Genomic DNA, 115,343 nt, shown 5'->3' with positions numbered 1-115,343 from the left:
TATTTGTACTGCGCCCCAACGTACTGTCGTTGGGGCTGTTTCCCGGTTTCTTCTCTCCGTTTCTCCCCAAGTAATGCACTGAATATTTCCTAGGTATTCCCGTCGTGCTCGTGCAGTATGTGAGGCTTGTCACAAAAAAGCCCTGCACTTGCACAGATGAATAATCAGTGGCTTCAAGTGTTGCCGGGCAATAATGGTGTAATCATCCTTGGGGGAAGAACATGCGTAATTACCATCGTCTAATGGCGGGCGGGGGCCTGCTGCTGTTGATTGCCGGCTGCAAGTGGGAGCTTGCCGATACCAATGTGGCTCTGGAAGGCGGAACGTCTTTTACGTTAACCCGGAGCCTGTCTACGGATAGTTTTTCCAACACTGGTGAAAGCTCTAACCCAACCAGCTGTCTGTCATTGCCGCAAAGCTGGGATCATGAGGTGGCGGCGGAATTCACCACAGAGCTGGGGACTGATCCAGAGCTGGCTGTCACTGAGCAAAGTAGTGCGGCGCAGGATCTTGAAGCAAGCGTGCCCCGTGCTGGCTATGAATGGCACTGTTATTCGGCGTTTGGGTCTGACACTGTGCTGGGGTCAGCACAAGGCTCAGTGACGTTTACCCTGACACCGGAGGGTTTCGATGCCCCCGTTCAGCTAATGACCTCTTTGGGAACCAGAATATCTGAAGTGAAAAGCGCGCTGATCGTTCAGGATATCTTTCCGGGCAGTCTGCCTGAGGGAGAGCCGGTTAGACTGGAGGCTGCTACGACTATCAACGGAGAAGGGGACTTCATTTCCTCTGGTGATAGAGTGTTCTCGAGCCAGGCATTCCAGGGAAAATTATTTGTTGCCGGTTTTAATGGCTTGCCGATTACTGCCATTTCTGACGATGGTGATACTTTTACTGGATCGCCAGCGGATACGTTGTTGGCATTTAGCGGCCCTCTAACGGTTATCAACGATGAGTTGCTGCTTCCTCTTTTGGGCCCAGATTCTGTTTATATTCTCTCTACTACAGATGGCAATAACTGGGAAGAGCTGGATACCACGATTGCTATTTCCGGCCCGGCCTCTGTGGAGTCGCTGACACTTGATGAAGCCAACAATCGCTGGCTTCTTGTGACTGATGAAGAGGCAGGGCCTAATGCGTATTACTTGTCTGCCGAGCAAGGTGAAAGCCGCTTCACGGTACTCTTGAATCCAGGTCCAGCAAGCGCTTTGTCGGTCGATTCACTGTATAAAATCCAGGGCGCAAACAAAGAATTCATGTCACTGGCTGTGGATGACGAAGGAATTAAATTGGTTCGCATGGGGGCAACAGACTGGGCTGTCACCACGCTGCGGGAAACGTCAGAAATGCCAGAATCAGTCATCGGTCTGGTGAATGATGGCATGTTGTATGTCGCGGTTGGTGGAGACGGGGACAATGCAGGGTTTTACCATCAGGCCTTGTCCAGTGAGTCCGGCTTGCAAGTGGTTTCCGAGTTGCCTGCGTTCAGCGAAGCTTACGATTTCCTGCTGGCGGGGAATACTTTGGTGTTAGCTACGGATAGCGATCTGCTTGTCAGCAATAATGATGGCGCTACCTGGGAGCCTTTGCTGGCGGCGCCGCTGAATGAGGAAATTGGTGAGGGCTGGGCTGTTCAAACCGTGCAGATCCATGCAATTACCGACGCAGAGTTGTTGGTGTCTGTGGAAATGGTCGCACAAATTGGATCCAGTAGTTCGCTGATATCCATGCTGAAAATCAATCGGCAGAGTGGCGCCGTTCGGATAATGGGCGGCAGTGGCACTAAAGGCACACGGACCTCCCCGAACACACCGAATAACAGCTGGAAATATCTGGGAAGCGTGGAAGGTAATCATTATCGCGCAGCGTTCGATATTGAGACGTTAATGGTAATGGAACGCTTTGCATTGACTGCAACGGTAAGCACGGGGCAGCAAGGAGTGAACAGTGAGAGTAATGGCGGCGGTGGCGGAGTGCCCGCTAGCCTGCTTTTTACCCTGATACTATTGGGCTGGAAGAAGCGCCGCCGTTCCTGAGCTTGAAGTCAGCGGCGAGATTGGAGGAGAATTTGCACTCACCTTCACGTTTCCAGGAATGAGATTGAAGGACGCAGGGGAGGAGCATAATGACTGAAACGCACACTGTCATTTTGCTCCATGGCCTGGCCAGGACCAGCCGTGCCATGAAAAAAATGGAAGGCGCTCTGTTTGATGTCGGTTATACGGTGGTCAACCAGGGTTACCCCTCTACCAAACTCCCTATTCAAACCCTCGCGGCGGAGACCCTTCCCGCTGCTTTAGCGCAATGCCCCGACGAAGGCAGCGTCCATTTCGTTACCCACTCCATGGGTGGCATTCTGCTGCGCCAGTACCTCAGCGAACACACCATTCCCCGCCTTGGCCGAACCGTCATGCTCGGCCCGCCCAATCAGGGCAGCGAAGTGGTGGACCGTCTTGGTGCCTGGGCGCCATTCCAATGGTTCAACGGCCCCGCCGGCAGCCAGATGGGCACCGGCCCGGACAGCATCCCCAGCCAGCTCGGCCCGGTGAATTTCCCGGTCGGTATCATCGCCGGCAATCAGACCATCAATTTCCTGCTCTCCACGCAATTACCCGGTCCGAACGATGGCAAGGTCACCGTGGAAAGAACCAAAGTCGAAGGCATGCAGGACCATCTGGTGCTGCCGGTTACGCATCCATTCATGATGCGTAACAAATCGGTGATTGAGCAGGTAAAGGTGTTTTTGGCGACGGGGGCGTTCAACAAGTAGGGGTCGCGACTCCCCTTTTCAGAGGAAGCTTCCGTTGAACCCGGAAAGGGAAATGCCAACATGTTGATTTAGTGGATCTTTGATTTTTCTGTCTCAGAGTTCAAAGGAAAAGAGTTATAAGGAACGTTCCGCATAACTCCGTGTAGGAGGTTGGCTATAGCATCTTAACCTATTGTTATGGCAGGGTTTTCATCGGGGTGGCGCTCCTTGGTTTCAGAGTTATGAGGAACCGAGTTATGCGGAACGTTCTAACTAATACGCTGTTAAGTTTTCCTAGGGGTATCTAGCCAATGCCAAGATCTTTTGGCTTAGTCGACAACAAAGTACAAGAAACAGAGTATTTTCTCGATCGCATACTCTCATCTGGATTCAACATCTATGGCTTGAAGTTCGATACGGTGGCATTTGCCGGTGCAGCAAGAAGTATCACTTTTGCTATGCAGTCTTCTTTGACAGGGATGCCCGAGTTCGACAAATGGTACGCAGAGAAGCAAGAATACTTGGGTGCCCAGCCTTTGTGTTCGTTCTTTAATCGCCTGCGAAGAGTCACGCAGCACATTGGCGAAAGTCCTATAGGTGGCGGTCACTCCTCCGGCGGAGAGATGGTTCATTATTTTTCCGAGTTCAAGGAGTTAGGAAATATTCCTGAGCAAAATGTAGCCGTGGCATGTGAGCAGTTTTACACGCTGTTGTTGGAATTAGTTTATGAGTGCTATCTGGAATTCAATCCACTCATCAATGGGCAGTGGCGATTTACAAAAGAGCACTTCCAGTCGTTAGGGCTAACAATCGAAGATGCTGAAGAAGAAATAGGGCTTCCAAGAGGCTGGTCAGGAGTATCTGGATTCAGTGAAGAAATTCGTTGGAAGTATCTGCGTAAAGAGGTTGATGGTTGCAATGCGCAGCCACAATTTGAGAGATGGCTCGGGAAAAGGGTTCCCCATCCAGACGACGAGATATAAAAATTTAACAAGGCGCTGTTGCCGGACAATTTTTCCACCGCTTCGCGGCTACAAAATTGCCGCAAAGCTCAGCGTTAGAAATACAAAGGCATGGATATGGATCAAGAAAAAATAGCGAAGGGATTTTATATGTCGCTATGCAGTCATGAGGAAATCGAGCGCATATTCAATGTCTCATCCGCTAGTGACTATCTATTGAAAATTAGAGCTGACGCCACTGTTGATCACGTAAGAATTTGCCGTGTATTTAGGCGAAGGATGGCCGATGCAGGTGAGAACTGGTGTTTCAATGGCTATTTTGATACCGGGCCATTTGACAACTACGTCAAACACCTAGCAGATGAAGACTATACTGCAGCAAAGGAATTAACGGCTGGGTTTGTTTTCTGCAATAAGCCAAATGGCCAAATTGAAAAGACAGAATTTGGAAATATAATCACGATATCTGAATCACTAAGATACTTTTTATATTTTATGAATCTAGCAATCCTAGATCATGGCGATGCAGAAGTGCCCCAAGATGTTAGAAGTGCCGCAATAAAAATTGCGATTAGAACAATGCTTCAAAGTGAAGCTCTTGATTTTGACCTCGACCCTAGAGGTGAAATACCCAAACAAGTCCATGATAACGTTCAGCTTCATACTGATCGACAACTGGAGTTCATTGTTGGGCATGAGTTTGCTCATCATTTTCTTGGGCATTTGAATGATGCAAATTTGATTGAGGGTACGTATTTATCTGTTCGGGAGCTGGGCGAAAAGACTCATAAGTTTTTCTCATATGCCCAGCAAGATGAACTTGATGCTGACATTACTGCAATCGAAAGGCCGGTTTACACTCCTGACATGAGAGCAGATCTTGTAAATAGAGCTTTATTCTTTTTTGTGTACTTGCACATCTATCAAGGCGTGAAGGACCAAATAAGTCCTTCTATGGGTCGTGCAAAATCACATCCCGATCCGATCGACCGATTTCATCATATGTATAACCATTTTAAGGATAGTGTTGAGCTGGATGAGGAAAACTTAAAAAGTCTATTGGAGCTAAGTGACATATACAAAGAATCTTTGGTTGAGGATGTGGCTTTAAATTTTGAGTCATATGAATTTTATGGCTCGATATATCTAGCACAATGGCGCGGAAAAGTGCTAATTGATCGTGTTGATTTCTAACAAGCGCATGTTGTCGGACTGGTTTTCCGCTGCGCTCCAAAGCAGCCGCAAATGCGGGCGTTGGGCGGCAAGAAGAGGAGCATTGAATCGGCGCGAGGAAGGAGTATGATAATGTCATACCTCTGCCATGTTAGGAGCACCAGCCATGAGCATGCACCGGAAAACCATCACGCTGACCGAACAGCAAGACGGCTGGGTGAAAGCCCAGATCGAAAGCGGCCACTTTGGCAACGATAGTGAGTACATCCGCGATCTCATCCGAAGGGACCAGCAGACTAAAGAACGTCTTGCCATGCTGAGGCAAGCCCTCGCTGAGGGTGAGTCCAGCGGGGAACCGAAACCGTTGGATATATCGGCTATCAAGGCGGCTGGCCGTAAGCGGATTAAGGCTGCCGATTAGTGCTTACGTTGAACGTCACGCCGAGGGCGGAATCCGATTTTATCGGGATTTGGGTGTATGCCTGTGAGGAATGGGGCGTTGATCAGGCGGATAATTACGTGGATCGGCTTGAGGCCGGCATGAAACGGCTGATTGATCATCCATCGCTTGGCGCGAACTACGACCATGTTTTTTCTGGGTATCGCAAATTACAGGTCGAGCATCACGCTGTTTTTTATCGACTGCTTGAGTCGGAAGTGCTCGTTGTTCGTGTGTTGCACGAGCTCATGGATGCACCGGAAAGGCTTCTGGAGTAGTCGGAGTTATATTTTCGGCGCGGCTTAAATATTTCCATCCAGCACCGTGCTGTTGTCTCCCAACAAGTAACTGCACTTGGAAGAATTACTCGCTGCGCTCCTGATTTTCCAGAATCAATAGGGCCATGTCTCCCATTGGCTCTTCGGCTTTCGGGAATCAAGATGTTGAGCGTGCCTCCGTTTTTCCCTGACCTTTCGGCAGGCGATAAACGTTGTCGGATTACGCCTTTCAGGCTCTCTGTGCCCTTGGGTGAATTCGACCTACCTGAGTGTGTGGAAATGGGGGGTTGCTGGCTCCGCCGCTGCGAATGAAACCCTGCCTTGTTGTGGTACAGTGGCCACAAAATCCCAACCCGGACCCTCCCTATGCTCGTCTACCTTCTGGTCGCCTGTGATCGTCTTGATGAAAAGCAGGAAAAGAAGCTCAAGCGGAACCTGGCTGATCTGCAAGCTGCGTTGCAGGCGTATGCCGAAAAAAATGAAGCGGCCACGCTGATGGATGACTGCGAGAGTGAGGAGTGTGAGGACTGGGTGCTGGGCATTCGCCTGCCGGTGAAGAAAAAGATCCAGCTCAAGGAGCCGGTGAATCTGTTTAATGACCTGGCCAAGCAATTCCACATTGATTGTGAGGTGGGTTCCATTGAGGACGATCAGCGGGACCCGGTGAGTTACTTTGGCAAACGGGAAGGCATGGGGGATGCGTTTCTGATTGCGGAGTATTTGGGGGTGTGACGTACTTGTCGGATTCCGGAAGTTTGTGTGATTTGTCGGATTACGCCTTTCAGGCTAATTCGACCTACAAAAACCGTGCTTCGTAGGTCGGGTTAGGCGTAGCCGTAACCCGACACCTGCGTCGCCTTCAGGCGGCGTTTTCCGGTTTGCTTTCCTGTGTTGTCGGGGCGTACTGATTGGCGTCGGTGGTGTATTCCGCGTGGCCATAGTCCACCAGTAGTTCCTTGATTCTCTTCACCAGTATCTTGTCGGCGATTTTGTTGGCCACCGGTATGTCCTGCAGCGTTCTGTAGGCGATCAGTCGCGGCAGAACGAACAGGTTGCCCACGGTGAACAGGGCATAGTCGATCAGGTGTGGTTCCACACCCATTTCCTGTGCTTTCGATTTGTCCTTGCTGCCCAGGAATGCCTGGGTGAAGAAGACCTTGGAAAAGCTGCGCTCCACCAGATTGTGCGCCTGGCTGAGCAGTTTTTTGTTCTTGGCCCGGTACACAGACATGGTGGCGCGGGTGAGTTCGCCGCAGGTCTCGTCGTCGTAGCCTTCGCGCAGGGTGCCGGAGTAGGTGAGCATGGTGTTGATAATGTCCGGTGCCTCGGCGGGTAGCAGTTCTTCGGGCAGCCCGAGTAAAAAGCACTGATAGCGTGACAGTTCGACGATGGCACGCTCGTTGGCGGTGAAATGTTTACGCCCTTTGCGTAGCGCCTTGAAGGCGGCGAGATAGGCGGGCATGGTGCCGGCGGGCATCTGGTCTACCTGGGGAATGGGGATGCCGTAAACCGCCGGGTCCCAGGGGCCGCCCTTGTCAGTGGTAGCGCGTTTGATGATGTTGAAGCGCACCATGGAGTGCATCAGGCGGACCATGGCGGCGGCCTTGAAGCCGGGGCCAAAGCGTTCCAGTGCGCCGGGCAGGGTGGCGGTGGTGAAGAAGCTGGCGGTCTCGTTGATGCGCTGGTTCACCGAGTCGTTGGCCAGGGTGCCGGTAATGGCCATGGGCAGCCCGGAGTACTTGTTCATGAAAGTGGCGACGAAGGCGCCACGGATCACGTAGGGGGCCAGGTTGGCCATCTGGTTGCGGCTCAGGCGGGCGCCTTCGCGGACCAGCTCCATGTCTACCCAGTCCGGTGTTGTTTCCATGGCGGTGATGAAATCGATCAATTCCTGGGGGGCATTATCCACGGCCCCCAGGCCTTCATCACAGGCCTTCTTGAGCATGCTGATCAGGTTGCGAAAGCCGTATTCCGGCATTAGCGCGGCATAGGCATCGGAGACGGTATCGCCGAGCAGGGTGTAGGCCCGGGCCCGTTCCACTTTTTCCTTGTCGGCAAGAATGTCTGCACGGTATTTGCGCGCGAAATGTCCCGGTAGCGAACTGCGTGTGTTGATGTCATCAGTAAAGCGTTCCGGGGTGACATCGAAATCGATATCGCCGTACAGGGAGGGAATGCGGGTTTTCTGCGCGCGCACTTTTTCCCAAAGTGCATCCAGTGACTGTGCCATCACTAACCTCTAAAACGGCATTTAATGTATGTATACATTGGGTTTACTTCGTGCCGGTGACAATGACAGGAAACCACAAATGTGAGAACTTGCTGGTTTTTGGCCTGAATGGACAGAGAGAAATGAGGGGAGGGGAAACACGCGGCAGGGCTTTGTTTTTTCTGGGGAAACGGTTGTCCGGTTGGTGTTTATTATTGGGTGTGCCCCTCTTCCGATAGCGGCAGAGGGGCACTTCCGGGTGGGTGATAAGGCGGGTTATTTCTGCTCCGCCATGGCTTCTTTGTAGAGTGATTTGCGCGGCTCAGCGAAGACCTTGCGCAGCATGGGTTCGAAGTAATCCAGTGGCAGGATTTCTCCGTCTGGATCGAAGGCGGGGGAATCGTATTTGCTGACGAACTCCAGGGTCTGCCGGTAATGCGGGTGATCCTTGAAGTTCTCGCGCATGTCGCGATTCATGCCCAGGTAATGGAAGAAGTAGTAACCCTGGAAGATGGCGTGGTGTTTCACCATCCAGTGGTTGGCATCGCTGACGAATGGTTCCAGCAGCACGGCGGCCACGTCGGCGTGGTTGAAGGTGCCCAGGGTGTCGCCGATGTCGTGCAGCAGCGCGCAGACCACGTATTCGTCATCCTTGCCGTCGCGATGGGCCAGGGTGGCGGTTTGCAGGCAGTGCTGGAAACGGTCGATCTTGAAACCACCGAAGTCACCTTCCAGCAGGCGCAGGTGCGTCATGATGCGATCGGACAGGCCTTTGCTGAAATCGCCGAAGGACTTGGCGATGATCTGCCAGTCCTCGCCGGTGCCGTCCTTCATGTGGGTGAACTGGGCGCGGGGTGCGGTCATGTCATTCATGGTGCGCTCCTTATTCCGCGTAGCCGGGGTTGTTGCGGTCCAGCTTGCGTAGCAGGCCGGGCCACGCCAGGTTGCCGCCCATTCCCTTGGTCACCTGTGCTGCTGCTGCTTGATGGTGTCGACGATACCAGCGGGGATCGGGGTCAGTGGGCGGTTGCCGGACAGGGCTTGCAGCTGGATTTCGCAGGCCCGTTGCAGGATGTACATGCCCAGGAAGGTATCAGCGATGGTGCTGCCCACGGTGAGCAGACCATGGTTACGCAGGATCATGAAGTTGGCGTCGCCCAGGTCGGCTTGCAGGCGCGCTTTTTCATCGTCGCGCAGGGCCACGCCTTCGTAGTCGTGATAGGCCAGGCTGGCCAGCGGGAACAGGCTCTGTTGCGACAGGGCCAGCAAACCTTCCTGCTGGGCGGAGACGGCGACGCCGGCGGTGGTGTGGGTGTGCATGACACAGGCGGCATCGTCGCGCACGGCGTGGATGGCGCTGTGGATGGTGAACCCGGCCGGGTTGATGTCGTAATCGCTGTCGTCGAGCTTGTTACCTTCCTGATCCACGCGCACCAGGCTAGAGGCGGTGATCTCGTCGAACATCATGCCGTAGGGGTTGATCAGGAAATGATGCTCGTCGCCGGGGATGCGGGCGGACAGGTGGGTAAAGATAAGATCATCCCAGCCGTGCAGGGCGATGAGCCGGTAGGCGGCGGCGAGATCCACGCGCAGCTGCCATTCTTCGGCGCTGACGCTGCCTTTCTTGGAGGGGACGGTGGCTGGGTTAATGGTGACCTGGCTGTTCATGTAGCGCTCTCCCGTTATGTGGGTCTTATTTGGGTCAGGGACCCTTATTTAAGGTAATCGATTTTCCAATCCCTTGAGTGTAGGCCCGGGGTTAGGGAGAAAACTGTCAACTGGTTTACAATTGCTCCATGACGGATGCCTATACGGTGCTGCGGCACTGCCCCTTACTGGCCGGATTTCCCGATGCTGCCCTGCATGAAGCGGCGCGGCACGCCCGGGTGCGTTCGTTTCAGGCCAACCAGCCGATTTATGAGAAGGGCGAACCCCAGTCCAACCTGTGTGTGATTGCCGAGGGCCTGGTGCGGATCAGTTCGGTGAATGCCCAGGGTCAGGAAGCCGTGCTGATCATTTTTGACAGCGGTACCTGGTTTGGCGATGCGGTGTTTTCCCCCGGTACCGGGCGGGTCTATGGCGCCACGGCCCATGAGGCGGCGGTGTTGGTGGAAGTGCCGGGCCCTTTTTTCCGCGACTTGCTGCAACGTTACCCGCAGAGCTACCCGGTGGTGCTGGATCTGATCAGCCAGCGGCTGTGGTCCGCCATCTCCATGATTGAAGAAGACGCGCTGCGGGGGACTCAGGCGAGGATCGGGCAGCGCTTGCTGTTCCTGTCGCAAATGCAGCGGGGTGGCAAGCCGGAAAGTGGACCGGTGACGGTGCGCCTGACCCGTGAACATATTGCCAACATGATGGGGATGACCCGCCAGGGCGTGCACCGGACGCTCAAGGCGTTTGAGGCACAGGGGCTGATCACGCTGGGCTATGGGCGCATTACTATTGAAGATGAGGCGGCGCTGCGGGAGCACTTGGCGACGTTGAATTGATGCTAAGTGCAGGATGTCGGATTACGCCTTTCAGGCTAATTCGACCTACTTACAGTATTCCCCACATACGACTCGTAGGTCGTGTTAGGCCGAAGGCCGTAACCCGACATTCCTGCTGTGGTTTGATTTCAGACAGACATAAAAAAACCGGCGTTGGCCGGTTTTTTTATGTCGCTAATTAGCGCACGTCCGTTTAACACACTTCCATGCCCGGTTTGGCGCCGCTGTCCGGGCTGAGGATGTGAATGTCATCCCCGCCGGGGCCGGCGGCCAGTACCATGCCTTCGGAGACGCCGAACTTCATCTTGCGCGGTGCCAGGTTGGCTACCAGTACCACCAGTTTGCCTTCCAGCTCTTCCGGTGCGTAACGCGACTTGATGCCGGCGAAGACGTTGCGCTCGCCCAGCTCGCCCACGTCCAGTGTCAGCTGCAGCAGCTTGTCGGCGCCTTCCACGTGAGCGGCCTTGGCCACACGGGCCACGCGCAGTTTTACCTTGAGAAAATCATCAATGCTGATGGTGTCGTCGTCTGCGTCCGCTTTTTTCGCGTCTGCTTTCTTGGGCTTGTCGGCAACCGGTGCGGGTGTGCTGTCCTTGGAATCCGCCAGCATGGCTTCGACCTGCGCCATGTCGATACGGTTGAGCAGAGGTTTGAACTTGGCGATTTCATGGCCCAGCAGCAACTGGTCCGCGTCTGCCCAGGTAAGCGGTTCCACCTGCATGAAAGCTTCGGCACGCTCGGCCAACGCCGGCAACACCGGTTTCAGGTAGATCACCAGCAAGCGGAACACGTTGATGGCGGTGCTGCAGATGGCCAGCACTTCCTGCTCCTTGCCTTCTTCCTTGGCCAGACTCCAGGGTGCCTTGTCGGCGATGTAGCCGTTGGCGTGATCGGCCAGTGCCATGATTTCACGCATGGCCTTGCCGAATTCGCGTTTCTCGTAGAAATCGGCAATGCGTGGGCCCGCTTCCTGGACTTCGCGCACCAGCATCATGTTGTCCAGGTCGGTACTGAGCGTGCCGCCGAACTTCTTCACGAAGTTGCCGGTGCGGCTGGCGATGTTGACCAACTTGCCGACCAGGTCGGAGTTCACTCGCTGGGCGAAGTCTTCCAGATTCAGGTCGAAATCATCCACCCGGCTGGAGAGTTTGGCGGCGAAGTAGTAGCGCAGGTACTCCGGGCTCAGGTGGTCCAGATAGGTGCGGGCCTTGATGAAGGTGCCGCGGGACTTGGACATTTTGGCGCCGTTCACGGTGACAAAGCCGTGGCTGTAGATGGCGGTGGGTTTGCGCAACCCGGCGCCGTCCAGCATGGCGGGCCAGAACAGGCCATGGAAGTTGATGATGTCCTTGCCGATGAAATGGTACAGCTCGGCGGTGGAGTCCTTGCCCCAGTAATCGTCGAAGCTCAGGCCTTCGCGATCACAATAGTTCTGGAAGCTGGCCATGTAGCCGATGGGGGCATCCAGCCACACGTAGAAATATTTGCCCGGGTAGCCGGGGATCTCAAAGCCGAAGTAGGGGGCTTCACGGGAGATATCCCAGGGCTGCAGGTCTTCGATCCATTCCTGCAGTTTGTTGGCTACCTGCTCCTGCAGGGCGCCGGAGCGGGTCCATTCGCGCAGCAGAGGCTCGAACTTGGGCAGGTCGAAGAAGAGCTGGGTGGTTTCCTTTTCCACCGGGGTGGCGCCGCTGACCGAGGAATAGGGATCGATCAACTCTGCCGGGGTATAGGTGGCGCCACAGACTTCGCAGTTGTCGCCGTACTGGTCTTCGCTCTTGCACTTGGGGCAGGTGCCCTTGACGAAGCGATCGGCCAGGAACATGCCTTTCTGTGGGTCGTACAACTGGGTAATGGTCTTTTCCAGGATGTAACCGGCATCCTTGTTGCGCTGGAAAACCATTTCTGACAGCGCCCGGTTCTCGGCGCTGTGAGTGCTGTAGTAGTTGTCGAAATTCACCTGGAAGTCGGCAAAGTCCCGCTCGTGGTCCGCTTTCACCTGGGCAATCTGTTGCTCCGGGGTGACGCCGTTTTCCTCGGCCTTGAGCATGATGGCGGTGCCGTGGGCATCGTCAGCGCAGACATAGGTGCACTGCTGGCCACGGAGCTTCTGGAAGCGAACCCAGATGTCGGTCTGGATGTATTCCAGCAAATGGCCGAGATGAATGGGGCCATTGGCGTAGGGAAGGGCACTGGTGACCAGTATCTTGCGGGGAGTGTCACTCATGGGAACGGTATCGATTTCCAAAAAATGGGTGGCCTATGATACGGGGGCTGCCGGGGTTTTTCATCCTGTGTTCTTCGCTGTCTGCGGTGCCGGTTTTGTACGCGTGCTGACGGCCATACCAGGAACGGCACCGCTGGAGTGAACGGGCGTTGTGGCGGTGCGGCGATGTGCTAGGGTTTGCGGTTAGTTGTGAGGGGGTGGGCAATGTCGCTGAGAGTTCGTATTCGCTGGTTACTGGTGGTCTCTGCCGCTATTTGTGTGGCGCTGGCAACGGTGGCCCTGTACTGGGTAAACCTGTCGTTGGTGGATACCCTTGCGGAGCGCAATGCGGAACGTGAGCTGGGCAAGGTGGAAGCCGCTTTCCTGGACCAGTTGTCGGTGTTGCGGGTACGGGCGCAGGACTGGAGCCAGCAGCCCGAGCAGGCGCCGCTGAATCAGGGGGGCGTTGGCCACCTGGACCTGATGATGGCGCTGGATAACGATGCCATTCGTTGGGATAACGGGGAGCCGGGAGTGAATTCGCCGGTGTTCGAGACCTTGGCGCAGCGTTTCACTGAACAGGGCTGCATGCCGATTTGGGGGGTGGTGAAGGTAGAAGGCAGGCCTTTGCTGTTCAGTACCGCGGTGGAAAATGGCTGTCAGGCCTATCTGCTGGGGGTGTGGCTGGATAGCGGCTGGTTGAGTTACCTGTCCGAGCGGGTAGGGCATGCCTTGTACGTGCAGGAAGCCCAGAGTGACGGCCAGTTAATGCGGGGTCTGGGTGAGGTGGAAGGCGGGCAGTTACAGGGGCGTTTTCCCATTCCGGATTTCCTCGGGGGCACGCCGTTGGCGGTGATTGTCGAGATCCCCCATGACGGTTACCAGAGTATGCTCTATGCGGTTTTGTTGGTGGCGCTGATTATGGTGGTGCTGACCTCGATAACCGTGTTCGTCATCAATTGCCGTATTCAGCCCATGCTGTTTGGGCGTTTGCGGCTGGTGCATAACGCCGTGCGATCGATTGCCCGTGGTGGGGCGCTGGACCAGCGTGTACCGGTGCTGGGCCGCGATGAGATCGGTGCCCTGGCGGAAGACTTCAATGCCATGGTGGACAGTATTCACCATGCCCAGACCCAGCTCGCGCAAGCCAGGATGCAGGCAGAGGACGCGAGCCAGACCAAAAGCCAGTTTCTGGCCAATATCAGCCATGAAATCCGCACGCCAATGACGGCCATTCTCGGTTACACCGAGCTGTTGCGCGATGGCTCGCTGAATGCCACAGACAAGCGGCGCTACCTGACCATCATCCAGCACAATGGCGATGCGCTACTGGCGCTGATTAATGATGTGCTGGATCTGTCACGGATCGAGGCTGGCCAATTGCACCCGGAACAACGGCTGTTTTCTGCCCGGGTGCTGCTTGATGAAGTCATCGACAGCTTGCAGTTGCGGGCCACCGAGAAGGACATCGACCTGCGTATCCATTACCTGACGGACTTGCCGCCAACGGTCAGTGGGGATGCGTTCCGCCTGCGCCAGATACTGGTCAACCTGATTGGTAATGCGGTGAAGTTTACCGAGCGCGGGCGGGTGCATGTGGGGGTTAACTGGGATGAAGAGGCGTCGCGTCTGAATGTGTCAGTGGAAGACACCGGGATTGGCATCAGTGAAGGCGAGCTGAGCCGCATCTTCCTGCCCTTCTCCCAGGCGGATGCATCGCATACTCGTCGCTATACCGGTACCGGTCTGGGGTTGAGCATCGCGCGACAATTGGCCCGTGCCCAGGACGGTGACATCCAGGTCTTCAGCACCCTGAACCAGGGTAGCTGCTTTGTGCTGGATATTCCGCTGGTGCGTGCCTGTGACACGGTTTCACAAACCGCTGGCGACAGGCCGGATGCCCTGCCTGCGTCCCGGGAAGCGCTGGCTGCGCTGGAGGGGGTGCGGGCGTTGCTGGTGGAGGACAACGAAGTGAACCGTCTGTTTGTGCGCAAGGTGCTGGAGCAGGTGGGCATGCGGGTAACCGAAGCAGAGCACGGGCGAGAAGCCTGTGCGGTCTTTCATGGCGCAGACGGCGCTTACGACCTGGTGGTACTGGATATGCAGATGCCGGTGATGGATGGCTATGAGACTGCGCAGGCCCTGCGCGATCGGGGGTTTGATGGGCCTCTGCTGGCTCTGACGGCCAACGTGCTGGCGGTGGATCGCCAGCGCTGCCTGGAAGCCGGTTGCAATGCCTTTTTGGGTAAACCGGTGCGGGTCAGGGAGTTGCTGGCGGTGTGCGCGCAGCTCCTTAACCCGTCAGAGGTTTCCGTTAGCCGCTAATGTTTCTGGAAACCTGGGGAACCTCTGGATAACTCCTTGCATGCTCAGCGTGACCTGGAGCGTACAGCTGTTGTGTCTTGTCTCGACGGTAAGGGTGGCTCCCTTTCCTAGAGACAGGGCGCAGCAGATGTGCGCTCCAGGCCGCGCCCTTCGGGTCTTCCAGGCTGCCCCGCACTCGTTGTTGCGCTTTTTCGATGGATGGACATACACCTTCAAAAACGCGCCTAGATTGCGAGCCAGCCTGAAAGACTGAGCACGTAAGGAGTTATCCAGAGGTTCCCTGGCCACGCCTGAGTGCATCGTGGACCTGTTGTTGGGAGACCGGTTTGCTGAGGTAGTCATCCACACCCGCGTCACGGGCTTTCTGCACATAGTCACCGGTAGCGTGGGCCGACAGGGCGATGATCCAGCAGTGCGGTGGTGTCTCCTGGGCGGTTTCCAGGGCACGAATTTCCCGGGTGGCCTGGTAGCCATCCATCACCGGCATCTCACAGTCCATGAAAATGATATCCCAGTAATCCGGGTGGTTGCGGACCTGCTCTACAGCCTGGGCTCCGTCGCTGACCAGCGTGGCATGGATACCTAACGATTTGAGGATGCTGTCGATCACCAGCTGGTTGACGGCATTGTCTTCCGCCACGATCACCTTGAGCATATTGGCGCGGTCCAGCCGGATCAGTGGCTCTTTCGCGGTGGAGGGAGCACGCGATTCGTCGGGGCCGGTGAGCAGGCTGCGTTTCAGCGCCTGACAGGAAAAGGGCGTTTCTATCAGTAGCAAGTCTTCCGGCAGGGTGTCGCTGAGCGGCTGCCCGGTGGGATGCAACAGCACCAGTGCCGGGTTGTCGAAGTGAGCGCGCAGGCGTTCTACGTAGTGGGGATCTTCCAGCACAGGTAGTTCCGCGATGAGATAGTCCACGGCTTGGCTGGGGCTGGCAGGATCAAGCGCGGTAATGACGTCACGGTATTCCAGCGTCTTGGCGCCCCAACGGCTGAGAATCTGCGAGAGGCTTAGCAATTGCGGAGCAGTGCTGGAGATGATCGCGGCGGTCCGGTTTGCCAGCACCGGTTGTTTCTGAATTTTTTCCACTTCCACCGGCAGGGATAGCCAGAATGTGGCCCCGCGGCCCAGAGAGCTGGAGACGCCGATGTCACCGCCGAGCAGCTCGATCAACCGTTTGCAGATCACCAGCCCAAGGCCGGCGCCGTTGTGTTTGCCCTTGGCGGACAGATCGCTGAACGCCTGGAACAAGGACGACTGCTGGCCTTCATCCAGGCCGATCCCGGTGTCGACCACTTCAATCATCAGCACGCACATGCCCTTGTTATTCACCGGTTGCTTCAGGTTCACGTGCAGGGCGACGTGACCGCGGTCGGTGAATTTGAAGGCATTGCTGAGCAGGTTGGTAATGATTTGCTTGAGGCGAATCGGATCGGTTTTGATGCGTTCAGGTACCCGGCTGTCGATATGAATATACAGCGGCAGGGATTTTTCGCTGGAACGCAGGGCAAACAGCCGCACGCAATCATCGACGATGTTTTCCAGTGCAATAGGCTGGTAATCCAGCTCCAGTTTCCCGGACTCGATCTTCGAGTAATCGAGAATGTCGTTGATGACGGTCAGTAACGACTGGGTGGACTGATAAATGGTGCCTACATATTGCGCTTGTTGATGGGTCATGCTGGTGCGGCGCAGCAGGTCGGTCATGCCCATGATGCCGTTCATGGGCGTGCGAATTTCATGGCTCATGGTGGCGAGGAATTCGCTTTTGGCGTGGTTTCTGGCGCCGGCCTTGAACGCTTCCATTTCCGCGATGGCCCGGTCGCGCACGGAATCGGAATGGGCTTCCTTCAAGCGGTTGATGCGCCGGGCGAGAGCCAGGGAAAGCAGCACGACTTCCAGAAAGACGCCTATCTGTACCAAGTTTTCGGTCAGAGAATTGCGTGGAACAACGCCGTATTTATTCAGTGCCATGGCCGCTGCGCCGACAATAAAGCAGGACCAGGCAATGGTGAAAATGCGCGCATCCGGGTCGCCGGCGCGGGTGCGAATCAGGCCGACGAAGAAGATACTGAAATCCATCAGCAAAATGGCACTGACGGAAATCGGAATCAGGAAAGTGCGGCTGGTAAAAGGCGCCGCGAGAAAGAGTACGGTGCCAATGCCCACCAGCATTTGCAGCCACATGGCCAGGCGCGGTGCTTTTTCCCGTAGCGACAGAAAGTGCAAGGTAAAGAGTGGCGGAAGCAGCACAATCAGGGGCAGCAGGTAATGAATCATGTACTGGCTGATCAGGGTGGAATGCGGCCACAGATAACGGTGGGCATAGCCATGCAATACCGCCATGAACAGGGTGACCACGGCGGACCAGCACACATACAACAAATAGACTTTTTCGCGAATGGAAAAGAACAGCGACAGGTTATAGAGAATCATCACCAGCATGCCGCCGAAGAAAATTCCCTGCACCACGCTTTGTGTTTGCGTCGAGGCGTTGTAACTTTCCTGTGACAGCAATTCCAGTGGCAGCTGGATGCTGTGTGCAGAGGCGACCTTGAGGAAAATGTCGTTGTCGGTGCCTGTGGGTAAGGTCAGCGGGAACGCGGGCGTTGGGGCTGTGCCTGGGCGTACGGAAAAATCCCGGTCCATGCCTGCCTGAAAGTGGGCGACCAGCGTGCCGCCGGCATCGATCTGGTAGACATCCACTTCACCGAGCATGGCGTAGTCGATTTGCAGCTGCCAGTCAGGATGAAGTCGATTAAGATTGCGAACTGAGAAGCGGAACCAGCAATGATCGGTGGTAAAGCCTAAATTCGGCGTGCTGGCTCCGGATGGTTGCCAGGGCAGGTCGGTGCGCTGAAGAATGGCATTAATGCCGGGTGACTGATCCGCAGGCGTGCAGAAGGTGTACAGGCCCTGATAGGGGTGCATGTGTTCCTGCTGTTCGCCGATGATTTGGGTGTCCGGTCCTTTGGCTGAGGCCAGGGAAGACAGGCAAATCGAGAAAAAAGCGACGAACAAAAGCAGAGCGGCTTTCGAGTCCTTGAACAAAGTGTCTTTATCCTGAATAGACGGGGTGACATCACCTCTAATCAGTGATGCTAGCAGCGTGAGCCGGGGGGCTCAATGCAGGGGGAGAATAACAGATGACAGGGATAGTGAACCGCTTTGCGGTGGGGCCAATTACCGGTGAGTCAGGGAAAAGCCATGTGCGCCTTTTCGGGGCATTGCCGAAAGGGGAGCTGGGCGCGGGCAACAAGCTTATGTGGGGGCGGGTTCGCTGGCGCAAACAGGGGGGCGGCAGCTGGTCTGAACCCCGTAAGTTTCGCCTTAATGGCAACTTCGATGGCTCCGGGGTGGTGGTGATCAACGGGCTTGAGCCTGGCACCCGCTATCAGTATCAGGCCGGTTGGGTGAGCAGCGAAGAGGATGGTGCACCACTGGACTGGCACGCCATTGAGAGCGGCTGTTTTTCCACCGACCAGCCCACGGCTGATCAGACAACCTTCTTGTTTGGTTCCTGTTGTTACCGGTTTGTCGGGCTGGATGGGATTATCCAGGATGATCGCGCCGACAAGATTTTTGCGGAAATGTCGGTGCAGGCGGAGCAACACAAACCGGATTTTGTCCTGTTTGGTGGTGATCAGGTCTATGCCGATTCCATGTACAGCATTGGCGCGGCGGCCACCCGTGACGATTTCGATTCCCTCTATCGGGCCAGTTTTTCCCAGAAGCACCTGGCCAAATTGTTAAGGGAAACCAACAGCTACATGATCCTGGATGATCATGAAATTGAGAATAACTGGCCGGCCAAGGCCGACGCCGAGTTATGGACGAACAAGTATCCGGCAGCGATCAAGGCATACCAGATTTACCAGGCATCTCATTCCCCGGCGGCCCCATTGAATGAGGCTGGCACCTATCTGGACCGTGACCCGGATAAGTTCTGGTACACCTTTTCCCGTGGTCCGGCGGATTTCTTTGTAATGGATGTGCGTACCGAGCGGGTGCTTAGCCGCTGGCCCTGGCAACGCAAGATGATCAGCGAGGTGCAGGAGCAGGCGTTCGTCGAATGGCTGGACCGTGACCCCGAGCGCGTCAAGGTGCTGGTGACTTCCGTGGTGATGTTTCCGGAACAGCGGCGCCCGTTTCGTGGCAAAGATGCCTGGGAAGGCTTTCGCCATCAGCGCCAGCGACTACTGGCTGCGATGGCAAAAAGTGCGAGCCAGAAACTGGTGGTGCTTAGCGGTGATGTGCATGCTTCCCTGTATGCCAGTTTGACCTTGAACGGTGGCAAAAAGGTACATAGCTGGACATGTTCCGGGCTGTTCTGGCCCACCGCCTTGTTTGCGTTCCGCTGGTATCGCCCGATGATTCGGGTGCCGGGGCTGCTCTATAGCGGCTGGGGGCGCCCGTTGGGGCAAGTCAGCGTGCCGGGTGAGGTCTTTAGCGACAATGCATTTTCGGTGGTGTCCTTCGATGACAGGGGCGCCCGATTTGCGTTGTTCGATCGCCGGAACCGGCCAGTGCCGGATGCAAGCCGAACCATCGAATGGTAAGCGGTCCGTGAGAGAGGGTGGCGGGTTTCTCATGCTGCCCATGGCGAAAAGCTTACATGAGTTGGCGCTTTTTTCGTCTTACCCCGGGTAGGCCGTTTCCCTAAAGTGGATCTTGCAAGGACGCGATGGAACACGGATGTTCGATTTCGGCCCGGTACAGCCTAGCCCGCCAACCCCAAATGGCGGGCTTTTCTTTTTCTGGGGTGTCCTCTTTCCTGTTTTCCCCTTTGATTGCCCATAACAGAACACCGATAATGTACCGCTTCACAGCAGGAGTCGGTCATGTCTGAGCAAGTAGAACAGCGGGAAATCCTCAAAGCCAAACTCAATCAGGAAACCGCCAAGGCTAGCTGGAAAGAGCTACAGCCGTTCTTTGCCCGTGGCCAGACGGTCTATGTGGCGCCGGAACTGGATTTGATTGAAGTCGCACTGGCGTTTTCAGACGATGAGGCCGCGCAAATTGCCCTGTGGCGGGACAAGGCCCAGGTCGACAAGGTTACCGATGAGCAGGCAGCGGCGTGGTTCGCGGCAGATAAAGGCTTGTGGACAGTGGTGCTACCGCCCTGGGTGCTGGTGCAGCCGGAGTCCGTGCAGTAACTCGATCTGTTGCCACAGACTCGTCGGCAATAGAGCGTTTGTCACGCGGTAACGCTGCCCAGTGGGTAACGCTCCTGGCATCTGGAATGCCGCCCCTTTCGATTCCTACTTTCTTGCTCGACCCTGACTTCGCGTCCCTCACTGCGGCTTATGCGGTGGGGGGCGAGTCCTGATGCCGTGTCCGGTACTCGCCGGGGGGCAGCCCCAGCCACCGTTTGAAAGCCTTGTTGAATGACGAGGGATCTTCATAACCCAGCTGCTGCGCGATCTCGGCAAAGCCTGCTTCGCTGTAGCGGACCAGTTGCTCGGCCAACTCTGCGCGGACTTGATCCAGCAGATCCCGGAACCGGGTATGGTGCGCGTTCAGGCGCCGCTGAAGGTTCCGCACGCTCATGTTCAGGCTATTGGCCAAAGCCTGCTGGTCGTAATGGCCTTCCTCCAGTTGATGGCGCAGGCGTTCGCGAATCAGGTCAATCAGGTGGTGATCGCGCAGGGAATTCAGGGTCTTGTCGCAGTGGATCAGCGCTTGCTGAAAACGCTCGTCATCGTGATTGGGGTTGAGCGTATCGAGAATGTGGGCAGGGAACAGCACCTGATCGTGCTCGCGACTCGCGGTGACCGGGGCCTTCAATAAAGCGCTGAATAGCTCGGTATGGGCAGTGTTCTCTCGCAGGTGAACGTGGACGTCTTCACTGGCCTGCACGCCCAGAGCCACGTCTGCCAGCCGCAAAAAACCACTCAGTACGGCATGGGTCTGCATGGTATGGAGTGGGGCGTCACCATTGGCAGCGCAGCGCACCGCAACATACTCGTCTTGCAGGTGAATGGTTACTTGCTGGGCTTCCGTGAGTAGCGGCCAGTACTGTTCCAGGACTTTCAGCGCCTGCCAGCCATCGCGGTAGTAGTGCAGGGCATCCCCCAGGGGGGCGATATCGGGGAGGAGAATTTGTTGGCCAATGCGAATGCCCATGGCCGGGTCACCAAGTTTCCTTTCCGCCTGCTCGAACAGCCGATGAATCGCGGACACGTCCAGACGCTCATCATTCTCGGTCAGTAGAGATGCCGGCAAACTGGCGTTGGTAAACAGTTCCAGCAGATCGAGCCCTTGGCGCTGCCAGTAACGCAGGTCACTGCGGAACATGGAGATGTGTTTGCTGAACATGGGTTGCCTCTAATCTTTTATTCTTATGTCGTTGTTTTAAAACGGCATTGGTTTTTGGCGACACACTCCCTGTTTGGCTGGCGTCTGGCGCCATATGTTGCTCTTCCTCTCCCTCGTAAGGTAGCCACTTCGTACGATAGTACATCGCTCTGTGCGTAATAACGCACCATTTTGCGATATATGTGGCGCGAAAACCCTCAAAACGGTGACTTACGTCACGCTTTTGTCCTGATGTTAGGGAGAGAGATAATAATGAATACAACTAAGAACAAGTTCGTAGATGTGCCGGCGGCTCGCCTGCTAGCGCCGCTGGCCCTGGCCGTATCACTGGCCGCCTGTGGCGGTGGTGGCAGCAGTAGTGGTGGTGGTGCTAATGGTGGTGGTGAGAACCCGGTGGGCTATCAGTTCCCGCAGGACATGCCAGCCGATGTACCGCAGCAGGAAATCGCCTGTGGTGGTGACGACGCCATCATGTTGGATGCGAATAACATTACTGACAGCGCCAAGATTGCTTTCCTTGATGCTCAGGACGGGGATGTGATCGCGTTCCCGGAAGGGCGCTTTGACCTGAACGATACGCTGACCCTGGATGGTGAACTGGGTGGCGCACGCATTGCAGACATTACAATTTGTGGCCAGGGCATGGACAAGACCATCCTGGATTTCAGCAATTCCGTAGGTGATGACGGTCTGTTTATCACCAACATCAATGATGTGGAAGTCTACGGCCTGGCCGTAGTGGAAGCGGCCAACAATGCCATCAAGTTCCAGCATGCTGATGGTGTGCGTATCAACTACACCGCGACGGTATGGCAGGGTGAGCCGGACAAGGGCAACGGCGCTTACGGCCTGTACCCGGTAGAAAGCAGCAATGTGCTGGTGGAAAACAGCTACGTACGCGGTTCTGCGGATGCCGGTGTCTATGTGGGGCAGTCACAGAACATTGTTGTGCGCAACAACGTGGCCGAATACAACGTGGCGGGGATCGAAATCGAGAACTCCACCGGTGCGGACATGTACAACAATATCGCCCGTTTCAATACCGGTGGTTTGCTGGTATTCGATCTGCCCATCGGTAATGGCACCTATGGTTCTGGTGTGCGGGTCTTCGGTAACACCGTGACTGAAAACAACACCAAGAACTTTGCCAATAGCAGCAGCAACCCGGGTGGCGTTCATATCGTGCCGCCGGGCACAGGTGTCATCGTTCTGTCCACTGACGATGTGGAAATTTTCGATAACGAGATTGCCGATCACGATACCCTGGCAGTGGCAGTGACCAGCTTCTTTATCGCCGATGAAAACGCGGCGGGTCCCGATTATCAGTCCATCATCGCCGACGGTTGGCTGCCAGTTGTGCGCAATATTCATGTGCACGATAACGCCATCACCAATGCCGGTTCCGCACCGAATGGGGCGTTGATTCAGGACATGATTACGCTGTTCACCCTGACTCCGGAACTGCAGTGGCCGGGCATTCTGTATGACGGTCTAGGCGAGCAGCTGGCTAACAGCAGCGCTTTGCTGCCAGTGGCTGACGCTTATGAAGAGGGCGAGAAGGTTTGTTTCCAGAACAACGGCGACACCCTGATCGGCTATCCCTACGACCCGGCCACCGCTGCCACCATGTCCGGCCCGACGCTGAGCCCGGCAGTGGGTGCAGATCTGCTGGATTGCAGCCAGCCGGCGTTGCCTGCGGCCACCTTGACCTTCAAGGGTGAGCAGTTTGGTTGTGGCGTGGATGACACCACCAGCGAGCACTGCAAGCCGGCCCCTGTTCTCTAACGTTTGTTTATCTTTTCTACCTGTCTGATTTCGGGGCGGCCTGTCGCCGCCCCGAAGCAGGAGTCATGACATGAAAACATTAATGCAGATTTCTCTGCTTTCTACCGCCGCAATACTGACCGCCTGTGGCGGCGGTGGCGGTAGTAGCGGCGGTGGAGGTGCTGGTACTGGTGGCGGCGACCCGGTGGCCAGGAACTGCCAGATCAGTGACAGCGCGGACGTAAACTGGGACGCACTGGAAAATGACAACCTGGAAAAGCTCTCGGACTACAACCTCTTTACCAGCAGCTGTGACCCCACCCGGGATGCCCACGGTGGCATAGCCTATGACCTGAATACGCCTTTGTTCTCTGACTACACCAGCAAATACCGGTTTGTGTTTGTGCCGGATGGACAGAGTGCCACCTACAATGAAGACACTGTTTTCGACTTCCCGGTGGGCACCGTTATTACCAAGACTTTTGCCTTGCCGGCGGATACCGCTTACCGCGGTTATGATCCGCAGACGAGCACGGAAACGTTGCTGGAAACCCGCCTGTTGATTCATCGTGCTGGCGGCTGGACCGCGCTGCCTTATGTGTGGAACGCAGACGGCACCGAGGCGACCTACCGGGTTCAGGGGGCACAGTTGCCCGCGACACTGGTGCACAACGGTGCCCAGGAATCCTTCACCTATTCCGTGCCCGACAAGGCGCAGTGCAAGCAGTGCCACAGCCATGATACCGGCGATACCAATGTGTTTATTCCCATCGGTCCCAAGGCCCGTCATCTCAATGGTGATATGGACTATGGCAGTGGCCCGGAAAACCAGCTGAGTCACTGGAGCGACGCGGGTATTCTCAGTGGCCTTCCGGCTCTGGATCAGGTGGACAAGGTGCCGAGCTACCACGATGCTGATGCGGGCTTGATCAGTGGTTACAGCGATGAACAACTGATGGCGGCGGCAAAAGGCTACCTGGATGTGAACTGTGCCCATTGCCACGGCGTGGGAGGCACTGCGGCCTACACCGGTTTGCAGCTGGAGTTCTGGCGCGACTATGACACCGAGAAAGAAAAGCACGGTGTCTGCAAGGGCCCCATCGCCTATGACCAGGGTGAAATGACCTACGACGTGGTGCCGGGTAACGCAGACGAATCGATCCTGCATTTCCGCATGGATACCACCAACCCGCAGGACAGTATGCCGCGCCTTGGCCGAGCGCTGATCCATGAGGAAGGTGTTGCTCTGGTGAAGGCCTGGATCAACAGCCTGCCTGACGCGTCCTGTTCCTCCAAGTGAGGGTGATGCAGTGATAGCAAGAAACGGTCTGTATAGCATCTTGTTATTGCTGCTGACGGCTTGTGGTGGCAGTGGTGGCGGTAGCGATACGGCCGCCACGGCACCTGAGCCCGAGCCGGATATCACCGACCCGCGCTGTCTTGCCGACAGCGACGGGCCGAACTGGCAAGCGCTGGCGGAAGTGAATTGCCCGCGCCTGTCCCAGTATCAGCTGTTTTCTGATGGCCGTGATCCTCGTGTGGGCCCCACTGGGCCGGGGCTGCCATTTGCCCCGGCCAGTGGCCTTTTTAGTGATCATGCCACCAAGTACCGATTTGTTTTTCTGCCCGAAGGGAGCACGGCACAATACCGTGACACTTTTGGGCTGGTATTCCCGGTGGGCACCGTGATGGTGAAAACCTTCGCCTTGCCGGTCAGCGCTGCCGGGGGCGATGACCGTCTGATGGAAACCCGCCTGTTGATCCACCGGGCCTCCGGCTGGGTGGGGTTGCCGTATCAGTGGCAAGCGGATGGCCAGGATGCCACGCTGGCACGGACCGGCAAGGTGATCGACAGCTATGTCATGGTCGACGGTGTGCAGCAGGATTTCCGCTACCAGATCCCCGATGTGCTGACCTGCCGCAAGTGTCACCAGGGCCGCACTGACAATGAAGTGATGACCCCGCTGGGTACAACGGTTCGTCAGTTGAATCATGATTTTCCCTACGCCGGTGGAGCCAAAAATCAGCTGGTTTACTGGCAGAAAAACGGCATGCTGGCTGATGCGCCTGCCCCGGCAAGCTGGCCCCGCGCTGTGGATTGGCATGACACCAGCGAACCGCTGGACCTGCGCGTGCGTTCCTATCTGGATACCAACTGCAGCCATTGCCACAGTGATGTGGGCAGCGGTGCGCTGTCGGGCCTGCGGCTGGAAATGTGGCGAGACCCTACCGATTACTTCTATGGCATCTGCAACCGGGCGCAGGGGTATTACGGTGGGCCGTTGGGCCTCACCTACGATATCGTGCCCGGCAATGCGGCTGACTCGGTGTTGCCGTTCCGGCTGGGTGCTCAGCGCCATACCGATAATGCCAAGGATATGATGCCACCGCTGGGCCGCAGCCTTGCAGACCACGATGCGGTCGCACTGGTGCGCCAGTGGATTGATGCGATGCCCGCGAAAGCGTGCGCCACACTGGATTAAACTCCCGCCTGCTTGCGTCTTTCTGCGCTGGCTGCTCTTGTTCACCCCGCAACTCGCGATAACGTTTTTTGTGCTGTCATCCTGCTGTCCTGATGGAATGGTTTGATTACTTGAAACAGCAGGCTGGTATTGGCCGCGGCCACCGGTATAGAGTGAGCGAAAGGGCCTGCAGGGCGCGCCCGGCCGGCCTGGTGAAAGCCCGGAGAACGTGACCTCTCACGTGATCCGGTTTTACGTAGCAACGTTGCATCGTCACTTTGCATAGTCACTTTGCAGAGAAACGGTGTAGAGAAACTTTGCAGAGTCACAAGGACGCCGGAGGTTTCGATGCAGGATGACATCGCTCAACGCCAGGCGCTGTTGCAGGCCCAGCTGGAAGGGCAGGTCACTGCCCACATCGGTGCTGACCACCAGTCTCTGTTTCGCAGCTTTCTCGCTGCCTATTATGAAATGAGCAGTCTGGCCGCGCTGACGGCCCGGCCCCCGGAACAACTCTTCCATATCGCCCAGCAGCACTGGCTGATGGCGCACCAGCGCCACCCCGGCGAAACCCTGATTCACCTGAAGCCTCCCTGTCGCCCCGGCGGCCTTGCCGCGTTGCGCACCGTTACCGATGACGTCCCCTTTCTGGTGGATTCGGTGGCCATGGCTGTGCGTGATGCCGGCACCGCCATCGACTGGACTGTGCACCCGGTCATTCAGGTGCGACGCGATGCCCATGGGCATCTGACCCAGGTCACGGGGGTGGGTGATGGCGAGCAGCCGGCGGAGTCCATGATCTACGTGGAATTCGAACCGCTGGCAGACGACGAGGATTATGCCCGCCTGCAGGACATTCTCGAGCGCGTGCTGGGTGATCTGCGCGTGGTGGTGGACGACTTCGAGCCCATGCTCGACAACCTGGAAGCGACCCGCAGCAACCTGTCGGCCAGTTACCCGGAGCGGGATCAGCAGGAGTTACAGGAAGCTACCGGCTTTATCGAATGGTTGTCCGAAGACCACTTTACCTTTCTGGGATATGCCCGCTCCGAAGCGAAAGCGGTGGACGGTGGCATGCAACTGCATCTGGTGGACGAGGCCGGTCTTGGTCTGGCGCGACCCGGCAGTCCTTACGCCAACGCGGATGAATTTATTGCGCCCCATGACGAAATGGCCAAATACATCCGCCATGGTCGTCTGGTGGTCGTAACCAAAGCCAATGTACGCTCGCCCATTCATCATCCGCACTATATGGATGTGGTATCCGTGAAGCGCCTGGCCGCTGATGGATCGGTGGAAGGCACCGACCGCTATATCGGGCTGTTTTCCCTGGATGCTTACATCAATCGTCCCCGGGACATTCCACTGATTCGCCGCAAGGTGAATTACGTGCTGGACCGTTCCCGGTTGCCGGAACGCTCGCATTCCGGCAAACACCTGCGCGATATCATTTACCAGCTTCCCCGCGATGAGCTGTTCCAGTGTAGTGAGGAAGAGCTGTACGACATCTGCATGGGTATTCGCGCCCTGCGTGATCGTCATCATCTGCGGGTATTCATGCGCCGGGACCGCTATGGGCGTTTTTATTCGTGCATGATTTACCTGAGCCGCGAACGCTACTCCCGGGAATTGCGCGACAAGGTCACCGCCGAGCTGATGACGCTGTGCAACGGTCGCTCCGTGGAACGCACCGTGGATTTCCTCCGCGAAGGGCTGGCCCGGATTCACTGCATTGTGCGTATTCCCCAGGGCACACAGCTGGCCATGACCGACAGCCAGGTGGAGCAACGGCTGATTGAAATTACCCGTTCCTGGTCGGACCAGTTACGGGAAGTGTTGCGCGAAAGTGGCTACCAGGATGAGCAGGGCGACAAGGTGGGTAGCCGGGCCGATGACGGGGCTGCCCTGGCCCTGCGTTACGGTGACGCCTTTCCCCTGGGTTACCGGGAAGCGCACAGTGCCGTGGAAGCCGCCGCCGACCTGCAATACCTGACGCAGTTGTCTGCCGCCCAACCGGTGCTGCCCAGCCTGGCCATTACCGATGCAGACGGTGCGGCGTGCCCGACCAGCCTGCGGCTTTATAGCCTGAATAATCCCATTGGCTTGTCCGATGTGCTGCCCGCACTGGAGAATTTTGGTTTGCGGGTAGTGCGCCAGAACCCGACCCGGGTGACGCCCCGTGATGGCGATCCCCGCTGGATTCAGGTTTTCGACGTGCAGGTCCACGGCGAGTGTTCCCTGGGGCCGGCCCAGCAGAAGCGCTACTTCGAAGATGCTTTCCTGCAATGCTGGAATGGCCATACGGAAAATGACGGCCTGAATCGACTGGTGTTGCTGGCGGGCCTGAATGCCCGCCAGGTGGTGTGCCTGCGTACCCTGACCAAATACCTGATCCAAACCGGGTTGCCGTATTCGCAAAACTATATGGAAGAGTTGCTGGCGGAACATGCGCGCATTGCCCGCTTGCTGGTGCAGCTTTTCGAAACCCGCTTTGACCCGCAGCTGACTGACAGCCGTCGTGATAATGAAGGGCTGAAACTGGCACAGAACCTGGACCATGAACTCGATGGCGTGGCGTCTCTGGATGCGGACCGGGTGCTGCGGGCGTTCCTGAGTGTGGTGCGCGCGGGCCTGCGTACCAATTTCTATCAGCAGGACGCGGGCGGGCACGACAAAGCCTATGTCAGCCTGAAGCTCGATCCGAAGCAGGTGTCGGAGTTGCCGCCGCCGTTGCCCATGTACGAAACCTTTGTGTATTCACCCACCATGGAAGGCATCCACTTGCGTGGTGGGCCGGTGGCCCGTGGCGGCCTGCGCTGGTCCGACCGGCGTGAGGATTTCCGCACCGAGGTGCTGGGCCTGGTCAAGGCGCAAATGGTCAAGAACGCCATCATTGTGCCGGTGGGGGCCAAGGGCGGTTTTGTGGTGAAAGGCGGCACACCGGGAGATCGGGACGCGTGGCAACAGCAGGGTATTGCCTGCTACAAGGAGTTCATCCGTGGCCTGCTGGACCTCACTGACAATCGCGAAGGCGACGCGATTGTGGCACCGGAACAGGTGGTGCGCCACGACGGCGATGACCCCTATCTGGTGGTGGCCGCGGACAAGGGCACCGCGACCTTCTCGGATATTGCCAATGGCCTGGCAGATGAATACGGCTTCTGGCTGGGCGATGCCTTTGCCTCTGGCGGCAGTGCCGGTTACGACCACAAGCAAATGGGGATTACCGCACGCGGTGCCTGGGAAAGCGTCAAGCGCCATTTCCGTGAACAGGACAAGGATATCCAGACGCAGCCGTTTACCGTGGTGGGGATCGGCGACATGGGCGGCGATGTGTTTGGCAACGGTATGCTGTTGTCGGACCAGATTCAATTAGTCGCGGCCTTCAATCACCTGCACATCTTTATCGACCCAAACCCGGATCCGGCGGCCACCTTTGCCGAGCGCCAGCGCCTGTTCACGACCCGGGGCGCCACCTGGGATGATTTCGACCGCGAGGCCATGTCCGAGGGCGGCGGTGTCTGGTCGCGCAGCGCCAAGAGCATCGAACTCAGTGAACCGGCCTGCCAGGCGCTGGGCATCAGTGAACGGACGCTGACCCCGGCAGAATTGATCATGGCGATTCTCAAGGCGCCGGTGGAGCTGCTCTGGAACGGCGGTATCGGCACCTATGTGAAAGGCAGTAACGAGAGTCATAGCCAGGTGGGAGACCGGGCCAACGATGCCATTCGTGTGAACGGCAAGGAACTGCGCTGCCAGGTAGTGGGTGAGGGCGGCAACCTGGGGCTCACGCAACTGGGGCGCATTGAATTTGCGCTCAATGGCGGGCGGATCAATACCGACGCCATTGATAACTCCGGCGGTGTGCACAGCTCTGACCGGGAAGTGAATATCAAGATTCCGCTTAACCAGCGTTTGCGTGACGGGCGGCTGGATCGCGATACCCGCGACCCCTTGTTGGTGCGCATGACCGACGATGTGGCCGATGCGGTGCTGCACGACAACTACGTGCAGAGCCTGGCTCTAAGCCTGCTGGAATACAACGCGGCGTCGCGGCTGGATGAGCACGCCAACCACCTGCGTACGCTGGAGCGTCAGGCCATGCTGGTGCGCACGGTGGAGTACCTGCCGGATGATGAATCACTCAGCGAACGTCGCACCCGCGGCAAAGGGCTGACCCGCCCGGAACTGTCGGTGTTGTTGTCCTATACCAAGAATGCGCTGTTCGATGCCTTGCTGGCGTCGGATGTCCCCGATGATGCGTTCTTTGACCAGGACGTGCTGCATTACTTTCCGCAGGAACTGGTGGAATCCTTCGGCGATGATCTGCTCAACCATGGCCTGCGCCGGGAGTTGATCGCCACGGTGCTGGCCAACGCGGTGGTCAACCGGATGGGGTTCGCCTTTGTGCATCGGTATGCGGATGAGCATGGCTTGTCGTTGCACCGTTTGGTGAAGGCGTACGCCATGGCCCATGCGGTGTTCGATGGCGACCTGTATTGGGCGCCGGTGGATGGCCTGGACGGGCGCGTGGACAGCCAGGTGCAGCTACGGCTTTATGGTCGGGTGATCGGGCTGATGAAACACGTGACCACCTGGCTGATTCATTACAAATGGGGGCGGCGTCCGGTGGCAGAAGCGGTGGCTCGCTACCGCAAGGCCATTGCCGAGCTGGAAGGCATGCTGCCTGAGGCACTGCCGGGCAGTTATCGGCAGGAATGGGATCAGGCCGTGGAGGGCATGAAAGACGATGGCGTGCCCGAGAAAGAGGCGAAGCTGTTAGCCAATACCATGGTGCTGGGGTGTGCCCCGGATATTGTTGAGCTTGCTTCGCTGGCCCAGGTGCCGCTGAAACTGGCGGCGGAAGTGTACTTTCTGGTGGGCGATAAGCTGCAGATTCTGTGGCTGCTGTCGTCGATTCTGGATCTGTCCGTGCAAGATCGCTGGCAAGCACTGGCCCGTGCCAACCTGCGCGAAGATTCCTACCGCCTGCACCGCCAAGTAGCCGCCAAGGTGCTGGAGTATGAGGGTGACAACGCCGCCGCACGCTTTGCCGCCTGGGAAGAAAAATCCCGCCGCAAGGTGGCCTTTGGTATCCACCGTTTGCAGACCCTGCAGGCGGATGGCCCCCACGACTTCATGACACTGGCGGTGGGGGTGCGGGAACTGCGTAAACTGCGAAGCCTGTAACTCGCGGAAGTCGGTACCACACGGAATGCACTTGAGTTGGCTGGTCTCTGCATATACTGTACAAAAAGACAGTATATGCAGAGGTGAAGTTTATGCGCGCAGCGAACCGGGGCACCTTGAGCCAGCTACCTGGCCGTTTTGCCGTCAGCCATTCTGAATCGGATAGCCCTCCGGTGAGCCGGCCTACTCGCTATCATCGCGAAAAAGCCAGCAGCATCATCATGACCAATCGTAGTCCGGACCTGCCGTTCGAGCAGAGTATCAATCCGTATCGGGGTTGCGAACATGGCTGCATTTATTGCTATGCCCGTCCCAACCATGCCTATGTGGACTTATCACCCGGTCAGGATTTCGAGAGCGAGATTTTCTGCAAGGATAACGCTGCGGAGGTGCTTCGCGACAGCCTTCGTAAACCGTCTTACCGCTGTCGTCCCATTGTGCTCGGCACGGTGACTGACCCTTATCAGCCCATTGAGCGCGAGCGACGCATTACCCGCGAGTTATTGCAGGTGCTGGTGGATTGTCAGCATCCCTTTAGCCTGATTACCAAAAGCACCCTGGTGCTGCGGGATCTGGACCTGATTGCGCCCATGGCCCGGGCCGGGCGTGCCTCGGTGGCTGTTTCGGTCACCACGCTGGATAACCGCCTGAAAGGGGAGTTGGAACCCCGTGCCAGCGGCGGCAAGGAGCGGCTGAAGGTGGTCCGCGAACTCAGCCGGGCCGGCGTGCCGGTAACGGTGCTGGTGGCGCCGGTGATTCCCTTCATCAATGACCATGAGCTGGAAGACATTGTGCATCAGGTCGCCATGGCAGGCGCCCAGCAGGCGGGGTATGTGGTGCTGCGCTTACCCCATGAAGTCGGGCCGCTGTGGCAGGAATGGCTGGCGGACCATTATCCGGACCGGGCCGAGAAGGTCATGTCGGTAATGCGTGATCTGCATGGCGGGGCCATTTATGACAGCCGTTGGCACCAGCGTCAGAGCGGGCAGGGTGCCTGGGCGCATCTGCTGCGTCAGCGTTTTGATTCCGCCTGCCGCAGTGCCGGGCTGGCGGGCAGGGAGTCGCTGGATCTGGATACAGGCGGCTTTGTGCCACCCGGGCCCCATGGGCAGTTGAGCCTGTGGGGAGCCGTTTAGTAACTCCGGGTTATTTACCTTTGTCGGTCTTTCCTTTACTTTAGTGACCCTTGGTTACTAATTTGCATTGACGGCGCGCCCGCTTCCGGTGTGCCTGACAGGAGAGTCCGATGAAAGCGGTATTGATTACCGGTGCCAGCGCCGGCATTGGTGAAGAATTTGCCCGCCAACTGGCGGTTCAGGGAAACAACCTGGTGCTGGCGGCGCGGCGTCTGGATCGATTGGAAACATTGGCCAGTGAGTTGCGCCAGCGCCATAACCTGGAGGTCGTGTGTATCGCCTCCGACCTGGCCCTGGCCGGTGCAGCAGAAAAACTGGTAGCGGATATGGCTACCCATAATGTGGAACTGACCGGCTTGATCAACAATGCCGGTTTTGGCGACCGGGGCGATTTTTCCGATCTGCCACTGCAGCGTCAGCTGGATATGATTCAGGTGAATGTGACTGCCCTGGTGGATCTGACCTGGCGGTTGGTGCCACAGCTGAAAGCGTCCAGCCATTCCACTACGGCAGGGCAGGGAGCGTTCGTGATCAATGTGGCGTCCACCGCGGCGTTCCAGGCCGGCCCGAACATGAGTATCTATTACGCTTCAAAAGCATTTGTGCTGTCGTTTTCGGAAGGCCTGTATGAAGAGCTGAAAAAGGAAGGCGTGGCAGTAAGTGCGCTTTGCCCCGGTGCCACGGCGTCCGAGTTTGCCCAGGAAGCCAACATGACCAACACCTTGCTCTTCAAGGCCGGCGCCATGAGCACCGAAGCGGTGGTTAGCAAGGCGCTGGCCGGCCGCCACCGAGCGATCGTGATTCCTGGCCTGAAGAACCTGCTGATGGTGTGGCTCGGCAAGCTGTCGCCCCGTATGATTACCCGCCGACTGGCTGGATTATTACAAGCGTGAACTCTTGTCCTTTTCAGCGCGCCCGCTCCCCGGAACAGAAAGCGGAGCGGCGTGCACAAATTCTTGAGGCGGCGGCGTTGTTCTTTGCCGAGCAGCGGTTTGCGGCCATCAGCCTGGCGGCCATCGCCCGCCAGTCCGGTGTGACCAAGGCAGCGTTGTACCGGTATTTCCCTTCTAAAGAAGCGCTGTTTCTGGCGCTCTATTTGAGTGAGCTGGATGCCATGGTCGAGGCGCCTCTGCCGCAGGAGGGGCCCGCCTGGGCGGCAATCAGTGAGCTATTAATTGCCCGCCCATTGTTCTGCCGGTTGACCTCTATTCTGCATACCGTGCTGGAGCACAATCTGGATGAATCACAGGCACGGGAATTCAAGCAGGCCTTGCTGGCCAGTTTTGCGCAGCTTGCCGCACGCCTGCAGCGTGACTTTGCCCTCGAGGGTGACCAGGCCATACGTTTCCTGATGCAGGTGCAGCAATCGGTGATAGGTTGCTGGGCGGTGAGTCAACCGGCACCGATGGTGGCCACCGTGATAAAGACGCCCCCGCTGGATGTGTTTCAGGTGGAATTCGGGGATGCACTGCGCACTCAGTTACGAGCGTTACAGGCTGCGCTTTAAGGGTAGGGCAGGATGGAGAGTATGGCTGAACGGTTTGGCGTGGATTGTCTGTATGACCGGGCAGAGAAGCCCGTTGCAGTTTTGCTGCTGGCACACGGTGCCGGCGCTGCGATGGACAGCGATTTCATGAACACCATGGCCGCAGCGTTGGCATCACATTCGGTGGCGGTGCTGCGGTTTGAATTTCCCTACATGCAGCGCCGTCGTGACGAGCAACGACAATTCCCGCCGGACCGCGCACCGAAATTACTGGCGGCGTTCGCCGAGCGCGTCAGAGAAGCTCGAAGTCTGGCGGCTGAATTGTCTGAGATTCCCGATGGCGCGCTGCCACTGTGGATCGGCGGCAAATCCATGGGCGGACGCATGGCCTCCATGCTGGCCGCTGAGGGCAATGGCGTGGCCGCGCAGGATGTGGCTGGCGTTATCGCGCTGGGCTACCCCTTTCATCCGCCCGGGAAACCGGAGAAAACCCGCATTGATCACTTGCCGGCGCTGACGGCTCCGGTGCTGGTCTGCCAGGGCGAGCGGGACCCCTTTGGCAAACCGGACGAGGTGTCGGATTATGGCCTGCCGGAGCGGGTGCAATTACACTGGCTACCCAGTGGCGATCATGATTTCAAACCGCTGAAACGCAGTGGATTGCAACAACAGGACCTGATCATTGAAGCCGCAAGAGCGGCGGCAACGTTTATGGGTTCTGTGTCGTTCCAGTAAGGATTGTTCAAAACACAGGAAGTGGGGGAAACATGGAAGTGTGTGGGTATCACCGTGAGCGCCCGGGCAGTTGGCGCTGCTCTGGTTGTAGCACGTTTTATTGCGGGCAATGTGTGCCCGGTGGGGAAGAGAATTTCAACGCAGGTCAGCCTCGTTGCCTGTTATGTAGTCAGCGCCTGGACTGGCAAGGGGATGGCAAGCCGGGCACGCCTTTCTGGCAGCGTTCCGGCGATATTCTCCGTTACGGATTCAAGCCGCCAGCCGTGTGGCTGATTCTGGCCGTGGGCGCGGCCAGTGTGCTGCCTATGGGGTTGCTGACCGGTCTGTTGCTGCTGTTTCTTAGCTTGATGTTAACCGTCTATGCGCTTTTTGTGATTGCCGCCGTGGCAGCTGACGAATGGCAGCCACCTTCACCCTTGGACGTGATGTCGGAAGGCGGATTGTTGTTAAAACAGATTGCACTGATGGTGGTGCTATTTGTTGGGCCGGTCCTGTTAATGCCTTCTTCGATGGTGTTGGGGATGGGGCTATTGGCGCTGGCCGCGCTGGTATTGCCTGCTGCGCTGATGATTCTGGCCGTAAGCCACTCATTGGGTGCTGCCCTGAATCCGCTGCGCTGGTTGCAACTGATTGTGACCGTTGGTGTTTCCTATTTATTGCTGTGGTTTGCGGTAATGGCGGTCACTGCTGCGCCGTCGATACTGGAAACTCGCAGTGCCCCTGTCTTGTTCATGTTTCTGGGTACCTGTTTTTCTGTGTACACCACTCTTGTGGCGGCGGCCATGATGGGGGCGCTGTTGAACGAGAAAGCGCGAGCTCTGGGGTTGGCCTGGGATGAGCCACGCGGGCGCTCCCTGTCAGTGGATGATTTCGAGGTGGCGGAGTCCATTGGTGCTGCCCATGTCTATGCGCAGGAAGGCCGCTTTGAGGATGCGCTCAAGGGAGTAAACCGGGGGCTTGCCAGTGCGCCGCTCCATCAGGACCTGAACTGGCGGCGATTGCGGTTACTGCATTTGTTGAAAAAAGAGAAACCCTGGGAGCAGCATCTGGCGAGGTTTTTGCGTCAGCAGTTGAGTAGTGGCATGGAAGGGTCTGCGGTGCAAATCTGGCTGGAAGTGCTTCAACAGCGTCCGGGTTTTCGTTTTGATGACGACCCCGCATTATGCCTGTCGCTGGCCCGTGCGTTGCACGAACGTGGCCGCTTGAAAGACGCCCAGCATGTATTGATGAATCTGCACCAGCGCGCGCCGGATTTTCGCCAGCTTGGGGATGCTTATGTATTGCTGGCGCAGTTATATCTGGAACACCAGGCTGATCTGGTCCGTGCGGGAAAGTTGCTGCAGTTTGTGTCCCGCCGGTTTCCCGAACAGTTCAACAGCCAGGCGGGGCAGCAGACACAGTCCATGTTCAAGCGTTTGCAAGCTTCTGGCTAAGGGCTTTCAGGCGAGGGTGTTGCCAGTCGCTGGCTTGCAGGGCCGTCACAATGGCGGTGGCCTTGTGACGTTGCTTCTGCCGGCAAGCGAGTTCCGCCAGCAGTAATTGATAGGGCGCAGGCAAGGCCTCGGTTTGTCCGCCCAGTTCTTCGAATTCTTTCCACACCTGACCAAGCAGGGCATCACTGCCGGGATGTTCGCGCAGGGCTTTGATGCTCTCCATCATGGCGCCGGGCAATTGCTGAAGGCGCGCCCCCATTTCCAGGAAAAAGCACCACTGGGGCAAGCTGGTGGGGGTGCTGTGCAGCTGTTGGCGACAATGGGTCTGAGCGTCAGAAAAGCGGAGTTGTTCGGCCAGTTGTTGGCTCAGCCTGGGCACGGGAGCCTGACGACGCGTGTCCCGGGCGGCGCCCTTCTGGGTGTCAGATGCTGCCTTTTTGGGTCGGGTATAGGGTAGGCAGAATGCAATTGCCAAGCCGGTGAGCAGCCCGCCGGCGTGGGCCATATAGGCCACGTTGGTCTGGGCGGTGGCGGACTGCACCAGCTCCCAGCCTAGCCAGACCGGGAATAGCACCAATGCCGGGGCGCGGAAACTGCCGAATAAAAAACCCAGACTGTAGAAAAACTCCAGCCGCTGCAGGCGATAGGTACCGACAAATAACCCCATAAGGCCGGAGATAGCGCCGGAGGCGCCGACCAGCGGTATGCCACTGTGTGGGTCTTTGGCAATAAACAGCAAGGCGGCGCCAATGCCGCTGATCAAGTACGCGCCAATAAAGCGCAAGCTGCCCCAATGGCGCTCCATGGCTATGCCGAAGACAATCAGGAACAGCATATTGCCGAGCAGATGAAACCAGCTACCGTGCATGAACTGTGAGCTTAGCAGGGTGGTGATGCTCATCTCATTGGGGATCAGCCCCCATCGCATGGTGGAGTCGTCAGCCAGCCAGCTATCCAGCTTCTGCCGCAGGTCTCGCCATTGAGAGGGGGGAGGCTGTTGTTGCCACTGTTGCTGCACATAGTGCGCGAATTCCCTGTCATACCAGCCGAATGACCACATTAGATCCGGGCCGCGGCTATCCATGGAGATGGCATCGGCGTAGCGGTTGCTGTCCTTGTGCATCAACCATTGCAGCAGCAGGGAGGCCTCATGGTCTGCCAGCCGGGTTTCCTGTTCTGCTGTCAGTGGTTCGTCACGCTGGTAATCACGGTGGGTGGTCCAGGCGTAAATCAGGGTGTTGATCAGGATCAGCAGAATGCAGACCCAGGGTGTGGTGCGGCGACTGTCCTTGTCACCAATTGGTACGATTAGCATTATTCTTGTCCCCTTCTATCCCGGCTCCAGTGTACCGCAACGGCAGGAAGGGTGAAGCCGGGTCGAGAGAAGCCGGGTTGTGGCCGGGGACAGGAAGGGGGCGGGCCTTACTTCTGCGGTTTTTCGCTGATCCACAGGTTGATAGTGCCTTCGACCACCACGGTGCCATCATCGCGCATGGCTTTTACGGTCACGGGCAGGTTGCCGGGCTTCCAGTCTTCCGGGTTGGCTTCTGCGGTGGCGGTAATGTTGGTGGTGGCCTTGGCGGTGTAGTTCACGTTCATGCCTTTGGGAATCCAGCGCAGGTGCTTGGGGACTGAGGCTTCAGCCATGGCGCCCATGGCGCATTCCAGCGCATTACAGATAGCGATGACGTGAACGGTCTGGATGTGGTTTTCCACCCCTTTGCGTTTCTTAAACGTAACCTCACAGAAATTCGGACGCAATTCAGAGATAGTGGGTGTGATGGTCGCGAAGTACGGCGCTTTGCGGCTGAAGACCATGGAGAAAAGCTTGCGCCCGGCGGGCAGCTTCAAGGCTTTTTCGTACATGTTCAGCAGGTAGTTATTACTCATGGGGCGGGCTCCTGAAATCAATGGGCTTAGGGAGCCTCTGAATAACTCCTTGCATGCTCAGTCTTTCAGGCTGGCTCGCAATCTAGGCGCAATGTTGAAAGTGTGTGTCCACCCATCGAGACATTGCAACAACGAGTGCGGGCCAGCCTGGAAGACCCGGAGGGCGAGGCCTGAAGGGCCCATCTGCTGCGTTTTTTCGCTAGAAAAGGGAACCACCCTGATCGTCGCGACAAAACACAACAGCTGCACCCTTCAGACCACGCTGAGTACGCAAGGAGTTATTCAGAGGCTCCCTTATTCTCCACAGCCGGGGGAACGCTGCAATGGGTTTTGGGGCGCCACGGCCCGGCCCAACTGCTACCATGGCGTCAGGATTTCAACATCAGCGGCATCAGTGAGAGGGGACGGACGTGAAAGTCACACAGGCATGGAAGCGCAGTAGCTGGAAAATCAAGACACTGTTGATTCTGGTCAGCCTCTATCTGTTGTACGCACTGCTGGGCTTTTTTGTTGCCCCTGGTCTGGTGCGTGACAACGCCCGTGATGCGTTGGCCGAGTTGACCGGCCGTGAGGTGGTGATCAGCGAAGTGAAGATCAATCCGCTGGCGCTGAGTGCCACCGTCAACGGGTTCGCCATCAACGATGAACAGACCGATGTCCTGTTGGGCTTCAATCAGCTTTATGTGAACTTCGAGTTGTCGTCGCTGTTTCGCTGGAGTTGGCATTTCAGCCAGGTCGACCTCGATGGCCTGACGGTGCGAGGTCAGCGCAATCCAGGTTCTGTCTTCAACTTTGACGATGTGCTTGCGCATATTGATAGCCAATTAACGGACAGTGCCGAGGACGTTGAGCCTGAGCCGGCCCCGGAAGACGCCGGGGCACTTCCCAACATTTCCGTGGGTGCGTTGGCCCTGACCAATGGCGACCTGCGCTATACCGAAGCCGCAGGCAAGGAACCCCATCAGTTGGTGCTGCCGGTGGCGTTTACGGTGACCAATTTCTCCACCGTGGCAAAAGGGGAAAACCAGAACGGTTACGCCATTCGCCTGGAAGGCCCGGATGGCGGTGCATTCGATTGGGATGGGCGTTTTGAATTCTCGCCATTCCTGGCCCAGGGTCGCTTGAGTATCGAGAAAGTGGACCTGGTGTCACTGGCAAAACTGGCCCAGGGCGAAGTGCGTTTTACCGTGCCATCCGGTGAACTGGATCTGCAGACGGACTACCTGTTCACCACGGAACCGGGCACACGGGTGGTGGTGAGCAATGGTGAGCTGACCCTGCGTGAATTGCAGATTCAGAAACCCGGTGAAGACGCGCCCAGTGTCAGCGTGCCTGCGTTGACCGTGACGGGCATTGCCGTGGATAGCGAGAAGCAGGAAATCACCTTGCCGGAGGTGAGTCTCAGCCAGCCTGCTGTGAATGCGGTCCTGGCTGCCGACGGGCTGGATCTCGCCACCTTGTTCCTGCCGGTGGACCCGGAAGAAGCGGAGCAGCGCAAACAGGAAGTGAAGGAAAAAGCGCAAGAAGCCGCAGAGCGCATTAAAGAGGCCGAGACGGTTTGGGTGACGAATCTGGGAACGCTGAAAGTGGATGGCAATACGTTCCGCTTCACTGACCGTACCTTGAATCCACCGCAAACGGTGAGCCTGACCGACGGTGAGTTCACGCTGAAGAATCTCATTCTGGGTGAAGAAGCCACCTTTACCTGGGAGGGCAAGGCCCAGATTCAGGGGCAGGGCGCGTTGACACACTCCGGTGAGGGCCAGTTGGCGCCGCTGTCGGTGAATGCCAAGGCGGCGCTGGCCGGCCTGCCGTTAGCACCGTTGTCGCCCTGGCTGGAGCGTGAAGCCCCGCTGAAAGTGGCCAGCGGTCAGCTGGATCTGGATTTGCAGTCTGCGGTGAAAGGCGATGGCCCGGATATTACCGTGAATGGCAGCGCCAGCATGGCCGGTTTCAATTTGCTGGAAGGCGGCCGACCTCTGATCAAGGTCAATAAGGTGCAGGTGAGCAAGCTGTCGCTGGACACCGCCGCACAGCGGGTGCGCGTTGGCGAAATCGGGCTGACGGGCATGGACATGCTGCACCAGGTGGACGCCCAGGGGCGAGATGCCTCTACCCGCATTGAGGCCGCGATGCCATCGGGGAGCAGCTCGTCGAGCGCTTCATCTTCGTCTTCCTCAAAACCCTGGCAAGTGACGGTGGATCGCGTGCGTCTGATCGGCAGTCAGGTACGCCATGAAGACCTGTCGCTGAGCCCCAATTTCCGTATTGGCTTGTATCAGCTGTCGGGCACGGTGAGCAATCTGGATACTCGGCCGGGCAGCACTGCCAGGCTGGACCTGAATGCGCAGGTGGACCGGTATGCGCCGTTTTCCATCAAGGGGCGTTTGTCTCCGGAACCGTTGTCTACGGACATGGTGGTGTCGCTGAACAATTATGAAATGACCAGCCTGACGCCGTATACCGGCCTGTACCTGGGGTACAAGGTGGAGAAGGGGCAGCTGGGGGTGGATACCGAAGTCACCGTTGAGAAAAACCATCTGAACAGTGTCTCCGATATTCTTGCGGACCAGTTCTATCTGGGCGAAAAAGTGCCCAGTGATGAAGCGGTGAGGGCGCCGGTGAAACTGGGCCTGTCGGTGCTGCGCAGTCGTTCCGGTGAAATTACCTTGCCGGTGAAAATGTCCGGTGATCTGGATGACCCCAGCTTCAGTGTCAGCGGCATGATTCTGAAAGTGTTGACCAACATTGTGGTCAAGGCGGCCACGGCGCCGTTCTCCGTGCTGGCCGGGCTGGCCGGTGGCGAGAACCTGGAGACCATTGTGTTTGACCCCGGCACCGCCGAGGTGGGTCCGCAAACTTCCAGTTCCTTGCAAGCCCTGGCCAAGGTGCTCACTGAAAAGCCGCACCTGCACATCGGGTTGGTTGGTACGGTCAGTGCGGAGGATCGCACCGCGCTTGCCGATCAGACGATTGGGGACGATGTGGCCGGTGATGACTGGCCGGGTATTGAGGCGGCCGTGTTGGAAAAGAAATGGCGCCGCAAGCTGATCCGCCGTTACGAGTCTGACTATGACCGCGATGTGGAAACACTGGTCAGCGCGCCCCTGCCCGAGGATGACGATGAGCGGGACAGTGTACTGGCGCGCAGTGCCTGGGATGCCATGGTCACCGCAGAGGCGCCCTCAGTGGATAAGGCACAGCTGGTGGAGCTGGCACGTTTGCGTTCGGAAAATGCCAAGGCGGCGCTGGTGCAGCAGTTCCAGATTGAGCAGTCCCGGGTGTACCTGAAAGAATCCAAAGTGGATGGCGCGGTGACCGGGCTGACCCTGACGCTGGAAAAATAATCGGTGGCATTAATCTGGGAAACGGAACAGGACGGCGCGCGCTACGAGGTGAGGCGCGCGGGGCAGACTTTGCGGCTGTATGCCAACGGCGTTCAGCATTCGGAGTTTCACCCCAAGCGTTTACTTACGGGCAGCGTGTGGGATTTGCTGTGGTTGCCGGCCCTGCTGCACGAACCGGCCCGGTTCCGCCGGGTGTTGGTGCTGGGACTGGGGGGCGGTTCGCTGATTCCCCCCATCCGCAAACTGCTGGATCCGGATGTATTGATGGCGGTAGAGCTGGACGGAGCACACTTGCAGGTGGCCCGCGAAGTATTCGGCATCGAGGCGTTTGGGGTGGAGACTTGGCAGGGGGATGCGCAGCAGTGGTTGCGTGATTATCAGGGGGAACCGTTCGACCTGATTATCGAAGACCTGTTTGCGCCCAGTAACGAGCAGGTTAGCCGGGCGGTGCCTGCCGATGCTGACTGGCTGGCCTGCCTGCGCGGGAACCTGTCGGCGCATGGTTCCCTGATCATGAACTTTGGCGATTGGCAGGAATACCGCGACAGCCCGGCCTCGGGCCGCCGGGCCATGAAAAGTTTCAGCAGCCGTTTCCGCTTATCATGCAGCGATTGCCATAACGCGGTGATCGCGTTTACCCGCCAGTCGGCGCGCAGCATTCACCTGCGCCGGCGCCTTGCCGCGACGCCGGCATTGAGCCATGCGAAAGCGGCGGCGCGGCTGGATTACCATATTCGCCAGTTGGACTGACCCGGGTTTGAGGTCAGTCCTTGTCCAGCATGGTCAGGGAATACAGCCCGTCATTTTCTTCGCGGGTTAGCAGCTGGTTGCTGCGGGGCTGGTCATCGTGCATGCCCACGAGCAAGGCCCGGTAGGTCAATACTGCCTGCACATAATCCCGGGTTTCACGGAACGCGATGGACTCGATCCACACATCTGCCGGGACGCCGTCTTCGGCGTTCTCCAGCCAGCGATTCACCCGGCTCGGGCCCGCGTTGTAGGCGGCCAGGGCCAGCACTCGATTGCCGTTGAAATCGTCGAGGAGCTCCGCCAGATAGCGGCTGCCAAGGGTAATGTTGGTGTGTTTGTCCTGCAGGGTCTTGGTGGTGGGCTTGCCCATGCTGGCGTCTTTGGCCACCTTGCGGGCGGTGGCAGGCATCAGTTGCATTAGCCCCATGGCGCCGACCGGTGAGCGGGCCAGCGGGTTGAACGCGCTTTCGCGCCGGGCCACGGCCATGGCCAGCCAGGGATCCAGGTCATGGGGTTTGGCTTCTTCCTCGAACAGCGGCAAATACGCGGGTGGAAAACGCCATGCCAGGGTGTTCCAGGCCTTGGCCTGAATGGATGCCTGTACGGCCAGGTCGTACCATTTTTGCGTCAGGGCGTAATCGGCCAGTTCCGCCAGCTGTTCCTTGTTGCTGTGCCACATCAGCCACATCCATTCCTGATGCGCCAGGTAGGGTTCATCCTGTGCTCGCAACATGCGGATACGGGTGATCGCCGGCGGCGGCGTGAACGTGGCGGAGGGGGTGTGCTTCTGTTCGGAGAAACGGTAGGGCTCGCCCAGGCGGTCTGCGGCCAGGAAAGCGAAGAAATTACGTTGTTGGGCGGCCTGCTGATACAGCTCACGGGCCTGATCCGGCTGGTCTGTGTTTTCCAGTGCGCGGGCGCGCCAGTAGAGCCAGCGGGAGTCGTTACGGTCCTCCTGGGGCAGGCGCATGACCCACTCATTCAGGGCGTCCCAATCCTGTTCAATCACCGTGCGCCTGGCGCGCTGTGCCACCAGTGAGGTCTCCGGGTGGCTCGCCAGCCAGCTATCCAGCCACTGGCGGTTCGCTTCCACCCCGCGGATGGTGGAGTACCAGGCGATGCGTGTACCGGCGCGCTCGCGCAGTGCTGCGTCGGTGAGGCCCTGTTTTTTGCTCTGCGTGTCGAACCATTTGCGCGCGGCTTCGGTGTCCTTGTAGGCCCAGCGGCGCAGGCCGGCGGAGAGCAGCGCCTGACGCTGCGATGCCGGCAGGTTGCGAGGCAGGTCAACGACCTTGTCGGGGTTGCTGTACAGCGTTTGCAGCCATTCGCTGGCGGTGGCGTAGGGGCTGTCTGCCAGCATCTTGTCCAGGTAGCGCATCAACCCGGCGCTGTTGCCATCAAAGGCCAGTTGCTGGCGTTCCCAGATTTGCGCATCGCCGATGACACCCGCGTCGCGGGCGGCGTTGAACAGCGGGTCGCAATTGTTGGGGCGGGACTGGCCGGTGGCCCAGAGTTCTTTGCCCGCCTGCAGGGCGGCTTTTTGAACGGCTTGGTCGCCGGTTTCCCATTGCGCCTGGTGGTAATAGCAGCGCAGTGCTACCCCGCTGGGGGCACTGTCGGTAATGGCGAGTAGTGCCTGCCATTTTTCCGCTTTGCCGTAGGCGACAGTGGCGAGCTGACGAATATCCTGGGGGAGCGGCGAATCCGGGTACTTTTCAGCGTACTGCGTTACTTTGTCAGGGCTGAGTTGAGGCAGGGCGGCGCGCAGCCGGTGGAAGTCGAGATAGGCTTGCAGGGGGTGCTGCTCTCCCAGGGCCTGTTGCTGACGGGAAAGGGTTTCCCAGTCATCGTTGCGTGCTGCGTCCAGTGCTTGGTGGAAGTTGTCGCTATCCGTAGCGGCAACGACCAACGAAGAAAACAGACAGCTGGCAAACAGTGCTACAGCGCGAGTTAATGGCGCAGTGCGAACCATTTGTGCCTCCACATCGTCGGAATGAATGCGCCAATTCTACCGGCCTCGCTAGGTGCTTGGCGTGGTGATTATGTAAAACTTGAGCAAGACCCTACTTATGGCTCAGCGCGTGAGTATGCCGTTTGCCGTACCCGTGTCCGGACCTGTGTGATTTGCACTATACTGCCGCCGCTGATTACCTGAGCCGGAGCCCATGGAAAATACGACCCAATTATTGCTGCGCCAGTCCGATGCCCTTGCCGGGCGAAATGTACTGGTGGTGGATGCCAACGACCCTGCACTGAAAACCCTGGCAGTGGATGCCACGGTGCATGTACATGCGGATGATTACACCATTGGTGCGCAGCAGTGGTCGCCGGCGCCCACAGTGCCGGAAGGGACAGATTTGCTGGTGCTGCCGTTGCCCAAATCCATCGACCGGTTACGGTTCCTGCTCAACTGGCTGGCCGGTGAAATTACGGCGCCCACCGAGCTGTGGCTGATTGGCCCGGCCAAGGGTGGCATTCGCGGTGCCCTGAAATACCTGGATGCCCATGTGGATGAATCGGTGCTGGAAGATAGCGCCCGCCACTGCAAGCTCTATAGCGGTTTATTGCAGCCGGGGGAGAAGCAGTCCCTGAAAGCCTGGGGTACCGTGCTGGAGGTGGCGGATCAGGAAGCCATCAGTTACCCGGGGGTGTTCAGCCATGGCCGTCTGGACGAGGGCAGTGCGCTCCTGCTGGCGGCCATGGAGGCGCACACGCTGGGTAAGCCAGGGAAGGTGATTGATATGGGCTGCGGCGCGGGTGTGATCAGCGTTTGGCTGGCTCGTCAGGGCTGGCAGGTACAGGGCGTGGATGTCAGTGCCAGCGCCGTGGCGGCCAGCACGGATAGCCTGGCCCGCAACGGCCTGCAAGGCAGGATCATGGGCGGTGATTTGTTCTCCCCGATTCAGGGGCGCGTCGATATGGTGGTTACCAATCCGCCGTTCCATGACCGCCGCCAACGCACCACGGATATCACCCGTCGGCTGATTGCGGAAGCACCTTCACACCTCAAGTCAGGTGGCGTGCTGTGGTTGGTGGCTAACCGCGAATTGCCCTATGTGCAGTGGCTGGATGATGCCTTCAGTCATGTGCAGGTGGCCAGCGAAACCACCCGCTTCCGCGTTTACCGGGCGGTGCTGTAATTAAGCTTAAGCAGCAAGCAGGCGTTTACAGCATCCGTTCCCGGGCCATCCAGGCAATGCAGTTTTCCAGCATGGTGGCCAGTGGCACCTGATCATTAAAGCCCAGCTGTTCTACGGCCTTGCTGCCGTCGGCATGCACGCGGCTGGTGATCAGAGCCACTTTTTCCGGAGTGAGGCGGGGCTCTTCACCGGTGAACAGGCTGCCGATGGGGTAGAGCTGGCCGGCCAGTTTCAGCACTGCGGGCGGCACGGTGCGCTGCGGCGCCTTGCGCCCCAGCTGGCCGGCAATGGTCTGGACCAGAGTCAGGAAACTGGCTTCCACGCCGGCAAGAATATAACGCTCCCCGCAAACACCGTGCTCCAGCGCCGCAATATGGGCCCGTGCCACTTCTTCCACCGCACAGAAATTCCCGCCGCCTGGGGGCACGCCGGGCAGTTTGCCGTCGTTGATCATGCGGATCATCTGTGACCAGTTGTGGGTGTCACCGGCGCCAATAATGCCGCAGGGATTCATGATCACCGCGTCCAGTCCCTGACGAATGCCGTTTTCCACTTCCTGTTCTGCCAGAAACTTGGTGCGGTTGTAGCCGATCCAGTCATTGGCGGCGTTGGAAGGTGTTAATTCATTGATCGGGTTGTCCTGAATGCCCCAGGCAGAGATGGACGAGGTATGAATAAAGCGGCCGGCCACGTTTTTCAGGGCCGCGCTGACCATGGCCTGGGTGCCGAGCACGTTGTCCCGGTATTGTTGCTCATTGCCCCGGCGCCACAGGCTGGTGTTACCTGCCACGTGAAAAACCGCATCCGGGGCAGCGGGCATGACCAGGGCAAGTTCGGTGGCATTGTCCAGTGGTGCCTGGACGACAGATACGCCCTTCTTGGCATGTAAGGTGCTGGCATCACTGTTGGGGCGTACCAGGGCAACGACATCCCATTGTTTGTCGAGAAGCTGGTCAATGATATGCCCGCCGAGAAACCCCCGGCCCCCACTGATAAATGCCACTGGCATGGTTGGTATCCTTCTTTGGCTGACGCTTGTTTCCTCTTCTATACGCACTGAAACGGATGCTGGCAACTGCTTTGTCCGCCCGGTGACTCGCTTTTAAAGGTTCATCGTGGGATTGAGTGATGAGCCGATTTCAGGATTTGTCTCATTATCTAACCCTGGCTGCAGCAGAACGCCGGATGCCCGACGACGGACGCTTGCATTCAAAACCTGAAAATCTTGGCTCCTATGCGCTCTTCGCAAAACGCATTACCCGATTATTTCCTGAATAATGGCCCTGACTATTCCTCAAAATACCCCTCAAAAGAGGTACCGCAATAGTGACAAACACTCAGGCTATGGGGTTTGACGTCAGGCATCCGGCGTTGAGCGTCCGGCAAAATGCAGGATATTCGCCATAAGCTAATCAAACGGCTAGAAGCCAGTTATTCACTCTAATCCGCGATGAACTGTTTTAAACAGCCACTTGTCGAAACCTTGACGATTTCGCTCCAACACTGGCTAAGTCGATGGGTTTTGACTATATTGCCGTTTCAAAAGGCGGGTGTAGTTCAATGGTAGAACGGCAGCTTCCCAAGCTGCATACGAGAGTTCGATTCTCTTCACCCGCTCCAGACATAAAAAAACCGCCTTTTGGCGGTTTTTTTATGTCTGGGCTAGATGCAAAACGCTTGATGCCGGATGCCAGACGCAATAAATCGAAAGTCACATCACTGCTGCCCTTGTTGACGCGTTCCCTGTGCCCCCAATTTTCATGCCCGCAAGGCCTTCCCAGCAAAATGGCCGTGGGGTTTTGACTTTGGGTTTTAGGCATCCAGCATCCAGCGTCGAGCTCCGGGCGCCTTGCGTTCCATCTCAAATCCCTGACCTCCCAATCACACCGAACAGGACAGGTGCCGACCGTCGAGTCGGAAAAGCGCGCGGATTTCGTATTCGCTCCCCAGTCCGCTGGCGGCATCGCTGGCGTGCATGATGTCGGGGTAGCAGTGGGCCCAGGCACAGGGTTTGACCTGTTGCTGATGTGGAGTCTGCGGGTTGCGTTTGCTGGTGGCGATAAAGGCATTCTGCTCTAAGTTGAACAGAACATAGCCCTGAAATTCGGCCCGGGCGGGAAGGCCCATTTCTTCCAGAAAATCAGACATCCAGCGGTGATGGCTATCGGTGCTCATGGTGGCCTCCTGTTTACTCCGTGCGGGCTCGCAGGCGATAGGCGCCGCACACAAGGTGTATCACCGTAAGTTACGTCAGCCGTTGCAGAGGATGGATAGGCGTTGCTTGTCGTTTTGTCGCGTTCTTGTGATTGATCTCGTGTGAAGGGAGCACTACTGGATGGGCATTGCACGACAGAATAACTGTACATAAAGGCAGTGTTTTGCCATGCTTGCCAGACTGTGGATTTCCGGTGTGTTGTTATGTCTGCCCTGCCTTTTTTCAGTGAGCGTATTTCTGCGGGGTTCCCGTCTCCGGCCCAGGGGTATCTGGATGAGCACCTGGATCTGAGCCGGCTATGCATCCGCCGGCCCGCGTCCACCTTCCTGTTGCGTGTGGAGGGGGACTCCATGGTGGATGCCGGTATTTTTTCCGGGGACATCCTGATTGTGGACCGCTCACTGGAAGCCGTTGCGGGGGATGTGGTGGTAGCTTCGCTGGATGGCGAATTCACGGTGAAAGAATTGCAATTGCAGCCCACACCGATGCTCAAGCCCCGCAATCCTGCCTATGCGCCGATACCCATTGGCGGCGAGGGTGTGGACCTGTTCGGGGTGGTGACGTTTTGCCTGCACGCCTTGCGGGGCGGCGGGTAACGGCCATGTTTGCCCTGGTTGACTGCAACAGCTTCTATGCCGCCTGTGAACGCCTGTTCCGCCCGGATCTGCAGGGGCAGCCTGTGGTGGTGCTTTCCAATAATGACGGCTGCATTGTAGCCGGGTCTGCGGAAGCCAAGGCGCTGGGGGTGAAAACCGGCATGCCGGTACACCAGGCTCGCGATTTGATTGCCCGCCACAAAATCGTGGTTTTTTCATCCAACTATGCCCTTTACGGGGATATTTCCCAGCGGGTGATGGCGACCCTGGAAACCCTAGTGCCTCAGGTGGAGGTGTATTCCATTGATGAGGCGTTTCTGGATCTGTCGTTGATGGGGGAGGCCGAGCTGTTGCCGCTGGCGCAGCAGGTACGAGCGCGTATTGCTCGCTGGGTCGGGGTGCCGGTGTGCGTGGGGATAGCGCCCACCAAGGTGCTGGCCAAACTCGCCAATCACGCCGCCAAGCGCTATCCCGCCACGGGCGGTACCGTGGTGCTGACCGACCCGGCGCGCCGGGAAAGACTGCTGGCGTTAACGCCGGTGTCCCGGGTGTGGGGAGTGGGTCGCCGGTTGTCGGGGGGCCTTGAAGCGCTGGGTATCGAGACGGCACTGGACCTGGCCCGGGCGGATAGCGGCATGATCCGTCGGCGGTTTTCCGTGGTGCAGGAACGGCTGGTGCGGGAGCTGAACGGGGAACCCTGTCTGTCTCTGGATACGCAGCCTTCGCCCCGCCAGCAAGTGATCCATTCCCGTTCTTTTGGTGAGCCGGTAACCGCCTTGCCGCCGTTACGTCAGGCGCTGAGTGACTTTGCTTTCCGGGCTATGGAGTCCTTGCGCAAGGAGAATTTGTACACTGGCCGGGTAACGGTCTATTTGCGCACCGCCCCGATGGGCAAGCCCCAACAATTGTTCCCCGATACGCTTAGTGCCGCCTTGTCGCCCGCCACGGCGGACACCCGCGTGGTGGTGCATCAGGCGCTGGCCTTGCTGGCGCAGTTATGGAAACCAGGGTACCGCTACGGAAAAGCCGGAGTGATTCTCACCGACTTGCGCGGACGTGATCAGATCCAGGATGGATTGTTTGCGCAGCAAGGGGAACCCGATGACAGGGGCAACGCCTTGATGACGGTAATGGATACGATTAACCAGAGCGGTGCCGGCAAGGTGTGGTTGGCGGGGCGGGGCATGCAGACGGATCAGCGTAGTGCCTGGGCCATGCGCAGGGCGCACCTGTCCCCGGCCTATACCAGTCGCTGGTGTGATTTGCCGGTGGCACGTTAGCAGGCATCTTTGTGTGTGAGTGTCAGGGACCCCGCTTCAGTATTTCCACGTTGATTAGGATCCGGTCCAGCGGCGTTGGGTGTTGGCGTGGGCCTGCGGCTTGATGCCCATTTTCACAGATGAGCGGGGTGAGCCCCAGAGAGCCGCGCCGGCCACTTTGAAGGCCAGCGGGCTCTGTCGATAATGGGGTGTGGCTTACTGGTTGGCCACCGCGGTCATGTTTACCCGATCCAGCATACGCTCTTCGATACGGTCCAGGCGTGCTCGGCAGTCGCGGAAGGTGCGACTGATGCACGTGGTATTGGCCACCATATCCAGTTTCGGCCAGGTCGCCTGCTCGCCTTTGCGGATATAGTTCCGCACATCTTGCAGCGTGGGGTTATTCAGAACACGCAGGGCGTTGAGCGGCTGGCGGGGCGGGATCATGTTGATGTCGCCGATATACTTCTGCGTCACCATGCTCTTCGCCTTGTCGATCATCAGCCCCATGTCGTTGGACGCCACCCGGCGCTGCACCAGCTGCAGGCCATAGCGCAGGTTCATGGAGACGTTGCGCAGGGCCCAGTCGCCCAGGGTGCTGAGGGAGCTGTCGGTGTTTTCGTTGCGAGACAGAAACGGCACCACATGGGGGTTGGTCTGGCTGACGATGGAGTGGTTGACCCCGTAAAGGCGGGCCAGCCGGCGAATGGGCAGGTCGTCGACGATGGAGCCGTCAACAAACTTGCGGCCGGGGATGTAGGGAACCCGTTCGCCGTCGATGTTCTTTGCCCACAGGGAAACCGGCGGGTAGATGCCGGGAATCGCACAGGAAGCCAGCGAAGCCTTGCGGATCAGCACATTGGGCGAGGTGCGCCAGTTCAGCAGGCGCGCGTGCTGGTTGCGGTCATAGGGGCTCACGGTAATGTTGATTTCGCGCCCGGTGTGTCGATAGGCCTCTTCGAAGGTCATGTCGGTGATGTTTTCTTCCAGGCAGGCTTCCAGATGGTCGCCGTCCAGCACCGGGGTGCCGCGTACCAGACCTTTCCAGCCCAGCACCTTGAAGGCTTCCAGATAAATGTTTTCCGGCTCCAGTTTCACCTTCAACTCTTCATCGTTGTGAGTGCCCACCACTGAGCCGATGATGCTGCCGGCACTGGAACCGGATATCACCGAAGGCAGCAGGTTCTGCTCCCACAGGCAGCGGGCCACCCCAATATGGAACAGGCCCAGGGCTGCGCCGCCGGACAGCATCAGGCAGCTTTGTCCGAAGGCCTGGCCGGTGGTCTCAAAGAAATCGAGTTTTTCTTTCAACCCGAATTCCTTGAAGTTGCTGTCGCACAGATAGTTCAGGGCGGTGGAGACTTCAGTCAGGTAGTTTTCGATCAGGCGTTTGGTGCCCACGCGGCTGTGCTGATACAGGCGCGGGTTGGAAATGTTGCCCAGATTGCCGTGCAGGCCTTCGTGCAAATGGAAGACCAGCTTGTTCACGTCGTTGCGTTCACGGGCCTGGCGAATCTGCCAGAGACGGTTACGAATCAACTCGTAATCGTAATAGGGGGAACGGTCCACTTCCTTCCATTCGTCGGCGCCGGAAAGGCGGTCGTGTTCCTGGCTGGCTTCATACCATTCGTCGTAGGTCGTCGCGTTATCGATGGCGCGTTCGAGCTGCTTGAGGGTGCCTTTCATTGAGGCTCTCCACCATTCATTGTTGTCATTGAGTAATGTCAGTATAGACAGGAGAGAGGGCCAGGTTTAAGTGTTTGTAGGACAAAAAGCACAGAGGCGCAGATAAAAGCGTCTGTTTTTATGAGTGTATTTGCGCATTGCCAGGCTTGGCCCGGTATTGGCCCGGAGTCATGGCGGTGTGGCGTTTGAAACTGCGCTGGAAAGAACGGATATCGGAATAGCCCAGGGCGGCGGCGATATCGGCCTGGGGCAAGGTGGTGGTGGTGAGCAGGTGACGTGCCTGTTTCAGGCGCACGTCATCGAGCAGTTTTTGCCAGCTCTGGTCTTCGTCGGCCAGCCGGCGATGCAGGGTGCGTACATTCATGCCCAGCCGCTCGGCAACGGTTTCCTTGCGAGGCAGGGAATGGCCAATGGCATCCTGAATACACTGTTTGACCCGCTGGCTGAGATTGGTGTCCACACCCAGTTGGTTCAGTTGCTGGATGGCGTGGGCTTCCAGCGTGGAGAGTAGCAACGGGTCCGGTTGGCGTATGGGCTGCTGCAATAATTGCGGCGCGCCGACCAGGGCGGAACAGGGTTGTTCAAACAATACATCGCAGAGAAACACGCGCCGGTATTCCTCTACCTGTGCCGGTGGAGGGGTGGGGTGTTCCAGCCAGACCTGATCCGGTGCCAGCAGATCGTTGCCGGTGAGCCAGCGGGAGTAGCGCACCCATGAGCCGAGAACGTTATCGATCAGATGTTGACGTGCGGGTTGCTGGCGATACAGGCAATCCCAGCGGATGGCTACCTGGTGGGCATCGACAGTAGTGTCTGTGGTGCCCATGTCGCCGACCAGCTTTTCGTACAGGCTGACCTTGGATAACGCTTCCTGAAGTGTGCTGGCACTCATGGCGATATAGCCGATCACATTGTAGGAACCGGGCTGCACAAACTCGGAAGTGTGTAACCCGAACAGGGGATCGGCGGACTGGTTGATGAGGGCGTGCAGCAGGGTCTGAAAATCCTGCCCATGAATGCGGGTATCCGGTTTCTGGATATGGCTGGGGTCCAGGTTGGCCTGCTGTAGCGCTGCAGCGGTATCCAGCCCACGGGCTTGCCCGTGAGCCAGGTACTGCTGGAGTGCTGCGCTGCAAATCTGGCCCAGTGCGTCCATGGAGATGCCCGATCAGTTCAGTTCAAAGGTGATTTGTACCTGAGCGGAAATTTCGGTTTCGCCGGCCCGGTAACTGTCTGCGGCACCGCTTTCCTTGCTGCGAGCCATCATCATCACCGGTTGCGGGTGGTGGATACCCTGAGCGGTGATCTGGAAGGCTTCACCCAGATCGCGGTCGGCGGCTTCGGCAATAATTTCTGCCCGTTGGCGGGCATCGGCCACGGCTTTTTTCAGTGCCTGGTTGCCCAGCTCGTCGCGGTTGCTGACCTCAGCGCCAGTGGGGCGGATGTTACGTACGCCCTGTTCTGCTAACCCTTCCAGCAGTTCGGCATAGGTTTCAAGGCCATCAACCTTGAAGCTCACGTCGCGGCTGACCTGATGGCCAATCAGTTTGCGCTCGGGTTGGTATTGCCATTGGGGAGAGACACGCATGGTACTGGCAGTGACGGATTTTTCTTCAATATCCAGATCATCGGCCAGATCCAGCATATTGCCGACGGCGTCGTCCACGCGGTCTTTCATGTCGGCAATATCATCACCATTTTCACTGGCGGTGGCGACCACGGTGAAGCGATCCGGTTGGGCGTTGATTTCGCCGCTACCGGACACGGTAATGCTGTCGCGGGTGGTATTGATGGTGGTGTTGTCGCAACCGGTCAACGCCAGTGTGCCAGCGATCAACAGGGTCGCAGCGGATACAACTTTCATGATATCTCCTTGTACTGCCGTGCAGGCGGCAAAGCTCTATTTTGCTGATCGGTCAGGTTTACGCAACTCATCTCGCACAAACCGTTTAAACGAATGGTTTCCCTTACAAAACGCAGGGCAAAGGTCCCCTTGGTTGTTGGTCCGTTAGCCCCTATCATCGCAGCTCGTGAGGCAGAGGCAATCGGTGAGTACAGTCATGAGTTCAGCCATGGATAAATCGGAGCAGCAGATTCGACAGCACCTGGGCGATTTTATTCCCGAGGATCTGGGTGTCAGCCTGAATCAGGTGAATGGCATCAGTGCGTTTCAGTTGAGCGATGCTGCCGTGACGGCCACGGTGACTCTGGGCTATCCCTGCGACAGTATTCGTGACGCGCTGATTGATGCCATTCACGCCCACATGGCCCCGGTGCTGGAGCAGCGCTCCCTGTCAGTGACGGTGGAAAGTCGCATTGTGCCGCACCGGGCGCAAAGCAGCCTGCCGGCGCGGGACCAGGTCGCCAATATCATCGCCGTTGCGTCCGGCAAGGGCGGGGTGGGCAAATCCACCTCGGCGGTGAATCTGGCGCTGGCATTACAGGCGGAGGGTGCCCGTGTTGGATTGCTGGACGCGGACGTGTTCGGGCCCAGCCAGCCGTTGATGCTGGGGCTGCCCGACGGTACCCGCCCACAAGTGCTGGAAGGCAAATTCTTTGTGCCGGTGGACGCCTACGGTTTGCAGACCATGTCCATGGGGTACCTGACAACAAAGCAGACACCGGTGGTGTGGCGTGGGCCCAAGGCCAGCGGCGCGCTGGTGCAGATGATGGAACAGACCCGCTGGCATGAGCTGGACTATCTGTTGGTGGATTTGCCCCCCGGCACCGGGGACATCCAGCTGACGCTGGCCCAGAAAATCCCCGTAGCCGGTGCCGTGGTGATTACCACGCCCCAGGATATCGCCTTGCTGGATGCTATCAAGGGCGTGGAAATGTTCCGCAAGGTGGATATCCGGGTGCTGGGCATTCTGGAAAACATGGCCATGCATGTCTGTAGCCAGTGTGGGCACCAGGAGGCTATTTTCGGTCAGGGCGGTGGCGACAAGATGGCAGCGGATTATGACACTGAGGTGTTGGCTGCGCTGCCATTGTCCCTGCGCATCCGCGAGCAGTCGGACAAGGGCGAACCGGTGATGCAGGCGTTCCCCGACAGTGACGAGGCTGCACTTTACCGGGCAGCAGCCCGGCGCCTGGCGGCCCGGCTATCACTGACGGAAGTCGGCAAGCGGGCGTTTCCCAGTGTGACGCAGCATTGAACAAGAGCCTGATGAGGGGGCCGGTCGGCTGCGTCAGACATCTGGCATCCGGCGTCCGGCGTCTATACCATTGGTCGCTTGAACGCTAACCACTCTGAAACATTGAGGCGTAAATGACTATTAAATCGGATCGCTGGATTTCCCGCATGGCTGCTGAGACGGGCATGATCGAGCCATTTCAGGCCGGGCAGATTCGCGCGGATGAGAACGGCGAAAAGCTGATCTCCTATGGCGTCTCCAGCTACGGCTACGATGTGCGCTGTGCCGACGAGTTCAAGGTGTTCACCAATATCCATTCCGCCACGGTGGATCCGAAAGCGTTCGATGAGCGCAGCTTTGTGGATGTGAAAGGCGAGTACTGCATCATCCCGCCGAACTCCTTTGCGCTGGCCCGCACGGTGGAATATTTTCGCATTCCCCGGAATGTGCTGACCATTTGTCTGGGCAAATCCACCTACGCACGGTGCGGCATTATCGTTAATGTCACGCCGCTGGAACCCGAGTGGGAAGGGCATGTGACGCTGGAGTTTTCCAACACCACGACGCTGCCGGCAAAAATTTATGCCCACGAAGGCGTGGCGCAGATGTTGTTCTTCGAGTCTGATGAGGTGTGTGAAACCTCCTACATGGATCGGGGCGGCAAGTACCAGGGCCAGCGTGGCGTGACCCTGCCACGGGCCTAGTCTGCAGCAGCCTGGGAATCAGCGGGCGTTGATTCGGGTTCCAGTTTCGGGCCGTTGTAGTCGATCATGATCATTTCGGCTTTCAACAGGGTGCTCTCAATGTGTTTTGCCTGCACCACCATGTAATCCAGCTGCGGCGCTACCCAGAACAGGGTGCGCCGTTTTTCTTTGCTGTCCCCGGTGCGCTTCTTTTCCACCAGCAGGGTATCCAGTTTGCCCAGCGGTGTTTTCAGGATTTCCCTGTCGATCACTTCAAAATGATGCTCGCGCACTTTGTCGCCGTACACGCTGGTCACCGAGTAAGACTTGTCGCCGGTGGCAAACACGCAGCGCCCGCGTAGCAGAATCGTCAGCTCATCCAGCGTGTCGTCGGGAATATCCAGGCTTTCCTTATCGTCTTCGGATTCGTTGTGCACCCGTGGCGGGTTCCACTCAAAATCCATGTGGTGAAAGCGCCGCTGACCGAATCCCTTGAACTCATGCACGTAGCGCGCTGTGCGGGGCTGGCAGTCACGCCAGTGAAAATAGCTTTCCTCGGTGTTGCTGAGCAGAAACGATTTCGCCTTGAGCAACATATGGTAGTAGTCGTCGCCCTCTGCCGGTTCCAGCACCAGTTCGGCTTTGACCGGGGTAGGCAGCTTGTTCACATAAATACGGAACTCGGCAGAAAAGGGGGCCAGGGGTTCGTTGGCTGTGGCCAGGCCGCTGGCCAGCACCAGCAAAAGTGAAATCAACCGCACGCTCAGAGTCCTTTCAGTGATTGCAGGGTCATCAGGTGTTCGCCATCGTCGTTTTTCTGCATCAGCTGCACCAGCGTATAGTCATGACCCGGTGCGAACCACATGTAGGTCTGCCGGTCGCTGTTCTTGCCGCGTTGGCGCTGCACTTTCAGTGTTTTCACCTTGTCGCCGTCGATGGTCAGTGTTTCCGCGCCAGTGACGGTGTAGTGGTGGGTTTTCTGCGCACGTTCATCGGCCACCTGCAGTTCTATTTCTTTGGCGCCGTCGCGCAATTCGCACTGCAGGGCCAGGGAGACGGAGAGTTCATCGGTGGCGTTGTCGCTCACGTCGTAGCTGCGCATGGGTTTGTCGGTACGTTCGCTGGCGGCCACGCCGGTCTGGCGATCAATATGCAGCTTGGCCTCTTTGACCTTGCCCAGTCCGCGGCGCTCGTAACCGTAGTAATTGCTCAGCGGGGTGCAGCCTTGCCAGTTGAACAGGGCGGTTTCGCGAATCTCGCCGAGCCAGTTTTTGGCGTGGACTTCCATTTTCCAGAGCCCGTCCTGAACCTGGCTGAGAGAGCGGGTGGCGACGATGCTGAATGGAATGCCTTCGCTTTTCAGGCGGTAGTCCAGACGGAACGGTGATGGCGTTTCGTCCCCGGTGGCGGCGGAAGAAAAGGCCAGATTCGCCAGCAGGATACCAGCGAAAATCAGGGGTGTGCGTAGAGGGTTACGCCAGTGCGTAACCCTGCGCAGGGAGTGGCTTCCCATCCAGTACGACTCCGTTGTCAGTCAGTTCCAGTCTATCTTGTGCCCGCCATTGCAGCACTTGAGGATAGAGCAGGTGTTCGCGTTGTTGTACACGCTTGGACAGGGAATCAACGGTATCGTTCGCATGCACCGCAATGGGGGCCTGGGCAATCAGTGGGCCGCCATCCAGCTCTTCAGTGACGAAGTGAATGGAGCAGCCGTGTTCGCTGTCGCCGGCTTCCAGGGCGCGGGCATGGGTATTCAGCCCGCGATATTTGGGCAACAGGGAGGGGTGGATGTTGATCAGTTGACCGGCGTAATGGCGTACAAAGACAGCTGAAAGGATGCGCATGAAGCCGGCCAGCACGACGGTATCCGGGGCGTAGGGGGTGAGCACCTCGATCATGGCCTGGTCGAACTGCTCCCGGTCCGGGTAGTCGCGGTGATCCAGGCTGGCGGTGGGGATGCCCGCCTGTGCGGCCCGCTCGAGGCCGGCGGCGTTGGCGCGATTGGAAAACACCACGGCAATCTCGGCGTCGAGGGTACCTGCTTTTTGGGCATCCATGATCGCTTGCAGGTTGGTGCCTGAGCCGCTGATCAATACCGCCAGCTGGTGTGTCACTCTGGCAGTCCGTCCAACACTACGTCCGGCTCGCCGTCGCCGGCCTGGATTTCGCCGATCAGGAAGGCGTTTTCGCCTTCGGCTTCCAGCAGGGCGAGGGCGTCGTCCACGTGGCTGGCGGGGACAGCGATGACCATGCCGACGCCGCAGTTGAAGGTGCGGTACATCTCAAAGGCGGGTACCTGGCCTTCCTGCTGCAACCACTGGAACACGGCGGGGAATTCCCAGCTCTTGGTGTCGATCACGGCACGGACGTTGTCCGGCAGCACCCGCGGCAGGTTTTCTGGCAGGCCACCGCCAGTGATGTGTGCCATGGCGTGGACTGGCACCTGTTCAATCAACTTGAGCAGGGATTTCACGTAAATGCGGGTGGGTTCCAGCAGGTGCTCGATCAACGGCTTGCCGTCCAGATCGATGTCAGTGTCTGCCTGGGCCATGATGCGGCGGATCAGGGAGTAGCCGTTGGAGTGAGGGCCGGAGGCGCCCAGAGCGATCAGCTTGTCGCCGGCTTCTACCTTGCTGCCATCCAGTACGCCGTCTTTTTCCACCACGCCGACGCAGAAGCCGGCCAGATCGTAGTCTTCGCCCTCGTACATGCCGGGCATTTCCGCCGTTTCGCCGCCGATCAATGCGCAGCCAGCCAGTTCGCAGCCTTCGCCAATACCGGTGACCACGCTGGTGGCGATTTCCACGTCCAGCTTGCCGGTGGCGTAGTAATCCAGGAAGAACAGGGGTTCGGCCCCGCCCACGATCAGGTCGTTAACGCACATGGCGACCAGGTCTACCCCCACTTTTTCATGACGGTTGTGGTCGATGGCCAGCCGCAGCTTGGTACCCACACCGTCAGTGCCTGCCACCAGAACCGGTTTTTTGTACTTGGTGGGCAACTCGCAGAGGGCGCCGAAACCGCCGAGACCGCCCAGCACTTCCGGGCGACGGGTCCGCTTGGCAACAGGGGCGATGCGTTTAACCAGCTCGTTACCGGCGTCGATATCGACACCTGCGTCACGGTACGTCAGTGGCCGTTTCTGTTCGGTCATGGGGGGCTCCGGGTTGGTGAAGGCGCGTATTCTAGCAACGGGCCTGCCTGCTGGGGAACCTCTGCGTGACGCCTTGGGGCGTTAAACTCAGCGAAAGCGGGTTTCGTCTGACTGAGAAGGTCGTTTCGCTCAGTGATTTGCCCTGTGATTTGCCGGAAACGGGTTCGCGTGGCTGAGGTGAATAGGTGATAATAGCGCGCTTGAATTTTCGGTTGGAATGAGCGCCCATGCGTTTTATTGGATTGTTGGCCGTGTTGTTAGGATGGAGCCTGCTGGCCCAGGCGGAATCGCTGGATACAGTGCAGGTGCCGGTGGATGGCCGTGGCGACGCGCAGCGGCAGGACGCGCTGGCCGAGGGCCTGGAGCAGATGCTGGTGCGTCTGAGTGGGCAGCGGGATGTACTCAATGAGGCGGTGGCCAGTGAGGCGGCCTCGCGGCTGGATCGTTGGGTGACCCGCTACGATTACAACACGCTGGATGATGGCAGCAGTGCCTTGCAGGCCCGTTATGACGTGAATGGCCTGATGGCCTTCATGGCGGAGCAGGGCGCATCGGTGTGGGGAATACCCCGGCCCCGGGTGCTGCTCTGGCTGGTGGAGCAGGGCGCAGGCCGCGGCGAGATGGTGGTGGAAGGTCATCCGCTTTATGCGCAGTTGGTTGCGCAAGCCCAGCGACGTGGCCTGACCCTGGTCATCCCGCAGTGGGATAGCGAGGATCAGGGGCGTTTGGACGTGGCGGACATCCGTGGCCGGTTCGATCAGCAATTGCGTGACGCCTCCAGCCGCTACCCCCATGAGCTGATTGCTGCTGCGGTGCTGTACCAGGGTGAACCGGCCACAGTGAGCTGGCGAGTCCTGAAAGACAAAAGCACTCTGGAAGACGGCCGGGAGAAAACGGCGAACGACGAAGAGGCTGTTACTGCGTTGATCGACCGTGTCACCGACCAGCTGGCCGCCCGCTATGCGGTGAAAGGCGCAGTAAGCGATTTGCGTACCCTGTTGGTGGTGGATCAGGTCGACCAGCTGCAAGACTGGTTCACGTTACAGCAGTTTCTGGCGGGCCTGAGCGGGATGCGCCGAGCCTCACTGGTACAGGCCTCCGCTACCACGCTGACCTTTGGGCTGGATTTCAGTGCCAGCGACGAGCAGCTGCGCAATCTGCTGGAACTGTCTCCCCAGCTGCGCGCCTGCCCGGATCCGGCGGTGGCCGGCCCCCAATGGCATTACTGCTGGCGTTGATTCGATGAGTGCGCAACTTCCCCTGGCCCTGCAACTTCGCGAGGGCAATGCCCTGGATAATTTCCACGCGGGCCCCAATGGCGCAGCCGTTGCCGGGCTGCATGAGGCCGTGGAAGGTGTCGACCGGCAAGCCTTTTTCTGGGCCGGTGACGGGCAGGGCAAAAGCCATTTGCTGGAAGGTGCAGTGCGTCTGGCCCAGCACAATGGTCTGGATGCCTGCCTGCTGCCTGCCAGTGAAATTATCCCACTGGTTCCCGACGTGCTGGAATCCATGGAACAGTTCGGATTGCTGGCCATTGATGATTGCCAGTTGTTTGCCGGCCTGCCTGCCTGGGAAGAAGCTCTGTTCCACCTTTATAACCGGCTGATGTCGTTGGGCGGACGATTACTGGTCACCGCCAATGCGTCGCCGGGAGCCATGGGCTTGATGCTGCCTGATCTGGCTACCCGTCTGGCAGCGGGGCCGGTCTACCGGCTGATGTCGCTGGAAGACGAGGATTTACAGGCGCTATTACAGGAAAGAGCCAGGGCGCGAGGCTTGCGGCTGGAGCCTGAAGTGGCCCATTACATCGTATTGCGCAGCGAACGTTCCGCTGGCGCCTTGATGGAATTATTGAGCGATCTGGACCGTCTGGCCCTGGCGCAACAACGCTCTGTCACGATTCCCTTTGTCAAGGATGCGCTGGGGTGGTAAAAATGGGCGCTTAACGAATAAACAACAGTTCGCTACCTGAATTGGCGATATATTGCACTTGATTACATTGGGTTACACGTTCGTGCGCGCTTGGCAGCCGACACGATGCCTCCATTTGTATACCCGCAAGCGCAAGATCCACATTAGAACAATAACGCCAGGCAAAAAGCCTGCAGGAGAACAAAATGCGCCACTTTGGGCTACAGCAGTGCCTTGCTGGTTGCGCCTTGATTGTTGCGGCCACCTCCCATGCAACCGTCTATGAAATCAATAACACGAGTGATGCAGTGGTTACTGTCGTGGCCGTGGATGGCGATGACACTGATAGCGTTTGGGATGAAACCACCCACTGGGAGGTGACGACCAGCAACGCCGGTGGTACCTGCACCTTGCGAGAAGCCCTTTATGCCAGCAACTACCGTATTGCCGTGGGGGCCTGTGAGGCCGGAGGCGCCAGCGATACCATCAAACTTCAGGAAGGCAAGGTCTATACCTTGACCGAGGGTGAGTTGCCCGTCGGCAATGGTGAGCAAATCAAGTTCACCGAAGACACGTCGGAGGACCCGGCTGTGACAACGGCCGATATCGAGCCCCTGGGCAACCAGGTCCAGTTTGATCTGATCCTCGATGCTTTCGAAGAACCTGAAGGCAAAACCCTGCCGGTGATCACCGCAGCAGGCAATTCCCGCTTGATCCACGTCTACGATGGCGGCGCCATGTCGCTGACCAATCTGGAACTGACCGATGGTAATGCCGGTGCCGACAACGGTGGCCTGATTTATGCCATGGGGCCGGTCATTATCGCGGCGAACGTGTCCATGAATCAGGGCATGGCAACGAACGGCGGGGCCATGTATCTGGAGGAAGGCTCCGGCCTTGCCTTCAGCGCCGGCGGGCGCTTTGAAAACAATGTCGCCACCGGTGTGGGCGCGGTCATTGCCACCTCGGATACCTTTAATGGTTCGATTATTGGCTATGATTTTTATATGGCCGATAACGAAGCAGGGGCGGGCGCTGCCGATGCCGGCATCATCCACATGGACGGGGACCCGGATGCCACTGTGACCCTGGAATTGGCCAACGGCATGGTGGTTAATAATGCCGGTGGCGTGCTTAACGTGGTCTCCACGGATCACGTGGCGGTGCTGGCCAACATGACTATCGCCTTCAATGATGGTGTCGCTCTCACGTTGGCGCAAACCCAGTTTGATGACCCTGCCGATGCGACAACGCGCGATATAATTCTGCATAGCGTCTTGGTGGGTAACAGCGTTGGTGCTTGCGCTGGCCCGGTGCTGGACGGCACGGCCAGCCCGGCAGACGCGGCAGCGCGCCTGCTGTTCACCATTACCGATGATGCTAATTGCCCGGAGCCTGAAGAGCAGACCCTGGGCACGCCCGTGACCAATAACCCCAATACCGCGCAAGCGGATATTTTCCTTGGCATGGATCGCGTGCCTTGCGCCGGTACTGGCGCTGGTGGTTGCACACTGATGACTGCCGAAGAGATCGGTGGGCCTTACCCTGGCTTGCTGCCCAACCCGACCCCTGCAGCGTTGGCGGGTGATCCCATGGCGCCCAGTCTGTTTGATCGCGCCAGCCCGGAAACCGCTACGGTGGACCAGTGTGAATCAACCGATAACCGCGGTAACTCACGCGGTGGCCCGGCGGGGCGTTGTGATGTGGGGGCGGTGGAATTTCTGCGGGCGCGAGCACAACCGGATGAAGTCGATCTGATCAGTGGCCAGTCAGTACTGGCGGATGTGCTGGAGAACGACCGCAATGATACCGAAGTGGACTGTGGTCTGCTGGAAGACGTAGTGGTAGCCGAAGGGGTGTGTAATATCGGCGAGACCGACTGCATTGCTGACGCGATCCAGGATCGCTGTCTGGTAGTGGTCGCTCAGCCAAGTCGGGGCTCGGCCCGAGTTGAGATCGATGCCGATGGTTATCCCCGCATCCGTTACACACCGAGCTCGTCTTTTCACGGCGTGGACCAGTTGCGCTACGAGGTAGACAAGGACGCCTTTTTCGGTGGTACGGACCTTGGCCAGAACCAGAGTGAAATCACTAACCTGGTGGCTGAACCTGCCAGTGGATTGACCGAGAAAAAGAGCATTGGCGCCCAGGGCGGCATGATGCTTGCCCTTCTGGCCCTGGCTGGGCTGATTCGTCGCTATCGCCTGTCGTTAAAGGGAGCGCTAGCTCTGGTTTCTGCCTTGTTCAGCGGTCCTGCGTTGGCGGTGGATATTGAGGTGAACTCTCTCGTCGATCAATTTCCGCCCATTACCAACGATGGAAAATGCACGTTACGCGAAGCGCTGGAAAATGCTGGAGGCTCCGGCAGCCCGGATTGCGCCTATGGCGGCAACTCGTCTGACCGGATTCTTATTCCGGCTGGCGAGATTCACCTGGCCACAACCCTGATTATTGAGGGTGGCAGTGTGGAGTTGGTGGGCAAGGGGGTGCGCGACGTGGACCCTGCGGATGATGAAGAGACGCTGACCCGAATTATCGGCAACGGCACGGAACGTCTTTTCGAAGTGGAACCGCCGAACCCAAGTTCAGGGCACCCTGGTGTCACGTTCCGCTATCTGACGCTGGAAGACGGGGTGGCGGCGGGTAGCGGTGAGGCCGGCAGTGGTGCGGTGATTACCACCGGTGGCTCGGTGATTTTTGATCGTGTGGTGATTACCAACAACCATGCCGATGCCTCTGCCGGGGTGGCCTATGTGCGCTCCAATGCGGGTAATGAAAAGCTGGTGACGTTCAACCGCGCCTATGTCCATAGCAACACAGCCGGTGTGGCCGGGGGGGTCGTCTCGACCACCACCCAGAACAATGACAACGTCAAGATCGCCATGGTCGACAGCACCTTCCAGGGCAATGAAAGCGTGACCAAAGGCGGCGTGCTGGATGCCAATATCAATGCTGGCTCCGTGACAGTTTCCAACAGCACTTTTGTCGATAATATGTCGCCCCAGGGCGCGGCGCTGGATCTGAGCAACATCGTGGTGGGGGCGACCATCATGAACAGTACCTTCATGAATAATGCCGGCGGCGGGCTGGGCATTGATCTCGGCGATGCCCCTTCAGAAATCCAGATGGCCAACAGCATTTACTTCGACAGTGGGGCGGCGTGCACCAGTGGCGCCACTGTATTGCACGAAAGCCACTACAACGCTTTTTCCGATGCTGCCTGTGGAGCAACAACAGAAAGCAATAACCAGGCATCATTGGGAAGCGCCGACCTGGATAGCACGTTAAGTGGGGAAGACGGGGTGGCGGATGATTACACGCCACCATTCCTGTCCATGAGTGACCCGGAAAACGACGCCATCCTGGTGGACAAGGGCAATGATGAAACCCTGGTCAGCGGCACTGGAACGCCTCTGCGTTGCCGTTCCGTGGATTTGCGTGGCATCTCGCGAACCTCCGGCGGTCGTTGTGATCTGGGTGCCTTCGAGTACCAGAAAATCACCGCCGGCGACGATGAAGGCACCAATAAGAACCGCCCAAATCGCCAGGTGGCGGTGGATATTCTGGATAATGATCTGGCCAGTGATGGGGCCGAGATTCTTTATCTGGATGAGGTGGACCCCAGCCTGTTCCTGGCTAATGTATTCACCTTTGAGCATGCCGAGATTGTGACAGGCTCGGATCCGGTGAAATATGCGGGCACTGGTGATCAGTACCAACCGGACATGACGGAAAAAACACGTTATGTACTGAGCGGCGCGTCTGATCCGAGTGTGGATGGTGCAATCATTGATTTCGTCTGGCTTTATTATAACGAAGACCGTGACGGCTACGATCTGCGCTGTGGCGAGCCCATTTCCCAGAAAGTCATTAATGCCAATCCGGACCTGTTCGAAGACGGGGATGTGGCGGATGAATGTGTAGTGCTCTTTACGCCCCCGACGACAACGGGTTTTGAGTCCAGTGTGTGTCAAAGCACCGACGACAATCCACTGAAAATGGCGTTCCTGTACACGTTTGAGGACAGCAATGGCGTCTCGGTCAATGCGACTGATGCGGCGACAGTGGTGATGACCATCAACGACAAGGCGCCCGCTCTGGACAACCAGTCGAAAATGAACCAGCCGGGGGCAACGGTGAGGTTCAACCTGACCGCATCAGATCCGGATGACCCTGACGCGGAAATTGATTGGAGCAATTACGATATTTCTGTCAGTCAGGCACCGAGCTTTGCGAAGAAAGATGAAAACGGCAATGTGGTGGGCGCCGGTTTGTTTATCGACAATGACAACGGCACCGTCACCTATATTCCGCAGAGCAATTACAACACCTTCAAGGATGTTTTCACCCTGACGGTTGAAGACACCAACTGCGGCACCGTTTCGCAGCAGGCCACCTTTACGGTTTCCTATCCCAACGATGAAACCTCTGCCGGGTCAGGTGGCAGTTTTGGTTGGGCAATGCTGGGTGGGCTAATCCTTTTGCTGCGTCGCCGAGTGGCGGCGTAGCACCCGACGCAGGGTTTCCCACACCACAGCCCCGAACAGCATGCTGAACATCAGCAATACAAGCTTGGGAATGTCCACCAGGGTCCAGAACAGAATATCGATGCTGGTGGGTTCCAGGTTCTGGAAAACGATAATGATGGCCAGAATCGCCAGCAGAATCTGCAACGCGCCCATGGGGTGAGCTATCAGCCAGTGCCCGGATTTGCGGCCGCTACGGACCACCAGTGAGGGTTTTTTCGCGTTTGTTTCATCCATGATCTAGCTCCTTCTTTCATTTCCAACTCTAGTCTAACTCGTGCTTGTCCGGCTACCTCCCTATACTCTGGCTATTCGTGCAAAGGAGAGGTGAATGGATATCAGTGCCGGTTGGGATCTTGTGGTGATTGGTAGTGGCCCTGCGGGTGAAGCGGCGTCGATGCAGGCGGCCAAGAAAGATCTAAAGGTGGCGATCGTCGAGGATCAGTCGTCGTTGGGCGGGAACTGCACCCACTGGGGCACAATTCCCTCCAAGGCGTTGCGGCATCAGGTACGCCAGGTGATTCGTACCCAGCGGAATCCCTTGTTACGCGGCATCATCAAGCCCCGCGAAATCCGCTGGCAGGACCTGATTGCCCGCACCCGCGAGGTAATAGACTCCCAGGTTCAGGTTAGAACGGACTTCTATGTCCGTAACCGGGTCACCGTGTTCGGGGGCCGCGGCGAGATTCTGTCGCCGCAAGAAGTGCGGGTCGATGACCACGCAGGCCGCCAGCACTTGCTGAAAACCCGCAATATTCTGGTCGCCACAGGGTCACGCCCCTACCACCCGGATGACGTGGACTTCTCTCATCCGCGCATCTACGACTCGGATACCATCCTGACCATGGACCACACGCCGCGGCATATCCTTGTCTATGGTGCCGGGGTCATCGGCTCGGAGTATGCCTGCATCTTCACCGGGCTCGGCATCCGGGTAGATCTGGTGAACTCCCGTGAGCATTTGCTGGATTTTCTGGATACGGAAATTTCCGATGCCCTTAGCTATCACCTGCGTGAGCAGGGCTGCACCATTCGCCAGGGGGAACACTACAAACGGGTGACGGCGGATGACGAGGGCGTAACGCTGGAACTGGAATCCGGCAAGAAACTGCGCGCGGATGCCTTGTTATGGTGTAACGGCCGTTCCGGGAACACCCAGAATATTGGCCTGGAAAACGTGGGCGTTGAAGCCAACAGTCGTGGGCAGCTCAAGGTCAATGAGCGCTATCAGACTGAGATGGACACGCTCTATGCCGTCGGTGATGTGGTGGGGTGGCCATCACTGGCTAGTGCCTCCTACGACCAGGGGCGCTTTTGTGCGGCTGCCATTGCTGGTGACGAAGTGCGCCAGGTCACGGATGTGCCCACGGGAATTTACACCATTCCTGGTATCAGTAGCGTTGGGCGAACCGAGCAGGAATTGACCGAAGCCAAGGTGCCCTATGATGTGGGCCAGGCTTTCTTCAAGAACCTGGCCCGGGCGCAAATTACCGGCGAACGGGTGGGTATGTTGAAAATTCTGTTTCATCGCGAAACATTGGCGGTGTTGGGTATTCACTGTTTCGGCTACCAGGCCATGGAAATCGTCCATGTGGGCCAGGCGATCATGCGCCAACCGGGTGAAAACAACACGCTGGAGTACTTTATTGATACCACCTTCAACTATCCAACCATGGCGGAGGCCTATCGGGTGGCGGCGATCAATGGGCTGAACCGGATCAAGCGATAAAGAGAAGTGAAAGTTCAAAGGTGAGAGTTGAAAAGTGCGAGGGGTCCCGGTTTTACCGGCAGGCACCTTGTCCGCGACTGCTTGAGCAAAAAGAACTAAATAGTACAGCTTTTTAGCCAGCAGCACGGTCAGGCGGGTTTCATTTGGGGCCCCTACAATTTCCGCGCTTTTCAACTTTGAAGGTTAAACTATCTCTGGTGTTTTCCCGCTTCAATAAAGAACTCCCGGTTGCGTTGGCGGGCCTGCCCGTTCTTGCGAACCAGCACCTGGGTAGCGCCGCTGCCGCCACGGTTGGCGGGTGTGCTGTGAAAGGCCAGCACCAGGTAGCTTTCTTCCAGCCAGTGCATCACGTAACTTTTCAGAAAGCCGGGCCGTTCGCTGTGCAGCCCCTTGCCGTGGCTGATCAGGACGGTGCGCATGCCATTGTTGTGGGCATTCTCCAGAAACTGCTGTACCAGATTGCGGGCATCCATCAAGCGAACCCGATGCAGGTCCAGCACATCTTGAGGCTCATACTTGCCCAGCCGTAATTTGCGGTACACGCCTTCCTGCACGCCATCTTTTTTTAGTCCGACGATATCCAGTGGCCCGACGGGCTGCACCTGTTCGGGAACGGTCAGCGGGTTGCGGTCTTTGCGATCGTCCACGGCGGCGGCACGACGTAATTGTTCACGAATAGAGGGTTCACGACGGGGTGTACGTTCCTGAACCCGGTTGTCCGGCTTTATCGGCGTAACATCCGCCATCTCCTGGCGAAACAGATCATCGTCGGAGGCCATGGAACTGCTCCACAAAATTCATCGTCTCTGACTTGCATGGTACACAAAGCCGGCGGAGACTGGGAGTAGCAGACTCCCTGAGAAGGAGGGGTGTGATGGAACGTCGACGATTCAGCCGGCCCAGGCTGAGGGTTAATGTGCGAGTGTGCGCCGACCAGCGGCCAATCGGTCATATCCTGAATATTACAGATCAGGGGGTTTGCCTGGCGGGTAAAGGCGTACCACCGCAAACCTTGCAAGAGATGGTGTTGATGCTGCCTTTCAACCTGTCCGGACAGCGTGAACTGCATGTGAGCGCAGAACCGTTATGGCATAACTATCTGGACAATGGCCATTGGCGGGGCGGGTTTCGTCTGGCAACGGACGAGCAGACCGCAACCATGCTGTCGAAGCTGGTGAGCCGTTACGGGGAATAGCGGGGAGGAGCGATCAGCGGTTACTGCAAGGCCGGGAAGGCGTAGCAGTAACCGGGCCTTATCTCTTTCGGCAACCCTCGTCGAGAAACCGGTAACGCCCAGGGTTGATCAAAAGGCGATATAATCAGTAAGCCTGTGGACGTGGGCGGTCCCGGCTTTCCTCTCCTTTCTCATCATCATGTCTGTGACGCTTGGCATCTCGCTTGCGGCGCTCACGTTCTGCACGCTTGTGCTCTTCTTCCCACTCATTCGGGTCGTAGTCATCAAATTGGCGACGACTCATGGTGCCACTCTCTTTCCAACGTTAAAGGATACTTGCCGTTTTGCAGGTCAGCTCCGTACTGCCACGAATGCAACCTGCCATTGGATATATAGCACTAAAAAGTGGGGGGTAGAAGGGAAAAGGGGCACCATTTATCGGTACCCCGTCATCATGGCGAAACAGGACGAGGATCAGCGGCCGTAGGTCTGGTCCAGATAGTCGAGAATGGCCTCGGATTCGAACAACTCCTTGCTGGTGTTCGGGTCTATCAGGTAGGGCACAGCGATTCTGCCGGCCCGGGCCAGCAGATCGACCCGGTTGCGCTGGCTGGGGGCATAGTCCATATCAAGGCGTTTGCGCACCACCGGCAGCACCCAGTCCTGCCATTGGTCGCGACCACACTGGCGTAGCAGGTAGGGCAGCTGCAGTTCGGTCAGTCGTTCACGAACCAGGCGTGCAAAGGGGCTGGCTTCGAAAGAATACAGCTCCAGCGGTTTCTCCGGCGCCTGGCTGTCCAGGCAGCGGATCCCGCGGCTGCCACGGGGGGCTGAAGCGGCCACTGCGGCGGCGGTGCGCAGACGCAGTTGCCAGCTTTTCGGGGCCGGCCGGCCACCATATTGCTGGTAGAGGTAGTTGATGATGGCGGCGGATTCATACAAGGCTTCGCCGGTGTTGGGGTCCATCAGGTAGGGAAATTGCTGCTTGCCGCCCAGCCGTTCCACCAGGGGGCGATAGCGGTCGCCACCTTTCGGGCAGGGGAACATCATCACGTCCAGGTCCAGATCCGTTAATGCTTCGCGAACCAGGCGACAGAACGGGCAGCCTTCCATGTCGTAGAGCTCCAGCGGCTCGTGCGGGCGGTTGCTGTGGCCTTTGCTGGCAACACCGCGGCCCTGTTGCAGCGAGGAGGAGAGCAGTGAACGAAGAACCTCTGTGCTGTGTGACATGGCGAATACTCCTGAAACGAATTGGCGCGACCATACCATGTGATCGGGGACATTCATTGGCCGCACGGACATCAAGCTTTTCAATGACTTGCAGCCTTGCCCGTTCCGCTCACGGGCGCTGTTAACTCCTGTCATTGAGACATTGGAGTGGCTGGGGCACTCTTGCCACCCTATACCGGGCTCTCAAGCCCTTCATAACCCGTCAGCAAACGCTGATACATGCCTGAGGCAAGAGGAAGGTTCCATGACCGAAGCCTATATCTATGATGCCATTCGTACTCCCCGTGGTCGGGGCAAGAAAGATGGCTCTTTGCATACGGTTAAGCCGCTGGATCTCGTAGTAGGCCTGATCGACGAAGTAAAAGACCGTTTCCCGAATATGGACACCAACCGCATTGATGATGTGCTGTTGGGTGTGGTGACCCCGGTCGGTGACCAGGGTGCCTGTATCGCCAAGACGGCGGCGCTGGCAGCGGGTCTGCCGGATACCGTGGCGGGTTATCAGCTGAACCGTTTCTGCGCGTCCGGCCTGGAAGCGGTGAATACCGGTGCCCAGAAAGTGGCATCCGGTTGGGATGACCTGATTCTCGCCGGTGGCGTGGAATCCATGAGCCGTATCCCCATGGGCTCCGACGGTGGTGCCTGGGCGATGGATCCGATCACCAACTATGAGACTGGCTTTGTTCCCCAGGGGATCGGCGCCGATCTGATCGCCACCATCGAGGGCTGGAGCCGCCGTGATGTGGACGAGTTCGCTGCTCAGTCCCAGTCCCGCGCTGCCAATGCCTGGGAAAAGGGTTATTTCGAAAAATCCGTAGTGCCGGTGAAGGACCTCAATGGCATGACGGTACTGGCCCAGGACGAACACGTTCGTGCGGGTACCACCGCCGATGCGCTGGCCGGGCTGAACCCGTCTTTCGCCATGATGGGCGAAATGGGCGGTTTTGATGCGGTTGCTTTGCAGAAGTATCACTGGCTGGAAAAGATTAACCACGTTCACCACGCGGGTAACTCCTCAGGCATCGTAGATGGTGCTTCTCTGGTAGTGCTTGGTAACGAGAAAGTGGGCAAGGATTACGGCATGAAGGCCCGTGCCCGGGTCGTTTGCACCGCTATCAGTGGTGCCGATCCAACCATCATGCTCACGGGGCCTGGCCCGGCTGCCAAGAAGGCGCTGGCAAAAGCCGGCCTGAAAGCCAGCGATATCGATCTGTGGGAAATCAACGAAGCCTTTGCGGCGGTGGCCATGCGCTTCATGAAAGACATGGATATCACCCCGGATATCACCAACGTCAATGGCGGCTCCATCGCCATGGGTCACCCGCTGGGTGCCACTGGTGCCATGATTCTGGGCACCGCACTGGATGAACTCGAGCGCCGCGACAAGAAGTTCGCATTGTGCACCTTGTGTGTAGGCGGTGGCATGGGTATCGCCACCATCATCGAGCGTCTGTAAGCCGCGTCGAACGATTTCGGAGTAAAGATATGAGTGAACAAACTGCTATTCGTTGGGAAAAAGACGCGGACAATATCGTTGTTCTGACCCTGGATGATCCCAACCAGTCTGCCAACACCATGAACGAGCTGTACGGCAAGTCCATGGCGGCGGTGGTCGAGCGTCTGGAAAAAGAAAAAGACGAGATTGCCGGGGTGATCATCACCTCTGCCAAGAAAACCTTTTTTGCCGGCGGTGACCTGCGTGATCTGCTGAAGGCGCGCAAGGAAGATGGCCCGCAATTTCTGGCCGGTGTGACCGAGATCAAGGGTCAGCTGCGGGTCCTGGAAACACTGGGCAAGCCTGTGGTCGCTGCCATGAACGGCACGGCTCTGGGTGGCGGCCTGGAAATCGCACTGGCCTGTCATCACCGCGTTGCCATCAATGACAAATCCGCCCAGTTCGGTCTGCCGGAAGTGTCTCTGGGCCTGTTGCCCGGCGGCGGTGGCGTGACCCGTATCGTGCGCATGCTGGGTATCCAGGATGGCCTGATGAAGGTGCTGATGCAGGGTCAGCGCATGAAAGCGGATAAAGCCCAGAAAATTGGTCTGATTGACGAGCTGGTGGCGGATCGCGATGCGATGATGGTCAAGGCTCGCGAGTGGATCAAGGCAAACCCGAAGGCTCAGCAACCCTGGGACCAGAAGGGCTACAAGATTCCGGGCGGTGACCCGAAGAACCCGAAATTTGCCGTTAACCTGCCGGCTTTCCCGGCAAACCTGAAGAAGCAGCTCAAGGGTGCTAACTACCCGGCGCCGCTGGCGATCATGTCTGCGGCCATCGAAGGCGCAGCGGTAGATTTCGATAACGCCTCTCTTATCGAAGGCCGTTATTTCGTGTCGCTGGTGACCAGTCAGGTTGCCAAGAACATGATCACCGCGTTCTTCTTCAACCTGCAGGCCATTAATGGTGGTGCCAGCCGTCCCGATGGCATTGAAAAATTCCGCGCCGAGAAAGTGGGTGTTCTGGGTGCCGGCATGATGGGTGCAGGCGTGGCCTATGTAACGGCCCGCTCCGGATCTCAGGTGGTGTTGAAGGATATTTCTGCCGAGAACGCGCAGAAGGGTAAAGATTACTCCCGCAAGCTTCTCGACAAGGAAATCTCCAAAGGCAAGATGACCGAGGAGAAGAAAGAAGAGATCCTCGGCCGCATTACTGCCACTGCAGATGCCAAAGATCTGGAAGGCGTGGACTTCGTGATTGAAGCCGTGTTCGAAAACACCGAGCTGAAGCACAAGGTGTTCCAGGAAATTGAAGACGTGGTTAATCCGGATGCGGTGCTGGGCTCCAACACCTCCTCCTTGCCGATTACCGGCCTGGCCAAAGGTGTGAAGAAAAAGGATAACTTTATCGGTATCCATTTCTTCAGCCCGGTAGACAAGATGCCGCTGGTGGAAATTATCTGTGGCAAGGACACCTGCCCGGAAGCACTGGCCAGGACCTACGATTACTGTCTACAGATCAAGAAGACCCCGATCGTGGTCAACGACGCCCGTGGTTTCTTTACCACCCGTGTGATTGGTACCTTCGCCAATGAAGGGATCGCCATGCTGGGTGAAGGCGTCAATGCCCAGTCCATTGAACAGGCGGCCATGCAGGCGGGTTACCCGGTGGGTACCCTGAACCTGATCGATGAAATCAACATGGAAACCGCACTGAAAATCGGTAAAGCGGCCCGTGATGATGCCAAGCGTGAAGGGACTGAGCCGCCCGCAGAGCACCCGGCAGAAGTGGTCATGAAGAAGATGGTCGAAGAGCTGGATCGCCCGGGCAAGCTGCAGGGTAAAGGCTTCTACGAGTATCCGGAAAATGGCAAGAAGCACCTGTGGTCCGGTCTGGCCGATGCGTTCGGTGGCAGCAAGGACATGCCGTTCGAAGACATCAAGGAACGGATGATGTTCATCGAGTCCCTCGAAGCGGTGAAGTGCTTTGATGAAGGCGTGATGGACTCTGTGGCGGATGCCAACATCGGTTCTATCTTCGGGATTGGTTTCCCGGCCTGGACGGGTGGTGTGATGCAGTACATCAACCAGTACGAAGGTGGTTTGCGTGGTTTTGTTGCGCGGGCTCAGGAGCTGGCCAAGCTCTACGGCGAGCGCTTCAACCCGCCGGCTTCACTGGTAGAAAAAGCGGAAAAAGGCGAAATCTACAAGTAACCCTTGAGATTGCGCTCCATAAAAAGCCCGGCTTATCCAGCCGGGCTTTTTTTATAGCTGTCCGAGGGCAGGCTCAGGCTTCTTGTTTGTTGCGCCAGGCATTGTCAGCCAGCGGCGGGGGAGGCAGGGGCGCTGTTGTGGTGGGTAACAAGCCTGCTGTTCAGCCAGGTGCGCAATTCACTGGGGCGCAAGGGTTTGGGCATCAGGGTGTCGCCGCCAGCATCCAGACACTGCTGGAAGCAGGCTTCACTGCTGTTGCCGGAAATAAACAGGATGGGGATATGGGCATTTCCATTACGCACGTCCCGGGCCACGGTGAAACCATCCAGAATGGGCAGTTCCACGTCCAGGATCAGCAGGTCGATGTCCCGTTGATGGTATAGACGCAGTGCGGCCTCACCGTCTGCGGCCAGCACATACTGGTGGCCGAGCTCTTCGATGATGCGGCAGATGATCAGGCTGACAGCCTTGTTGTCTTCAACGACGAGAACATTCATTAGTGATTTTTATCGTAGACAGCGCGGGATAACAAGGGTGAAATCTGTGTGAAGGGCGGTTTTTCACGCCAGAATCACCTTGCAACGGTTTTGCAGCGGTAGACAGTATGTTAATTCCGGCCAGTTTCTTTATGATTGACGCTCCCGGGCTCTTTGAAAACAGCAGGCCGGCAAACAATAAACGTGCCGATGACAATGCTGACGGGCGCGGTTTCGCTTAATGGTAATGCCTGGAGTTTCTGAATAACGCCACACAGGCTCAGGCTTTCAGGCGTGCTCACATCAAAACGCGGTTTTGGCGGTGTTTGTATGCCTCCCAGGACCTTGCAAAAACGGGTGTGTGCCAGGCTGAAAGCCAGCGAGTGTGAGGCCTGAAGGATAACGCTCCTTCCGGGCCTGCTGAAGATACACGGTGTTATCCAAAGGTTCCCCTAAGGTGTGAGGGTGGAGGTCGATGTACCATCGCAGAACGATCAATATTAATCGGGTGGTGAAGCTGTTGCAGGGCGCGGCCCGCTCCGGTGCCAGCATTCCCGAGATTCTGGACAAGTGTAATATTCCCCGGCAAATGCTGGATGATCCGGATGGAACCATCGAGCGGGATACCTTCATCCGGATGATGCTGCTGATCATGACTCAGACTCAGGATGAGTTCCTGGGGTTTGGGCAGGGCCGTAAATCGAAGCCCGGCACCTTTTCCATGATGGCCCATGCAGTGATCAACTGCCCGAACCTGGGCTCTGCCGTGGAACGGGGCATCCGCTTTTATGACCTGTTCGAGTTGAGCCTGCAGTCCCGGATCGAGCGCGATGGTGAGGTGGCCAGGCTCGTTGTGGTCGCTGATCCGCGGCTGGACTTCCGTGAAGTGATTATCGAAGCGTCCCTGTTTATCTGGCTGCGCTTCATGAGCTGGCTGGTGGGCAAGGCCATCGAGCCTCAGCAGGTTAAACTGGATTACTCGGATGTGCGCAATGATGAGGAGCATCGCTTTCTGTTCGATTGCCCCATCGAGTATATGTCCGATCAGAATGCGGTGACGTTCCGGGCGGACTTCCTGGATTTGCCGCTGGTGCAGAACGAGCTGTCTTTGTCCAAGTTCCTGAAGGAGTCGCTGGCCCAGCTATTCGACGGCAACATTCATAATGTGGGGCTGCCGGCACAGATTCGCGCGATCATTTCCAACGAATACGGCAACAGCTTCCCGGATTTCACGGAAATCTGCGGCAAATTGAACATGACCCCGCAGACCCTGCGGCGTCGGCTCAAGGAAGCCAACACCAGCTACCAGGAGATCAAGGATGCCATCCGCAAGGATGCGTCGGTGTATTATCTCTCCAAGCCGGATCTGAGCATCGACGAAATCGCGTTGCTGATGGGCTTTAGTGAAGCCAGCTCGTTCCACCGGGCCTTCAAAAAGTGGACCGGGAAAACGCCGTCCAATTTCCGTCGAGAGCATTTTGGCGTCAATCTGTAACAGGTTCGCCATGCTTGATCTCACTAACGATTAGCCCTGAGACGTCCATGACAGTTAATGATGCCGACACGGCACGCCTGCTGGTGACCTGCCCGGATAAGCCGGGAATTATCAGCGCGGTGAGTACCTTCCTGTACAACCACGGCGCCAACATTACCGATTTCGATCAGCACTCCAGCGACGCCCATGGCGGCACCTTCTTCCTGCGCCTGGAGTTCCAGACACCAGAACTGGATTGCTCCCGGGAAGCGCTGCGCAATAACTTTGCCAGCCGGGTGGCCGAACCCTATGGCATGCAGTGGCAAATCAGTTACGCCAGCGAGAAAAAACGCATGGCGGTGTTGGTGTCACGGCACGATCATGTGTTGATGGATCTGCTCTGGCGTACCTCCCGGGGCGATCTGCCTGCCACCATTCCCATGGTGATCAGTAATCATGATGATTTGCGCGATGAAGTGGAGCGCTTCGGCATCGAGTACCATCATATTCCGGTCAATGCAGACAATAAGGCGGAGGCGGAAGCCGAGACCCTGGCCAAACTCGACGGCAAGGTGGATGTGGTGGTGCTGGCCCGTTACATGCAGATCCTCAGTTCGAATTTTGTCTCCCATTACCCGCATCGAGTGATCAATATCCATCACTCCTTCCTGCCGGCCTTCGTGGGGGCGAACCCTTATCAGCAGGCCCACGACAAGGGCGTAAAGCTGATCGGTGCCACCAGCCACTACGTGACGGAAGATCTGGATCAGGGGCCGATTATCGAGCAGAACGTGCAGCGAGTGAGCCATCGTCATTCAGCGGCGGAATTGCGCTCATTGGGGCAGGATGTGGAGCGGCAGGTGATGTTGCGTGCGGTGCGCTGGCACCTGGAAGACCGGGTGATCGTGGATGGCAACAAGACCGTGGTGTTTGTGAAGTAACGCGGCCAGGCGGCACGCTACACGCCCCACGCTAAGAGAGACCCATCGCGTGCAAGCGTGAAGCATTCTGCGTGTTGCGGCTTAATTGCTATAACGCAGGCCAATGCCCATGGTGCCGTAGCTTTCAGACTCAAGCTGGGTCTGCTGGTAATCCACGGTCAGGGAAAGATTGTCGAGCAGGGGAACGGCAAGGCCGGCACCCAGATAGGGAGCAATGCCGCTCTGGCTGTCGCTAACGGGGGCGTCATTTACCGTGTTGACAGTGTTACCGCTACCGTCCAGCAATATTCTGTCCTGACGATTCTCCAGCTTGAAATTGTAAATGTAGCCGCCGCCTCGGAGGTAGAGCCAGTAAGGCGATTGCCACAGCGCCCCGACCGTAAAACCGCCCAGATCCAGAGAGTTTTCTTCCTGTACCCGGACGGAGCTTGCTCCGGCGTTTTGTTCGGAAACACTGGGCGCGCGGGTAAACTGGCTGTCATTGGAGACTTCGCTTTGGCTGACGAAACCGCCTTCCAGCCCGAAACGGCTGTTTTTTCCCAGCGTTACACTGTTTAGCCACATACCAATCTTAATATTCAGCCCGTCCGCCGTATCGAATCCGTACGGGTCCATATCGGCCCGGAGCATCTGGGCTTCAGCGTAGAAATCCACATCCGGTGGGGCCAATTCTTCGTCAGCGTGAGCGAGGGGAATCAAGGCACAGAGGCCCAGAGTCAGCGGCAGTGTTATTTTCATTATTGATCCAGCCGTTGTGATAAGGACAATGGGCCACATTGTAACCAGCGCGAGACCTTCATGCACAGTGACTTGTTGAATTCCCAGTCCGAGACCCTGCTGGCCCTGTGCCGGCCGGGTTTTGAAACGGACCTGGCTGCCGAACTGAATTTCCATGCGGCAGACCAGATGGTGGCGGGTTACCCCCGCGCCACCGCCAACAGCGGGTACGTGTTGTGGCACAGCCAGCAGGGGGCGCTGGCCAGCCTGCAGGATAGCGGGCTGATCTTTGCGCGCACCTTGAGCGTGTGTGTGGGCGAGTTTTCGGATATCGGGGATGACCGTATTACCGCGCTGTGGCCTCTGCTGGAGCAGGCCGGGCCGTTTTCCGAGCTCTATCTGGAGCACCCGGATACCAATGAAGGCCGGGAATTACAGCGTTTCCTGCGGGGATTCCGCAAGGCACTGGAACCCCGCTTGAAAAAAGCCGGTTTGCTGCGAGCAAAGGCAAAACAAAGGGTTCACCTTTTCTTCAGTGACTCCCACAACGGCTGGGTCAGCACCAGCCCCAGCGCCATACCACTGGTGGAAGGTGGCGTGCTGCGCTTGCGATTACCTGCAGAGGCGCCCAGCCGCTCTGCGTTGAAAGTGGAAGAAGCCCTGATCCGCTTCTTCGGCAGTGCCGATGCACTGAACGCCAGGACGGCGGTGGATCTGGGCGCCGCTCCGGGCGGCTGGAGCTGGCAGCTGGCACGGCGGGGGATTCGTGTTCAGGCGGTGGACCACGGCAAGATGGATCCGCGCCTGCTGGATGAATACCCGGTGCAGCATGTGTCCGGAGATGCGTTCACCTGGCGCCCGCGCAGCAAGGTGGATCTGGTGGTATGCGATGTGGTGGACAAGCCCGCTCGTACCCTGCAGCAAATGGAAAAGTGGCTCACGCAAGGCTGGGCCAATGCTGCCCTGTTTAATCTGAAATTGCCGATGAAACGTCGCTTCCAGGAAACCTGGCAGCTGCTGGAAAAGCTCACCACGGCCATGGAGCGCATGGAGCATTTGGGTGAACCAGTGATCAAAGCCGCCCATCTGTATTACGACCGGGAAGAAATCACCGTTTGGGCCAGCTTCCACCGGGATTACTGACGGTGAGTACCGGGCGCGGCCGGACCGCCCCTTTGTTTGCCACCCTGGGCATGTTGTATTTCGCTCAGGGTCTGCCCGCAGGGTTACTGGGGAAATCCATGCCTGCGCTGGCCCGTGATGCAGGGCTGTCGCCGGAATGGATTGGCCTGCTGGCATTGCCGGCTTTGCCCTGGGCGCTGAAGTTTATCTGGGCGCCCTGGGTCGATCGCTGGGGCAGCGGCCGCCCCAATCACCGAAAACGCTGGATCCTGGTCTGCCTGACCGGAGTGATGAGCGTACTGACAGCGGCGGCCATGCTGCCTCAGGCCTGGTTGTTCGGCGCAGGGTTCGCCGTCCTGATCGTGATGCTGTTTCTGCTCAACCTGTTCAGTGCCACCCAGGACATTGCCACCGATGGTCTGGCCGCCCGGCTACTGACGCCGAGGTTGCGTGGCCTGGGTAACAGCGTTCAGGTCAGTGGTTACAAGGTCGGCATGATTCTGGGTAGCGGCGCCTTGTTGATTCTGGTCGGCTGGCTGGGCTGGCAAGCTACGCTGTTTACCGTTATTGCGATGTTGCTGTTGGTGGCGCTCACTGCCTGGCGATTTGATGAGCCTCTTGAACCGGTGCGCCCACGCAAACCGGTGACCCTGCGGTGGTGGCTGCGTCAGTTGGCCCTGTTTTGGCGGCGGCCGGGGTTGGTTGTCTGGCTGGTGATCCTGCTTGGCTACAAAGTGGGGGATGGTTTTGGCACCCGCATGATCAAACCATTCCTGGTCGATAGTCACTGGACCCTGGCTGAAATCGGCACCCTGGACCTGGTGGCTTCATTGGTCGGGCTGGCGGGTGCCGGGTTGGCGGGGTTGATAATGATGCGGTTAAGTCGTCGTGTGGCGCTGTTCGGGTTTGCCGGTTTACAGGCACTGTCGTTTATTGGCTGGTGGTGGGTGGCAAGCTGGGGGGCAGACACCCCGCCGCCGGAGGTATGGATCTGGGCGGTGGCGCTGTTCGAACAATTGGCGGACGGCCTGTCTACGGTGGCGCTGTTTGTGGTGATGATGGATTACTGCCGCGCCGGTCATGAAGGCAGTGACTATACAGTGCAAGCGTCCGTGCAACTGTTCGCGGTAGGGGCGTTCACGCTGGCCAGCGGTTTCAGTGTGGCCTGGCTGGGCTACGCGTCGCATTTCCTGCTGGCGGCCGCACTCAGTGCAGCCGTGATCGGCCTGGCGGCGTTCTGGACGCCCCCGGCTCAGCCGGAATGGGCCGATACCGGCAGGTCCTGACGGGTGCTGAAGACCACATCGGTGGCGTTGCCGCCTTCACTCATTTCCAGCAGGGCGGGCAGGGCGCGGAACACCTCCAGTGTCAGGGTTTTGCCTGTCAGGTTGGCATGGGCCAGCGATTGTTGATCCGGTCCGGTAACGGTGAGTACGGGGACGCCTTTTTCCATCTCCAGTTTTCCATCAATGGCCGGTACCTGACGGTCCATTCCCGGTCCCAGAGTCACGGTGCCACCACTGTAGGCAAGTTTGCCGCTGATGGCGCTGATCTCGGTGCCTGCCAGTGACAGCTGGGGCAGTGAAATATCGAGCTGCCCCTCGGCTTTACCTTGCGGCAAAAAGTCATTGAGCAAGGCGATCGGGATACTGGCTTGCCAATGCTCGAAACGCCAGTCCCCCCAGTCTGCTCCGGCCCACCCGGTGGCATTGACCTGACCGGACTCAAACCCTAATTCCAGCCCGGGGGTCAGGCCGCGCCAGTCCAGGCGCCATGTGATGTCCAGCTGTTGCCCTTCCCATTGCGCTTGCCCCTGCCCATTCCACCAGAGTCCATAGAGTTTGGGAGGCGGGAGCGAAGCATTATCTGTGGCTGGAGTGGGTAGCAGTGGCGTCATGACGGCCGCTGGCATCAGGGCAACCAGAAAGATTCCGAAGGCAAGCAAAAAAACGAGAATAAGGCCGGCCACCGGGTAGCGAAGGGACGTCATCGTTATGGCTCCTTGAATTATTGTTATAAACCCGCTGTTGCGCGAAATACGACTTCTTTGTAATTCGACTTTTTGTCAGTGAGAAAAAAGACTGACTGATGCTCTGTTCATTTATCAAGCGTGGCAGGGAGAATCGATGAATATCGCCGCCCTTAAAAGGCAGTCACAAATAAACTTTGAATCAGATCACGTTAATTCTGTCGGCGATGATAAGAAAGATGACAAAGCGGCCGAAGTTTTGTCATTAGCGGTCAACTGCTGGAAAAGCTCTTTTTTTGCATGCATAAAATCAGGGTGGAAAAAAGACAATGGTGAGTGGTCGAAAATTAAAGTACGCCGTTTTAATGAGGCGCCATAAATAAAATCCATACAGTTAGGTGTGGAGGGCTGATCAATCGGCCCATTAGGCTCATTGAAAATAACAATACGCTATATGGATGCTTGTAACTTTGTCCTGCCTGTTTGTTAAGGAGAGCCGGAAGTCGTGTTTGGCGGGCAGCTTATACTGTAGTAACCACGGGATGGTTTTTTACAGGTCACGGTCCTTTTTCAAACAAGAGAATAAAAAGGGATACGGTCGAGGGATTGATAAATGTTTAAAATCAACAGTATGGCTTACGAAGTTCCGCTGGTTTCCGGACGTTATGCCGAGCGCTTTGTTGAATTCATGGAAGGGCGGGGGATAAGCCGGCAGGCATTGCTGGAAGGGACCTCCCTGGAAGCCGTTCTGGCACAGCCGCAGGGTGTGTTACTAACCATGAAACAGGTAATTGAACTGATGGGTAATGCCCAGCGTTTTCTCCCGGATGAACAGGCCGGTTTCGAATTTGGGCAACAGCTGGATCTGCAGGGGCATGGTCTGCTTGGATTTGCGTTATTAAAACAGAAAGATTACCGCGAACTGGCCAGCATGGTGGTGCAATACCTGCGTGTCTCCTTGCCGATTCTCGACATGAAAGTCTCTTGCAGTGGTGAAGATCTACGTATTGCACTGCAGGATGTCTGGGAGCTCAACGAGCTGCGTCCCTTTATGGTTCAAGTCTATATGGGCAGCATTTATACGCTGACCTCGCTCATTGGCCGGCGCTTCCATTTCGAGTTTGATTTTTGTACTGCAACAAGTGAGGAGAAATGGAAAAAAATTGCGCCTTCAGCCTTTTTATCCTTTGGTGAGAAGAGTAATCAGGTGGTGGTCCCCCTGTCTGGTCGGCCTGCCCGGGATGGTAATAATGAGCTCGCCTATTATCTGGCCAGTGCCCGCTCAAAAGAAGAGGTAATTGACGATGAACACATGGAGGTAGTGGCCAGAGTTCGCCAGCTGGTTATGAAATATCCCGGTCGGGAAGGCTCTCTGGAGCGTGTTGGTGAGCGCCTGGGGATGAGTGCCCGTTCTTTACGCCATCATTTGAAAAGTGCAGGGGTGTCGTTTCATCTTATTCGAAGTCAGGTCAGAAAGACGTTTGCCAACCGTTACCTGAAAGACACCAATATGCCTTTGCAGAAAATCGCTGAAGTGCTGGGTTACAGTGATCAAGCCAGTTTTACCAAGGCCTACAGGAGCTGGACAGGTGAAACCCCGGGCGATATGCGCCGTGGTGTTGCACAATCGTCCCAACGTTAATATTCCACAGTGTGATTATCTTTATAACAGCAGCATCAGAAGCCCTGATGCTGCTGTTTTTATTTGTGGCCCGCTGTCTCAGCTTTCATGAGTAAAACATCACACCTGACTCTTTTAACAAAAAATACGTCACTCATAACAATGCACCTGAAGGTGGCTTGCGAATAATGACATTCATGTGCTCGTGAGCAAATTCACTGTTGCCTGTGAGAAAACTGCTCAGCGTTTTAACGTTGCGGGTACATAGGTCGCAGCCAGGCGGACAAGACGCCATTTATGCGCTGCGGTATACGCCTAAAAATATTGAGAATAAATCCAAATGAGGAGTTACTCATGATCCCCCAAAACATGACCTTCGGACCGTTCAAGATGCGGTCACTGGCAGCAGCAGGTTTGCTGGCCGCCAGTGGTGCAGCATCAGCGGTACCGGTTCAATCCGATATGTACTTTCAATGTACATATCCTCTGATTGGTCAGCAGCCGCTGACAGCCGACATTGCAACGGATATGCCTGAAAGCATTGGTGTTGGTGAAGCCACAGGGGCTTTCACCCTGAACATCACTGCGACTGCCGAAGGGAATACCTGGCAGGGCCTGAGCCTTGTTGGCGCTACCACCATCGAAGGGACTGCCGAGGCAGACTCTACCGTGAGTGGTAATTCACTCAGCTTGCCGTTGACCATTCCTCTCAATATTCCGGTTACCGATATTGCCGGGGTTTCCGGTCCCTTTGATCTGGTCGCCACCGGGGATACGCCATCGCTGACCTTCACTGAAGACAATGTGGGCGTGGTTGATATCTTCGTGGAAGAGAACATGACTCTGGCCATGATTGCCCGCAAGGCCGACGGCTCCTATGTGGACTTCGGTTCTGCCTGGCATGACCCGAACAATCCTGAAGTCTTCCTGGTGGAATGTGCCATGGACCAGGCGCGCATGGATGAAAATGGCGTGACCAATCTGCTGCATTCCTTTGACGTTGAAGCCGGTGTGGCCGAGCAGAACATTGCCGTCAACCCGGAAGAGCTGGACTTTGGTCAGGTGCAAGGTGGTCTGACTGAAAACCTGAGCGTTACGGTTGAAAACTCGGGTGGCGAAGCCCTGGGTATCAACGGTATCTCCATCACTGGTGCCGATGCTGGCTCCTTCATGCAGACCAATGACTGTACCACTGTCGCTGCAGGCGAAAGCTGTAACGTCGATGTGACCTTTATGCCTACCGGCGAAGGCGCTCGCAACGCGGCTCTGGAAATTCAGTCTGATGATCCGGATACCCCGACAGCCTCTGTTGCGCTGATGGGCCAGAGTGTCATGGCTGCTGAAGCTGACATCGCAGTAGATCCTGCGTCCGTCAACTTTGGTTCTGTCACCGTGGGCTCCAGCAAGGACGGCAGCGTCAGCATCCTTAACGAAGGTACTGCTGCCCTGAACATCAACAGCGTGTCTGTTGGTGGTGCCAATGCCAGCGAGTTCATCCAGAGCCATCAGTGTGCAACCATTGCGGCCGGTGATTCCTGTGATGTGGATCTGACCTTTACTCCTGCAGGTGAAGGCTCCAAAGGTGCCACTCTCACTATCCAGTCCAGCGATATGGATGAGCCGAGCGTAGACGTTGCGCTGAGCGGCTCTGGTATCAGCGACGGTGGTGGTGAAGTTGAGGTTCCCTATGCCCTGACTGGCAGCACGCTGATCAAGAAAGCCTACGGCGACGTTGATCTGTCCGGTGCCATTAACGCCATGCTGAACCTGGCTACCGGCGACTTCACTGCGGACCTTTCTCTTGAGCCTACCAGTGGCAGCTTCCGTATCCTGTACGGCTGGAAGCGTGTGACTGCCGAAGCTGACATCGAGTTTGAAACAGTGGGTGAAACCACCGGTAACCTGAATGGCGGTGCGCTGACGGCAGAAACCCAGATGTACATCAAGCTGCCGACCGTGAAGATGTCCATCTTCGGCTGGTCCCTGCCGGTTGGTGGTGGCGATGAGTGCCGCACCTCCGAGCCGGTTTCCATCCAGCTCAACACTCCGGAAGGCGAAAGCTTCGATCCGCTGGGAACCGGTGGCAACCTCACCGGTACGTATGACCTGCCGGGTCTGGAGAACTGTGGTGGCCTGACCGATCTGCTGAATGTCTTTATGGCTGGCAGCGGCAACACCATTGACCTGTCCCTGACTCCGAACCTGCCGTAACAGTAACGACAAGGGTGTCTCGCGTAAGCGGGGCGCCCGTTACGGATTCGGAACAAGCAACACGCTGTGCCCGGCCGGGCACAGCGTGTTTTCTAGCTCACGAATTGCTGCCTAAGCCAGATGCCTGGGCTTTGTTTTAGGCAGCAATTTATACGGAAATAACGATGGCATTTTTATCCCTTCACAGGCTGTACCCCGTATTTCTGGCGGCGGCGATACTGATGATGGCCGGGCAGGTCATTGCGGTCCCGGTTAACGCTTCGCTGGAATACAGCTGTGTTTTCCCGCTGATTGAAGAACAACCGCTCAGTGTGGAGATATCTGCCGATATGCCTGAAATCATTGCTCCGGGCCAATCCACCGGCGCTTTCCAGATTCAGGCAAACGCGCAGGTCAGCGCAGAATCCTGGAATGGTTTGAGCTTTGTCGGTACCCACGTGTTGGCCGGTAAAGTTGAGGCACAATCTTCCATCAGCGGTCAGGGTGTTGATCTTCCTCTGACCTTGCCAATGACAATCACAGATAAAACCCTGCCTGACGAAATAGGGGCTTTTACCGTGGCGGCCTCTGGGGAAACGCCACCGCTGACGTTCACTGAAGCCAATCAGGGTGAAGTGAATATCCGGGTTGGCGACCTGGTCATGTTGCTTCAGCCCAGGGACGGGAATGGCAATCCTACCGGGCTTGGGGATTTCGAAAGCGAATGCACATTGATGCCGGGTCAGGATGATGTACTACACACCTTGACAGTCACTGGCAGCAACAACACCGAACAAGATTTTGAGTTTGCAGGTGAAAGCCTGATCAAGGAGAGCGCTGTTTTACCCCTGGAGGGAATGCTGCAGATCAGCAGTACAGCGGCAGGCTCCAGTCTGAGCGGTGAGCTGCAGCTGGAAGATTCCAGCATCGACGTGAGCATTATCCGTTTTTTCAAAACCCTGAGCCTGGATGCCCGTGTGAGCTTCGACACGGTGGGCGAGCTTGGCGGTACGGTGAGCAACGGCAATATGACTGTGCAGCAAGAGATCAGCATGACACTGAATAACCTGCGCCTGAAAGTGTTCGGTTTCCCAATCAGTCAGAACAATGGCCAGAGCTGTACGACCGGCGAACCGGTTGCCCTGTCTCTGTCTACGCCGGCAGGGGAAAGTTTTGATCCACTCACCGGTGGGCGTCTGACCGGGAAATACACGCTGCCGGCGTTTGCCGGCTGCGGGGTGATGACGGAACTGGTAAACCGGTTTCTGGCCGGCCCAGACAATACCCTGAACATCATGATGAGCCCGCAGTCATGAAGCTGACAGGCAAATTCCCGATACCCGAGAAACCAGGAAGGCATGGCATGATGATTCATATTGAGCGACGACTTCTTTCCGCTGCAATGGCTGCCAGCCTGTGGGGCCTGGTGATGTTGATGCCGGTCAATCCTGCCCATGCCGATGACAGTTTCTACCTGCCCCCTGAGCCCTTGCCCGCCGGCTTGCCCGGCGATGTTATACGATCCCGATCTTCCCTGGCTGGCCCTCCTGGGGCACGGGCGCTGGCTGACGCCTGGCAGGTCATGTACATGTCCACCGATGGGCTGGGTAAGCCGGCCGTGGTGACGGGTACCGTTTTGGTACCGAAAGGGGAAGACCCGGCAGCGGTACCCATCATCGGTCTGGCTCCGGGAACGGCTGGGCCTGCCTTTCGTTGCGCGCCCTCGAAGATGATCGACAAGGGGGCCTATTACGAGCAGCCGGCCATCAACGACATGCTGGCGCGGGGGTATGCGGTGGCAGTGACGGATTACGTGGGGTACCACCCGAACCCTGCCACCACGTATATCGTTGGCGAATCCATGGGCGCGGCATTGCTTAATGTGGTGCGTGCAGCGCAACGGTTACCCGAGGCTGGCCTGTCTGAGTCCGCCCCGGTCATGTTACGTGGTTACTCTCAGGGCGGCGGTGCTGCCATGTGGGCCGGGGAGATGCTGGGCAGTTATGCCCCGGAATTGAATTTGCGCGGTATTGCAGCAGGTGGAGTGCCTGCCAACCTGGCCCAGGTGGCGCTTCCCTTGAATGGGCAGGACGGGTTTGGGGTCCTGCTTTATGCGTTGCTGGGGCAGGACAATCTTTACCCGGAATTATCCCTGGCGCCATTTCTGAATGCCCAGGGTCAGCAGGCCGTAGCCGACATGGTTAGCGACATGTGCGTACTGGAATTGCTGCAGGATTTTCAGGGTGTCTCCCTGTCCGACGTGACGGATATCAACCCGCTCACCGGTCCGCGCTTGCAGCGCATTGCGGAAAACGAGTTAGGCAGCGCGGGCATTGGCGTGCCGGTTTATCAGTACCATGAGGTGGAGGACGGGCTGGTGGCCTATGGCCAGGCTGTCAGCCTGCGTAATCAATACTGCAATGCGGGGGTGAACCTGACCTGGCAGGCACAGGATACCGAAGGGAGCAGTGGCGTCATTCGCCATATCAATCTGGCCTATCGGGGGAATGAGGGGGTTAACCAGTTTATCGACCAGGTCATGGCGGGGGTTCCTCCGGCATCCAACTGCGCAGCATCGCCCTGATTCCGCTTGCGGGGAAAAAGGGCGCAGGACTTCGGGGCTGCGAAAACGCACATAATCGTTATAATGGCCGCCCGATTTGTTCGCTGCGGAGCCTTCCCCATGGATGCGCAACACCACCTTGATGCCACCGGCCTGCTATGCCCGGAGCCGGTCATGATGCTCCATAACAAGGTACGTGATATGGCCCCGGGAGAATTGCTTGAAGTACGCGCCACCGACCCCTCCACCGAACGGGACATCCCCAAGTTCTGTCAGTTTCTGGGTCATACCCTGGAAGGGCAGGAACAGCGGGGGGAAGTGTATCTGTACTGGATACGTAAAAAGCAATGAACAATGAATAGTTAATAATTAATAGCTGCGCGAGATAGCGCCTCAGTAAAAAAGCGCATGAGGTCGCGACGAACCTTTGGTCGCGGCCTCATGCGTTGAAGTCCCAACTAGCGCCTCGCCGCGCCGTTATTCATTATTAACTATTAATTGCCTTTACCTTTCCGTCGCCAGCATGGCCACCGCCGCCAGCGCTTCCGGGTCTCTCTCCTTTAACTTGTTGGCAATGCCGTGCTGGAAGAAATACCGGAAGGCCGGCAGCGATTGTGCGGTGGTCAGGCATTCTGCGCCGGGCAGAATCGGTGTCTCAACCGGGTCGTTCTCCTGTGCCACCATGGCTGACAGGGTGCCATCGGCAAACAGCTTCCAGCTCACCACTTCCATCAGGCTGATGGTATGGAAGTTGTCTTCCGAAAAAACCGCATGGGTGCCGATGGTATCCGGGATTTCCTGAATGGCCTGTTCGCCGGGTTGTGGCTTGCCGAAGAACGACAGGGCCGCATCCATTTCCTGCACCTTGTGCTCCGGCGCCTCCACGAACAGGTAATCGCTGCCGGGCAGGCGGTAGCCTTCCCAGCGGCCATTCAGCGGGTCGGCCAGGGCCATGGCGGTGACCGGTTCCTTGAGCCAGGGAACCATGGCCACGGTGTCGCCATTGGCCAGTCTCGCCCAGGCCAGTATCTTCAGTGAGAACAGTTTGTCGGGGTGATGATCGTTGGCATACAACAGCTCAATGCCATCGTATTCCGGGGATAAACGCAAAATGGGGGGCTTGGCCGCTTTGCGGCGTGGAGAGAAGGAAACAACATTGTTTCCGCCAGGGTGTTGCCGGTTCGCCTGAGACATGGGCACCTCCCGGTACGTTTCCTTGGGGGGACGCGAGCACGATCACAGCGGATCGTTCAGCACGGCCCGTTAATTCACGTTAGCCTGTCATGCGATGCCATGCAAGCGGGTGCAGATAACCGGTTTGTGTGGGATAAACGGGCTCGCCGTGGGTAAGAGTGGGGCTGCCTGCCGGGGGGCCTGGCAGCCATGTTCCGCACTTTGCCTAACGCTCGAGGCCGGATGCCTGACGTAAAACCCCATAGGCTGAGAGGCTCTCGATATTGCGGCGCCTCCTTTTGAGGGAGGGCCATTATTCAGGAAATAATGGGTAATGTGTCTTGTGCAGAGAGCATGGCGACCAGGGTTTAAGTTTTTCAGGTTTTGAATGCAGGCGTATGTCGTCGGGCATCCGGCGTCCAGCAATAACCAGGAGCGATGTGTGGAGTGTGATTATTACTTTGCCTATGGGTCGAACATGAACCCGGCACGAATGGCGGTGCGGGGCATGCGCTATCGGCAATCGTTACGGGCGCAATTACCCGGTTGGCAGCTGGCATTCAACAAGCGCGCCCATGGCAAAGAAGGGATTGCCTACGCCAACATCGTGAAGGCGGAGCATAGCGGGGCGGAGGTACAGGGCGTCTTGTACCAGTTATGGGACCACCGCGAAATCGAGCGCATGGATCCGTTCGAGGGCCACCCGGTCCGTTATTGCCGTGAGCGACTGTTGGTGCAGACCGATGAGGGAGAACGGCACACCTGGGTTTATATCGCCAATACCGAGTGGCAAGCCGATGATCTGCGTCCGGAGCGCTGGTACCTGAATCATTTGCTCAGTGGACGTCCCTGGCTCAGTGCCGACTATTACCGGTACTTGCTGGCCACAACCTGTGTGGATGATCCGCCAACCCTCCTGACAGCGCCTTAGCAGCCTGCTAAGCCAGTGCCACCGTCGACCAGGTCAGCATGGCCAACACGGGCAAGGCGACAGCCAGTCGTCCGGCCAACCGTGCGCGATACGGCAGCAAAAACACCAGTGGCAAGCCGGCTATTGCCACCAGCCCCACGGCCATAAACAGCGCCAAGCCCAGGGGCCAGACCGTCAACGTGACCCACAGCGATAACGCTAACAGCAACCAGCCGGGCCATCGGTAATAGCGCACGCGTTCCGGTTGCAGCTTGCGGCCCATGACCTGGTCATGGTGACGTTTCATGGCCAGAGACAGGCTGGTCAGGCCGGCATAGGCCAGAGCCAGCGCCAGAAACAATGGCGGGGCCATCGTCATGGGGATTCTCCGGCAGGTTGCTCACTGGCCGTGTTGGCACGGCGCGGCGCACGGGCACGGCGTGCTTTTGCCGGCAGCGGTTTGCGCTGCAAACGCCACAGGGTATACCCGCCCAGGGCAGCAAGGGTCAGGCAGACCAGGTCGAAACTGGCGATGGCCGCATGTTGCCAGGCCAGAGGCGTAAACAGGTGCGACGCCGTGGTGAAAATGTTGACTACCGGTATGGCAAGCCACAGCAGCGAGGCGGCTGCGACCTGCTCAATCCAGCCGTGGCGGTTCGGGCGCAGCAGACCATGCACCAGTGACACCAGCCAGATAATGAAGAAGACCTGAATTTCACGGTCTTCGCGGGCAGCCAGCGTGGCCGGTAGCAAACGGTTGGCCAGGAAGTAGGCGGCGATGGCCAGCATCAGCCCGGTGATGGAGGCCATGTTCAGTCCGTTCACCATTTTCAGGGCCCGGTCGGGCTGCTGGTCCCGGCGCAATTGCTGGGTGCGTTTGCTCACCCACAGCAGCATGCCGGTCACGGTCATGGCGGAGCCAGCGATCCCGAACAGAAAGAACAGCCAGCGGGTTAGCGGATCGGCGAAGCGAGCCATGTGCACACTGGTAAAGAAATTATAGATGCGCCAGCCCGGTGAGACCGGATCATTGGCGGGGATGCGCGTGTCGATCAGTTCACCGGTATTGCCCTGGAATACTTGCGTTGGATCGCCACCGCGCTGGCGATCGGTGACCGCCGGATCCCGGTTTACCCGCAAGGTGATTTGCGCGTTGTCCCGGTTGGGGTTGGTGATCTGGATGCGTTCTACCGGTTTGCCGAAACGGGTTTCGGTTTGTTCGATCAATGGCCCGACCGCCACCATCTGACCCGGCGAGCCAGGTTGCGCCGCGTCTTCTCCGCGAGAAAATACCTCGGAGAAAAACGCGCGGCGGTCATTCTCATAGGCTGCGTCGATTCCCCAGGGCATGATCAGGGTCATAAACAGCAGCAGGCCGGAATAGGTGATCATGAAATGGTAGGGCAGCGCGAGGACCGCGGTAGCGTTGTGGGCGTCCAGCCAGGAACGCTGCCCCTTGCCGGGCCGGAAGGTAAAGAAGTCCTTGAAGATTTTCTTGTGGGTGATCACCCCGCTGATAATGGCGATCAACATGAACATGGTTGCCAGGCAGACCAGCAACCGGGCCCACAGGCGGTCGATGCCGTAGAGTTCAAAATGGAAGCGGTAGAAAAAATTGCCGCCGCGGGTGGCGCGTGGTGCAACGACCTCGCCGCTGTCCGCATCCATGAGCATTTGTTCGCCACGCCGCCGGCCCCCGTTTTCCGGCTGTTTGGCGGGTTGCCAGCGCAACTCGACGGCGGTCTGACGGTCCCCTGGCAAGTTGATGTCCCAGGATTTGGCATCCGGGGCCTTGGCATTCAGGGCTGCCATTGCCAGCTCGACCGTACCCGGCTGCAGGGTGGAGTCATGCACTTCCGGCTGCATCCACAGGGTAATTTCTTCCCGGAAATAAGCGCTGGTGCCAGTAATAAAAATGGCCACCAGCAACCAGCCGAGTAACAGGCCGGTCCAGGTGTGTAGCCAGGCCATGGATTGGCGAAATGATTTATTCATGCGGGCAGTCCCCACAGATACAGCCCAGCCAGCAGCAGGCTGGGGGCCAGAATGCCGGCCCAGGCCCGCCAGGCTGAGCGGGCGGAAAACGCCCAAATTGCCGCGCCGCTACATAACAGGAACGCCACCATGATGCCGATGATCACGGCCTGATCTCGGGCCACGGGCAGGGTAACGGCCAGGGCCATGGCCGCAAGGGCGCCTAGACCATAGCCACCCAGAGCCGCGGCCAGGGTGCGGGAGGTAATCGAAAGTGGAGTCATAGGACTGTAGAGGCAAGCCAACCAAAATGAGAATCGTTATTATCTACAGAAACGATGCAAAGAAAATGCAAATGACACAATGAAAGCGCTGCCAGGGTGTAAAAACTGTAAGGCGAGGGGTCTCCGGGTCAGGCGGCCAGGTCTTTCTGCGAGGTTGTTGGCGGTACCGGCAATGGCTGGGCGAGGCGCCAGCGCAAGCGCCAGCCCAGGAATACGGCGGCACTGGTCAAGCCTGCCACCAGGCCGATCCAGAACCCGGCGGGGCCCATGGGTTCCACCCACCAGTGCGTCAGCGCCAGGCCATAGCCGATGGGCAGGCCGATGCCCCAGTAGGCCAGCAAGGTCATCATCATGGGCCAACCGGTGTCTTCGAAGCCGCGCAGGCAACCATTGGCGCACACCTGCAGGGCGTCGGAAACCTGGTACAGGGCGGCGAACAGCAACAGGTAGCTGGCCAGTGCAATCACCGAGCCGTTGTCGGTATAAATACGGGGAATCCAGTGACGGGCCAGCACCAGGCTGGAGGCGGCGGCAATGCCCACGACCAGGGTGATGGCCATGGCCACCTGCACGGCCACGCGAATACCGTCCCGGTCGCTGCGACCCCGGGCGTGGCCCACCCGCACGGTGGCGGCCAGGGCGAAACTCAGTGGCACCATGAAAATCAGGGAGGTGAAGTTGAGGGCAATCTGGTGGCTGGCGACGACCTGGGCGCCCAGGCTGCCGATCAGCAGGGCGATGACCGCAAAGATGCTCACCTCAAAGAAAATCGTCAGCCCCACCGGCAAGCCCAGGCGCAGCATGTAGCCAAGATTGGCCCGTTCAAAATGCCGTTGCCGCAGGTTCAATGGCGCGTGCTGATAGACCGGGTGGCGGTGCGTGTAGATCATCATCATCAACGCCATGGACCACATCACCAGCGAGGTGGCCCAGCCGCAGCCCACGCCGCCCATGGCCGGGAAGCCGAGCTTGCCGTAGATCAGCACATAGTTGCTGGGGATGTTGATCATCAGCCCGATGACGCTGATCAGCAGCACCGGACGGGTATGATTCATGGCCTCGGTATAACTGCGCAGGGCCAGCATTATCGCGGCCCCGGGCATCCCCCAGCTGAGCGCATCCAGGTAGCCGCTGACCATGGGCCGAATGGCCGGGTCCACGTCCATCCATACCAGCACCGGGGCAACGCTACGCAGGATCAGCGCACACAGGACACCCAGCCCCAGGCCCAACCAGAGCCCCTGCTGGGCGAGGGGGTTGATGCGATGATAAGCTTCGCCGCCCAGATGCCGCGACAGCACCGGGGTGGCGCTCATCAGCACGCCGGTCATGAACAGGAACAGGGGCACCCAGATACTGGCGCCCACGGCCACTGCGGCCAGGTCATTGGCGCTGACTCGCCCGGCCATCATGGTGTCCACAAAGCCGTTGGCCGTCTGCGCCAGTTGCCCACCCAGAATCGGCAGTGCGAGGGTGAGTTGGGCGGCAAGTTCCTGACGGCGGGATAACATAGGCAAGTGCTACTGTTGTAAACGGAACGAGTGTGGTGAACGAAATAGATCAGAATCAGGTTCATACGAAGGCGGCTACCATACCGCAAAGCGCTTCACAGGTGTACGTCAGTGGTGAGCTGGAGCGCCTGTTTCGGGCGACTTTTTTCGATTCCCACCACACCGTGCTGGTAGGCGGTGCCAGTGAACCGGTTTACCTGCCAGGCCACCCCCACCAAATTTGCTATAGCCATGATTATTTTCGCAGTGCCCTGCACGAAATCGCCCACTGGTGCGTGGCCGGCGCAGCGCGGCGGCAACAGGAAGATTACGGTTACTGGTATGCACCGGATGGCCGCAGTGCGGATCAGCAGGCGGAGTTTGCCCGGGTGGAAGTCTATCCTCAGGCTTTGGAGGCGCTTTTCTGTGCCGCTTGTGGGCATGATTTCCGGGTGTCGCTGGATAACCTGAATGGCGATGGCGGTGATGAAGTGGCCTTCGCCTTGAAGGTAAAGGCGAAAGCACAGGCCCTGTTGGTTGAGGGGCTTGCAGAGCGACCGGCTCGCTGGTGTGAGGTGCTAAAAGCGGCGTATGGCCGCGAGGGCGTGTCTTTGCATCAAGCTTTGCAGCCGCTGTTTGCGTAGGCGATGGGTTGTCGGATTACGCCTTTCAGGCTCTCTGTGCCCTTGGGTGAATTCGACCTACAAAACCCAACTTCTCAAGTAGGTCGAATTAGCCTGAAAGGCGTAATCCGACTAAAGCCGCCCGCTGCGTTTTAACGCCAGGTATAGATGGTTCAATTGCTGCGGCATGTTTTGCGGTGTGGCACTGGTGACCAGGGCGCCGGCGTGCCGCAGGCGGGTGTGCAGCTGCTCGCGCTGTTTCTGTTCCTGGGCGTCCGCACAGACGGTCAGCGCCTGATCGAAATCCTCCACCGGCTGACGGGCCAGGGCTTCCTGTTCGGGCAGCAGCATGTCGGCGATCAGCACCAGATGGTGGCGGCGCATCAAGCCGACGGCGCTGAGCAAATCATCCAGATCCTCGTGTTGCAGCCGTGTCACCAGCACTACCAGCGCCCGTCGGCGGCTGTGGCGAACCAGTTGGCGAGCGGCCAGGCTGAAGTCGCTGGCGTGCTGGCTGGGGTGCAGATCGTAGAGCCCGTTCAGCAAATGATTGAGACCATTCTGGCCCTGCACTGGCGGTAGCCAGCGTGGCTGATCACCGGAGAACAGCATGGCGCCGGCCTTGTCTTTCTGTTTGAGCGCACTCCAGGCCAGCAGCAGCGAGGCATTGAGCGCATGGTCGAAGCCGGTGAGCTTGCCCACCGGCATGCCCAGGCGCCGGCCGCCATCCAGCATGATCAGTACTTGCTGATTCTGCTCATCCTGATATTCACGGCTGATCAAACTGCGGCGGCGGGCAGTGGCTTTCCAGTCGATCTGACGCAGGCTGTCGCCGGGGTGATACTCGCGGAGCTGGTGGAACTCCATGCCTTCGCCACGGCGGGGCTTGAGCCGGCTGCCGGTAAGCAGGAAGGAGTGGTTGGCATCCAGCTGCGTCTGGCTGATGCGGGAAAAATCCGGGTACACCGGCACGATGCAATGGGCCGGGCAGGTTTTGCGTAGCGACCAGAAGCCCAGCTGGCTGGGGAACCAGAATTCCAAATCGCCGAACGCCACCGGGCCACGCCGGCTGGGCCGGTAGTGGTAAGTGAATTCGGTGAGTTCATTCTCCGCACGGGTTAGCAGGCAGGGCAGGCCGGTGAGCGGATCATCGCCGGGGTGGTGGTCCGCCAGTGTGGCCCGCGCCGGCAGTTCGGCGGAGGGAATGCGTACCTTGATCGCGTGGGGCTGTTGCACGGACAGGGCATTGGGCACGATACGCTCTGCCGACGGTGCCGGCCGGCGCCAGCCGTGGAGCAGGTCGAGCAGGGCAAAGGCCGCCAGAATCGCCCCGGCCGCCCACCACAGCAGGCTCGCGATACTGCCGCTGAAGAACAGCAGGGAGATCGCGCTCAGGGCCCAGAGGGCAACGGCGATAAGCAGGCGCGGAGCGGGCTTCATTGCCGTGGTGCTTCCACCTGGTCGAGCAGGCGGGCCAGGGCGGTTTCCGGGGTCTGGCCTTCGATTTCTGCGTCGGCGCTGAGCTGGATGCGATGGCGCAGTACCGGGCGGGCCACTTGCTGGATGTCGTCCGGGGTGACGAAATCCCGGCCTTCGAACAGGGCTTGCACGCGGGCCGCCCGGGCCAGCGCAATACTGGCGCGGGGGCTGGCGCCATGGCTCAGGCCGTTGAAATCGCGTGTGGCACGGACGATGCGCAAGGCATAGTCCAGCACTTCGGCGTCAATCAGTACGTCGTTGCTGAGTGCTTTCATGGCCTGCAAGCCGGCCGCATCGGTGGCCGGGCTCAGGCTGTCCACGTCCAGGCTGGCGCGGATGGTGCCGTCGAGCACCATATTCACCAGGCGGGTTTCGTCGTCATGACCGGGGTAATCAATCAGCACCTTGAACAGAAACCGGTCCAGCTCTGCTTCCGGCAGCGGGTAGGTGCCTTCCTGGTCCAGCGGGTTCTGGGTGGCGAGCACCATGTAGGGTTCGTTCAGGGTAAAGGCCTTGCCTTCGATGGTGATCTGCCGTTCCTGCATGACTTCCAGCAGTGCCGCCTGGGTCTTGGCCGGGGCGCGGTTAATCTCGTCAGCCAGCAGCAGCTGGGTGAACGCCGGGCCGCGCCGGATACGGAATTGTTCGGTTTTCTGGTCGTACATGGCGTGGCCGGTCACGTCGGTGGGCATCAGGTCCGGGGTGAACTGGATGCGATTGAAGTCCAGCTCCAGTACTCGCCCGAGGCTGCGCACCAGCAGGGTCTTGCCCAGGCCGGGCACGCCTTCAATAAGAACGTGGCCGCCGGAAATCAGTGCGATCAACACTTCACGGACGACCTGTTGCTGGCCAATCAATACCTGATTGAGCCGGCTTTCAATGTCGTGGGCCAGGGCGGCCGCATCGGCGAGGGTGGCGGGTTGGCTCATGCTGTTGTCCTTTTGCGTTTTAACTGACGACGTTGACGTGTATGTCCGCGTCACTGCACCTGTGAGAGCGTATCAGTGACTGCAATTTTTCAGCGATTGTAATAATGAGACCTGCTGCGTGAACTGGTCCCGGGTTTCCGGTTGCATCTGCAGGGCCGCTTCCAGTTCTTTGGCTGGCACGGATAATGTTTTTGCGGCCAGTGCCAGAGCCTTGTCACGCTGGTGATGAAAACGGACCAGGTGTTGTTCCGCCTGCTTGCGCAAAACGTCTACCAAGGCTGCCTGCTGGTTGGTGCGCCACTGGAAATAGCCACTGGCGTGCAGGTGTTGCAGGTAGTCGCGGCTGCTTTCTTCGCGGGCTTCCTGGCGTGGACCCTGGCGGGGAATGCGATACCACAACCACAGGGCCAGCAGCACCAGCAGGGCAACGCCCAGCGCCGGGGCTTTCAGCCACAGCCACTGGGCCAGTGGTGGCATGGCCACCGAGCGCACAAACCACACCGGCTCATCCGCGGTGAGCCAGGCCAGTAGCCAGGCATGATCGAAATAGAGCAGACGTTCGTTGGACCACAGGCTCAAGTCGGTCAGCACGGAAATCTGTCCGCTGCCCAGGCCCAGTTGCACCAGCTGGCTACCGTAATCGTTGTCTGCGTAGGCGGTCACCTCCACCGGCCATTCCAGGTGTGGCGTCTCGCCTTCTTCATCATCCCAGCTGTCATGCCAGATGACGTAATCGCTGAATAGCTGCACACGTCGGTCAGGTGCGTTGTCACCCACATGCAGCCCAAGAGGCGCGGGCTCCGGCGGCGCGTCACAGACCAGCCGTGCACAACCTTCACGCAATTCCTCGTTGTCGCTTTGCAGGCAGTACTGCAAGGGGCTGTCCACAAAAACGGGCAAGGCCATGATCAGATCCCGGACCGGATCCTCTTCAATGGATTCGCTGGGCACCGGGGAGTCCCAGACGGTGATGCCGAGCGGGAACAGCAGTGGGTCATTGTCCTGCCAGTCTGCGTCACTGGCATCGGATGCCTCGATAAGCGACGGGAGCGGGCGGGCTTCCACCACCAGTTCGCCACCGTCCTGGACCCATTCCAGCAGGGTGTTCACCTGGTTGGGGGTGAGCATGCCGCGGTGTTTATCGATCACCAGGGTGGTGCGGGTGTCGGGTAACGGGAACAGGGCCGCGGCACTGAGAATGCGTTCAGAGGGCTGGCCCCGTTGCGCCAGCCAGCGTTGGGCTGCGCTGTAAGGGTTGCGAGTGATGCTGCTGTCCGGGGCGACCCGCTGCATGTAGGTGACCGGTTCGGTCAGGGCGTAGTAGCCCGCGATCATGGCGACCAGCAGGGTGGCAAGCAGCCAGGGGAAAGCACGGCGCAGGTGGGCCTTACGCATGGTTTGCCTCCAGCCTGTCCATTTGCTGCCAATGCTGCATCAGCGTGCGCACCTGCTCGTCGCTGACCGGGCGGTGAGCCCAGGCGGTGCTGATCCAGGCCTGGGTCAGGCGCTGGAGGTAGGCAATCGGCAATGAATCGCCGTGTTGCTCCTGCAGGGTGCGCAGGCACTGCTGCTCGGTGCTGCCTGCGGCCAGAGCTACCGGGTAGCGGGCCAGAATACCGGCCAGGGCGGCACGCATCAGTATGGCCAGGGCGCCGCGGATGTCACCGGCCTTGAGCGCATCGTCAACGGCACGGTTCAGGTTTTTCGGCAGGCTGCGTTTGCGGATATCCAGCCCGGCCACGTGGGTGGGGATAACAGGTCGGTTGCGGGTGCTGTGCCCGCGCAGGCCAAATTGGTTGGCCACCTTGAGGATTAACCAAAGGGCCAGCGCAATAAAGAGGGCCCAGAAAATGGTCCACAGCAAGGCATCCGGTATATTCAGCGGCGTGCTGTTAGTCTCGGCGTCCTCATCGTCCAGATTATCAAACAGGAACCGCCAGATTTTCTCCATCAGGCTCTCGGATTCGCTGTTGTCCTGATTAATCCACTGCCGCTCGGTCTTTTCTTGCAGCGGCATGAACTCCGGGCTGGCCAGCAGCTCGATGACTTGCTGTTGCTCGGCTTGTGAGCTGTGGGCTGGCGGTGTCGTTTCGGCTTTGGCGGGTTCCATGGACGGCACCAACAGCAGGATCAACAAAGCACCGACCACTCTTCTGGCCGCGCTGGCCGCCCGGCGCCGCTTGCCCAGCCGGGTGAGCCCCAGCTGCAGGTCCCAGCCTTCCAGCCAGGTGCGTTTGTTCAGATACAGGGCAAAGCCACAGGCCACATAGAGGGGTTCGGTGATGCACAGCACCAGGTAAAAGCACAGCCCGGAGATCGCCAGCTGCAGCGCACTCTGGTCGTAGAACCAGTCGCTCAGTTCCAGGTTGAACTGCCAGGGCACCAGCATATACAGCAACGCCATCAGCCCGAGCGTCATGAATTGCTCCAGGTGCAGCACCAGCAGGGTCAGCATGCCCGCCCGGTTGGACGGATAGCTGTTGAGTACTTTCAGCCGCTGGCTGGCGGTGTCACCTTTGACTTGTTCAAGCTGCCAGACGCTGGCATTGAAGCTGCGCATGGGGCTCAGGCGTCGCCAGGTGAGCTGGCCAGCCAACCCCGGTAGCGCGTAATGACGCCAGCGTTTCAGCAAGGCCCTCAGGGTGAGGGTTTCACCGAACAGGGCGTGGCTGTAAAAAGCCAGCAGCGGCCGCTCCCAGAGGGGTTTGAGCCACCAGAAGATAAACAAGGGCCACAGGCTGTTGTTCAGGGCCGCCATGGTTAACAGCAGGGCATAGGGCACGGCGGTAAAGAGTAACCAGACACGCGTAATAGGCCCGGCCCAGTGGCGGTAAAACTGCGTGCCAAGGTCCGCTGCTTGCCAGGGGCTGCGTGGTGCCAGCCGGGCGCTAGCCTTTTCGAGTTCCATCCCGTCCCCCGAAGAAAAGATAAAGGTACAAAAGGCCCCAGCAGGCCGCGCCCACGCTGTATTTGATGGTTGGCGCCAGGTCCCGTGGTGACCAGAACGCTTCGATAAAGGCGGCCAGCAATAACAGGGCAAAGACCCCGTACATGGTGGGCAGTGCATCCTTGGCGGCCAGTCGCAGGGCGTCCAGCCGTGACCAGGGCCCGGGGGCAATAATGGCCCAGCCGAGGCGCAACCCGGCACCACCGGCCAGCACGATGGCGGTGAGCTCTGGCGCGCCGTGGGCAATCACAAAGGTAAAGAACGGTTCCTGTGCGCCCACGTTGATCAGGTGCCCGGCGGCTGCGCCGAAGAAGCTGCCGTTGAACAGCATCACTACCAGTGCGCCAACGCCCAGCAGTAGCCCGCTGGCAAAGGTGCGGAAGGCGATGCCAATATTATTCTGGATGTAGTGGCCGAACATCATCACGTCGTCATCGCCGCTACGCTCGTTCTTCATGTCCGCCTGATTTTCCGGCTGATACATGCTTTCCAGATTGGTAATGCTGGCTTCGTCGACCACGGTGTAGATCATTTCCGGCTGTTGATGCACCAGCACCCACACCAGCGCCATCGAGAGCACAAAGGCCAGGGCGCTGACCAGGTGCCAGCGCCACTGCCGGCGCACCGCCTGGGGGAAGCCGCTGGCGATAAAGGTGCCGATGCGATCTGCCAGAGATGGGTTGTAGCGGTACAGCTGGCGATGGGCACGCAATACCAGATTGTTGAGGAATTGCTGCAGCTGCACGCTGTAGCCTCGCTCCCGTGCCCGCGCCAGTTGGTGGCAGAGCTTGCGGTAATCGGTGACAAAGGTGTCCAGGGTGAGCTTGTTCTTCTTGCTCACATGCAGGGACTCCAGCTGCTCGAGCTGGCGTTCCAGTGCTTGCCATTCCGGCCGGTATTGCTGTTCGAAACGGGCCTGTTTCATGTGGGCCCCTGTACCAGATAACGGCTGACGGCATTCAGACGCTGCAACGCCAGCGCCGGTGCCAGTTCGGGGTACGCCAGTTGCGCCAGTTCCTGCTGGCGGGCTTCGGAAAAGCGGTCATGGCGTTCATGGAAGGCGAGCAGGGCAAGCTGGTCATCCCGGCTCAAGGACCAGTCCGGGGCGAGGGTGTCGCCCTGGGCCTGTTCCTGAATCTGTGGGGTTTCTTCGATATGGACAACCAGGGTGTTGGCGGCCATGTCGCCAAGCCGCTGGTAACGAGGGCTGATCAGCGTGCAGATAAACCCGAGCAGATAGAACAGCGGGAATGCATCGGCAGTGCGCAGCAGGTTGCGAATCAGGCTGCCGTTGAAGCTCAGTGGGCTGCCATTGGCATGAACCACCACCAGCCCCATGGCTTTCTTGCCCGGCGTCTGCCCGTGGCGGAAGGCTTCAAACAGGGTGGGGTAAAACCATTCCAGCACGAACGCCATAATCAGCAGCAGGCCCATGCCGGCTTTGCCCAGTGCCGCGAACACCGCGGCCAGTGCACCGTAAATCACCAGCCGAATAGCCAGATCGATGGCGTAGGCCAGCGCCCGGGGCACCGGCCCGGCCAGCGACAGGCTGAGCATGGCGCCTTCCGGTGTTTCTACTTCCAGGCGTTCATCAATCAGCATTCTGGCCCTGACGAATTTGTAGTGCGGCAAACACAAAGAGCATGACAGTCAGGGTCGTTTTGGCAATCGCCAGGGTGCGCACCGGGGGCGGATCCAGCAGCTGGACCGCATAGCCACAGAAATAAAACAGCAGCAGGAAACACAGCCAGGTGGCCTGGCGCCGGTTGCCGCTGATAGCAGCAGGCATCATCAATAGCAGGGGACCGTACAGCACTAGCGCGATGATAAGGCTGGAGACAATGTGCGCGTCCGGCGGTGCCAGAGTGAACAGGCCGCTGATGCCGACGAGCAGGAGCAACGCGTAGCTGATACGAAGTAAAACAAGATTCATCAGGAAGCCTTCAGTTGGCGGGCCAGTAACGCCAGGCGTTTGCCCAGTGCGCGTGCCAGGGTGATTTCGTGTTCCGTCAGCGCCGGGTCACCCTGGCTGCCGGAAACGTGAGTGGGGCCATAGGGCGTGCCGCCGCTTTGGGTATCCAGCAGGGCGGCTTCGGAGTACGGCACACCGGCCAGCACCATACCGTGGTGGAGCAGGGGCGTCATCATGGAAAGCAGCGTGCTTTCCTGGCCGCCGTGCAGGCTGCCGGTGGCGCTGAAGACGCCGGCGGGTTTGCCGATCAGGGTGCCTTTCATCCACAGCTCGCTGGTCTGGTCGATGAAATATTTCAATGGCGCCGCCATATTGCCAAAGCGGGTGGGGGAGCCCAGAGCCAGGCCCTGGCAACCGGCCAGATCATCCAGCGTCGCGTAGGGCGCACCTTGATCCGGTATCGCCGGCTCACTGGCTTCGCAGTTGGCGGACACGGCGGGGACTGTGCGCAGGCGCGCTTCCATTCCGGTGCTTTCGATACCGCGAGCGACCTGTTGCGCCAGGTTGGCAACACTGCCGTTGCGGCTGTAGTAAAGCACCAGCACATAATCGGTCATGGGCGATTCAGTCCAGTAACTGCAGGGCGTTTTCCGGGGGGCGACCAAGCACCGCCTGATCGCCTTTGACGACGATGGGGCGTTCAATCAATTTCGGGTACTGAGTCATCGCCGCGATAACGTCAGCATCGCTGCTTTGCGCAGACAGGCCTGCGGTCTTGTAGTCCGCTTCCTTGTTGCGTACCAGATCATGGGCATGGGCAAACCCCAGCTTGCTGATCAGGCTTTTCAATGTGGCGGTATCCGGAATATCGTCCAGATACTTTACGATAGTGGGGGTAATACCGTTCTCTTCCAGTAACGCCAGCGTCTGACGCGATTTTGAACAGCGCGGGTTGTGGAAGATAATGTAGTCGCTCATGGGATTGCATATCCTGTTTCGTAACGCTGCCATTGTAAGCTGCACACGTGCGGTGGCAAGGGGTCAACCAGAGAGGACGCGTAGAGCATGGAGAATGAGCAACCGGTAATTCCGGTGCACGCCCGGTTCGATTCCATCAAGGCGTTTTTTGCCCTGCTGGTGCGCCAGTTCAATGAAGACGGTTGCCGGCAAAGTGCTGCGGCGCTGACCTATACCACCCTGTTTGCCATCGTCCCGGTGATGACCGTGAGTTTTGCGGTGCTGTCGTCGGTGCCCGCCCTGAAAGACAAGGGCACCCAGTTCCAGACCTGGGCGTTCGAATATTTTGTGCCGTCCGCAGGCAATATGTTGCTCGATCACCTGCAGTCCTTCGCCAAACAGGCGGCGAACCTGACCGGGCTGGGCATTGTGTTTCTGGTGGTCACTTCCATCCTGATGCTGAGCACGGTTGAACAAACCCTGAACCGTATCTGGAAAGTGCAGACCCCGCGTAAAGGCCTGACCAGTTTGTTGATGTATTGGGCGGTGCTGTCATTGGGGCCGATTTGTCTGGGCTTGGGGCTGGCGATCTCGTCGTATCTCACCTCGCAGGCCATCTTCAGCGACACGGTGGGCTACCTGGGCGGGGTGCGGTTATGGCTGTCCTTGCTGCCGTTCCTGTTCACCACCGCCATGCTGACACTGATGTACACCGTGGTGCCCAATACCAAGATTCCGTTACGCCAAGGTGTGCTGGGGGCCGCGGTGGCCGCGCTGCTGTTCGAACTGGCGAAAGGGGGCTTCACTTTTTTCATCAAGCAGGCGCCCAGTTATGAAGTGGTGTATGGCGCCTTCGCTGCCGTGCCGGTGTTTCTGCTGTGGATTTATATTTCCTGGACCATTGTGCTCGGTGGTGCGGAGCTGGTGCGTGCGTTAGTGGTCTTTCAGGAACACCGTCGCCAGGTGCCGCGCATGCACGCTCTGGTGCGCCTGCTCAATGTGTTCTGGCAGCGCCAGCAAAATGGCAAGGTGCTGCGCAGCAAGGAAGTTCGCAAGGTGATGCAGGAATCCGGAATCAGCCAGTGGGATGAATTTCGCAACCTGCTGGTGAATGCGAAGCTGATCCGGCGCACGGAAGAAGGCGGCTACATGCTTAGCCGGGATCTGCGTAATCTGTCTCTGGGGCAGTTGGTGGCCATGCTACCGTGGCCGGCCCATACCCAGCTCAGAGTGCGGCAACAGCAGGCGCCGTTGCCCTGGGAGACTGCGCTGAAGACACGAATGGATCAGGCCCGGGAAGGCATGATGGCACCGCTGGATATCAGCCTGGATACGCTATTCAGCAAGCCGGAAAATCAAACAGACGACAACGCAGAGCCGAACAGGGCCTCTGCCGACATTGACCACGAGGACAAGCATGACGGTTAAGCATGTACTGGTGAGCGGTATTGTGCAGGGTGTAGGCTACCGGGCCTGGACGCGCCAGGAAGCCATACGTCGCAATCTCACCGGCTGGGTACGCAATTGTGCAGACGGCCGGGTAGAAGCGCTGCTGGAAGGCGAAAGCGGTGCGGTGGATGACATGCTCGATGCCATGCATCAGGGGCCGGCGCTGGCACAGGTGGAAAGGATTCTGGTGGAAGAGGGTAGCGATCATGACGATGCCCCCCGTTCCAATCACTTTGAGGTAACCCGATGAAACAGGTTGAGCTGGTCAATGGTGACCTGCGTTTTCCTGCCCTGATGGCCGGCAATGGTGAGCCGGTGATTCTGTTGCATGGTTTTCCCGATACCTACGAAAACTGGGCGGTGCAGATCAATGCCCTGGCGGATGCTGGTTATACGGCTATCGCACCGGCCTTGCGCGGCTATGCGCCCAGTTGCCAGCCCGGTAACGGCGATTATTCCCTCTATGCTGCGGTGGACGATCTGATGGTCTTTGCCGCACAGCTGGGCGGCCGTGTGCATCTGGTTGGGCACGACTGGGGGGCCGCGGTGGGGTATTTGGCCTGCGCCCAGTCCCCGGAGACCTTCTGCTCGTTCAGTGCCTTGTCTATTCCACCTATCCGGCGTATTCCCCAAGCGTTATTGAAAGTGCCGGAGCAAGTGTTGTTGAGCGGTTACATGCAGTTTTTCCAGCTGCCACTGGCCCCGGAAGCCTGGCTCAAGCGCGGCGACCTGGATGGCGTTGAAGCCCTGTGGCGGCGCTGGTCGCCGGATTGGGAGCCGGAGCTCTATCTGGACAATGCCAAACACACCCTGGCGGAGCCCGGGGTGATCAGTGCGGCCCTGGCCTGGTACCGGTCCCTGTTCAAGGTGTGGAAAAAAGAACATCGCAAGGCAAGGGCCTGGCTGGGGCAGGATATTGCCACCCCCACCCAGATCCTGATCGGCGAGAATGATGGCTGCATGAGCCCCAAATTGCTGGAGCACACGCTGGTAGGAAGCGACTTCAGTGGTGGCGTGGAGCTGCAAACCCTGGCCGATGCCGGGCATTTTCTGCATCTGGAGCAACCGGAAGCGGTAAACCGCCATCTGATTCGGTTGCTCAATAACACCCGCTGCGACTGAAACCGGCTCAATGAGCCGGCAAGCGGGAAGGTACCAGTAACGCCAAGCCCGGCCCTCCGCGGGTCGGGTTTTCGCCCCCTTCATACTCTGCGCTATACTACGCGCCCCTATTTTCCCAGCAGGAGTGATCCCATGACGGTGATTCGCCAGGATGACCTGATTCAGAGCGTGGCAGATGCCTTGCAGTACATCTCGTACTACCACCCGGTGGATTTCATCCGCGCGGTGAAAGAAGCCTACGAGAAGGAAGAGAGCAAGGCCGCCAAGGACGCCATGGCGCAGATCCTGGTCAACTCCCGCATGGCTGCCATGGGTCGTCGCCCGATCTGCCAGGACACCGGCATCGTGACCGTGTTTGCCAAGGTGGGCATGAATGTCACTATTGAAGCGTCCCCTGAAGGTGAAAGTATGAGCCTGGACGACATGATCAACGAAGGGGTGCGTCGCGCCTACAACCACCCGGACAATGTCCTGCGTGCCTCGGTGCTGGCGGACCCGGATGGCAAGCGTGCCAACACCAAGGACAACACCCCGGCGGTGATCAACTACTCCATCGTCCCCGGCGACACCCTGGAAATCGATGTGGCGGCCAAAGGTGGCGGTTCCGAGGCCAAATCCAAATTCGCCATGCTCAACCCGTCCGACTCTGTGGTGGACTGGGTGCTGGAGCAGATTCCCAAGATGGGCGCTGGCTGGTGCCCGCCGGGCATGCTGGGTATTGGCATTGGCGGCACCGCTGAGAAAGCCATGCTGATCGCCAAGGAATCCTTGATGGACCCCATCGACATCCACGAGCTGCAGGCCCGTGGTGCCCAGACCCGCTCTGAAGAGCTGCGTCTGGAACTGTTCGAAAAAGTGAATGCCCTCGGCGTGGGTGCCCAGGGCCTGGGTGGCCTGACCACCGTGCTGGATGTGAAAGTGGTGGATTACCCCACCCACGCGGCCAACAAGCCGGTAGCCTTGATCCCCAACTGTGCCGCTACCCGTCATGCTCACTTCATTCTGGATGGCTCCGGCCCGGCCGACCTGAAAGCACCGGACCTGGAAGAATGGCCGGACATTGCCTGGGGCAACGACGAAGGCGCCAAGCGGGTAAATCTGGACACGGTGACCCCGGAAGAAGTGCAGACCTGGCAGCCGGGCGACACCTTGCTGCTGTCCGGCAAGTTGCTCACCGGCCGCGATGCTGCTCACAAGCGCATGGTGGACATGATCTCCAAAGGCGAAAAACTGCCCGTGGACTTCACCAACCGCTTTATCTATTACGTAGGCCCGGTGGATCCAGTCGGTGACGAAGTGGTTGGCCCGGCAGGCCCGACTACTGCCACCCGCATGGACAAGTTCACCCGCACCATGCTGGAAGAAACTGGTCTTATCGGCATGGTCGGCAAGGCCGAGCGTGGCGACACCGCCATCGAAGCCATCAAGGACAACAAGGCCGTGTACCTCATGGCCGTAGGCGGTGCCGCCTACCTGGTGTCCAAGGCCATCCGCAAATCCCGTGTGGCAGCCTTTGAAGACCTGGGGATGGAAGCCATCTACGAATTCGAAGTGGAAGACATGCCTGTTACTGTGGCGGTAGATTCCACTGGCGAATCCGTACACAAAACCGGCCCGGTCATCTGGAAACAGAAGATCGCCGAAAAAAGCGCGTAGTACGCACTACGCCGTTCGCCCAAAAAAACCGTGCTTTCTGCGCGGTTTTTTTGTGGGCGAGTGGCTGCAAGACACAAGACGCAAGACGGAAAAATTAAACCGTAGGAGCGTCGCTCGCGGCGCGATTCCAAACCGTGTAGGAGTCCCACTCGAGGGACGAATCCCACCCTAGATAACACGACAAACCTGGCAATCAACCTCGAAGGTTTAACGTCCCCACCAACCTGATTACCCCGCCCTAAATTCCCTTTCTCACCCGCGCACAAGTTGAATATGTAGGATATGGCTTACAGATTTTTGTAAGTTGCTGAGATAAGGTGAATTTTCAGAAAAAAGGATGCAAGAAAAATCCGAGTAAGAATGCCTGTTCAACACGCAAGTGCAAGAAAAGTCCGTTGAGAGTGATTCCTGCCCATGGGGTAAGTCACTGATTGAGTAATGGTTTTATGTGGCTTTTGAGCAGGGTCGGATCGGGGATATACAGCAAAGTGATATATCGCATCTGCAATTGGGTACGCTGTTAGGTGTTATGGAGAGGTAGAAGTGTCCTGGGACGGCGTTAGAAAGATCATATGGGCGAAGAACTTCGATGAAATGGAGATCATCGGCACTCTGCATTTCAGTGTCGCGGTCCCAATCGATGCTGATCCCGAGTTCAAGGCGATGGTGCTCGCGGCAGGGGTTGCGCACTCCGGAGGCAACAGCGCTATCGACTACACGTATCGCCGTTATCGCGAAGAGTTTTTGGATCGCTTCGATCCGACGAAGACTTGCCCGCCGGGATGCATCAAGGAACTACTGCTGAAGGTTAGAGATCGAGCGGTGGGCATCGCGAAAAGCTTAAGCGAGCTTTCAATTCCAGAGGGGGCGCCATTTGGCGTTCTGTCTGGCGCCAATGCTTTAATCCGCCTTCAAGCCACTTTCCATGCCGCGATACAGTTGTCGTTGAATGGCCTTGGTATCGAAGCAGAGGCTGTTATTCGCCAAGGCTTGGAGCAGCTTGCGTGGTGCCTGCGCGTGCTTGAGATCGATGACCCTGATGAATCTCAGAGTATTGCTCCAAATTCATGTATTTCTCACCTGAAGAAAACCTTCCCTGGTGCTGGTTTCGTATACGGGGCGTTGAGCGATGCCGCCCATCTTGCACCAAGAACTCATGGGCGTTTTCTCACATTCGAAGGCGATGAGGTAGCAATCTCAATCCGCAACCCTAATGATTCGGCCAGCTCAGCGTTATTCTTGGTACTCCTGCTCGACGGCTATTCCTATGCGTCCTGCAAAGTGGCTGGAACTGTGATGGTCAAAGAAGAGAAAGCTCCAGAGGTAGGTTCTGAACTCATTGAGCTGTATCAAGGGGTGTTGCCCGTTTATGCCAAGGATTGGTTCACGAAATGGCGTGCAAATGGCACCTAACAAATCGTTGCAGCTGACGTTTGACCCGCCACGTACTTTTGCTGCCGCAAAAGCACGCGTCGCATCAAACGGCGCTGAACTCAGGCGTTAAGGCACTATGAGAATCGTACATTACGAATATGATGCTCCTTGGGTGGGCAAGATGAGATGCCCCAACCCCAAGTGCGGGAAGGAAACTTCTGCATGGCAATCCAGTGGCATGAGCGACAGCTGTCCGCATTTCTTTTGTGATACTTGTTCAAACGTTATCCATAGAGAGCAAGACCACACGTTGTTATACGAGAATGAGCCCAGTGAGAAGCTATTGCAGGAAATCGCGGCCACACTTCCAAGCTGCCCTTGCGGTGGGAGGTTTGCTCCTGGTGCTAATCCTAAATGCCCAAAATGTAGAACAGAATATGCCCACCAGTGAGATGCGGTAGAACGATTTACTGTTCCATTTATGCCAATCTTAGATGGCTCTTGCTTGATCCGAGATCGTCTTTATTCATATGAAGTATGTATTGGATTCAGGCCTAAATATTGGTGGCGTTTACTCGTAAATTCCTTAACAAGGGCCTCTAGGCCGACCTTCGGCGGCTGAGCCGGGCGTTGAGGTTTAAGTGATTAGAGTCCTTCGATCTGACCTCGCTTACGTTAAGGTTTTCAGGGACCGGATGACTATTGAAAGTCTTGAAGTTGGTGGGCGTCCGTACGAGGCATTGCCGGTCCTGCCATTTACTACCCGCCGTCTTTTGGTCGGGCAGTTCGATGTGGCGGAGTATTGCCTGCAGCAAGGTTTGAAGCGGCTTGGCGAAAATGCATGGCTGAAGCCTGGGCCGCAGCTCATACTCCAGCCTATGGAAATGACAGACGGAGGCCTCAGCCAGGTGGAAGAACGTGTGATCATGGACATGGCATACGGTGCCGGGGCCAAGCGTGTATTGCTGTGGGTGGGCGGGGAGCTTTCCTGGCAAGAGGCGTTGAACAAGCTTGAGGCCTTATAACGAGCCAGTGAAGCAGCGGCGCTGCTTGCTCATGCATAGGGAGTTGTGGTGCATATTTGTGAGGCTGATAGATTGATTCTGCGGCGGTTGTCCCTTGATGACGTTCCCGCATTGACGGAAATTCTCAGCGACCCTGATGTGATGAAATACTCGGTTCGAGGTGTTTGTGATGAGGCCGCCACACTCAAGTTTATCGAGTGGTGTTTGGCTTGTTACGACTCGCATGGCGTTGGTCCATGGGCTCTCATCGATAAGACATCTTCTGAACTGATCGGCTTCTGCGGTGTTGGACCAGAATGGGTCGATGATGTCGAGGAAGTTAATCTTGGCTATCGGCTGGCCAGTCGCTATTGGAATAAAGGGTTGGCATCTGAAGCGGCCAGATCCGTCCTTGACTATGTTTTCGGTAAGCGCCTGTTCAATTCAGTGGTCGTTATCATAGAGCCTGAGCATGCGGCATCGCTTAAGGTTGCTGAGAAGGCAGGGTTTTCTTGCTTCGATGCCGTGGAATTTCATGGTCGGCCTGTAAGGTTATACCGATTGACCTCGGAGCAATGGGGAGCATCGCATAACAATGCCATACATGTGACAAGAGCATGATGGCGGGCAAACTCCTTGCTGCGCCAGCAATTAGAAGTTCTGGGTCAGATGCCCTCCCGAATTTCAAACTCTATCATCGCTATTTCCGCACTTCATAATCCGGTGCACCACTCTTCTCATGCTGGTGCCCATGTCAGGCATTAAAGATCCCGAGGGTAAGGTCTTGCATCGTGCATATGAGGAGAATATGAAAGAGCTAACCCAATATACGCGTGAATTTCCATCGAGAACGTCGCTGTCACAACGTGGGGTAAATGAGTGAGACCTGTACTTCTATTGATTGCTTTGTTGTCTGTATGTCTTCCTGTGTCAGCTAATTCCTTATGTGAGCTTGAAGATGAAGTGGTTTTTGCATGTGAAATCGGAAGCAAAAATGTTTCAGTATGCATGACTGAAAAGGGCCGGATTGAGTATGTATACGGGGCTGGTGACACAGTCGAATTAGAATTGAACTCGCCACTCTTCAGTAGCGCGGCTTGCCCAGGTGGTGGAATAAGTCGATTGAGGTTCAAGAACGGAAACTACAGCTACATCGTTTACGATGTTATGTGCCATTCAGGCGGAATTGGCGAGAACCAGAGGAGCAAGTCAGATTTCTCCGGACTTGTCGTGCTGAACCAAAGCGACGTCGTTTTCAATAAAACGTGCACCTCCTTTGAGAATGAAGTATTTGGCGTTAATTCGGGTATTCTTCCTGAAAGCGTTGAAAAAGAGGACTTTGATTATAATATCCCGTAATGCGGGAGCGCTTCTTGAGAGTGACGTTAAATCAGATTTTCCCCTTGCCTCGTGCCTCAAGTTCACTATAGAAAGAGCAATCAGGTTAACTCGTTAACGTCTCCCTGGACTCACTAATGACCGACACTTTCCAGCCTCTCTGGCTTAAATCACTCTTTCTGCTTGGGGTGAGCCTGCTATTCACCCACGAACTGGATGCCATGACCCACAGCGAATGGCGTGTACTTCCGCTGACTAGCTGGATGGCGCCGGGGCTGGGTCGTGTGGTGTTTGTGGCGTTGCATGTGCCGATTTTTGCGCTGGTGTTGGGTTGGCTGACCAGCAGGTTGCCGGAGCGGGCGGTGCAGGGGCAGTTCTGGATCTCAGTGTTTTTGGTGGTTCATGCCGGTTTGCATGTGGTCTTTAGTGGGCTGCCGCACTATACCTTTGAGGGCATTCTCTCCAATACACTGATTTTTGGCGCTGCGCTGTTTGGTGTCGCCTACCTTTGGGGGCGTTACTGGATTCGTAGAGACTAGAGTAAACGCTTTCTTGACCGAGGTCGGTATATGCCCGTAATTAGGAAGGGGGCTGGAGGTTGTGGCCAGGGTGGAACCGCTGCTTCTGCAGGTGTGCCTTTGGTGCTCCCAATCTAGATAGAGTTGATGATGAGTGATATTACGTTTTCCCCGGACCAAAAAGCCCGGATGGTCAGCAAGATCAAGGCGTACTTTGATGAGGAGCTCCAGCAGGATATCGGCGGCTTCGAGGCGGAGTTTCTGATTGATTTCTTTGCCAGGGAGATCGGCCCGCATTTCTATAACCGTGGGCTTTTCGATGCCCAGCAGGTGCTCACCGAGAAGATGGACGAGGTGGGCTATGTGATGCAGGAACTGGAGAAGCCGGAAGTGTAAGGCGATCGTGGCAGGGCCTTCTTTGCCACGGTTAGATTTTGTTGTGTGCTAGGGGGCGGGCAGCAATCTCAGGAACTTTCGCTCTGTTGTGACCTCCCACCACAAAGGTTGGCGCTGAATTATTGGTTAGCCATGCATTCATTTTCCCTTAGGTGCTCTTTGTCATGCCCCGAACCCTGTTGAAAACGTTTCCCCTTCTTGCTGCCATTTTGTTTCTTGGAGGTACTGCCATGGCTGATACAGCCCCGCAAGACGCGTCTGCTGGCGCGGAACCGCCCAGACCCAAGGTCATTATCTTTGATGTGAACGAAACGCTGCTGGACCTGGAGTCCATGCGCTCATCGGTTGGCGAGGCGCTGGGGGGCAGGGAGGAGCTGTTGCCGCTGTGGTTCTCGACCATGCTGCATAACTCCCTGGTCACCACGGTGACTGGGGAATATCACGACTTTGGCCAGATCGGTGTCGCCTCGCTGCTGATGGTGGCCGAGAACAACGATATTCCCTTGAGTGAGGAAAAGGCGAAAACGGCTATTGTGTCGTCCATTCTCAGCCTGCCGCCTCACCCGGATGTGAAACCGGGGCTCACTTCACTGAATGAGCAGGGTTTCAAGATTGTCAGCCTGACGAACTCGTCCAACGACGGGGTGAAGACCCAGTTTGAAAATGCGGGCCTGACGAATTTCTTCGATGCCCGTTACAGCATCGAGGATATCAAGATCTACAAGCCGGACCTGCGTGCCTATGAGTGGGTGCTGGAGCAGCTTGGCGTACAGCCTGAAGAGGCCTTGATGGTAGCGGCCCACGGCTGGGACGTGGCTGGCGCAAAGGAAGCAGGTTTGCAGACGGCCTTTATTGCCCGGCCCGGCAAGGCTCTCTACCCGCTGGCGAAGAAGCCCGATTACGTGGTCGAGGATGTCTCTGAACTGGCGGAGATCATGAAAGCGAAGTAAGCGGCGCCGGTGAGCGATTGCCGGTTGCTGATCGATAGGGAGTATCGATGAAAGAACCCCGGTTGGAGCCTTTGTTTCAAAGGCTGTGGCCGGGGTTTTTTATCGTTGGGATTGTGGTCTGAGGAGCGTGGGGCATTCGCGGTGGAACCGCCGCTCCCGCAAACACCGTTCCGTCATAAGCTTGAATTAGTCCGGGAGCCCGGCCCCATCCTTGGGGCGCGGAGATCAATCGTCAGGCTTTCCTGGGGTCACAGTATGAAGGCCTGGGGCTACCCGGACGACCAATATACTGTTCATTTGGTCAGTGGTCAAATAAGGTCAGTTACGAGTCGCGAGTGGCGAAAGGCAAAACCTCAACCCCCAAACCTTAATCCCGTTGCTGGCAGGGCACCTTTGGGTTTTGATCTTCGCAACTCGCTTGCGCCACCTGCAGGATCGCTTTCAGGCAAGTTCCTGCGGTGGCGGTAGGCTCAGCCCGCCCTCAGTTTCGGTTTGACCGTGATCAGCAGTGCCGGCAGCAGGGTCAGGTTGCTGAGCAGGGCGACCAGCATGGCCAGGCCGGTGAGCAGGCCGAAGTAGACGGTGGGGTTGAAGCTGGACAGGGCCAGGATGGAGAAGCCGGCAATGATGGTGAGCGAGGTGTAGTACATCGCTTTACCGATGGAGCCATGGCAGCGCTTCATGGTGGCCACGTAGTCGTTGTCTTTGGGGAGCTCTTCGTGGAAGCGGTGGATGTAGTGAATGGTGTCATCCACGGCGATGCCAATGGTGATGGCGGTGATGGTGATGGTCATCAGGTCCAGCGGCAGACCGATCCAGCCCATGAGACCCAGTACCAGTGACGCGGAGATCAGGCTGGGCACCATGCTGATCAGTGCCACCGGGATGCTGCGGAACAGGATCAGCAGCATGAACAGGATGGCGGCAAAGACATAACCCAGGGTCTTGATCTGAGAGTCGAACAGGCTCTGCAGCATGTTGTTGTAGAGCACCATGGCGCCGGTGAGGTGCACCTGTTCTGGCTGCAGGCCGAAGTCGCTTTGCAGGTCGGTGCGGATCTTGGCGAGCAGTTCGTTACGGTTCAGGTTCTTGTCGGAATCGATCACCCGTACGCTGATGCGCACCTGGTTACCGTCGTCAGACAAGTAGGGTTTTACCAGCTGGCTGCGCAAGTCATCCGGAATAAAACTGGCCAGCAACATCAACTGCACATAGCTGAGCGGGCGGCCGTTGAGCTTTTCCGCTACTTCGTAGGTGGTGGCGATGGAGAGCACCTTGCCGGTTTCCGGCAGGGATTCCAGGTAGTCCTGAATGTCCACCAGCTGGCCCAGCCGGGCCGGGGTGAACCAGTAGGACCCCTTGAGCGGGTTGGGTTCGGCTTTTTTCGGTGTGGCGAAGGGGTCTGCACCGGTCTCGCTGGCAAAGGGGTCACTGTCGGCAAAAGGATCGGCGCTGTCTGCGGCGGCAGTGTCGCTGTTGGCAAAGGGATCCGCGTTGCCAGTCTCGCCAGCGCTGTCCGAGGCAAACGGGTCGCCGGGGCTGTCGTCCATGCTGTCGCCATCCCAGCCGGTGGCGGGTTGGTTGAGGGCAGCTTTCTGCACGGTTGTGGCCTTGGGCGCATCGATGACGATATCCAGCGGGGTGGTGCCGCCCAGTTTGCGGTCGATCTGCAGCATGCCCTGATAGATTTCCGTGTCTTTCTGGAAATAATCAATAAAGCGATTTTCCACGGTCAGCCGGCTGACGCCCCACAGGGACGCGACGATCACGGCCAGCGCGACGATCAACAGAATGGGCCGGCGGCGTTCGGTAAAGCCGGCAAAGGCCAGGGTCAGCTCCCGGCTGAGATCACGCCCTTGCCGGGGTTTGCCGGCGGATAGCGGGGCCAGCAGGGCGGGGAACACCAGAAAGCAGACGATTAGCGACACGCCCAGGCCCAGGGTCATCATCCAGCCAAAGTCGATCACCGGGCGAATGCCGCTGATCACCAGGGAGGAGAAGCCAACCATGGTGGTGAGAATCATGTAGATGCTGGGGCGCATCATGTGGGCGGCGGTTTCGCGGATCAGCCATTTCTGGCTGGCGTCCGGGTTCTCTTCATGCAGCTCGCGAAAACGCACGGTGAGGTGAATGGTGATGGACATGGTGATGATCAGCAGCAGGGAAATATAGTTGCTGCTGATAACGGACACCTTCCAGTCCATCCAGCCCAGCCAGCCAGTCACTGCCAGCACGGTGACGCCGCAGCAGGCCAGCGGCACGATCACCCAGCGGGGACGGCGGAAAATCAGGAACAGGGTGAGGATCAGGAAGACCAGCACGCCGACGCCGAACACTTTCAGGTCCGAGCGAATAAAGCGCACCAGGTCGGTGGTGATCATGGGGACGCCGCCCAGGAACAGGTTGGCGTCGTCCCGGTAGCTGTCCATGATCTCGCGCACCTGGTCGATTTCCCCGGCGGTGCGTTGCTGGATCTGGCTGCTGTAATCACTGAAGGCGCGAGTGGCGTCTTCCAGCGCCTGCTGGCCTTGTTCGTCCAGTTCGCCGTTGCGTTCCTGATCGCGCAGGTCGTTGCGCTTGTAGAGCAGGTCGTAATATTTCTGGTCGCGCTCGAAGCTCACCAGCAGGGCGGTGGTATTGCCGTCGTCACTGACCAGTAAGTCTTCGTAGAGCGGGTTTTCGTCGGTAAATTCCTTTTCGGCCAGCGCCAGATCCACGCCGTCACTGGTGAGGGTGCGGTAGTCGTTGGCCAGGTCGCTGAATTCCACCTGGGGGCTGAACAGCAGGGGCACGTCCAGCATGCTGTACACCGAGCTGACCCGATCCACATCTTTGAGCGATTGCTGCAGGGATTGCAGGTGATCCAGGCTGTTCTGTTGAAACAGGGGTTTGTCTTTGGGGCTGTAGGTGATGATCAGGAAATCACTGCCGCCATATTGCTTGGAGACCTTGCGGTAGTACTCCAGCGCTTTGTCGTTTTCCAGCACCATGGAGTCCGCTGACGCATCGATCTTGAAGTTGCGGGCCTGCGTGGCGGCCACGCCACAAAGCAGCACCAGCAGCACCAGCCAGAAAACAGGGTGTGCCAGTACAGCCCGGCAATAGGCGTTAAACAATCGATGGGTCATGACGTATCCGGTTTGCGTTACAGGGGGTCTGTAATCTTGTTATGGCTACAGCGAACAGACGGTTTCAGAACATGGCTGCGTATTCTGCCGCGAATCGCGTATCGAAACGGTGAATCAGTTTGCCGGCGGGCCAGGTCAACAGCGTCAACAAGCCCTCAGTCCATTCTTCCTGGTGTACCCGGCAGCCGCCCTGGCCATCGTCGATAAAGGTGAAGCGATGGGTAATGCGGGCGAAGGGCAGTTGCAGGCCCCAGGTGATGCGTTCGTTTTCCTTGTACTCCAGCACCTTCACGACCACCGGCGCCGGCGGCAGGCGGGGCAGGTCCGCCACAAACAGTAGCAGGGCGCCGGGACGCCAGCCGCCATTGAGGAGCCGGGCGTGGCGGACTACCGAGCACCAGCTGGCCCAGTTGTTAGCGTCGGCAAACAGTTTGAAGGCCTGTTTGCGGGAGGCGCGGGTGTCGGTGACTTCGTCGACCAGATAACGTTTTAGCATGCTGTATCCGTGTTTTTATTGGCAGAAGGCGCCTGCGGGAAGCGCAAATGCAGGCCATTGCACTATTCAAGGCTCCCTAGATTACGCACAGTAAGGGGCAACCTCCAGTCGGTAAAACGGGCCAATTCGGCGGGCGTTGTTGACCTGTCAGAGGGCTTTGCCTAGTTTCGGGTGATTGCGAGGAGTCAGCATGACAACAACACTGTTACCGGCGTCCATATTGCCGGGGCTTCTTGAAGTCTCGTTACGTAACCAGCTGGATGTGCAGGCCCTGTTCGAGCAGGTGGGCATTGATGCGGATATTGTCGGCCGCAGCGATCGCTTCATCAGCCTTGAGCAACTTGATGCGTTGCTTTATGCGGCCTTTACAGAAAGCGATGATCCGCTGTTCGGGCTGCATGTGGGGGCGGATAATCACTATGGCAACCTGGATTTGCTGGGGAACCTGATGGCCACCGCCAAGAGCCTGGAACAGGGCATTGGCATGCTGTTTCGCTATAAGGACCTGGTGGTGCCTTACCTGGATTTCTCGCTGGATCTTTACGGCAAGAGCGTGCAGCTGTCGGTGATCAGCAAAGACCCGACCTTGCGCTTTACGGCGACACGCACCCACAACGAAGTGGTGGTCGCTACCATGTTGTCCATTGGGCGATCCTTGCTGGGTGCAGATATGCCGTTGACCGGGGCCTGTTTTCTCCATGCTGAGCCCTGTGCCGAGCAACTGGAAAGCTATGGGGCATTTTTCCAGTGCCCCATGTCGTTTTCTGCCGGTCAGAATGCCATTCGCTTCAGCGCTGAGTTGCTTGGCGTCCCGTTACCTCGAGCCTACCCGAAGTACAACGAGCGCCTGCGTAAATCCGCGGACCAGGTGTTGGCCGGGTTATCCCGGGCGGGGGGGATAACCGGGCAAGTGGTCAAGCACCTGGAGCGCCTGCTCGGTGAGCATACGGTGACCATGGAGGCGGTGGCGGATGCCCTGGCCATGACGCCGCGCACCCTCCAGCGCCGCCTCCAGGAAGAAGGCGCGCGGTTTGCAAAATTACGTGATCAAGTGCGCCATCAGCATGCCTGCAAGGCGCTGCGTCAGCACCGTTGTGACATGCAGAGCCTGGCAACGGAATTGGGCTTTTCCGATACGGCCAACTTTTATCATGCCTTCAAGCGCTGGCAGGGCTGCGCGCCGGGCCAATACCGCAAGGCGTACCAAAGCGCGTTTCAGCAGGAGTCAGGCAATCCGCCGGTTCACGGCTCTCACGTCTGAGCGGTGTGACATTTTGCCACATTGGTATTTCCCCTCGGGTCCGTATCCTTGCGGGCGAATATTCAATGCCGGGGAAATGTCATGTCTCGTTCCGTTTTGTCCACTGCGATATCGCTGTCGCTGCTTACTGCCAGCCCTGCAGTGCTTGCCCACTATGATGGCGGGCGCGCTGACAGCCATGCGCCGATTTCCGTGATGGGTGACCACACGCACGGCAAGGGTGAGTGGATGCTTTCCTACCGTTATATGGGCATGGGGATGAGTGGGGCGAAATCCGGTAGTGACTCGCTGAGCACGGATGAGGCATTTGCCGAGATCCCGGGCATGGGCATGATGAACATGAAAGCCCTGCCGTACGAGATGACCATGCACATGCATATGCTTGGCGCCATGTACGCCCCCACGGATAACCTCACCCTGATGGCGATGTTGCCGTACAGCACCAACGAGATGACCACCAAGACCCGCATGACCATGATGGGTAACACCACCCAGGGCGAGTTTGATACGGAAACCTCAGGCATTGGTGATGCGAGTATCGGTGGCCTCTACAAGTTCTACGACGAAAACGGCTACCGCTTGCACCTGAATATGGTGTTTGGGCTGCCCACCGGTTCTATCGAGGAAGAAGACTACATTCCCATGGCGGGCCAGGAGCTGCAGCTGCCTTACCCCATGCAGCTGGGCTCCGGTAGTTATGAACTGCGCCCGGGGCTGACCCTGAACAAGCAATACGCCAGCTGGAGCTGGGGCGCGCAGGTTAGTGCCAAAATTCCTTTGGACGATAATGATCAGGGTTACCAGTTAGGGTCGAGCAAGTACCTGACTGCCTGGGCGGCCAAGCCGGTCTCGCCGTGGGCATCGGTGTCTGTGGCAGCCTACAAAAGCTGGTGGACCAGTATTAACGGTTCTGCTGAAGATCTGACTATCTCACCGATGATGAACCCGGCGGCAGACCCGGATGCCAAGGGTGGGCAGCGTCTGGATATTGGCGTGGGTTTGAACCTGCTAGGCAAGAACGGCGCGCTGAAAGGCCACCGCCTGGCGATGGAATACAAGGCGCCAGTGCAGGAATCCCTGCATGGTATCCAAATGGAAACCGATTACACCTTTACGGTAGGTTGGCAGAAAGCCTTCGGCGGGAAATAACCTGGCTGGTAGGAGCATGGTGTTGGGGCACTTGTCACGGTTGTCCGGAATACCGTCGCCATCACTGTCAGCAGCGGCCACTTCCACAACTTTCTCGACTTCACGAGTTTCGTAAAGATTTTTTCCACTTCGACGGTCTTGGTCTGACCGAGAGGCACTTCCAGGCCCAGAGAGAACGCCAGTCGTTGAACCCGCCTTCATCTTCAGACACCGTACCGCTAATACCGTCTAAATCGTCATACATGTAACGGGCTTCAGCGCGCAACTTCAGGCCGTTATCACAAATATGACCAGTAACCGCACCCAACCCCACATTGGCGT

At 57.9% G+C, this 115,343-nt stretch carries 101 protein-coding genes, 1 tRNA gene and 1 pseudogene; 61 read left to right on the top strand and 42 right to left on the bottom strand.

Features of this window, described 5'->3' with window-relative positions; all coding sequences use genetic code 11:
• Positions 1-221: 221 nt before the first annotated feature.
• The 7 genes from ADG881_RS03685 to ADG881_RS03655 all read left to right on the top strand — a co-directional run bounded on the left by ADG881_RS03685 (position 222) and on the right by ADG881_RS03655 (position 6,333).
• The gene (locus tag ADG881_RS03685; RefSeq protein WP_156790331.1) at positions 222-2,036 is read left to right on the top strand and encodes a hypothetical protein; all 1,815 of its coding nucleotides are present in this window, start codon (positions 222-224) and stop codon (positions 2,034-2,036) included.
• Positions 2,037-2,125: 89 nt separating this feature from the next.
• A complete protein-coding gene (locus ADG881_RS03680) occupies positions 2,126-2,770 on the top strand; it encodes a triacylglycerol lipase (RefSeq protein WP_007149795.1) in 645 nt (214 codons plus the stop codon).
• A 290-nt stretch (positions 2,771-3,060) separates the two neighbouring features.
• Positions 3,061-3,732 (top strand): hypothetical protein, encoded by a 672-nt coding sequence (locus ADG881_RS03675; protein ID WP_039926066.1) that lies wholly within the window; start codon positions 3,061-3,063, stop codon positions 3,730-3,732.
• A gap of 96 nt (positions 3,733-3,828) precedes the next feature.
• Positions 3,829-4,905 carry a hypothetical protein gene (locus ADG881_RS03670; protein ID WP_156790330.1) on the top strand — a complete coding sequence of 359 codons (1,077 nt, stop codon included), beginning with the start codon at positions 3,829-3,831 and terminating at the stop codon, positions 4,903-4,905.
• Between the two features lie 145 nt (positions 4,906-5,050).
• A complete protein-coding gene (locus ADG881_RS03665; RefSeq protein ID WP_007148396.1) occupies positions 5,051-5,305 on the top strand; it encodes a type II toxin-antitoxin system ParD family antitoxin in 255 nt (84 codons plus the stop codon).
• Positions 5,305-5,601 carry a type II toxin-antitoxin system RelE/ParE family toxin gene (locus ADG881_RS03660; protein WP_039926065.1) on the top strand — a complete coding sequence of 99 codons (297 nt, stop codon included), beginning with the start codon at positions 5,305-5,307 and terminating at the stop codon, positions 5,599-5,601. The genes ADG881_RS03665 and ADG881_RS03660 overlap by 1 nt, the downstream gene beginning before the upstream one ends.
• 366 nt (positions 5,602-5,967) lie before the next feature.
• Entirely contained in the window at positions 5,968-6,333 is a 366-nt protein-coding gene (locus ADG881_RS03655) for a hypothetical protein (RefSeq protein WP_007151493.1), read from the top strand.
• Between the two features lie 127 nt (positions 6,334-6,460).
• Here ADG881_RS03655 and ADG881_RS03650 read toward each other — a convergent pair whose 3' ends face one another.
• The 3 genes from ADG881_RS03650 to ADG881_RS03640 form a co-directional block, all read right to left on the bottom strand.
• Positions 6,461-7,831: an oxygenase MpaB family protein gene (locus tag ADG881_RS03650; protein WP_007150846.1), complete on the bottom strand. Its 1,371-nt coding sequence runs from the start codon at positions 7,829-7,831 to the stop codon at positions 6,461-6,463.
• A gap of 255 nt (positions 7,832-8,086) precedes the next feature.
• A complete protein-coding gene (locus ADG881_RS03645) occupies positions 8,087-8,683 on the bottom strand; it encodes an HD domain-containing protein (protein ID WP_007150245.1) in 597 nt (198 codons plus the stop codon).
• Between the two features lie 90 nt (positions 8,684-8,773).
• Entirely contained in the window at positions 8,774-9,478 is a 705-nt protein-coding gene (locus tag ADG881_RS03640; RefSeq protein ID WP_007150767.1) for a class II aldolase/adducin family protein, read from the bottom strand.
• A gap of 128 nt (positions 9,479-9,606) precedes the next feature.
• Between ADG881_RS03640 and ADG881_RS03635 the strand changes: the two genes are divergently transcribed.
• Positions 9,607-10,299, top strand: a complete 693-nt coding sequence (locus ADG881_RS03635) for a Crp/Fnr family transcriptional regulator (RefSeq protein ID WP_007149074.1) — start codon at positions 9,607-9,609, stop codon at positions 10,297-10,299.
• A 193-nt stretch (positions 10,300-10,492) separates the two neighbouring features.
• Here ADG881_RS03635 and metG read toward each other — a convergent pair whose 3' ends face one another.
• The gene (metG, locus tag ADG881_RS03630) at positions 10,493-12,526 is read right to left on the bottom strand and encodes a methionine--tRNA ligase (RefSeq protein WP_039926064.1); all 2,034 of its coding nucleotides are present in this window, start codon (positions 12,524-12,526) and stop codon (positions 10,493-10,495) included.
• Between metG and ADG881_RS17475 the strand changes: the two genes are divergently transcribed.
• Together ADG881_RS17475 and ADG881_RS03625 are read left to right on the top strand one after the other, a co-directional pair.
• On the top strand, positions 12,525-12,668 hold the full coding sequence (locus tag ADG881_RS17475; protein WP_156790329.1) for a hypothetical protein: 144 nt from the start codon (positions 12,525-12,527) through the stop codon (positions 12,666-12,668). The two genes, metG and ADG881_RS17475, sit on opposite strands and share 2 nt — an antisense overlap.
• 62 nt (positions 12,669-12,730) lie before the next feature.
• Positions 12,731-14,830, top strand: a complete 2,100-nt coding sequence (locus ADG881_RS03625; protein WP_007149791.1) for an ATP-binding protein — start codon at positions 12,731-12,733, stop codon at positions 14,828-14,830.
• Between the two features lie 265 nt (positions 14,831-15,095).
• On the opposite strand, the gene ADG881_RS03620 is transcribed toward ADG881_RS03625, so the two are convergent.
• On the bottom strand, positions 15,096-17,879 hold the full coding sequence (locus tag ADG881_RS03620) for a hybrid sensor histidine kinase/response regulator (protein ID WP_007150266.1): 2,784 nt from the start codon (positions 17,877-17,879) through the stop codon (positions 15,096-15,098).
• 95 nt (positions 17,880-17,974) lie between these two features.
• Between ADG881_RS03620 and ADG881_RS03615 the strand changes: the two genes are divergently transcribed.
• Both ADG881_RS03615 and ADG881_RS03610 read left to right on the top strand, forming a co-directional pair.
• On the top strand, positions 17,975-19,387 hold the full coding sequence (locus ADG881_RS03615) for an alkaline phosphatase D family protein (RefSeq protein WP_039926062.1): 1,413 nt from the start codon (positions 17,975-17,977) through the stop codon (positions 19,385-19,387).
• A gap of 282 nt (positions 19,388-19,669) precedes the next feature.
• Positions 19,670-19,984 (top strand): DUF2288 domain-containing protein, encoded by a 315-nt coding sequence (locus tag ADG881_RS03610; RefSeq protein WP_007148927.1) that lies wholly within the window; start codon positions 19,670-19,672, stop codon positions 19,982-19,984.
• 148 nt (positions 19,985-20,132) lie between these two features.
• Here the strand turns inward: ADG881_RS03610 and ADG881_RS03605 are convergent, their stop codons facing one another.
• Positions 20,133-21,146, bottom strand: coding sequence for an AraC family transcriptional regulator (locus ADG881_RS03605; protein ID WP_007148738.1), 1,014 nt, complete (start codon positions 21,144-21,146; stop codon positions 20,133-20,135).
• 252 nt (positions 21,147-21,398) lie between these two features.
• Here ADG881_RS03605 and ADG881_RS03600 point away from each other — a divergent pair, with 252 nt between their 5' ends.
• From ADG881_RS03600 to ADG881_RS03560, 9 genes are all read left to right on the top strand, one after another.
• The gene (locus tag ADG881_RS03600; RefSeq protein ID WP_007151261.1) at positions 21,399-22,931 is read left to right on the top strand and encodes a parallel beta-helix domain-containing protein; all 1,533 of its coding nucleotides are present in this window, start codon (positions 21,399-21,401) and stop codon (positions 22,929-22,931) included.
• A 70-nt stretch (positions 22,932-23,001) separates the two neighbouring features.
• Positions 23,002-24,210, top strand: coding sequence for an SO2930 family diheme c-type cytochrome (locus tag ADG881_RS03595; RefSeq protein WP_007149331.1), 1,209 nt, complete (start codon positions 23,002-23,004; stop codon positions 24,208-24,210).
• Positions 24,211-24,220: 10 nt separating this feature from the next.
• Positions 24,221-25,393 carry an SO2930 family diheme c-type cytochrome gene (locus tag ADG881_RS03590; RefSeq protein WP_198004988.1) on the top strand — a complete coding sequence of 391 codons (1,173 nt, stop codon included), beginning with the start codon at positions 24,221-24,223 and terminating at the stop codon, positions 25,391-25,393.
• Positions 25,394-25,720: 327 nt separating this feature from the next.
• Positions 25,721-30,562, top strand: a complete 4,842-nt coding sequence (locus ADG881_RS03585) for an NAD-glutamate dehydrogenase (protein ID WP_007148436.1) — start codon at positions 25,721-25,723, stop codon at positions 30,560-30,562.
• A 92-nt stretch (positions 30,563-30,654) separates the two neighbouring features.
• Positions 30,655-31,698: a PA0069 family radical SAM protein gene (locus ADG881_RS03580; RefSeq protein ID WP_007148864.1), complete on the top strand. Its 1,044-nt coding sequence runs from the start codon at positions 30,655-30,657 to the stop codon at positions 31,696-31,698.
• A 110-nt stretch (positions 31,699-31,808) separates the two neighbouring features.
• The gene (locus ADG881_RS03575; RefSeq protein ID WP_007148537.1) at positions 31,809-32,591 is read left to right on the top strand and encodes an SDR family oxidoreductase; all 783 of its coding nucleotides are present in this window, start codon (positions 31,809-31,811) and stop codon (positions 32,589-32,591) included.
• On the top strand, positions 32,588-33,205 hold the full coding sequence (locus tag ADG881_RS03570) for a TetR/AcrR family transcriptional regulator (RefSeq protein ID WP_007150410.1): 618 nt from the start codon (positions 32,588-32,590) through the stop codon (positions 33,203-33,205). Before ADG881_RS03575 ends, ADG881_RS03570 begins: the two co-directional genes overlap by 4 nt.
• Before the next feature lie 21 nt (positions 33,206-33,226).
• Complete coding sequence (locus ADG881_RS03565) at positions 33,227-33,919, top strand: alpha/beta family hydrolase (RefSeq protein WP_039926060.1); 693 nt, start codon at positions 33,227-33,229, stop codon at positions 33,917-33,919.
• 32 nt (positions 33,920-33,951) lie between these two features.
• Entirely contained in the window at positions 33,952-35,352 is a 1,401-nt protein-coding gene (locus ADG881_RS03560; RefSeq protein ID WP_156790325.1) for a hypothetical protein, read from the top strand.
• On the opposite strand, the gene ADG881_RS17195 is transcribed toward ADG881_RS03560, so the two are convergent.
• Together ADG881_RS17195 and ADG881_RS03550 are read right to left on the bottom strand one after the other, a co-directional pair.
• Positions 35,327-36,667 (bottom strand): rhomboid family intramembrane serine protease, encoded by a 1,341-nt coding sequence (locus tag ADG881_RS17195; RefSeq protein WP_007149685.1) that lies wholly within the window; start codon positions 36,665-36,667, stop codon positions 35,327-35,329. The genes ADG881_RS03560 and ADG881_RS17195 overlap by 26 nt on opposite strands.
• 107 nt (positions 36,668-36,774) lie before the next feature.
• Positions 36,775-37,242 carry a hotdog fold domain-containing protein gene (locus tag ADG881_RS03550; protein WP_007151282.1) on the bottom strand — a complete coding sequence of 156 codons (468 nt, stop codon included), beginning with the start codon at positions 37,240-37,242 and terminating at the stop codon, positions 36,775-36,777.
• 410 nt (positions 37,243-37,652) lie between these two features.
• On the opposite strand from ADG881_RS03550, the gene ADG881_RS03545 reads away from it, so the two are divergent.
• Positions 37,653-40,589 (top strand): DUF748 domain-containing protein, encoded by a 2,937-nt coding sequence (locus ADG881_RS03545; RefSeq protein ID WP_007149263.1) that lies wholly within the window; start codon positions 37,653-37,655, stop codon positions 40,587-40,589.
• A 3-nt stretch (positions 40,590-40,592) separates the two neighbouring features.
• Positions 40,593-41,339, top strand: coding sequence for a hypothetical protein (locus ADG881_RS03540; RefSeq protein WP_007150420.1), 747 nt, complete (start codon positions 40,593-40,595; stop codon positions 41,337-41,339).
• Between the two features lie 13 nt (positions 41,340-41,352).
• On the opposite strand, the gene ADG881_RS03535 is transcribed toward ADG881_RS03540, so the two are convergent.
• On the bottom strand, positions 41,353-43,311 hold the full coding sequence (locus ADG881_RS03535; protein WP_007149708.1) for a transglycosylase SLT domain-containing protein: 1,959 nt from the start codon (positions 43,309-43,311) through the stop codon (positions 41,353-41,355).
• A gap of 193 nt (positions 43,312-43,504) precedes the next feature.
• On the opposite strand from ADG881_RS03535, the gene ADG881_RS03530 reads away from it, so the two are divergent.
• On the top strand, positions 43,505-44,479 hold the full coding sequence (locus ADG881_RS03530) for a methyltransferase (protein WP_007150282.1): 975 nt from the start codon (positions 43,505-43,507) through the stop codon (positions 44,477-44,479).
• A 25-nt stretch (positions 44,480-44,504) separates the two neighbouring features.
• On the opposite strand, the gene ADG881_RS03525 is transcribed toward ADG881_RS03530, so the two are convergent.
• Positions 44,505-45,488 carry an NAD-dependent epimerase/dehydratase family protein gene (locus tag ADG881_RS03525; RefSeq protein ID WP_007151323.1) on the bottom strand — a complete coding sequence of 328 codons (984 nt, stop codon included), beginning with the start codon at positions 45,486-45,488 and terminating at the stop codon, positions 44,505-44,507.
• Positions 45,489-46,025: 537 nt separating this feature from the next.
• Between ADG881_RS03525 and ADG881_RS03520 the strand changes: the two genes are divergently transcribed.
• Positions 46,026-46,099, top strand: a tRNA-Gly gene (locus ADG881_RS03520).
• A gap of 261 nt (positions 46,100-46,360) precedes the next feature.
• Here the strand turns inward: ADG881_RS03520 and ADG881_RS03515 are convergent.
• Positions 46,361-46,654 carry a hypothetical protein gene (locus ADG881_RS03515; RefSeq protein ID WP_007151460.1) on the bottom strand — a complete coding sequence of 98 codons (294 nt, stop codon included), beginning with the start codon at positions 46,652-46,654 and terminating at the stop codon, positions 46,361-46,363.
• Positions 46,655-46,897: 243 nt separating this feature from the next.
• Here ADG881_RS03515 and umuD point away from each other — a divergent pair, with 243 nt between their 5' ends.
• Positions 46,898-47,290: a translesion error-prone DNA polymerase V autoproteolytic subunit gene (gene umuD / locus ADG881_RS03510; RefSeq protein ID WP_007149267.1), complete on the top strand. Its 393-nt coding sequence runs from the start codon at positions 46,898-46,900 to the stop codon at positions 47,288-47,290.
• Positions 47,291-47,295: 5 nt separating this feature from the next.
• Positions 47,296-48,570, top strand: a complete 1,275-nt coding sequence (gene umuC, locus ADG881_RS03505; RefSeq protein WP_007151624.1) for a translesion error-prone DNA polymerase V subunit UmuC — start codon at positions 47,296-47,298, stop codon at positions 48,568-48,570.
• A 195-nt stretch (positions 48,571-48,765) separates the two neighbouring features.
• Here umuC and ADG881_RS03500 read toward each other — a convergent pair whose 3' ends face one another.
• The 3 genes from ADG881_RS03500 to ADG881_RS03490 form a co-directional block, all read right to left on the bottom strand.
• Positions 48,766-50,235 carry a DUF3336 domain-containing protein gene (locus ADG881_RS03500; protein ID WP_007150439.1) on the bottom strand — a complete coding sequence of 490 codons (1,470 nt, stop codon included), beginning with the start codon at positions 50,233-50,235 and terminating at the stop codon, positions 48,766-48,768.
• 118 nt (positions 50,236-50,353) lie between these two features.
• On the bottom strand, positions 50,354-51,391 hold the full coding sequence (locus tag ADG881_RS03495) for an AraC family transcriptional regulator (protein ID WP_007151193.1): 1,038 nt from the start codon (positions 51,389-51,391) through the stop codon (positions 50,354-50,356).
• A gap of 12 nt (positions 51,392-51,403) precedes the next feature.
• Positions 51,404-52,099: an SIMPL domain-containing protein gene (locus tag ADG881_RS03490; RefSeq protein WP_007149105.1), complete on the bottom strand. Its 696-nt coding sequence runs from the start codon at positions 52,097-52,099 to the stop codon at positions 51,404-51,406.
• Positions 52,100-52,307: 208 nt separating this feature from the next.
• Here ADG881_RS03490 and apbC point away from each other — a divergent pair, with 208 nt between their 5' ends.
• Positions 52,308-53,393: an iron-sulfur cluster carrier protein ApbC gene (gene apbC, locus ADG881_RS03485; protein WP_156790324.1), complete on the top strand. Its 1,086-nt coding sequence runs from the start codon at positions 52,308-52,310 to the stop codon at positions 53,391-53,393.
• A 113-nt stretch (positions 53,394-53,506) separates the two neighbouring features.
• Positions 53,507-54,076 carry a dCTP deaminase gene (dcd, locus tag ADG881_RS03480; RefSeq protein WP_007150841.1) on the top strand — a complete coding sequence of 190 codons (570 nt, stop codon included), beginning with the start codon at positions 53,507-53,509 and terminating at the stop codon, positions 54,074-54,076.
• Here the strand turns inward: dcd and ADG881_RS03475 are convergent.
• The 4 genes from ADG881_RS03475 to purM are packed head-to-tail and all read right to left on the bottom strand — an operon-like array spanning position 54,073 to position 57,209.
• Positions 54,073-54,816 (bottom strand): DUF3108 domain-containing protein, encoded by a 744-nt coding sequence (locus tag ADG881_RS03475; RefSeq protein ID WP_007149090.1) that lies wholly within the window; start codon positions 54,814-54,816, stop codon positions 54,073-54,075. The genes dcd and ADG881_RS03475 overlap by 4 nt on opposite strands.
• Before the next feature lie 2 nt (positions 54,817-54,818).
• On the bottom strand, positions 54,819-55,568 hold the full coding sequence (locus tag ADG881_RS03470; RefSeq protein WP_007150810.1) for a DUF3108 domain-containing protein: 750 nt from the start codon (positions 55,566-55,568) through the stop codon (positions 54,819-54,821).
• Complete coding sequence (gene purN, locus ADG881_RS03465) at positions 55,528-56,169, bottom strand: phosphoribosylglycinamide formyltransferase (protein WP_007149507.1); 642 nt, start codon at positions 56,167-56,169, stop codon at positions 55,528-55,530. The genes ADG881_RS03470 and purN overlap by 41 nt, the downstream gene beginning before the upstream one ends.
• Complete coding sequence (purM, locus tag ADG881_RS03460) at positions 56,166-57,209, bottom strand: phosphoribosylformylglycinamidine cyclo-ligase (RefSeq protein ID WP_007151222.1); 1,044 nt, start codon at positions 57,207-57,209, stop codon at positions 56,166-56,168. Before purM ends, purN begins: the two co-directional genes overlap by 4 nt.
• A gap of 227 nt (positions 57,210-57,436) precedes the next feature.
• Between purM and ADG881_RS03455 the strand changes: the two genes are divergently transcribed.
• The 3 genes from ADG881_RS03455 to ADG881_RS03445 all read left to right on the top strand — a co-directional run bounded on the left by ADG881_RS03455 (position 57,437) and on the right by ADG881_RS03445 (position 63,628).
• Positions 57,437-58,447 (top strand): DUF2066 domain-containing protein, encoded by a 1,011-nt coding sequence (locus tag ADG881_RS03455; RefSeq protein ID WP_007151425.1) that lies wholly within the window; start codon positions 57,437-57,439, stop codon positions 58,445-58,447.
• A gap of 4 nt (positions 58,448-58,451) precedes the next feature.
• Entirely contained in the window at positions 58,452-59,141 is a 690-nt protein-coding gene (gene hda, locus ADG881_RS03450) for a DnaA regulatory inactivator Hda (RefSeq protein WP_007149351.1), read from the top strand.
• A gap of 185 nt (positions 59,142-59,326) precedes the next feature.
• The gene (locus ADG881_RS03445; protein WP_007151195.1) at positions 59,327-63,628 is read left to right on the top strand and encodes a choice-of-anchor Q domain-containing protein; all 4,302 of its coding nucleotides are present in this window, start codon (positions 59,327-59,329) and stop codon (positions 63,626-63,628) included.
• Here ADG881_RS03445 and ADG881_RS03440 read toward each other — a convergent pair.
• A complete protein-coding gene (locus tag ADG881_RS03440; RefSeq protein ID WP_039926055.1) occupies positions 63,593-63,883 on the bottom strand; it encodes a hypothetical protein in 291 nt (96 codons plus the stop codon). The genes ADG881_RS03445 and ADG881_RS03440 overlap by 36 nt on opposite strands.
• A gap of 94 nt (positions 63,884-63,977) precedes the next feature.
• Between ADG881_RS03440 and sthA the strand changes: the two genes are divergently transcribed.
• Positions 63,978-65,375: a Si-specific NAD(P)(+) transhydrogenase gene (gene sthA / locus ADG881_RS03435; protein WP_007149755.1), complete on the top strand. Its 1,398-nt coding sequence runs from the start codon at positions 63,978-63,980 to the stop codon at positions 65,373-65,375.
• A gap of 188 nt (positions 65,376-65,563) precedes the next feature.
• Here sthA and smrA read toward each other — a convergent pair whose 3' ends face one another.
• Positions 65,564-66,154, bottom strand: coding sequence for a DNA endonuclease SmrA (gene smrA / locus ADG881_RS03430; protein WP_007149014.1), 591 nt, complete (start codon positions 66,152-66,154; stop codon positions 65,564-65,566).
• Positions 66,155-66,249: 95 nt separating this feature from the next.
• Between smrA and ADG881_RS17470 the strand changes: the two genes are divergently transcribed.
• Positions 66,250-66,570: a hypothetical protein gene (locus tag ADG881_RS17470; RefSeq protein ID WP_155135587.1), complete on the top strand. Its 321-nt coding sequence runs from the start codon at positions 66,250-66,252 to the stop codon at positions 66,568-66,570.
• Between the two features lie 124 nt (positions 66,571-66,694).
• On the opposite strand, the gene ADG881_RS17465 is transcribed toward ADG881_RS17470, so the two are convergent.
• Both ADG881_RS17465 and ADG881_RS03425 read right to left on the bottom strand, forming a co-directional pair.
• Complete coding sequence (locus ADG881_RS17465) at positions 66,695-66,853, bottom strand: hypothetical protein (protein ID WP_007148904.1); 159 nt, start codon at positions 66,851-66,853, stop codon at positions 66,695-66,697.
• Positions 66,854-67,023: 170 nt separating this feature from the next.
• Positions 67,024-67,779 carry a glutathione S-transferase N-terminal domain-containing protein gene (locus tag ADG881_RS03425; protein ID WP_007148520.1) on the bottom strand — a complete coding sequence of 252 codons (756 nt, stop codon included), beginning with the start codon at positions 67,777-67,779 and terminating at the stop codon, positions 67,024-67,026.
• 244 nt (positions 67,780-68,023) lie between these two features.
• Here ADG881_RS03425 and ADG881_RS03420 point away from each other — a divergent pair, with 244 nt between their 5' ends.
• Complete coding sequence (locus tag ADG881_RS03420) at positions 68,024-69,235, top strand: acetyl-CoA C-acetyltransferase (protein ID WP_007149222.1); 1,212 nt, start codon at positions 68,024-68,026, stop codon at positions 69,233-69,235.
• 29 nt (positions 69,236-69,264) lie between these two features.
• Positions 69,265-71,430, top strand: coding sequence for a 3-hydroxyacyl-CoA dehydrogenase NAD-binding domain-containing protein (locus tag ADG881_RS03415; RefSeq protein WP_007149261.1), 2,166 nt, complete (start codon positions 69,265-69,267; stop codon positions 71,428-71,430).
• Positions 71,431-71,534: 104 nt separating this feature from the next.
• Here the strand turns inward: ADG881_RS03415 and ADG881_RS03410 are convergent, their stop codons facing one another.
• Positions 71,535-71,927, bottom strand: coding sequence for a response regulator (locus tag ADG881_RS03410; RefSeq protein ID WP_007148876.1), 393 nt, complete (start codon positions 71,925-71,927; stop codon positions 71,535-71,537).
• Positions 71,928-72,381: 454 nt separating this feature from the next.
• Here ADG881_RS03410 and ADG881_RS03405 point away from each other — a divergent pair, with 454 nt between their 5' ends.
• Positions 72,382-73,401: an AraC family transcriptional regulator gene (locus tag ADG881_RS03405; RefSeq protein ID WP_007148680.1), complete on the top strand. Its 1,020-nt coding sequence runs from the start codon at positions 72,382-72,384 to the stop codon at positions 73,399-73,401.
• 47 nt (positions 73,402-73,448) lie between these two features.
• Positions 73,449-74,321 (top strand): formyltetrahydrofolate deformylase, encoded by an 873-nt coding sequence (purU, locus tag ADG881_RS03400; protein ID WP_007149965.1) that lies wholly within the window; start codon positions 73,449-73,451, stop codon positions 74,319-74,321.
• Positions 74,322-74,402: 81 nt separating this feature from the next.
• On the opposite strand, the gene ADG881_RS03395 is transcribed toward purU, so the two are convergent.
• On the bottom strand, positions 74,403-75,059 hold the full coding sequence (locus tag ADG881_RS03395) for an outer membrane protein (RefSeq protein WP_007151321.1): 657 nt from the start codon (positions 75,057-75,059) through the stop codon (positions 74,403-74,405).
• A 60-nt stretch (positions 75,060-75,119) separates the two neighbouring features.
• On the opposite strand from ADG881_RS03395, the gene rlmM reads away from it, so the two are divergent.
• Both rlmM and ADG881_RS03385 read left to right on the top strand, forming a co-directional pair.
• Positions 75,120-76,181: a 23S rRNA (cytidine(2498)-2'-O)-methyltransferase RlmM gene (rlmM, locus tag ADG881_RS03390; protein ID WP_007151249.1), complete on the top strand. Its 1,062-nt coding sequence runs from the start codon at positions 75,120-75,122 to the stop codon at positions 76,179-76,181.
• A gap of 2 nt (positions 76,182-76,183) precedes the next feature.
• Complete coding sequence (locus tag ADG881_RS03385; RefSeq protein WP_039926054.1) at positions 76,184-77,446, top strand: MFS transporter; 1,263 nt, start codon at positions 76,184-76,186, stop codon at positions 77,444-77,446.
• Here ADG881_RS03385 and gspN read toward each other — a convergent pair.
• Positions 77,413-78,150 (bottom strand): type II secretion system protein N, encoded by a 738-nt coding sequence (gspN, locus tag ADG881_RS03380; protein WP_007150075.1) that lies wholly within the window; start codon positions 78,148-78,150, stop codon positions 77,413-77,415. The genes ADG881_RS03385 and gspN overlap by 34 nt on opposite strands.
• Positions 78,151-78,286: 136 nt before the next feature.
• On the opposite strand from gspN, the gene ADG881_RS03375 reads away from it, so the two are divergent.
• The 6 genes from ADG881_RS03375 to tusA all read left to right on the top strand — a co-directional run bounded on the left by ADG881_RS03375 (position 78,287) and on the right by tusA (position 84,854).
• Positions 78,287-78,508 carry a hypothetical protein gene (locus ADG881_RS03375; protein WP_039926051.1) on the top strand — a complete coding sequence of 74 codons (222 nt, stop codon included), beginning with the start codon at positions 78,287-78,289 and terminating at the stop codon, positions 78,506-78,508.
• A 234-nt stretch (positions 78,509-78,742) separates the two neighbouring features.
• Positions 78,743-79,771 carry an AraC family transcriptional regulator gene (locus tag ADG881_RS03370; protein WP_007151417.1) on the top strand — a complete coding sequence of 343 codons (1,029 nt, stop codon included), beginning with the start codon at positions 78,743-78,745 and terminating at the stop codon, positions 79,769-79,771.
• A 333-nt stretch (positions 79,772-80,104) separates the two neighbouring features.
• Positions 80,105-81,961 carry a choice-of-anchor D domain-containing protein gene (locus ADG881_RS03365; protein ID WP_156790323.1) on the top strand — a complete coding sequence of 619 codons (1,857 nt, stop codon included), beginning with the start codon at positions 80,105-80,107 and terminating at the stop codon, positions 81,959-81,961.
• Between the two features lie 164 nt (positions 81,962-82,125).
• Positions 82,126-83,256 (top strand): DUF6801 domain-containing protein, encoded by a 1,131-nt coding sequence (locus tag ADG881_RS17190; protein WP_007148339.1) that lies wholly within the window; start codon positions 82,126-82,128, stop codon positions 83,254-83,256.
• Between the two features lie 47 nt (positions 83,257-83,303).
• A complete protein-coding gene (locus tag ADG881_RS03355; RefSeq protein WP_039926050.1) occupies positions 83,304-84,524 on the top strand; it encodes a lipase family protein in 1,221 nt (406 codons plus the stop codon).
• A 99-nt stretch (positions 84,525-84,623) separates the two neighbouring features.
• Positions 84,624-84,854 carry a sulfurtransferase TusA gene (gene tusA, locus ADG881_RS03350; protein ID WP_007148905.1) on the top strand — a complete coding sequence of 77 codons (231 nt, stop codon included), beginning with the start codon at positions 84,624-84,626 and terminating at the stop codon, positions 84,852-84,854.
• A gap of 153 nt (positions 84,855-85,007) precedes the next feature.
• On the opposite strand, the gene ADG881_RS03345 is transcribed toward tusA, so the two are convergent.
• Positions 85,008-85,697 carry a hypothetical protein gene (locus tag ADG881_RS03345; protein ID WP_007148318.1) on the bottom strand — a complete coding sequence of 230 codons (690 nt, stop codon included), beginning with the start codon at positions 85,695-85,697 and terminating at the stop codon, positions 85,008-85,010.
• Positions 85,698-86,064: 367 nt separating this feature from the next.
• Here ADG881_RS03345 and ADG881_RS03340 point away from each other — a divergent pair, with 367 nt between their 5' ends.
• Complete coding sequence (locus ADG881_RS03340; RefSeq protein WP_007149527.1) at positions 86,065-86,607, top strand: gamma-glutamylcyclotransferase family protein; 543 nt, start codon at positions 86,065-86,067, stop codon at positions 86,605-86,607.
• 7 nt (positions 86,608-86,614) lie between these two features.
• Here the strand turns inward: ADG881_RS03340 and ADG881_RS03335 are convergent, their stop codons facing one another.
• The 4 genes from ADG881_RS03335 to ADG881_RS03320 form a co-directional block, all read right to left on the bottom strand.
• Complete coding sequence (locus ADG881_RS03335) at positions 86,615-86,965, bottom strand: DUF3325 domain-containing protein (protein WP_050760113.1); 351 nt, start codon at positions 86,963-86,965, stop codon at positions 86,615-86,617.
• A complete protein-coding gene (locus ADG881_RS03330; protein ID WP_007151273.1) occupies positions 86,962-88,581 on the bottom strand; it encodes a PepSY domain-containing protein in 1,620 nt (539 codons plus the stop codon). Before ADG881_RS03330 ends, ADG881_RS03335 begins: the two co-directional genes overlap by 4 nt.
• The gene (locus ADG881_RS03325) at positions 88,578-88,844 is read right to left on the bottom strand and encodes a DUF3649 domain-containing protein (RefSeq protein WP_007149092.1); all 267 of its coding nucleotides are present in this window, start codon (positions 88,842-88,844) and stop codon (positions 88,578-88,580) included. Before ADG881_RS03325 ends, ADG881_RS03330 begins: the two co-directional genes overlap by 4 nt.
• Before the next feature lie 128 nt (positions 88,845-88,972).
• Positions 88,973-90,355: an MATE family efflux transporter gene (locus ADG881_RS03320; protein WP_007151041.1), complete on the bottom strand. Its 1,383-nt coding sequence runs from the start codon at positions 90,353-90,355 to the stop codon at positions 88,973-88,975.
• A gap of 32 nt (positions 90,356-90,387) precedes the next feature.
• Between ADG881_RS03320 and ADG881_RS03315 the strand changes: the two genes are divergently transcribed.
• Complete coding sequence (locus ADG881_RS03315; RefSeq protein ID WP_156790322.1) at positions 90,388-90,978, top strand: elongation factor P hydroxylase; 591 nt, start codon at positions 90,388-90,390, stop codon at positions 90,976-90,978.
• Positions 90,979-91,089: 111 nt separating this feature from the next.
• On the opposite strand, the gene ADG881_RS03310 is transcribed toward ADG881_RS03315, so the two are convergent.
• The 9 genes from ADG881_RS03310 to arsC all read right to left on the bottom strand — a co-directional run bounded on the left by ADG881_RS03310 (position 91,090) and on the right by arsC (position 99,202).
• Complete coding sequence (locus tag ADG881_RS03310) at positions 91,090-92,397, bottom strand: DUF58 domain-containing protein (protein ID WP_007150655.1); 1,308 nt, start codon at positions 92,395-92,397, stop codon at positions 91,090-91,092.
• Positions 92,394-93,365 (bottom strand): MoxR family ATPase, encoded by a 972-nt coding sequence (locus tag ADG881_RS03305; RefSeq protein WP_007151047.1) that lies wholly within the window; start codon positions 93,363-93,365, stop codon positions 92,394-92,396. The genes ADG881_RS03310 and ADG881_RS03305 overlap by 4 nt, the downstream gene beginning before the upstream one ends.
• A gap of 72 nt (positions 93,366-93,437) precedes the next feature.
• Positions 93,438-94,760, bottom strand: coding sequence for a DUF4350 domain-containing protein (locus ADG881_RS03300; RefSeq protein ID WP_007148572.1), 1,323 nt, complete (start codon positions 94,758-94,760; stop codon positions 93,438-93,440).
• A complete protein-coding gene (locus ADG881_RS03295) occupies positions 94,753-96,273 on the bottom strand; it encodes a DUF4129 domain-containing protein (RefSeq protein WP_007149319.1) in 1,521 nt (506 codons plus the stop codon). Before ADG881_RS03295 ends, ADG881_RS03300 begins: the two co-directional genes overlap by 8 nt.
• Complete coding sequence (locus ADG881_RS03290) at positions 96,254-97,237, bottom strand: stage II sporulation protein M (protein ID WP_007148985.1); 984 nt, start codon at positions 97,235-97,237, stop codon at positions 96,254-96,256. Before ADG881_RS03290 ends, ADG881_RS03295 begins: the two co-directional genes overlap by 20 nt.
• Positions 97,234-97,914 (bottom strand): RDD family protein, encoded by a 681-nt coding sequence (locus tag ADG881_RS03285; RefSeq protein ID WP_007149210.1) that lies wholly within the window; start codon positions 97,912-97,914, stop codon positions 97,234-97,236. Before ADG881_RS03285 ends, ADG881_RS03290 begins: the two co-directional genes overlap by 4 nt.
• Complete coding sequence (locus ADG881_RS03280) at positions 97,904-98,245, bottom strand: DUF2069 domain-containing protein (RefSeq protein ID WP_007149050.1); 342 nt, start codon at positions 98,243-98,245, stop codon at positions 97,904-97,906. The genes ADG881_RS03285 and ADG881_RS03280 overlap by 11 nt, the downstream gene beginning before the upstream one ends.
• Complete coding sequence (wrbA, locus tag ADG881_RS03275) at positions 98,245-98,841, bottom strand: NAD(P)H:quinone oxidoreductase (protein ID WP_007150958.1); 597 nt, start codon at positions 98,839-98,841, stop codon at positions 98,245-98,247. Before wrbA ends, ADG881_RS03280 begins: the two co-directional genes overlap by 1 nt.
• A gap of 7 nt (positions 98,842-98,848) precedes the next feature.
• Positions 98,849-99,202 (bottom strand): arsenate reductase (glutaredoxin), encoded by a 354-nt coding sequence (gene arsC, locus ADG881_RS03270; protein ID WP_007151223.1) that lies wholly within the window; start codon positions 99,200-99,202, stop codon positions 98,849-98,851.
• A gap of 87 nt (positions 99,203-99,289) precedes the next feature.
• Between arsC and ADG881_RS03265 the strand changes: the two genes are divergently transcribed.
• The 11 genes from ADG881_RS03265 to ADG881_RS03215 all read left to right on the top strand — a co-directional run bounded on the left by ADG881_RS03265 (position 99,290) and on the right by ADG881_RS03215 (position 108,988).
• A complete protein-coding gene (locus ADG881_RS03265; protein ID WP_007149950.1) occupies positions 99,290-100,609 on the top strand; it encodes a YihY family inner membrane protein in 1,320 nt (439 codons plus the stop codon).
• Positions 100,599-100,880: an acylphosphatase gene (locus ADG881_RS03260; protein WP_007150262.1), complete on the top strand. Its 282-nt coding sequence runs from the start codon at positions 100,599-100,601 to the stop codon at positions 100,878-100,880. Before ADG881_RS03265 ends, ADG881_RS03260 begins: the two co-directional genes overlap by 11 nt.
• Entirely contained in the window at positions 100,877-101,752 is an 876-nt protein-coding gene (locus tag ADG881_RS03255) for an alpha/beta fold hydrolase (protein ID WP_007150930.1), read from the top strand. The genes ADG881_RS03260 and ADG881_RS03255 overlap by 4 nt, the downstream gene beginning before the upstream one ends.
• A 132-nt stretch (positions 101,753-101,884) precedes the next feature.
• On the top strand, positions 101,885-103,408 hold the full coding sequence (locus ADG881_RS03250; RefSeq protein WP_007150278.1) for a fumarate hydratase: 1,524 nt from the start codon (positions 101,885-101,887) through the stop codon (positions 103,406-103,408).
• A 543-nt stretch (positions 103,409-103,951) separates the two neighbouring features.
• Positions 103,952-104,821, top strand: coding sequence for a hypothetical protein (locus ADG881_RS03245; protein ID WP_039926046.1), 870 nt, complete (start codon positions 103,952-103,954; stop codon positions 104,819-104,821).
• A 656-nt stretch (positions 104,822-105,477) separates the two neighbouring features.
• A complete protein-coding gene (locus ADG881_RS03240) occupies positions 105,478-105,807 on the top strand; it encodes a hypothetical protein (protein WP_156790321.1) in 330 nt (109 codons plus the stop codon).
• A 48-nt stretch (positions 105,808-105,855) separates the two neighbouring features.
• On the top strand, positions 105,856-106,407 hold the full coding sequence (locus tag ADG881_RS03235) for a GNAT family N-acetyltransferase (protein WP_039926044.1): 552 nt from the start codon (positions 105,856-105,858) through the stop codon (positions 106,405-106,407).
• Positions 106,408-106,665: 258 nt separating this feature from the next.
• Entirely contained in the window at positions 106,666-107,145 is a 480-nt protein-coding gene (locus ADG881_RS03230) for a hypothetical protein (protein WP_039926043.1), read from the top strand.
• A 116-nt stretch (positions 107,146-107,261) separates the two neighbouring features.
• A complete protein-coding gene (locus tag ADG881_RS03225) occupies positions 107,262-107,663 on the top strand; it encodes a DUF6713 family protein (protein WP_007148476.1) in 402 nt (133 codons plus the stop codon).
• A gap of 129 nt (positions 107,664-107,792) precedes the next feature.
• Positions 107,793-108,038: a DUF2164 domain-containing protein gene (locus tag ADG881_RS03220; protein WP_039926038.1), complete on the top strand. Its 246-nt coding sequence runs from the start codon at positions 107,793-107,795 to the stop codon at positions 108,036-108,038.
• A gap of 230 nt (positions 108,039-108,268) precedes the next feature.
• Positions 108,269-108,988 carry a haloacid dehalogenase type II gene (locus ADG881_RS03215; RefSeq protein ID WP_050760111.1) on the top strand — a complete coding sequence of 240 codons (720 nt, stop codon included), beginning with the start codon at positions 108,269-108,271 and terminating at the stop codon, positions 108,986-108,988.
• 470 nt (positions 108,989-109,458) lie between these two features.
• Here the strand turns inward: ADG881_RS03215 and ADG881_RS03210 are convergent, their stop codons facing one another.
• Both ADG881_RS03210 and ADG881_RS03205 read right to left on the bottom strand, forming a co-directional pair.
• Positions 109,459-112,116, bottom strand: a complete 2,658-nt coding sequence (locus ADG881_RS03210; RefSeq protein WP_007151125.1) for an RND family transporter — start codon at positions 112,114-112,116, stop codon at positions 109,459-109,461.
• A gap of 64 nt (positions 112,117-112,180) precedes the next feature.
• Positions 112,181-112,612, bottom strand: coding sequence for an SRPBCC domain-containing protein (locus tag ADG881_RS03205; protein WP_007150276.1), 432 nt, complete (start codon positions 112,610-112,612; stop codon positions 112,181-112,183).
• A gap of 190 nt (positions 112,613-112,802) precedes the next feature.
• On the opposite strand from ADG881_RS03205, the gene ADG881_RS03200 reads away from it, so the two are divergent.
• Positions 112,803-113,873 (top strand): AraC family transcriptional regulator, encoded by a 1,071-nt coding sequence (locus ADG881_RS03200; protein WP_007149758.1) that lies wholly within the window; start codon positions 112,803-112,805, stop codon positions 113,871-113,873.
• 81 nt (positions 113,874-113,954) lie between these two features.
• Positions 113,955-115,022 carry a transporter gene (locus ADG881_RS03195; RefSeq protein ID WP_007148356.1) on the top strand — a complete coding sequence of 356 codons (1,068 nt, stop codon included), beginning with the start codon at positions 113,955-113,957 and terminating at the stop codon, positions 115,020-115,022.
• 100 nt (positions 115,023-115,122) lie between these two features.
• Here the strand turns inward: ADG881_RS03195 and ADG881_RS17730 are convergent.
• Positions 115,123-115,343 (bottom strand): annotated as a pseudogene (locus ADG881_RS17730) (hypothetical protein); the annotation flags it as partial.

Origin of the sequence: Alcanivorax sp. DG881 (assembly GCF_000155615.1) — a bacterium.
GTDB lineage: Bacteria > Pseudomonadota > Gammaproteobacteria > Pseudomonadales > Alcanivoracaceae > Alcanivorax.
The sequence above is the reverse complement of the archived record's forward strand: the minus strand, read 5'-3'. Positions and strand labels throughout refer to the sequence as shown.

Bases quoted from the DNA above. Each gene is read 5' to 3' on its own strand.
- ADG881_RS03680 (WP_007149795.1), top strand. From the start codon at position 2,126: ATGACTGAAACGCACACTGTCATTTTGCTCCATGGCCTGGCCAGGACC.
- ADG881_RS03195 (WP_007148356.1), top strand. From the start codon at position 113,955: ATGTCTCGTTCCGTTTTGTCCACTGCGATATCGCTGTCGCTGCTTACT.
- ADG881_RS03335 (WP_050760113.1), bottom strand. From the start codon at position 86,965: ATGACGATGGCCCCGCCATTGTTTCTGGCGCTGGCTCTGGCCTATGCC.
- tusA (WP_007148905.1), top strand. From the start codon at position 84,624: ATGGATGCGCAACACCACCTTGATGCCACCGGCCTGCTATGCCCGGAG.
- ADG881_RS03685 (WP_156790331.1), top strand. From the start codon at position 222: ATGCGTAATTACCATCGTCTAATGGCGGGCGGGGGCCTGCTGCTGTTG.
- ADG881_RS03255 (WP_007150930.1), top strand. From the start codon at position 100,877: ATGAAACAGGTTGAGCTGGTCAATGGTGACCTGCGTTTTCCTGCCCTG.
- apbC (WP_156790324.1), top strand. From the start codon at position 52,308: ATGGATAAATCGGAGCAGCAGATTCGACAGCACCTGGGCGATTTTATT.
- hda (WP_007149351.1), top strand. From the start codon at position 58,452: ATGAGTGCGCAACTTCCCCTGGCCCTGCAACTTCGCGAGGGCAATGCC.
- ADG881_RS03645 (WP_007150245.1), bottom strand. From the start codon at position 8,683: ATGAATGACATGACCGCACCCCGCGCCCAGTTCACCCACATGAAGGAC.
- ADG881_RS03600 (WP_007151261.1), top strand. From the start codon at position 21,399: ATGAATACAACTAAGAACAAGTTCGTAGATGTGCCGGCGGCTCGCCTG.
- ADG881_RS03280 (WP_007149050.1), bottom strand. From the start codon at position 98,245: ATGAATCTTGTTTTACTTCGTATCAGCTACGCGTTGCTCCTGCTCGTC.
- ADG881_RS03205 (WP_007150276.1), bottom strand. From the start codon at position 112,612: ATGCTAAAACGTTATCTGGTCGACGAAGTCACCGACACCCGCGCCTCC.
- ADG881_RS03370 (WP_007151417.1), top strand. From the start codon at position 78,743: ATGTTTAAAATCAACAGTATGGCTTACGAAGTTCCGCTGGTTTCCGGA.
- ADG881_RS03250 (WP_007150278.1), top strand. From the start codon at position 101,885: ATGACGGTGATTCGCCAGGATGACCTGATTCAGAGCGTGGCAGATGCC.
- ADG881_RS03525 (WP_007151323.1), bottom strand. From the start codon at position 45,488: ATGCCAGTGGCATTTATCAGTGGGGGCCGGGGGTTTCTCGGCGGGCAT.
- ADG881_RS03220 (WP_039926038.1), top strand. From the start codon at position 107,793: ATGAGTGATATTACGTTTTCCCCGGACCAAAAAGCCCGGATGGTCAGC.
- smrA (WP_007149014.1), bottom strand. From the start codon at position 66,154: ATGGCCTCCGACGATGATCTGTTTCGCCAGGAGATGGCGGATGTTACG.
- ADG881_RS03560 (WP_156790325.1), top strand. From the start codon at position 33,952: ATGGAAGTGTGTGGGTATCACCGTGAGCGCCCGGGCAGTTGGCGCTGC.
- arsC (WP_007151223.1), bottom strand. From the start codon at position 99,202: ATGAGCGACTACATTATCTTCCACAACCCGCGCTGTTCAAAATCGCGT.
- sthA (WP_007149755.1), top strand. From the start codon at position 63,978: ATGGATATCAGTGCCGGTTGGGATCTTGTGGTGATTGGTAGTGGCCCT.
- ADG881_RS03665 (WP_007148396.1), top strand. From the start codon at position 5,051: ATGAGCATGCACCGGAAAACCATCACGCTGACCGAACAGCAAGACGGC.
- ADG881_RS03585 (WP_007148436.1), top strand. From the start codon at position 25,721: ATGCAGGATGACATCGCTCAACGCCAGGCGCTGTTGCAGGCCCAGCTG.
- ADG881_RS03445 (WP_007151195.1), top strand. From the start codon at position 59,327: ATGCGCCACTTTGGGCTACAGCAGTGCCTTGCTGGTTGCGCCTTGATT.
- ADG881_RS03325 (WP_007149092.1), bottom strand. From the start codon at position 88,844: ATGACTCCACTTTCGATTACCTCCCGCACCCTGGCCGCGGCTCTGGGT.
- ADG881_RS03580 (WP_007148864.1), top strand. From the start codon at position 30,655: ATGCGCGCAGCGAACCGGGGCACCTTGAGCCAGCTACCTGGCCGTTTT.
- ADG881_RS03240 (WP_156790321.1), top strand. From the start codon at position 105,478: ATGACTATTGAAAGTCTTGAAGTTGGTGGGCGTCCGTACGAGGCATTG.
- ADG881_RS03320 (WP_007151041.1), bottom strand. From the start codon at position 90,355: ATGTTATCCCGCCGTCAGGAACTTGCCGCCCAACTCACCCTCGCACTG.
- ADG881_RS03530 (WP_007150282.1), top strand. From the start codon at position 43,505: ATGGAAAATACGACCCAATTATTGCTGCGCCAGTCCGATGCCCTTGCC.
- ADG881_RS03550 (WP_007151282.1), bottom strand. From the start codon at position 37,242: ATGAGTAATAACTACCTGCTGAACATGTACGAAAAAGCCTTGAAGCTG.
- ADG881_RS03345 (WP_007148318.1), bottom strand. From the start codon at position 85,697: ATGTCTCAGGCGAACCGGCAACACCCTGGCGGAAACAATGTTGTTTCC.
- ADG881_RS03650 (WP_007150846.1), bottom strand. From the start codon at position 7,831: ATGGCACAGTCACTGGATGCACTTTGGGAAAAAGTGCGCGCGCAGAAA.
- ADG881_RS03300 (WP_007148572.1), bottom strand. From the start codon at position 94,760: ATGCGTAAGGCCCACCTGCGCCGTGCTTTCCCCTGGCTGCTTGCCACC.
- ADG881_RS03355 (WP_039926050.1), top strand. From the start codon at position 83,304: ATGATGATTCATATTGAGCGACGACTTCTTTCCGCTGCAATGGCTGCC.
- ADG881_RS03635 (WP_007149074.1), top strand. From the start codon at position 9,607: ATGACGGATGCCTATACGGTGCTGCGGCACTGCCCCTTACTGGCCGGA.
- ADG881_RS03375 (WP_039926051.1), top strand. From the start codon at position 78,287: ATGAATATCGCCGCCCTTAAAAGGCAGTCACAAATAAACTTTGAATCA.
- ADG881_RS03675 (WP_039926066.1), top strand. From the start codon at position 3,061: ATGCCAAGATCTTTTGGCTTAGTCGACAACAAAGTACAAGAAACAGAG.
- purU (WP_007149965.1), top strand. From the start codon at position 73,449: ATGACAGTTAATGATGCCGACACGGCACGCCTGCTGGTGACCTGCCCG.
- umuC (WP_007151624.1), top strand. From the start codon at position 47,296: ATGTTTGCCCTGGTTGACTGCAACAGCTTCTATGCCGCCTGTGAACGC.
- rlmM (WP_007151249.1), top strand. From the start codon at position 75,120: ATGCACAGTGACTTGTTGAATTCCCAGTCCGAGACCCTGCTGGCCCTG.
- ADG881_RS03395 (WP_007151321.1), bottom strand. From the start codon at position 75,059: ATGAAAATAACACTGCCGCTGACTCTGGGCCTCTGTGCCTTGATTCCC.
- ADG881_RS03420 (WP_007149222.1), top strand. From the start codon at position 68,024: ATGACCGAAGCCTATATCTATGATGCCATTCGTACTCCCCGTGGTCGG.
- ADG881_RS03610 (WP_007148927.1), top strand. From the start codon at position 19,670: ATGTCTGAGCAAGTAGAACAGCGGGAAATCCTCAAAGCCAAACTCAAT.
- ADG881_RS03670 (WP_156790330.1), top strand. From the start codon at position 3,829: ATGGATCAAGAAAAAATAGCGAAGGGATTTTATATGTCGCTATGCAGT.
- ADG881_RS03260 (WP_007150262.1), top strand. From the start codon at position 100,599: ATGACGGTTAAGCATGTACTGGTGAGCGGTATTGTGCAGGGTGTAGGC.
- ADG881_RS03215 (WP_050760111.1), top strand. From the start codon at position 108,269: ATGGCTGATACAGCCCCGCAAGACGCGTCTGCTGGCGCGGAACCGCCC.
- ADG881_RS03265 (WP_007149950.1), top strand. From the start codon at position 99,290: ATGGAGAATGAGCAACCGGTAATTCCGGTGCACGCCCGGTTCGATTCC.
- ADG881_RS03285 (WP_007149210.1), bottom strand. From the start codon at position 97,914: ATGCTGATTGATGAACGCCTGGAAGTAGAAACACCGGAAGGCGCCATG.
- ADG881_RS03515 (WP_007151460.1), bottom strand. From the start codon at position 46,654: ATGAGCACCGATAGCCATCACCGCTGGATGTCTGATTTTCTGGAAGAA.
- metG (WP_039926064.1), bottom strand. From the start codon at position 12,526: ATGAGTGACACTCCCCGCAAGATACTGGTCACCAGTGCCCTTCCCTAC.
- ADG881_RS03470 (WP_007150810.1), bottom strand. From the start codon at position 55,568: ATGGGAAGCCACTCCCTGCGCAGGGTTACGCACTGGCGTAACCCTCTA.
- ADG881_RS03310 (WP_007150655.1), bottom strand. From the start codon at position 92,397: ATGAAGCCCGCTCCGCGCCTGCTTATCGCCGTTGCCCTCTGGGCCCTG.
- purM (WP_007151222.1), bottom strand. From the start codon at position 57,209: ATGACCGAACAGAAACGGCCACTGACGTACCGTGACGCAGGTGTCGAT.
- ADG881_RS03200 (WP_007149758.1), top strand. From the start codon at position 112,803: ATGACAACAACACTGTTACCGGCGTCCATATTGCCGGGGCTTCTTGAA.
- ADG881_RS03565 (WP_039926060.1), top strand. From the start codon at position 33,227: ATGGCTGAACGGTTTGGCGTGGATTGTCTGTATGACCGGGCAGAGAAG.
- gspN (WP_007150075.1), bottom strand. From the start codon at position 78,150: ATGACGTCCCTTCGCTACCCGGTGGCCGGCCTTATTCTCGTTTTTTTG.
- wrbA (WP_007150958.1), bottom strand. From the start codon at position 98,841: ATGACCGATTATGTGCTGGTGCTTTACTACAGCCGCAACGGCAGTGTT.
- ADG881_RS03405 (WP_007148680.1), top strand. From the start codon at position 72,382: ATGTACCATCGCAGAACGATCAATATTAATCGGGTGGTGAAGCTGTTG.
- ADG881_RS03615 (WP_039926062.1), top strand. From the start codon at position 17,975: ATGACAGGGATAGTGAACCGCTTTGCGGTGGGGCCAATTACCGGTGAG.
- ADG881_RS03295 (WP_007149319.1), bottom strand. From the start codon at position 96,273: ATGGAACTCGAAAAGGCTAGCGCCCGGCTGGCACCACGCAGCCCCTGG.
- ADG881_RS03415 (WP_007149261.1), top strand. From the start codon at position 69,265: ATGAGTGAACAAACTGCTATTCGTTGGGAAAAAGACGCGGACAATATC.
- ADG881_RS03440 (WP_039926055.1), bottom strand. From the start codon at position 63,883: ATGGATGAAACAAACGCGAAAAAACCCTCACTGGTGGTCCGTAGCGGC.
- ADG881_RS03500 (WP_007150439.1), bottom strand. From the start codon at position 50,235: ATGAAAGGCACCCTCAAGCAGCTCGAACGCGCCATCGATAACGCGACG.
- ADG881_RS03410 (WP_007148876.1), bottom strand. From the start codon at position 71,927: ATGAATGTTCTCGTCGTTGAAGACAACAAGGCTGTCAGCCTGATCATC.
- ADG881_RS03425 (WP_007148520.1), bottom strand. From the start codon at position 67,779: ATGTCACACAGCACAGAGGTTCTTCGTTCACTGCTCTCCTCCTCGCTG.
- ADG881_RS03225 (WP_007148476.1), top strand. From the start codon at position 107,262: ATGACCGACACTTTCCAGCCTCTCTGGCTTAAATCACTCTTTCTGCTT.
- ADG881_RS03575 (WP_007148537.1), top strand. From the start codon at position 31,809: ATGAAAGCGGTATTGATTACCGGTGCCAGCGCCGGCATTGGTGAAGAA.
- ADG881_RS17465 (WP_007148904.1), bottom strand. From the start codon at position 66,853: ATGAGTCGTCGCCAATTTGATGACTACGACCCGAATGAGTGGGAAGAA.
- ADG881_RS03625 (WP_007149791.1), top strand. From the start codon at position 12,731: ATGTCGCTGAGAGTTCGTATTCGCTGGTTACTGGTGGTCTCTGCCGCT.
- ADG881_RS17190 (WP_007148339.1), top strand. From the start codon at position 82,126: ATGGCATTTTTATCCCTTCACAGGCTGTACCCCGTATTTCTGGCGGCG.
- ADG881_RS03655 (WP_007151493.1), top strand. From the start codon at position 5,968: ATGCTCGTCTACCTTCTGGTCGCCTGTGATCGTCTTGATGAAAAGCAG.
- ADG881_RS03365 (WP_156790323.1), top strand. From the start codon at position 80,105: ATGATCCCCCAAAACATGACCTTCGGACCGTTCAAGATGCGGTCACTG.
- ADG881_RS03605 (WP_007148738.1), bottom strand. From the start codon at position 21,146: ATGTTCAGCAAACACATCTCCATGTTCCGCAGTGACCTGCGTTACTGG.
- ADG881_RS03640 (WP_007150767.1), bottom strand. From the start codon at position 9,478: ATGAACAGCCAGGTCACCATTAACCCAGCCACCGTCCCCTCCAAGAAA.
- ADG881_RS03290 (WP_007148985.1), bottom strand. From the start codon at position 97,237: ATGAAACAGGCCCGTTTCGAACAGCAATACCGGCCGGAATGGCAAGCA.
- ADG881_RS03490 (WP_007149105.1), bottom strand. From the start codon at position 52,099: ATGAAAGTTGTATCCGCTGCGACCCTGTTGATCGCTGGCACACTGGCG.
- ADG881_RS03340 (WP_007149527.1), top strand. From the start codon at position 86,065: ATGCAGGCGTATGTCGTCGGGCATCCGGCGTCCAGCAATAACCAGGAG.
- ADG881_RS03595 (WP_007149331.1), top strand. From the start codon at position 23,002: ATGAAAACATTAATGCAGATTTCTCTGCTTTCTACCGCCGCAATACTG.
- ADG881_RS17470 (WP_155135587.1), top strand. From the start codon at position 66,250: ATGGAACGTCGACGATTCAGCCGGCCCAGGCTGAGGGTTAATGTGCGA.
- ADG881_RS03330 (WP_007151273.1), bottom strand. From the start codon at position 88,581: ATGAATAAATCATTTCGCCAATCCATGGCCTGGCTACACACCTGGACC.
- ADG881_RS03305 (WP_007151047.1), bottom strand. From the start codon at position 93,365: ATGAGCCAACCCGCCACCCTCGCCGATGCGGCCGCCCTGGCCCACGAC.
- ADG881_RS03495 (WP_007151193.1), bottom strand. From the start codon at position 51,391: ATGGACGCACTGGGCCAGATTTGCAGCGCAGCACTCCAGCAGTACCTG.
- ADG881_RS03535 (WP_007149708.1), bottom strand. From the start codon at position 43,311: ATGGTTCGCACTGCGCCATTAACTCGCGCTGTAGCACTGTTTGCCAGC.
- dcd (WP_007150841.1), top strand. From the start codon at position 53,507: ATGACTATTAAATCGGATCGCTGGATTTCCCGCATGGCTGCTGAGACG.
- ADG881_RS03455 (WP_007151425.1), top strand. From the start codon at position 57,437: ATGCGTTTTATTGGATTGTTGGCCGTGTTGTTAGGATGGAGCCTGCTG.
- ADG881_RS03210 (WP_007151125.1), bottom strand. From the start codon at position 112,116: ATGACCCATCGATTGTTTAACGCCTATTGCCGGGCTGTACTGGCACAC.
- umuD (WP_007149267.1), top strand. From the start codon at position 46,898: ATGTCTGCCCTGCCTTTTTTCAGTGAGCGTATTTCTGCGGGGTTCCCG.
- ADG881_RS17475 (WP_156790329.1), top strand. From the start codon at position 12,525: ATGGGAACGGTATCGATTTCCAAAAAATGGGTGGCCTATGATACGGGG.
- ADG881_RS17195 (WP_007149685.1), bottom strand. From the start codon at position 36,667: ATGCTAATCGTACCAATTGGTGACAAGGACAGTCGCCGCACCACACCC.